Annotated in this window: 108 protein-coding genes and 2 other RNA genes (1 of these 110 running past the window's edge); 51 read left to right on the plus strand and 59 right to left on the minus strand. The window is 58.2% G+C overall.

The window, feature by feature from the left end:
- Window positions 1-97 precede the first annotated feature (97 nt).
- Both JJO78_RS13770 and JJO78_RS13775 read right to left on the minus strand, forming a co-directional pair.
- Window positions 98-538 carry a type II toxin-antitoxin system RatA family toxin gene (locus JJO78_RS13770; RefSeq protein ID WP_036212167.1) on the minus strand — a complete coding sequence of 147 codons (441 nt, stop codon included), beginning with the start codon at window positions 536-538 and terminating at the stop codon, window positions 98-100.
- Window positions 539-619: 81 nt separating this feature from the next.
- Window positions 620-2,236, minus strand: a complete 1,617-nt coding sequence (locus tag JJO78_RS13775; protein WP_075194310.1) for a sodium-dependent transporter — start codon at window positions 2,234-2,236, stop codon at window positions 620-622.
- A gap of 179 nt (window positions 2,237-2,415) precedes the next feature.
- Here JJO78_RS13775 and smpB point away from each other — a divergent pair, with 179 nt between their 5' ends.
- From smpB to ssrA, 3 genes are all read left to right on the plus strand, one after another.
- On the plus strand, window positions 2,416-2,895 hold the full coding sequence (gene smpB / locus JJO78_RS13780) for an SsrA-binding protein SmpB (protein ID WP_007153125.1): 480 nt from the start codon (window positions 2,416-2,418) through the stop codon (window positions 2,893-2,895).
- Between the two features lie 163 nt (window positions 2,896-3,058).
- A complete protein-coding gene (locus JJO78_RS13785) occupies window positions 3,059-4,477 on the plus strand; it encodes a wax ester/triacylglycerol synthase family O-acyltransferase (RefSeq protein ID WP_075194309.1) in 1,419 nt (472 codons plus the stop codon).
- An 85-nt stretch (window positions 4,478-4,562) separates the two neighbouring features.
- Window positions 4,563-4,927, plus strand: a transfer-messenger RNA (tmRNA) gene (gene ssrA / locus JJO78_RS13790).
- 24 nt (window positions 4,928-4,951) lie between these two features.
- On the opposite strand, the gene JJO78_RS13795 is transcribed toward ssrA, so the two are convergent.
- Window positions 4,952-5,461 carry an MgtC/SapB family protein gene (locus tag JJO78_RS13795; RefSeq protein ID WP_036212145.1) on the minus strand — a complete coding sequence of 170 codons (510 nt, stop codon included), beginning with the start codon at window positions 5,459-5,461 and terminating at the stop codon, window positions 4,952-4,954.
- A 181-nt stretch (window positions 5,462-5,642) separates the two neighbouring features.
- Between JJO78_RS13795 and JJO78_RS13800 the strand changes: the two genes are divergently transcribed.
- Entirely contained in the window at window positions 5,643-6,239 is a 597-nt protein-coding gene (locus tag JJO78_RS13800; protein ID WP_075194308.1) for an exopolysaccharide biosynthesis protein, read from the plus strand.
- A gap of 132 nt (window positions 6,240-6,371) precedes the next feature.
- On the opposite strand, the gene JJO78_RS13805 is transcribed toward JJO78_RS13800, so the two are convergent.
- The 5 genes from JJO78_RS13805 to mqo form a co-directional block, all read right to left on the minus strand.
- Window positions 6,372-7,241: a hypothetical protein gene (locus JJO78_RS13805; protein WP_075194307.1), complete on the minus strand. Its 870-nt coding sequence runs from the start codon at window positions 7,239-7,241 to the stop codon at window positions 6,372-6,374.
- Between the two features lie 50 nt (window positions 7,242-7,291).
- Window positions 7,292-8,962, minus strand: a complete 1,671-nt coding sequence (locus JJO78_RS13810) for an acetolactate synthase large subunit (RefSeq protein WP_075194484.1) — start codon at window positions 8,960-8,962, stop codon at window positions 7,292-7,294.
- A gap of 28 nt (window positions 8,963-8,990) precedes the next feature.
- Window positions 8,991-11,015: a hypothetical protein gene (locus tag JJO78_RS13815; protein WP_075194306.1), complete on the minus strand. Its 2,025-nt coding sequence runs from the start codon at window positions 11,013-11,015 to the stop codon at window positions 8,991-8,993.
- Window positions 11,016-11,068: 53 nt separating this feature from the next.
- Window positions 11,069-12,301, minus strand: a complete 1,233-nt coding sequence (locus JJO78_RS13820) for an ATP-grasp domain-containing protein (protein ID WP_007153140.1) — start codon at window positions 12,299-12,301, stop codon at window positions 11,069-11,071.
- Between the two features lie 153 nt (window positions 12,302-12,454).
- On the minus strand, window positions 12,455-13,936 hold the full coding sequence (gene mqo / locus JJO78_RS13825; RefSeq protein WP_075194305.1) for a malate dehydrogenase (quinone): 1,482 nt from the start codon (window positions 13,934-13,936) through the stop codon (window positions 12,455-12,457).
- A gap of 330 nt (window positions 13,937-14,266) precedes the next feature.
- On the opposite strand from mqo, the gene JJO78_RS13830 reads away from it, so the two are divergent.
- Window positions 14,267-15,238: a calcium/sodium antiporter gene (locus JJO78_RS13830; protein WP_177190622.1), complete on the plus strand. Its 972-nt coding sequence runs from the start codon at window positions 14,267-14,269 to the stop codon at window positions 15,236-15,238.
- A gap of 9 nt (window positions 15,239-15,247) precedes the next feature.
- Here JJO78_RS13830 and msrB read toward each other — a convergent pair whose 3' ends face one another.
- From msrB to chrA, 3 genes are all read right to left on the minus strand, one after another.
- Window positions 15,248-15,676: a peptide-methionine (R)-S-oxide reductase MsrB gene (gene msrB / locus JJO78_RS13835; RefSeq protein WP_041335269.1), complete on the minus strand. Its 429-nt coding sequence runs from the start codon at window positions 15,674-15,676 to the stop codon at window positions 15,248-15,250.
- A 10-nt stretch (window positions 15,677-15,686) separates the two neighbouring features.
- Window positions 15,687-16,334 (minus strand): peptide-methionine (S)-S-oxide reductase MsrA, encoded by a 648-nt coding sequence (gene msrA / locus JJO78_RS13840; protein ID WP_075194304.1) that lies wholly within the window; start codon window positions 16,332-16,334, stop codon window positions 15,687-15,689.
- 98 nt (window positions 16,335-16,432) lie between these two features.
- Entirely contained in the window at window positions 16,433-17,626 is a 1,194-nt protein-coding gene (gene chrA / locus JJO78_RS13845) for a chromate efflux transporter (RefSeq protein ID WP_075194303.1), read from the minus strand.
- A gap of 145 nt (window positions 17,627-17,771) precedes the next feature.
- On the opposite strand from chrA, the gene JJO78_RS13850 reads away from it, so the two are divergent.
- On the plus strand, window positions 17,772-18,746 hold the full coding sequence (locus JJO78_RS13850) for a metallophosphoesterase (RefSeq protein WP_075194302.1): 975 nt from the start codon (window positions 17,772-17,774) through the stop codon (window positions 18,744-18,746).
- A gap of 9 nt (window positions 18,747-18,755) precedes the next feature.
- On the opposite strand, the gene JJO78_RS13855 is transcribed toward JJO78_RS13850, so the two are convergent.
- The 5 genes from JJO78_RS13855 to ercA are packed head-to-tail and all read right to left on the minus strand — an operon-like array spanning window position 18,756 to window position 23,925.
- Entirely contained in the window at window positions 18,756-19,238 is a 483-nt protein-coding gene (locus tag JJO78_RS13855) for a CDP-archaeol synthase (RefSeq protein ID WP_075194301.1), read from the minus strand.
- Between the two features lie 46 nt (window positions 19,239-19,284).
- Window positions 19,285-20,661, minus strand: a complete 1,377-nt coding sequence (locus tag JJO78_RS13860) for a class II fumarate hydratase (protein ID WP_075194300.1) — start codon at window positions 20,659-20,661, stop codon at window positions 19,285-19,287.
- Between the two features lie 31 nt (window positions 20,662-20,692).
- Complete coding sequence (locus JJO78_RS13865; protein WP_041335245.1) at window positions 20,693-20,977, minus strand: hypothetical protein; 285 nt, start codon at window positions 20,975-20,977, stop codon at window positions 20,693-20,695.
- 49 nt (window positions 20,978-21,026) lie between these two features.
- On the minus strand, window positions 21,027-22,778 hold the full coding sequence (locus tag JJO78_RS13870; RefSeq protein WP_075194299.1) for a PAS domain-containing hybrid sensor histidine kinase/response regulator: 1,752 nt from the start codon (window positions 22,776-22,778) through the stop codon (window positions 21,027-21,029).
- Window positions 22,762-23,925, minus strand: coding sequence for an alcohol dehydrogenase-like regulatory protein ErcA (ercA, locus tag JJO78_RS13875; RefSeq protein WP_041335242.1), 1,164 nt, complete (start codon window positions 23,923-23,925; stop codon window positions 22,762-22,764). Before ercA ends, JJO78_RS13870 begins: the two co-directional genes overlap by 17 nt.
- A 200-nt stretch (window positions 23,926-24,125) precedes the next feature.
- On the opposite strand from ercA, the gene JJO78_RS13880 reads away from it, so the two are divergent.
- From JJO78_RS13880 to JJO78_RS13890, 3 genes are read left to right on the plus strand one after another with little or no spacing between them, the layout of a single operon-like run.
- A complete protein-coding gene (locus JJO78_RS13880) occupies window positions 24,126-25,559 on the plus strand; it encodes a response regulator (protein ID WP_075194298.1) in 1,434 nt (477 codons plus the stop codon).
- Complete coding sequence (locus JJO78_RS13885) at window positions 25,556-26,203, plus strand: response regulator transcription factor (RefSeq protein WP_041336799.1); 648 nt, start codon at window positions 25,556-25,558, stop codon at window positions 26,201-26,203. Before JJO78_RS13880 ends, JJO78_RS13885 begins: the two co-directional genes overlap by 4 nt.
- Entirely contained in the window at window positions 26,200-27,576 is a 1,377-nt protein-coding gene (locus tag JJO78_RS13890; RefSeq protein ID WP_085678976.1) for a sensor histidine kinase, read from the plus strand. The genes JJO78_RS13885 and JJO78_RS13890 overlap by 4 nt, the downstream gene beginning before the upstream one ends.
- Here the strand turns inward: JJO78_RS13890 and JJO78_RS13895 are convergent.
- The 17 genes from JJO78_RS13895 to pedF form a co-directional block, all read right to left on the minus strand.
- Complete coding sequence (locus tag JJO78_RS13895) at window positions 27,566-28,687, minus strand: OprO/OprP family phosphate-selective porin (RefSeq protein WP_075194296.1); 1,122 nt, start codon at window positions 28,685-28,687, stop codon at window positions 27,566-27,568. The genes JJO78_RS13890 and JJO78_RS13895 overlap by 11 nt on opposite strands.
- A complete protein-coding gene (locus tag JJO78_RS13900) occupies window positions 28,684-29,262 on the minus strand; it encodes a DUF4956 domain-containing protein (RefSeq protein WP_075194295.1) in 579 nt (192 codons plus the stop codon). The genes JJO78_RS13895 and JJO78_RS13900 overlap by 4 nt, the downstream gene beginning before the upstream one ends.
- Window positions 29,223-30,044: a polyphosphate polymerase domain-containing protein gene (locus JJO78_RS13905; RefSeq protein ID WP_075194294.1), complete on the minus strand. Its 822-nt coding sequence runs from the start codon at window positions 30,042-30,044 to the stop codon at window positions 29,223-29,225. The genes JJO78_RS13900 and JJO78_RS13905 overlap by 40 nt, the downstream gene beginning before the upstream one ends.
- Entirely contained in the window at window positions 30,044-31,816 is a 1,773-nt protein-coding gene (locus JJO78_RS13910; RefSeq protein WP_226909973.1) for a CotH kinase family protein, read from the minus strand. Before JJO78_RS13910 ends, JJO78_RS13905 begins: the two co-directional genes overlap by 1 nt.
- Window positions 31,817-31,941: 125 nt before the next feature.
- Window positions 31,942-33,651 carry a S9 family peptidase gene (locus tag JJO78_RS13915; protein ID WP_083637119.1) on the minus strand — a complete coding sequence of 570 codons (1,710 nt, stop codon included), beginning with the start codon at window positions 33,649-33,651 and terminating at the stop codon, window positions 31,942-31,944.
- A 142-nt stretch (window positions 33,652-33,793) separates the two neighbouring features.
- Window positions 33,794-34,948 (minus strand): pyrroloquinoline quinone biosynthesis protein PqqE, encoded by a 1,155-nt coding sequence (pqqE, locus tag JJO78_RS13920; RefSeq protein WP_178380751.1) that lies wholly within the window; start codon window positions 34,946-34,948, stop codon window positions 33,794-33,796.
- Window positions 34,945-35,208: a pyrroloquinoline quinone biosynthesis peptide chaperone PqqD gene (gene pqqD / locus JJO78_RS13925; RefSeq protein WP_075194481.1), complete on the minus strand. Its 264-nt coding sequence runs from the start codon at window positions 35,206-35,208 to the stop codon at window positions 34,945-34,947. Before pqqD ends, pqqE begins: the two co-directional genes overlap by 4 nt.
- Before the next feature lie 11 nt (window positions 35,209-35,219).
- The gene (gene pqqC, locus JJO78_RS13930) at window positions 35,220-35,951 is read right to left on the minus strand and encodes a pyrroloquinoline-quinone synthase PqqC (protein WP_178380755.1); all 732 of its coding nucleotides are present in this window, start codon (window positions 35,949-35,951) and stop codon (window positions 35,220-35,222) included.
- Between the two features lie 20 nt (window positions 35,952-35,971).
- On the minus strand, window positions 35,972-36,901 hold the full coding sequence (gene pqqB / locus JJO78_RS13935) for a pyrroloquinoline quinone biosynthesis protein PqqB (protein ID WP_075194291.1): 930 nt from the start codon (window positions 36,899-36,901) through the stop codon (window positions 35,972-35,974).
- A 52-nt stretch (window positions 36,902-36,953) separates the two neighbouring features.
- Window positions 36,954-37,025, minus strand: a complete 72-nt coding sequence (gene pqqA, locus JJO78_RS13940) for a pyrroloquinoline quinone precursor peptide PqqA (RefSeq protein ID WP_007153157.1) — start codon at window positions 37,023-37,025, stop codon at window positions 36,954-36,956.
- A 364-nt stretch (window positions 37,026-37,389) separates the two neighbouring features.
- Window positions 37,390-38,910: an acetaldehyde dehydrogenase ExaC gene (exaC, locus tag JJO78_RS13945; protein ID WP_075194290.1), complete on the minus strand. Its 1,521-nt coding sequence runs from the start codon at window positions 38,908-38,910 to the stop codon at window positions 37,390-37,392.
- A 111-nt stretch (window positions 38,911-39,021) separates the two neighbouring features.
- On the minus strand, window positions 39,022-39,678 hold the full coding sequence (locus JJO78_RS13950) for a CerR family C-terminal domain-containing protein (RefSeq protein WP_226909974.1): 657 nt from the start codon (window positions 39,676-39,678) through the stop codon (window positions 39,022-39,024).
- 19 nt (window positions 39,679-39,697) lie between these two features.
- Window positions 39,698-42,811: an efflux RND transporter permease subunit gene (locus JJO78_RS13955; protein ID WP_075194288.1), complete on the minus strand. Its 3,114-nt coding sequence runs from the start codon at window positions 42,809-42,811 to the stop codon at window positions 39,698-39,700.
- A gap of 7 nt (window positions 42,812-42,818) precedes the next feature.
- Window positions 42,819-43,940: an efflux RND transporter periplasmic adaptor subunit gene (locus JJO78_RS13960; RefSeq protein ID WP_075194287.1), complete on the minus strand. Its 1,122-nt coding sequence runs from the start codon at window positions 43,938-43,940 to the stop codon at window positions 42,819-42,821.
- A 114-nt stretch (window positions 43,941-44,054) separates the two neighbouring features.
- Window positions 44,055-45,830 carry a PQQ-dependent methanol/ethanol family dehydrogenase gene (locus tag JJO78_RS13965; protein ID WP_075194286.1) on the minus strand — a complete coding sequence of 592 codons (1,776 nt, stop codon included), beginning with the start codon at window positions 45,828-45,830 and terminating at the stop codon, window positions 44,055-44,057.
- A gap of 221 nt (window positions 45,831-46,051) precedes the next feature.
- A complete protein-coding gene (locus tag JJO78_RS13970) occupies window positions 46,052-47,008 on the minus strand; it encodes a substrate-binding periplasmic protein (protein ID WP_075194285.1) in 957 nt (318 codons plus the stop codon).
- A gap of 76 nt (window positions 47,009-47,084) precedes the next feature.
- A complete protein-coding gene (gene pedF, locus JJO78_RS13975; RefSeq protein ID WP_036205991.1) occupies window positions 47,085-47,513 on the minus strand; it encodes a cytochrome c-550 PedF in 429 nt (142 codons plus the stop codon).
- Between the two features lie 366 nt (window positions 47,514-47,879).
- Here pedF and JJO78_RS13980 point away from each other — a divergent pair, with 366 nt between their 5' ends.
- Together JJO78_RS13980 and JJO78_RS13985 are read left to right on the plus strand one after the other, a co-directional pair.
- A complete protein-coding gene (locus JJO78_RS13980) occupies window positions 47,880-49,733 on the plus strand; it encodes a methanol/ethanol family PQQ-dependent dehydrogenase (protein ID WP_075194284.1) in 1,854 nt (617 codons plus the stop codon).
- Window positions 49,734-49,799: 66 nt separating this feature from the next.
- Complete coding sequence (locus JJO78_RS13985; RefSeq protein ID WP_075194283.1) at window positions 49,800-50,453, plus strand: pentapeptide repeat-containing protein; 654 nt, start codon at window positions 49,800-49,802, stop codon at window positions 50,451-50,453.
- A gap of 12 nt (window positions 50,454-50,465) precedes the next feature.
- Here the strand turns inward: JJO78_RS13985 and JJO78_RS13990 are convergent, their stop codons facing one another.
- The gene (locus JJO78_RS13990) at window positions 50,466-51,122 is read right to left on the minus strand and encodes a response regulator (RefSeq protein ID WP_036210434.1); all 657 of its coding nucleotides are present in this window, start codon (window positions 51,120-51,122) and stop codon (window positions 50,466-50,468) included.
- On the minus strand, window positions 51,119-52,390 hold the full coding sequence (locus tag JJO78_RS13995; RefSeq protein WP_226909975.1) for a sensor histidine kinase: 1,272 nt from the start codon (window positions 52,388-52,390) through the stop codon (window positions 51,119-51,121). Before JJO78_RS13995 ends, JJO78_RS13990 begins: the two co-directional genes overlap by 4 nt.
- Window positions 52,391-52,512: 122 nt before the next feature.
- On the opposite strand from JJO78_RS13995, the gene JJO78_RS14000 reads away from it, so the two are divergent.
- From JJO78_RS14000 to JJO78_RS14015, 4 genes are read left to right on the plus strand one after another with little or no spacing between them, the layout of a single operon-like run.
- Window positions 52,513-53,685, plus strand: coding sequence for an ABC transporter substrate-binding protein (locus JJO78_RS14000; protein WP_087148963.1), 1,173 nt, complete (start codon window positions 52,513-52,515; stop codon window positions 53,683-53,685).
- Between the two features lie 42 nt (window positions 53,686-53,727).
- Window positions 53,728-54,702: a YVTN family beta-propeller repeat protein gene (locus tag JJO78_RS14005; protein WP_075194282.1), complete on the plus strand. Its 975-nt coding sequence runs from the start codon at window positions 53,728-53,730 to the stop codon at window positions 54,700-54,702.
- Window positions 54,703-54,709: 7 nt separating this feature from the next.
- On the plus strand, window positions 54,710-55,432 hold the full coding sequence (locus tag JJO78_RS14010) for an ABC transporter ATP-binding protein (RefSeq protein ID WP_075194281.1): 723 nt from the start codon (window positions 54,710-54,712) through the stop codon (window positions 55,430-55,432).
- A gap of 2 nt (window positions 55,433-55,434) precedes the next feature.
- A complete protein-coding gene (locus tag JJO78_RS14015; RefSeq protein ID WP_075194280.1) occupies window positions 55,435-56,238 on the plus strand; it encodes an ABC transporter permease in 804 nt (267 codons plus the stop codon).
- A 31-nt stretch (window positions 56,239-56,269) separates the two neighbouring features.
- Here JJO78_RS14015 and JJO78_RS14020 read toward each other — a convergent pair whose 3' ends face one another.
- From JJO78_RS14020 to JJO78_RS14040, 5 genes are all read right to left on the minus strand, one after another.
- The gene (locus tag JJO78_RS14020; RefSeq protein WP_075194279.1) at window positions 56,270-56,869 is read right to left on the minus strand and encodes a DUF2931 family protein; all 600 of its coding nucleotides are present in this window, start codon (window positions 56,867-56,869) and stop codon (window positions 56,270-56,272) included.
- Window positions 56,869-58,965, minus strand: coding sequence for a T6SS phospholipase effector Tle1-like catalytic domain-containing protein (locus tag JJO78_RS14025; protein ID WP_075194278.1), 2,097 nt, complete (start codon window positions 58,963-58,965; stop codon window positions 56,869-56,871). Before JJO78_RS14025 ends, JJO78_RS14020 begins: the two co-directional genes overlap by 1 nt.
- Before the next feature lie 91 nt (window positions 58,966-59,056).
- A complete protein-coding gene (locus tag JJO78_RS14030) occupies window positions 59,057-59,731 on the minus strand; it encodes an ATP-binding cassette domain-containing protein (protein ID WP_075194277.1) in 675 nt (224 codons plus the stop codon).
- On the minus strand, window positions 59,724-60,500 hold the full coding sequence (locus JJO78_RS14035) for an ABC transporter permease (RefSeq protein ID WP_075194276.1): 777 nt from the start codon (window positions 60,498-60,500) through the stop codon (window positions 59,724-59,726). The genes JJO78_RS14030 and JJO78_RS14035 overlap by 8 nt, the downstream gene beginning before the upstream one ends.
- On the minus strand, window positions 60,497-61,495 hold the full coding sequence (locus JJO78_RS14040) for an ABC transporter substrate-binding protein (protein WP_075194275.1): 999 nt from the start codon (window positions 61,493-61,495) through the stop codon (window positions 60,497-60,499). The genes JJO78_RS14035 and JJO78_RS14040 overlap by 4 nt, the downstream gene beginning before the upstream one ends.
- A gap of 287 nt (window positions 61,496-61,782) precedes the next feature.
- Between JJO78_RS14040 and JJO78_RS14045 the strand changes: the two genes are divergently transcribed.
- Window positions 61,783-62,460 (plus strand): response regulator transcription factor, encoded by a 678-nt coding sequence (locus tag JJO78_RS14045; RefSeq protein ID WP_075194477.1) that lies wholly within the window; start codon window positions 61,783-61,785, stop codon window positions 62,458-62,460.
- 4 nt (window positions 62,461-62,464) lie between these two features.
- On the opposite strand, the gene JJO78_RS14050 is transcribed toward JJO78_RS14045, so the two are convergent.
- From JJO78_RS14050 to JJO78_RS14065, 4 genes are all read right to left on the minus strand, one after another.
- The gene (locus JJO78_RS14050) at window positions 62,465-64,726 is read right to left on the minus strand and encodes a NahK/ErcS family hybrid sensor histidine kinase/response regulator (RefSeq protein WP_075194274.1); all 2,262 of its coding nucleotides are present in this window, start codon (window positions 64,724-64,726) and stop codon (window positions 62,465-62,467) included.
- Window positions 64,704-65,873, minus strand: a complete 1,170-nt coding sequence (gene nosP, locus JJO78_RS14055) for a nitric oxide-sensing protein NosP (RefSeq protein ID WP_075194476.1) — start codon at window positions 65,871-65,873, stop codon at window positions 64,704-64,706. Before nosP ends, JJO78_RS14050 begins: the two co-directional genes overlap by 23 nt.
- Window positions 65,874-66,116: 243 nt before the next feature.
- Window positions 66,117-67,220: a porin gene (locus tag JJO78_RS14060; RefSeq protein ID WP_075194273.1), complete on the minus strand. Its 1,104-nt coding sequence runs from the start codon at window positions 67,218-67,220 to the stop codon at window positions 66,117-66,119.
- Window positions 67,221-67,402: 182 nt separating this feature from the next.
- Complete coding sequence (locus JJO78_RS14065; protein WP_075194272.1) at window positions 67,403-68,797, minus strand: WS/DGAT domain-containing protein; 1,395 nt, start codon at window positions 68,795-68,797, stop codon at window positions 67,403-67,405.
- A 343-nt stretch (window positions 68,798-69,140) separates the two neighbouring features.
- Between JJO78_RS14065 and JJO78_RS14070 the strand changes: the two genes are divergently transcribed.
- On the plus strand, window positions 69,141-70,064 hold the full coding sequence (locus JJO78_RS14070) for an alpha/beta hydrolase (protein ID WP_273623904.1): 924 nt from the start codon (window positions 69,141-69,143) through the stop codon (window positions 70,062-70,064).
- A 73-nt stretch (window positions 70,065-70,137) separates the two neighbouring features.
- Window positions 70,138-70,887 (plus strand): FFLEELY motif protein, encoded by a 750-nt coding sequence (locus tag JJO78_RS14075; protein WP_075194270.1) that lies wholly within the window; start codon window positions 70,138-70,140, stop codon window positions 70,885-70,887.
- Between the two features lie 15 nt (window positions 70,888-70,902).
- On the opposite strand, the gene JJO78_RS14080 is transcribed toward JJO78_RS14075, so the two are convergent.
- Window positions 70,903-71,181 carry a polyhydroxyalkanoic acid system family protein gene (locus JJO78_RS14080; protein ID WP_075194269.1) on the minus strand — a complete coding sequence of 93 codons (279 nt, stop codon included), beginning with the start codon at window positions 71,179-71,181 and terminating at the stop codon, window positions 70,903-70,905.
- Between the two features lie 114 nt (window positions 71,182-71,295).
- Here JJO78_RS14080 and ubiE point away from each other — a divergent pair, with 114 nt between their 5' ends.
- The 9 genes from ubiE (at window position 71,296) to JJO78_RS14125 (ending at window position 77,491) form a co-directional block, all read left to right on the plus strand.
- Entirely contained in the window at window positions 71,296-72,087 is a 792-nt protein-coding gene (gene ubiE, locus JJO78_RS14085) for a bifunctional demethylmenaquinone methyltransferase/2-methoxy-6-polyprenyl-1,4-benzoquinol methylase UbiE (RefSeq protein WP_041335196.1), read from the plus strand.
- A complete protein-coding gene (locus JJO78_RS14090; protein WP_041335193.1) occupies window positions 72,087-72,725 on the plus strand; it encodes a ubiquinone biosynthesis accessory factor UbiJ in 639 nt (212 codons plus the stop codon). Before ubiE ends, JJO78_RS14090 begins: the two co-directional genes overlap by 1 nt.
- On the plus strand, window positions 72,722-74,371 hold the full coding sequence (gene ubiB, locus JJO78_RS14095; protein ID WP_075194268.1) for a ubiquinone biosynthesis regulatory protein kinase UbiB: 1,650 nt from the start codon (window positions 72,722-72,724) through the stop codon (window positions 74,369-74,371). The genes JJO78_RS14090 and ubiB overlap by 4 nt, the downstream gene beginning before the upstream one ends.
- Before the next feature lie 14 nt (window positions 74,372-74,385).
- Complete coding sequence (gene hisI / locus JJO78_RS14100; RefSeq protein WP_041332559.1) at window positions 74,386-74,823, plus strand: phosphoribosyl-AMP cyclohydrolase; 438 nt, start codon at window positions 74,386-74,388, stop codon at window positions 74,821-74,823.
- Window positions 74,816-75,145, plus strand: a complete 330-nt coding sequence (locus tag JJO78_RS14105; protein ID WP_036210485.1) for a phosphoribosyl-ATP diphosphatase — start codon at window positions 74,816-74,818, stop codon at window positions 75,143-75,145. Before hisI ends, JJO78_RS14105 begins: the two co-directional genes overlap by 8 nt.
- Before the next feature lie 88 nt (window positions 75,146-75,233).
- Window positions 75,234-75,470: a twin-arginine translocase TatA/TatE family subunit gene (tatA, locus tag JJO78_RS14110; protein ID WP_007153187.1), complete on the plus strand. Its 237-nt coding sequence runs from the start codon at window positions 75,234-75,236 to the stop codon at window positions 75,468-75,470.
- Between the two features lie 10 nt (window positions 75,471-75,480).
- Complete coding sequence (gene tatB, locus JJO78_RS14115; RefSeq protein WP_041332557.1) at window positions 75,481-75,984, plus strand: Sec-independent protein translocase protein TatB; 504 nt, start codon at window positions 75,481-75,483, stop codon at window positions 75,982-75,984.
- On the plus strand, window positions 75,981-76,775 hold the full coding sequence (tatC, locus tag JJO78_RS14120; protein WP_036210493.1) for a twin-arginine translocase subunit TatC: 795 nt from the start codon (window positions 75,981-75,983) through the stop codon (window positions 76,773-76,775). The genes tatB and tatC overlap by 4 nt, the downstream gene beginning before the upstream one ends.
- Window positions 76,772-77,491, plus strand: coding sequence for a 16S rRNA (uracil(1498)-N(3))-methyltransferase (locus tag JJO78_RS14125; RefSeq protein ID WP_036210496.1), 720 nt, complete (start codon window positions 76,772-76,774; stop codon window positions 77,489-77,491). The genes tatC and JJO78_RS14125 overlap by 4 nt, the downstream gene beginning before the upstream one ends.
- A 1-nt stretch (window position 77,492) precedes the next feature.
- On the opposite strand, the gene JJO78_RS14130 is transcribed toward JJO78_RS14125, so the two are convergent.
- Genes JJO78_RS14130 through JJO78_RS14150 form a run of 5 tightly spaced genes read right to left on the minus strand, consistent with a single transcriptional unit; the run spans window position 77,493 to window position 82,905 of the window.
- The gene (locus JJO78_RS14130) at window positions 77,493-78,407 is read right to left on the minus strand and encodes a DUF808 domain-containing protein (protein ID WP_036210499.1); all 915 of its coding nucleotides are present in this window, start codon (window positions 78,405-78,407) and stop codon (window positions 77,493-77,495) included.
- 52 nt (window positions 78,408-78,459) lie between these two features.
- Complete coding sequence (locus tag JJO78_RS14135) at window positions 78,460-79,683, minus strand: UbiH/UbiF/VisC/COQ6 family ubiquinone biosynthesis hydroxylase (RefSeq protein WP_075194475.1); 1,224 nt, start codon at window positions 79,681-79,683, stop codon at window positions 78,460-78,462.
- Window positions 79,676-80,956: a 2-octaprenyl-6-methoxyphenyl hydroxylase gene (ubiH, locus tag JJO78_RS14140; protein ID WP_075194266.1), complete on the minus strand. Its 1,281-nt coding sequence runs from the start codon at window positions 80,954-80,956 to the stop codon at window positions 79,676-79,678. Before ubiH ends, JJO78_RS14135 begins: the two co-directional genes overlap by 8 nt.
- Before the next feature lie 2 nt (window positions 80,957-80,958).
- The gene (gene pepP, locus JJO78_RS14145; protein ID WP_036210505.1) at window positions 80,959-82,281 is read right to left on the minus strand and encodes a Xaa-Pro aminopeptidase; all 1,323 of its coding nucleotides are present in this window, start codon (window positions 82,279-82,281) and stop codon (window positions 80,959-80,961) included.
- Between the two features lie 27 nt (window positions 82,282-82,308).
- Window positions 82,309-82,905, minus strand: coding sequence for a UPF0149 family protein (locus JJO78_RS14150; RefSeq protein ID WP_036210508.1), 597 nt, complete (start codon window positions 82,903-82,905; stop codon window positions 82,309-82,311).
- Between the two features lie 140 nt (window positions 82,906-83,045).
- On the opposite strand from JJO78_RS14150, the gene JJO78_RS14155 reads away from it, so the two are divergent.
- Window positions 83,046-83,684, plus strand: a complete 639-nt coding sequence (locus JJO78_RS14155) for a ZrgA family zinc uptake protein (RefSeq protein WP_226909977.1) — start codon at window positions 83,046-83,048, stop codon at window positions 83,682-83,684.
- Window positions 83,685-83,707: 23 nt separating this feature from the next.
- On the opposite strand, the gene JJO78_RS14160 is transcribed toward JJO78_RS14155, so the two are convergent.
- Window positions 83,708-84,250 carry a DUF3299 domain-containing protein gene (locus tag JJO78_RS14160; protein WP_126811468.1) on the minus strand — a complete coding sequence of 181 codons (543 nt, stop codon included), beginning with the start codon at window positions 84,248-84,250 and terminating at the stop codon, window positions 83,708-83,710.
- 49 nt (window positions 84,251-84,299) lie between these two features.
- On the opposite strand from JJO78_RS14160, the gene JJO78_RS14165 reads away from it, so the two are divergent.
- From JJO78_RS14165 to ssrS, 5 genes are all read left to right on the plus strand, one after another.
- The gene (locus JJO78_RS14165) at window positions 84,300-85,040 is read left to right on the plus strand and encodes an ABC transporter ATP-binding protein (RefSeq protein WP_081899319.1); all 741 of its coding nucleotides are present in this window, start codon (window positions 84,300-84,302) and stop codon (window positions 85,038-85,040) included.
- The gene (locus JJO78_RS14170; protein ID WP_075194264.1) at window positions 85,037-86,311 is read left to right on the plus strand and encodes an ABC transporter permease; all 1,275 of its coding nucleotides are present in this window, start codon (window positions 85,037-85,039) and stop codon (window positions 86,309-86,311) included. The genes JJO78_RS14165 and JJO78_RS14170 overlap by 4 nt, the downstream gene beginning before the upstream one ends.
- A 102-nt stretch (window positions 86,312-86,413) precedes the next feature.
- Window positions 86,414-86,620, plus strand: a complete 207-nt coding sequence (locus JJO78_RS14175; protein ID WP_007153200.1) for a TIGR02449 family protein — start codon at window positions 86,414-86,416, stop codon at window positions 86,618-86,620.
- Complete coding sequence (locus tag JJO78_RS14180) at window positions 86,620-86,916, plus strand: cell division protein ZapA (RefSeq protein WP_007153201.1); 297 nt, start codon at window positions 86,620-86,622, stop codon at window positions 86,914-86,916. Before JJO78_RS14175 ends, JJO78_RS14180 begins: the two co-directional genes overlap by 1 nt.
- Before the next feature lie 64 nt (window positions 86,917-86,980).
- A non-coding RNA gene (ssrS, locus tag JJO78_RS14185) (6S RNA) lies at window positions 86,981-87,160 on the plus strand.
- Window positions 87,161-87,178: 18 nt separating this feature from the next.
- On the opposite strand, the gene JJO78_RS14190 is transcribed toward ssrS, so the two are convergent.
- Entirely contained in the window at window positions 87,179-87,562 is a 384-nt protein-coding gene (locus JJO78_RS14190) for a DUF2750 domain-containing protein (protein ID WP_075194263.1), read from the minus strand.
- Between the two features lie 137 nt (window positions 87,563-87,699).
- Between JJO78_RS14190 and JJO78_RS14195 the strand changes: the two genes are divergently transcribed.
- Window positions 87,700-88,350 (plus strand): 5-formyltetrahydrofolate cyclo-ligase, encoded by a 651-nt coding sequence (locus tag JJO78_RS14195; RefSeq protein ID WP_041332551.1) that lies wholly within the window; start codon window positions 87,700-87,702, stop codon window positions 88,348-88,350.
- A 3-nt stretch (window positions 88,351-88,353) separates the two neighbouring features.
- Here the strand turns inward: JJO78_RS14195 and JJO78_RS14200 are convergent, their stop codons facing one another.
- A complete protein-coding gene (locus JJO78_RS14200) occupies window positions 88,354-88,503 on the minus strand; it encodes a hypothetical protein (protein ID WP_164732102.1) in 150 nt (49 codons plus the stop codon).
- Window positions 88,504-88,781: 278 nt separating this feature from the next.
- Complete coding sequence (gene ilvA / locus JJO78_RS14205; RefSeq protein WP_075194262.1) at window positions 88,782-90,317, minus strand: threonine ammonia-lyase, biosynthetic; 1,536 nt, start codon at window positions 90,315-90,317, stop codon at window positions 88,782-88,784.
- Window positions 90,318-90,456: 139 nt separating this feature from the next.
- On the opposite strand from ilvA, the gene rpiA reads away from it, so the two are divergent.
- The 3 genes from rpiA to ppa all read left to right on the plus strand — a co-directional run bounded on the left by rpiA (window position 90,457) and on the right by ppa (window position 93,124).
- The gene (rpiA, locus tag JJO78_RS14210) at window positions 90,457-91,137 is read left to right on the plus strand and encodes a ribose-5-phosphate isomerase RpiA (RefSeq protein WP_075194261.1); all 681 of its coding nucleotides are present in this window, start codon (window positions 90,457-90,459) and stop codon (window positions 91,135-91,137) included.
- 217 nt (window positions 91,138-91,354) lie between these two features.
- Window positions 91,355-92,494 carry an acyl-CoA dehydrogenase family protein gene (locus tag JJO78_RS14215; protein ID WP_041332550.1) on the plus strand — a complete coding sequence of 380 codons (1,140 nt, stop codon included), beginning with the start codon at window positions 91,355-91,357 and terminating at the stop codon, window positions 92,492-92,494.
- Window positions 92,495-92,596: 102 nt separating this feature from the next.
- Window positions 92,597-93,124, plus strand: a complete 528-nt coding sequence (gene ppa, locus JJO78_RS14220) for an inorganic diphosphatase (RefSeq protein ID WP_036210530.1) — start codon at window positions 92,597-92,599, stop codon at window positions 93,122-93,124.
- A gap of 79 nt (window positions 93,125-93,203) precedes the next feature.
- On the opposite strand, the gene JJO78_RS14225 is transcribed toward ppa, so the two are convergent.
- Both JJO78_RS14225 and JJO78_RS14230 read right to left on the minus strand, forming a co-directional pair.
- Entirely contained in the window at window positions 93,204-94,253 is a 1,050-nt protein-coding gene (locus JJO78_RS14225; RefSeq protein ID WP_036210533.1) for a DUF2333 family protein, read from the minus strand.
- A gap of 129 nt (window positions 94,254-94,382) precedes the next feature.
- Window positions 94,383-96,371, minus strand: coding sequence for a bifunctional diguanylate cyclase/phosphodiesterase (locus JJO78_RS14230; protein ID WP_075194260.1), 1,989 nt, complete (start codon window positions 96,369-96,371; stop codon window positions 94,383-94,385).
- A 200-nt stretch (window positions 96,372-96,571) separates the two neighbouring features.
- Between JJO78_RS14230 and JJO78_RS14235 the strand changes: the two genes are divergently transcribed.
- From JJO78_RS14235 to JJO78_RS14295, 13 genes are all read left to right on the plus strand, one after another.
- On the plus strand, window positions 96,572-98,185 hold the full coding sequence (locus JJO78_RS14235) for a diguanylate cyclase (protein WP_036210539.1): 1,614 nt from the start codon (window positions 96,572-96,574) through the stop codon (window positions 98,183-98,185).
- A 295-nt stretch (window positions 98,186-98,480) separates the two neighbouring features.
- Window positions 98,481-98,921, plus strand: a complete 441-nt coding sequence (gene aroQ / locus JJO78_RS14240; RefSeq protein ID WP_036210542.1) for a type II 3-dehydroquinate dehydratase — start codon at window positions 98,481-98,483, stop codon at window positions 98,919-98,921.
- Between the two features lie 28 nt (window positions 98,922-98,949).
- Entirely contained in the window at window positions 98,950-99,408 is a 459-nt protein-coding gene (accB, locus tag JJO78_RS14245; RefSeq protein WP_007154161.1) for an acetyl-CoA carboxylase biotin carboxyl carrier protein, read from the plus strand.
- 16 nt (window positions 99,409-99,424) lie between these two features.
- Complete coding sequence (gene accC / locus JJO78_RS14250; protein WP_036210545.1) at window positions 99,425-100,771, plus strand: acetyl-CoA carboxylase biotin carboxylase subunit; 1,347 nt, start codon at window positions 99,425-99,427, stop codon at window positions 100,769-100,771.
- Between the two features lie 38 nt (window positions 100,772-100,809).
- Window positions 100,810-101,706 (plus strand): 50S ribosomal protein L11 methyltransferase, encoded by an 897-nt coding sequence (gene prmA / locus JJO78_RS14255; RefSeq protein ID WP_075194259.1) that lies wholly within the window; start codon window positions 100,810-100,812, stop codon window positions 101,704-101,706.
- A gap of 62 nt (window positions 101,707-101,768) precedes the next feature.
- Window positions 101,769-103,025 carry a DUF3426 domain-containing protein gene (locus JJO78_RS14260; protein ID WP_075194258.1) on the plus strand — a complete coding sequence of 419 codons (1,257 nt, stop codon included), beginning with the start codon at window positions 101,769-101,771 and terminating at the stop codon, window positions 103,023-103,025.
- Between the two features lie 219 nt (window positions 103,026-103,244).
- Window positions 103,245-104,240, plus strand: coding sequence for a tRNA dihydrouridine synthase DusB (gene dusB / locus JJO78_RS14265; protein WP_174447645.1), 996 nt, complete (start codon window positions 103,245-103,247; stop codon window positions 104,238-104,240).
- Entirely contained in the window at window positions 104,237-104,554 is a 318-nt protein-coding gene (fis, locus tag JJO78_RS14270; protein WP_007154166.1) for a DNA-binding transcriptional regulator Fis, read from the plus strand. Before dusB ends, fis begins: the two co-directional genes overlap by 4 nt.
- Before the next feature lie 85 nt (window positions 104,555-104,639).
- Entirely contained in the window at window positions 104,640-106,220 is a 1,581-nt protein-coding gene (purH, locus tag JJO78_RS14275) for a bifunctional phosphoribosylaminoimidazolecarboxamide formyltransferase/IMP cyclohydrolase (RefSeq protein WP_041332548.1), read from the plus strand.
- Window positions 106,221-106,241: 21 nt separating this feature from the next.
- Window positions 106,242-107,528 carry a phosphoribosylamine--glycine ligase gene (gene purD, locus JJO78_RS14280; RefSeq protein WP_075194257.1) on the plus strand — a complete coding sequence of 429 codons (1,287 nt, stop codon included), beginning with the start codon at window positions 106,242-106,244 and terminating at the stop codon, window positions 107,526-107,528.
- Between the two features lie 44 nt (window positions 107,529-107,572).
- Entirely contained in the window at window positions 107,573-108,520 is a 948-nt protein-coding gene (locus JJO78_RS14285; protein ID WP_127401889.1) for an alpha/beta fold hydrolase, read from the plus strand.
- A gap of 105 nt (window positions 108,521-108,625) precedes the next feature.
- The gene (locus JJO78_RS14290) at window positions 108,626-110,200 is read left to right on the plus strand and encodes a cation:proton antiporter family protein (RefSeq protein ID WP_036210567.1); all 1,575 of its coding nucleotides are present in this window, start codon (window positions 108,626-108,628) and stop codon (window positions 110,198-110,200) included.
- On the plus strand, window positions 110,200-110,841 hold the full coding sequence (locus tag JJO78_RS14295) for a methyltransferase domain-containing protein (protein ID WP_075194255.1): 642 nt from the start codon (window positions 110,200-110,202) through the stop codon (window positions 110,839-110,841). The genes JJO78_RS14290 and JJO78_RS14295 overlap by 1 nt, the downstream gene beginning before the upstream one ends.
- Here JJO78_RS14295 and JJO78_RS14300 read toward each other — a convergent pair whose 3' ends face one another.
- Genes JJO78_RS14300 through JJO78_RS14310 form a run of 3 tightly spaced genes read right to left on the minus strand, consistent with a single transcriptional unit; the run spans window position 110,842 to window position 114,883 of the window.
- A complete protein-coding gene (locus JJO78_RS14300) occupies window positions 110,842-111,585 on the minus strand; it encodes a putative 4-mercaptohistidine N1-methyltransferase (RefSeq protein ID WP_041332547.1) in 744 nt (247 codons plus the stop codon).
- 10 nt (window positions 111,586-111,595) lie between these two features.
- The gene (senA, locus tag JJO78_RS14305) at window positions 111,596-113,065 is read right to left on the minus strand and encodes a selenoneine synthase SenA (protein ID WP_226910029.1); all 1,470 of its coding nucleotides are present in this window, start codon (window positions 113,063-113,065) and stop codon (window positions 111,596-111,598) included.
- A 9-nt stretch (window positions 113,066-113,074) separates the two neighbouring features.
- The gene (locus tag JJO78_RS14310; protein ID WP_036210577.1) at window positions 113,075-114,883 is read right to left on the minus strand and encodes an SLC13 family permease; all 1,809 of its coding nucleotides are present in this window, start codon (window positions 114,881-114,883) and stop codon (window positions 113,075-113,077) included.
- Between the two features lie 194 nt (window positions 114,884-115,077).
- On the opposite strand from JJO78_RS14310, the gene JJO78_RS14315 reads away from it, so the two are divergent.
- Window positions 115,078-115,343, plus strand: partial view of a YjgN family protein gene (locus tag JJO78_RS14315; RefSeq protein WP_041332546.1) — the 5' end (the start) only. Its footprint extends 1,054 nt past the window's final position; the window shows 266 of its 1,320 coding nt (coding positions 1-266); it begins with the start codon at window positions 115,078-115,080; the stop codon falls past the right edge of the window.

Raw genomic sequence — 115,343 nt, forward strand, 5'->3', positions numbered from 1 at the left:
CCCGTGATCATCTTCGGCATCGCTCTTCTCCTGTTGAGGAGTTATCGATGCGTGTCTACTGAAGTGGGGGAAGTCCACACCTCAACTCGAATCATTGTTATCCCCCGAGATACACCTGGTCTGCGCGACGGCAGAACGCGTCCACCATGGTATTCGCAGCCTGATTGAAGACCGGCCCGAACGTCATCCTCGACAAGGATCCGGAAAACTCAAATTCCAGCGTGAGAATCACCTTGCAGGCGTTATTCTGCAGGGGCTTGAACTGCCAACGACCGCTAAGGTTACGGAAAGGACCATCCACCAGGCTCATTTCAATGGTATGCGGCAGGTACAGCTGGTTGCGCGTGGTCAGCCGGTGACGGATACCACCTTTGGCGATATCCATAGATGCCATGATTTCGTGGTCTGTCTGCTCGTGCACCTGGCTGGCTGAACACCAGGGAAGAAAGTCGGGGTAGCTGGCAACATCGTTGACCAGGTGGAACATGCGTTCCGCCGAGTGCATAACCAGCGCGGTCTTGTCGATCTGATGGGGCATTGGAACCGGACGTCCTGCTTGCGAATACTCTTGAGTTGAAGACCCTGCAAAGGGGGAGCCCCTTTAATCGGGACGCCAATATCAGACGCTATGATAAAGGATATCACCGTTGTTGGGGTCACTTTCCTGCCCAGCCGGGCCGTTCTTACCGCTCTTCTCGCCTGGCTCGCCCGGATTGGTCTCTGGCTCGCCACCCCCACCGGCATCACCCGCTTCATTGTTGGGATCATTCGCATCGGGGGCAGTTGGCGTCATTGAGCTTGGCGCCAACTCTACGGTAGGTTCGCACCACAATCCGTTGCTACCGCTGTCGCACAACGCCACCAGCGACGTGGCGGTGTACTGCAGGCCGATATACGCCACCACCAGCGGCAAGATCAAGCGCATCACCCAGAACCATATACGGCCAATCAGGCGTGGTGCCTTTCCCAGTATGGTGAAGGTCAGATTTCGGGTCAGGTACCAGCCCGCGAAGACAGATATCAGGATACTCACCAGCGGAATCAGCAGGCCACCCGTGATCAGCTCAAGCCAGCGGAACAAGGTGCCCCCGGCGAAACGCTCGTCGGACCATAGATTGAAGGACAGCAACGACCCAAGCCCCGCCAGCCAGACTGAGCTGCCCATCAGAAAGGCGGACAAGCCCCTTGGTGCGCCTGTCCACTCCTGAAACCAACCGACCACCGGCTCAAGCAATGAAAGAGACGTCGTCCACACAATCATCACGATGACCAGGAACACGGCCGCCACCAGAAACTGACTGCCCGGCAGATCCGCCAGGGCCACCGGCAGCGACAGGAAAAGCAGCCCGAACCCGCGCTCACCTTCCATGGAATGGCCATCGGGCGCCAACGAATAAATCGCCAACCCGGCCCCGATGGCGATCAGGGTGTCCATCAACACCACAGCCAGCACGGAACGCTTAAGGCGAGTGTCCGCGGGTGTATAGGCACCGAACAGGGTCCACACGCCCATTCCGAGCCCAAGAGTGAAAAACGCGTGAAACAACGCCGCCCGCAAACTGTCCAGGGTCACGTCGGCGGGGCGGAAATCCAGCATGAAGTCCGACGCACTGCGGAAATCCCCACTCCAGGCGGCCAAACCGCAGAGCGCCAGCAGAATCAGCATCATCGCCGGTGCCACCACCCGTACTGCACGCTCGACACCGTCCACCACGCCCTGCATCGACACCCACACCACCAGCAACAGGAAGAATCCGTGCCAGCCCATGAACACGCGATAGTCCCGCGAGTCCGACACCAACGCGGAGAGGATACCTGCGGCTTCAGCCTCGCCGGCGCCAATAAACCGGCCCATGGCTCCGTAGAATACGTAGGCCAGAGCGATGGCACCGAAAACAGCCGTAAAGGAAAGCACCAGAAAAGCCGCCAACACCCCCAGACGACCAGCCCACATCCACGCCCGGGACCGTCGCGCGCTGCGAACGAAACCATCCATCGCCAGCACCAATCCATGGCGGGCGTATCTTCCCATCGCGGATTCGGTGACCATCAACGGCAGCGTGACCAGCAACAGGCACGCCAGGTACAGCAATATGAACAACCCGCCGCCATGCTGGCCGGCCAGGTAGGGAAACTGCCACACGTTCGCGAGGCCAAAGGTTGCCCCGGTCGCGGCCCAGAAAAAAGTGGTTGGCCGGGTCCACGACCCGATTGGTGTTTCGTATGGAGTAGGCATTCCATTCCCTGACGACATCTCAGCGCACATTGTAGCGGAGGAATCACAACCCATACGACCATCGACTCAGTCAATCGCGCCGATTTCGTGACCAGTCTGGTACTACTGGGCTACAATGCGCGCTTTTCCGGCACGATTACGCACGGTAAATTTTCTGTCCGACTCCGGATCAACGATTCATGAGCAAGAAGAAACCCGGCGCACCGAGCGCCACCATTGCCTTGAACAAAAAGGCAAAACATGAGTACCACATCGAGGAACGCTTTGAGGCGGGCCTGGCCCTGCTCGGATGGGAAGTAAAATCCATCCGTGCCGGCAAGGCGCAGCTCACCGATGCCTACGTGCTGCTTAAGGACGGAGAGGCCTGGCTGCTGGGATCCCACATCATCCCGCTCACCGCCGCCTCAACCCACGTTATCGCGGACCCGACCCGGACCCGCAAACTGCTGCTGCACGCCAAGGAAATTGCCAAGATCGTCGGCAAGGTTAACCAGGCAGGCCATACCTGCATTCCGCTGGCCATGTACTGGAAGAAGAACAAGGTGAAATGCGAAATTGCCCTGGTGAAAGGCAAGAAGCTCTTCGACAAGCGTGCCACCGAGAAAGAACGGGACTGGAACCGCCAGAAACAACGCATCCTCCGCGAAACCAACGTCTGATCCGCTGGCCGGGCCCCAGGCCCGGCGACTTCTCCCCGCATTTTATGTCGCATCTGCATCCTCTTTTAGCCCCTCTCTGATCAGCCTATACTCGATCCCTTACCCCAATCCGCATACGGACAGCGGCCACCCAGGGACAGACGGGAACCAAAGGGAGCAAGTGATGACACGCCGACAAACACCCATGTCTGCAGTAGATCGCTCGTGGCTACGCATGGAATGCCCCGAGAACCCCATGATGATTTCAGCGGTGCTGGTGTTTGATCAGCCCATTGCCCTCAAGCGCCTCAAGCGAACGCTCGACGAACGCTTTCTCACCTTCCGGCGCTTTCGACAGCGCGTCGTCACCGAAGGCGACCGCACGTACTGGCAGGACGACCCACTCTTTCATATCGACAACCATATTCACGTTCTTGCCCTTCCCGGCGATGGAGGCAAACAGGAGCTGCAAACACTGACCAGCGACCTGACCAGCACCTCGCTGGATTTCCGGCGCCCGCTCTGGCAAATCCACTATATCGAGAACTATCAGGGTGGCTGTGCCCTGCTGGTTCGCATCCATCACTGCATTGCTGACGGCATTTCACTGGTGCGTGTGCTGCTTTCGCTGACCGACAACTCGCCGGAACCGAGACTCAGCCGGGTATCGACATCCAGCCAATCCAAGACCCATGCACCTCAAGGTCTACGACAGCTCGCCAGCCGGGCTTTGCATAATGGACAAACCGCCATCGACCAGGCAGGCCTGTTTCTGAAGTCCATCCGCAACGAGCCGGGCTACCCGTTCAAACTGGCCACTACCGCGGGCAACATCGCCGTCGACCTGCTCAAGCTGGGCCTCTCCCCGGCGGAACCAGACACCTGCCTGAAAATACCCCTGAGCGGTCGCAAGCATGTCGCCTGGGCCGACCCGCTGAGTCTCGCCGAAGTGAAGGTGTGCGCCAGAGCCCTGCGCGGCACCGCCAACGATGTGCTGCTGTGTGCCGCCGCCGGCGCGTTGCAACGGCATTTTTTAGCCACCGGCGAGGCCACGCCGGAATGCGGTGTTCGCGTTGCCGTACCGTTTAACCTGCGCCCGATGCGACAGCCGATCGAAACCCTGGGCAACCAGTTCGGGCTAGTGCTGGTCACCCTGCCCGTGGAGGAGACCGATCCGATCATGCGGTTCCGCCAGGTTCAGGAAAACATGAACCGCCTCAAACGCTCCTATCAGGCTCAGGTAACCTACAGCCTGCTGGACCTGTTCGGGCGCGGCCCGGATGTCCTTGAGCGGCGGGCGCTCTCCATGCTCAGCAATAAGGCCTCTGCGGTACTCACTAACGTGCCGGGCCCAAAAGAACCTGTATATTTGGCGGGAGCAAAGCTCACCCAGCCCATGTTCTGGGTGCCCCAAAGCGGCAATATCGGCATCGGTTTGAGCATATTCAGCTACGCCGGCACGGTGCAATTCGGCATCACCATCGACAAGAACATCAAGGCCGACCCGGCCAGTGTGATGGGGCATTTCCGCGACAGCTTTGCCGAACTCCTGGACGCCGCGCTGCACAACAGCGAACAGAACACCGCCCGGGCCGCCAGTTGATAGGTACAACTGACCACCCGACACCACAAAACAAAACCAGGAAAACCTTGAAGTTGGCGGAAGCAGCCACATATACTGTCGGTAAGGGGACGACATGGCTTCGACGCCGGTGGCGAACCCTTGGGTGCATGTCGAGATGGCAGCCAATCTCGTTAATCCAAAGCTGCAACGCAATAGTCGCAAACGACGAAAACTACGCACTAGCAGCGTAAGCTGCTAGTCGTCCTGACCGGGTCGCCCGTAGCCCGGAAGCAACATCTCAGGACGTCATCGCTTACGGGATGCTCCGTTTTCCAGAGTTCACTGGCTAACGGCTAAGATCTAAAGAACTCGGTTCTTGCACCCTGGCTCTCGGGTCGCTTGAACTTAAATCAATAGAGAGACGCTAAACATGTAGACCTCAAGGCTGAGTACTGGCGGACGCGGGTTCAATTCCCGCCGTCTCCACCAACCAACCGAAAAAAGCCCCTGATTTCAGGGGCTTTTTTCGTTATCAGACTCCCGAACTTCCACAGGCTTGGTTGTCTGCCCATCTTCAACCACAGGCTCACCGGTCACCGACCGCACCAGCCTTCCCATGTAGCGCAGCGTGAAGAAGTTCAGGGCACTCAGGGCTATGGCAATCTCAAGGTGGTGGTACGCAACAGCCACACCGATCGCGCCACAGTTCCAGATACTCGCGGCGGTGGCGGTGCCGATTACGCGGCTGTCGTCCTTGAGGATGGCGCCGCCGCCAATGAAACCGATGCCGGTGACAATGCCTTGCAGTACGCGGCCCTGTTCGCCCGGGGAGTCGATGACGGCTCGACCAACAAGCATGAAGCCACATGAAACCACGGCCACCAGCGGGAAGGTTCTCAGGCCGATCCTGGGCCCCTGCTCTTCCCGGTCGAAACCGATGGGGAACGCCAGCAGGTAGGCAATGGCCATCAACAGCAGGTGGTTGAGGGTGAGCATCCAGTCAACGTTGAGCAAGTCTGCCATGGGGATTTCCGGGTTCTGAAGTTTTTGTTATCGCTGGATCGAGATTAGTCCTGGTCTGCAAAGGCTTCAATCATTTCCGCTGCGGTTCGGTCGCAATCGCTGTTTTCCGATTATCGAGAATGGTAGGTTTTAAAGGCCGGATTTGGCAGACGTTACCCTGATTCGAGGAAGAGCCCTATCTATGCGCAATAATGGCGATCCTACCAACATGCAACAACTGCTGGAGCAGATTCGCGAGTCGGCGGCCGGAGCCGGGCGAGTGTCGGTGAACGATATCATGAATGGCGTGGGGGAACGTTCGTTCGGGCCCGTGGTGCTCGTAGCAGGGCTGATCACCCTGGCGCCGTTGATCGGTGACATTCCCGGCGTTCCAACCATTCTGGGGCTGGTGGTTCTGCTGACGCTGGGGCAACTGTTGTTCCACAGACGCACCATCTGGATGCCGTCCTGGATTTCCCAGCGTTCCGTGCCCCAGGACAAGCTCTTGAAGGGACTGGACTGGCTGCAAAAACCGGCTCGTTTTCTGGATCGTTGGACAGGGCCGCGCCTGGTGTTTCTGGCGGACGGGCCAGGGCTCTATGTGATGGCCATTATCTGCATGCTGGTGGCTCTGGCCATGCCGGCGATGGAGGTGGTGCCCTTCAGCGCCAATGGTGGCGGCGCTGCGTTGACGGCCTTCGGGCTGGCAATCGTAGCGAGGGACGGGTTGTTGGCAATTGTAGCAACGTCGCTCACGCTGGTGACCGGCTGGTTTGTGGTTACCGGGCTGGCGGGGTAATACTAGAGGCGTAAAAAGGAGCCGTCCGTTGGCCCAAAGATGCAGTGGAGCAGGAGCTCCTTTAGTCGCTTTCAGGGACTAACACATCTTCAGTACACCAGATCAATATGACAGTTCTATGACGCCGGGTTATCACCCACGCCCATGAAGCTCTTCAAAAAATACGCGGGTACGCTCAGTGATTTCGTCCAGTTTGGCGTCCCACGTGCGCTTGTAGCTTTTGAAGGTATCGTCACTCAGGCGCGAGATACGCGCTCCCGCCTCAGCTAACGCACGAGAACTGTCGGCAAAGGCGTCGAAATCCGGCTCATCCAGCCTGTCGCTGCTTCGATTGAGGTCCGCCGCGGTTCGCTGTAAGACACTTCGATCTCTCTCAGGCGCCCGCTGGTTGTCTTCCAACGCCTCTTCGATGGATTCCTCCAACTCTTCCATCAGCCCATGCAGGGCTTGGCCGTACTCTTCCATGGCCTGCTCTGCCCGGCGCTGGGCCTGATCGGAATACGCCTCGAATTCGCGGGCAATGGCGTCCATCTGGCGAGAGAGATCGTCGGAGGACTGTCCGAAACTGGCCGTCAAGCGCTCGCCCAGCCGGTTCATTTCTCCGATCAAACCTGCAAACGGAGACGGATTCATGATCGCCTCGCCGGTGCGGTCGTAATCCACCAGCCAGTCGCCACTCTGTTCCACAAGGTAGGTATTCACTTCCCGGCGCTCGCCGGGGACGCCGTTCTCAGCGGGCAGGCGGGTTACGATCGTAGCTTCGCGATCGTCGATGACCACCCGACCGAAATCAGGCACGGTGCCAGACCAGTCCCGGGCGTAGCCATCGAAGGCAGAGGGGGCGGCAAGCGTCGATAGATCGGCAACGGTATCCGCGTCTTTCTCGGACAGGGCCTGCCAGAATTCAGCGGCCACTTCCTGGGGCGTTTCCGGCTTGCTGCATCCAGCGACCACCACGGCCGCCAGCGCTAGTGCCACCACTCTGAACCACGAGTAACTCATTCGCCCATCCTCAATCAATGTTCAATACTGGGCGAATAATACTACAGGCATTAGAGGTTACAGGTCAGATTTACCAATTCTTCATCAAACACACGGCGGTTTTCGCTGTAGTCCACGGGCACATCGATCAGGTGCACACCCCCCGAGGTCAGTGCGTTTTTCAGCGTCGGCCGCAGGTCTTCGGTACGGGTGATTCTATGGCCAGTGGCACCATAGGCATCGGCGTATTTGACGAAGTCCGGGTTGTTGTAATCCAGCCCGAAGTTCTGAAAGCCTTCCTGGGCCTGCTTCCATTTGATCATGCCGTAGGCATTGTCGTTGATGATCAGTATCACCAGGTTCAGCTTCAGCCGCACAGCGGTTTCCAGCTCCTGGCTATTCATCATGAAGCCACCGTCGCCGCACACCGCCATCACCTTGAGGTGTGGATAGAGCATGGCCGCCATCATGGCACTGGGCAGGCCGGCGCCCATGGAAGCCAGGGCATTGTCGAGCAGCACAGTGTTGTTATCGTAGGCCGGATAATTGCGGGCAAACCAGAGTTTGTACATGCCATTGTCCAGCGCGATGATGCCGTCGTCGGGCATGACCTGGCGTACGTCGTTGACGATTCGCTGGGGAATAACCGGGAAACGGCCATCGTCCGCCTTGTCGGCCATATGGCTGTCCACGGAAGCTTTCACTTCCATAAACCGGCTGAAGTCGTGTGAAGAGCACTGGCCGCATTTCTCGGCCAGGTACTCCACGCTGTTGGCAATGTCGCCCACCACCTCGTGCTGGGGGAAGTAAACCGGGTCCACGTCAGCAGCGCTGAAGTTCACATGGATAACCTGTTTGCCGCCGGGATGCATGAAAAACGGCGGTTTCTCAACCACATCGTGCCCGACGTTGATCACCAGGTCAGCGTGATCAATGGCGCAGTGCACAAAATCGCCGGCCGAGAGCGCCGCATTACCCAGGTAACGGGGGTGGCGCTCATCCACCACGCCCTTGCCCATCTGGGTGGTGAAGAAGGGAATGCCAGTCACGTTCACCAGGTGGATCAGGGCCTGGGAAACCCGTTTGCGATTAGCACCGGCGCCAATCATGATCAGCGGATACCTGGCTTTGCTGATCATGTCACAGGCAGTGTCCAGGCTCTTGGTACTGGCAGTGGGCCGACGGGCATCACTGGGCTGGAAGATATGGGTATCGCTCTCTGCCACCTCGGAGGCGATGTCTTCCGGTAATTCGAGATGAACCGCACCGGGGCGCTCTTCCGAAGCCAACCGGAAGGCTTCTCTCACCTTGGCGGGGATGGTGTTGGCGTTGCTGATCTGGCGGGTGTACTTGGTAAGTGGCCGCATCAGGTCCACCACATCCAGGATCTGGAACAGCCCCTGTTTGGACGATTTAATGGGCTTCTGCCCGGAAATCATCATCATTGGCATGCCGCCGAGCTGGGCATAGGCAGCGGCGGTTACCAGGTTGGTGGCCCCAGGGCCGAGGGTCGACAGGCAAACGCCCACACGGCCTGTCAGGCGCCCGTAGGTCGCGGCCATAAAGCCGGCTGCCTGCTCGTGACGATTGAGCACCAGCTCAATGCTGGATTCGCGCAGGGCCTCAAGGAGATCCAGGTTTTCTTCACCCGGTACCGCGAAGATGTACCGAACACCTTCGTTTTCCAGGGCACGAACAAACAGCTCGGCGCCGTTGCGGCGGGTAGTGGCCTCAGCGGTCATCATCTCTCCCGTTCTGGCTTGGTTGGGTCTACTTTTCCTGCGGAGGTTCGGCCTGCAATGCCTCAGCCGGCAACCGGTCTCGGCCCCAACTGCGGTGAACGCGGCTGATCACCCGCTCCAATTCCTCCTCGCCCACGTCTGCGGGTTCACCGCGTTCAAGGGGGTCGAAGTGAAAAATGTACAGCCGCGAGGCGAACTGTTCAAAGGGCAAGGATGCCTCACCGAACCGCTCCCCTTTCCTGGAGGTACTGACCACCACATCGTCGCCCCAATTCTGACCACTGTCGTTGTTGGGGTTGAAGAAATACACCCGCATGACCTCTTCCGGGTCCAGAGTCACACGGAGGATGGTAATCGCGTGCCAGCCGATGAATCTTGCGGCACTGTCGGTAACCGCTACGCCAGCCGGTTGCGGATGGATCAGCGGCTGGTTGCCATTATAGTAAGGGTGGTAGCTGGCATAGAAATGTCGCAGGAAGGTGTCCAGGTCTTCCAGGTGACCGGTTGCAACATCCACGTTTATGCGGAATCCACGGCCGGCGGACCAACCATGGAACTCGGGGTTAACCCACTGGTGGGGGTCGCCCTGGCGGTCCGTACACAGGCGCCCCATTTCCGCATAAATCCGGTCAAGGTGCGGTACTACCACCAGCGAAACCGGATCCAGGTCGAGCGTTACTTCGGAGGCCACGCCACCCTGGCTGCCGGAGGAAGATACCGGGCGACCCTCGAAATGCATGATGATTTCGTTGTCGCGGGCGGCCCAGGCCACCATCTGCAACAGATAGTCCGGATCGTTGTAGGCCCACATGGACAGCGCCCGTGCAGATTGGCAGGTAGGGTTGTTTCCCTGCCCCACGCCAAGGGGCTGGCCCAGCATGTTGAGCACACCCTGCAACAGCCATGCCTTCGGCTGTGGCTGGTAACCATATGCCAATCGGATACGCTCCCGGGCGTGCGGGCAGATGGAGAGCCTGGCCTGGCGCCACAGCGCGGGTGCAAGTGGCGGTTGATAGAGAATGCCTCGCTCCAGCATCAACGCAAGGCCATAAAGACCTTGGGCTGTTTCCGGATAGACGCCTTCATTGATCAACTCATGCACCAGATCCTTGTAGCAGAGCAGGCAATCGCGGCCGGTACTGGACAGGCCCAGGGCTTCAGTCAATAGCGCATCCTGACTCTCCAGGATGTGGCGGACAAACGTGGCGTGATACGGCGACACCAATCCGGTGTCGTGCATGGAACGGGCAAAACCGGTCGCCTCACTTTGCAGGGCCACGGCGTCCATGGACTGCAGCCGTTCCTGGTAAACAGGAATGCCAGGATCTTCGCGGCACGCCTGTGTTGGCCCGTAAAGGCTCGAAATCAGACGCTCCGCACCCTGACCCGCACCACCGAGATCCACATTGGGATCAATGCGGCACAGTGCAATCTGGGTAATCATCTGCCGTACGCTGCTGACCTGGATCGGTCGTTGCTGCAATATGCGCCAGATCTCTTCAATCAGTTGATCGATGACATGCTCATAGCCGATCTGGGTGGCAACATGCTGTACCACCGCGCGGCTGACCAGTGCCAGCTTGCCCTGCTCCCGCTCGGCTTCGCCTGCTTCACCAAACAGCATGTTCAGGTTGATGGCCAATACCTGGGTCAGGTAGTGATGCGCCTGTTCCGCCGACATCGACTCATGCAGGTATTCACCGCGCGCGACCGCCAGCAAACGCAGTTCGCTGAGCCCTTCGATGATGACCGTATCGGCCTGTGGGCTTTGCAAGGAAAAGGTGGTCAACGATGGCAATAGAATGGAGGGGTCTGCCCAGTCTGTTCCCAGGAACACGCCGGCTTTCTCAAGCCGTTCGGCTCGCTGTTCAATTGCAAGGCAGCCCTCCGGCTGCAGAAGCACCCGTCGCACGATGTCGAACAACCGGGGTAACTTGCCAAGTTTGGCAAAATCGCGGCTCTCATCGAGAGCCGCGATGGCATCGTCCAGTCGCTGAACCAGCTTATCGAAATTGACGACAGGTGCCGGGTTTCCAGCGTCGGAGTTGCTCAAACTGTGTTCCTCAGAGTCTGAATCAGACCCATTGTTGTTAATTCCTTACGGAATTATACATAGAAATCCAGTTCTTCCTGATGTTTCAGTAAATCCCGCATTACATAAGGGTCTTCACCGAAGAAGTAAACCAGGCCCCAATGTGTGCCAAAGGCAGTACGCTTGGTAACTGTTTCTTCCAACGGCGGCGTGAGCTCGTGGGACTCGAAGTAATCGTGGTTCTCGGTCTCTTCCGGCATTTCCAATTGGCTGACCACCCGGCGGCGCGGATAAACGCCGAAACAGCCGGCATAGCCCTTGGCATCCACCACCTCTTTGGGGAAGAACGCCTTTACCTCTTCTGCCGTGGTTTTCGGGTCAAAGGTCATGATCAGTGCCTGATAGGCGTTAAAGCCGTAGGCACGCTCAAGCAGCTCGAACACCTTGAAGCCTGGCGGCCGATACGCCACCTCTCCGAAGTACATGGTACTGTCGCTGGTCACGAAGTACTCTGGGTGAATAAACCCGAACTCGATATCGAACGTTTTGATCAGCTTTTCGATCTCGCGGGTGATCTGTTCCCGGTACTTCTCCAGGTCCGGCGTGGCCGGCACAAACACCGAGTAACCCAGGGTCACATACTCCGAGATGTTCAGGAATGCGATTTTGCCGTTGTGAATCCAGGCTTCGACGGCAAATTCCCAACCGTCCAGATGGGATTCCATCAGCACCGGGAATTCTTCCTCGGGAATGGTGTCCACTTCGTCCGGGGTACGAATCACCCGGTGGCCCAGACAACCGGCTTTGTCGAATGCTTTGAGGTGAATCGGATCGTTGGGGTCACCGTCCAACTTCAAGAGGGTCTGGTTGACGCGCTTGAGGAAACGGATAACGTCGTCTCGGTCATGGGCTTCCTCGAAGATCCCAACGCGAATGCCGCCCAGCTGCGCGCGGCGCTTCATCAGGGCCTTGTCCCGTAACAACATGGACTGGCCGAACAGCTTTGGCTGATCCATCAGAACCGAGTTGATAGCGCCGGCCCATTCCACGGTTTCCTCAAACAATGGGATAGCCACATTAACGCCCATCTCTTTGAGTGTCTGAGCAATCTCAACTGACCGGTCGTTCAGGCGCTCGAAGTTCCAAGGTACATAGGGAATATCATGTTCCTTGCAGTAAGCCTCCGCCCAATCCGGCGCAACCACCACATATCGTCGATCAAATTTATCGGCAGCTTCCACCGCGTTCAGGCTCCATCCCAGGAGTGCGATATAGCCTTTATTCGGATCGAATTCTTGCTCGCTCATGTTCGTTCTCCTTGGTGGTGTTTCCTTATAACCTAACGTTTCAGGCGCAAATCGCAACCGGGCCCGGCGCCCAGAAAACAAAAAGCGCCGGCAGCCCCAGCTTTTAAGCCAGGACTACCAGCGCTTCCGCCAGTGTTAGATCGTTTGGGAATATCAGCTCAATTTCAGGGTTGAGAGCGTTCGTTCCCGCACTCTATTGAGTAATTGCTCATCGTCTACCAGCGACTGACCGTAGGAAGGCACCATCACTTTCATGCGTTCCTGCCATTCCGAAGACTCCATACGTTCCGGGAAACAACGTTGGATCACATCGATCATGGCCTGGACAGCCGTCGAAGCCCCCGGCGATGCACCCAGCAAAGCGGCCAGGGTGCCGTCCTTCGCCGCCACAATTTCGGTACCGAATTCCAGCTTACCGCCACCTTCCGGCGACTTCTTGATGATCTGCACGCGCTGGCCGGCGTCCTGCAGGCGCCAGTCCTCTTCGCGGGCATCCGGGAAGTAATTGCGCAGGGAAGCCACACGGTCGCTGTGAGACTGGAATACCTCACCAATCAGGTAGCGGGTCAGGTCCATGTTGGTGCGGCTCACCGACAACATGGGACGAAGATTCGCTGAGCGGACCGATCCGAACAGATCGAATACCGAACCCTGCTTGAGGAACCGTGTGGTGAAGCCAGCAAACGGGCCGAATAGAAGCGCGGGTTCACCGTTGATAATACGGGTATCCAGATGCGGAACCGACATCGGCGGTGCGCCGATTGGCGCCTTTCCGTAGACCTTGGAGTGATGTTGCTGGACGATTTCCGGCTTCTGGCAAACCAGCCACTGACCGCTGACCGGGAAACCACCGTAGCCTTTGGATTCGTCGATGTTGGACTTCTGCAACATCGGCAAGGCGCCGCCACCGGCGCCCAGGAAGACAAACCCAGCCTCAAGCTTCGTCAGCTCTCCGGTTTTCTGGTTCTTCACCCGTACCTTCCAGCGGCCATTGTCGCGCTTGGCCAGGTAATGCACGGGGCTGCTTAACATCAGTTCAAAGTTCGGCGTGGTTTCCAGGAACTCCACCATGCTGCGGGTGAGAGAGCCAAAGTCCACGTCTGAACCGTGCTTGATACGCGTGGCGGCCACTCTCTGCATCGGGTCGCGGTTGTTCACCACCAGCGGCATCCACTCTTCCAGATCCCGCGGGGATTCGGTGTACTCCATTTCCCGGAACAAATGGTGGGCGCTGAGCTTTTCGTGGCGACGCTTGAGGAACTTCACACCATCCTCGCCCCATACAAAGCTCTGGTGAGGAGTTCGGTTGATGAAGCTTTTGGGTTCCGGCAGCATCCCCTGCTCAACCAGATGAGACCAGAACTGCAACGATACTTCGAACGAGGCATTGATCTTCAACGCCCGCTCGATAGCAACATCGCCATCGTCGGTTTCGGGGGTGTAATTGAGTTCGCAGTAGCCGGCATGCCCGGTCCCTGCATTGTTCCATCCATCGGTGCTTTCATGGGCGACGTGATCAAGACGTTCAACCATGACGATGTCCAGGGAAGGATCAAGCTGCCTGAGCATCATGCCGAGGGTGGCGCTCATGACGCCCCCGCCGACCAGCACCACATCTGCCTGTCTAACGGCCATTGGTTATCACCCTAGCTAGTTTAAAGCCTGTTGCCCGCCCACGATCAGCAGAGGGGCTTGGAAATTGTGGCGCGATTATCCCGTTTTTTGATCGGATAATAAATTGCGAATATCAACTGACTCGTGGTCGGGCCCGCCTGGGGCTGGTTGCGCCAACATATCTGACAAGGGCCAACGTCCTGATTTATTTACCAACGGTGGCCGTGTGTAGGTCAAACGTTTAAAATGCGCTCGCCGGGCGCTCTTTGTTACATTCTCGCGTCTGTGCTCAACGATATCACCGCCACTTTAGTCTCATACCGTGCGGCTTACACCAACAGGGCATCCTTTATGCTATTGGCAATCGCAGCAATCATCGCTGGCCTGGTTTTACTGGTCTGGAGCGCAGACCGCTTCATTGAAGGCGCAGCAGCCACCGCCAAACACCTCGGTATGCCATCGCTGCTGATTGGTATGGTGATTATCGGATTCGGCACCTCTGCGCCTGAACTGGCAGTGTCAGCCATGGCCGCACTCGATGGCAATCCCGGGTTGGCCCTGGGCAACGCTTACGGTTCGAACATCACCAACATCGCCGTGATCGTTGGTGTGACTGCGGTGATTGCACCAATTGCCGTGCACTCCCAGGTAATACGCAAGGAACTCCCGCTACTACTGGTACTGACGGCCATCGCCGGTTACCAGTTGATTGATGGCAACCTGACCCGGCTCGATGGCTGGGTACTGCTTGGTGTGTTCGCAGCCGTCATGGGCTGGTCCATCTATCAAGGCATCCAGGGCAAGGGGGACTCACTGATCGGCGAGACCGACTCCGAGCTGGTTGCCCACCCGATGCCGCTGAAAATAGCCGTGATGTGGCTGGTTGTAGGCTTGGTGCTTTTGCTGGTGAGCTCGCGCATGCTGGTCTGGGGCGCGGTGTTTATTGCCCAGAGCCTCGGCGTCAGTGACCTGATCATCGGGCTGACAATCGTTGCCATCGGCACCTCTCTGCCGGAACTGGCTTCTGCGTTGGCGGCCGTCAAGAAAAACGAACACGACCTGATACTCGGCAACATTGTGGGGTCTGGTATTTTCAACACTCTGGCCGTGGTTGGCCTGGCTGCGACCATTGAGCCCCTGGCCGTGGATATGGAAGTGCTTTACCGCGACTGGACCCTGATGACAGCCCTCACCATCGGGCTTCTGCTGATGAGCTTTGGGCTGACGGGTAAGTCCCGGACCATCGGGCGACCGGACGGCGTGCTGTTATTGCTGGTGTACGTTTGCTACACCAGCTATCTGGTGTCGACAGTCATCCGCTAACCAGGCCGGTCAGGCCTGGTTCTCCCTGAACACCATCGCCACTGAATTCAGGCAGTAACGCTGGCCGGTTGGCGGCGGGCCATCCGGAAACACGTGCCCAAGGTGGCTGTCACAACGCGGGCAACGGATCTCCGTGCGAGCCATGCCCATGCTGTTGTCTTCAATGTAACGGATGTGGTCGGTGTCAAAAGGCTGGAAAAAGCTCGGCCAACCGGTACCGGAATCGAACTTGGAATCGGAACTGAACAGCGGCAACTCGCACAACCGGCAGTAATAGGCACCTGCGTTCTTGTTGTCCAGCAAGGTGCCGCAAAATGGCCGCTCGGTGCCATGATCCAGCAACACGCGGCGCTCCTCGTCCGTCAGGCCCGCGGCCTTTTCGTCCACTTGTTGTGGTGTCAGCGGGGTCAGGTCATAACCTGCAGCAGAAACGCTCATAGCAGCCTCCTCAGGCAATGTTGTTGTCGGTGTAACCGGGCTTGAGCTGGTCACCGAACGTGTCCACAAGCTTTTCAATCTTTGGTGCCGCAACAGCCGTGATGTAGGGCTGGTATGGATTCCGTGCGGCAAAATTCTGGTGATAGTCTTCCGCCGGATAAAAAGCCTCCAACGGCTCCAGGGTTGTCACCAGAGGATTATCATAAACGCCCGCCGAGTTCAGTTGGCGAATGTAGGCTTCCGCCACCTGTTTCTGTTCGTCATTCTCGTAAAAAACGGCGGAACGGTACTGGGTACCACGGTCGTTTCCCTGCCGGTTAAGCTGGGTTGGGTCGTGGGCCACCGAGAAAAACACCTTCAGGATATCCCCGAAGCTGACGGTCTGCGGGTCGTAATGAACGTCGACCACTTCGGCGTGGCCGGTCTGGCCGCCGCACACCGCCTCATAGTTGGCGGTTTCCGCTGTGCCCCCGGCATAGCCGGATTCCACCCGGCTGACACCGTTCACCGCCAGAAAAACGGCTTCCACACACCAGAAACAGCCACCGCCAAGCACAACCCTTTGCTCGCGGTTATCGCCGGTTGGCAAATCGCTTTCAGGCTCCGGAAAGCGGCTTTTCGGTACGTTCAAGCCCGGAATCGTGCAGGATGTGGACATAATCAGCCTCTGCTTCTGGATTATTACCGTTCATTTAGTTCCCCAATGTCCAAGTGTGGCCTCCCTGGTTGGTTTTAGCTACCCCCACTTTGGGGGCATCAGAAAACCAGCAAGCCCACCAGCGCGCTGCCGGGTGCCAGTATCCAGACCGGTACTTTCCATATCGACAGGGAAACCCAGGCCAACAGGACAAACGCAACGCTCCCTGCATTGTGTACGGCAGAGGTCCACACCGGATCATACAGCGCCGCCAGCAGAAGCCCGACAACGCCGGCATTCACCCCAGCCAGGGCCGCCCGTGCAACCGAATGGCTGCGAATGTATGACCACAGGGGTAGACCGGCAAATACCAGCAGGGTTCCCGGCAGAAAAACAGCGACCACAGCCACGGCAGCACCGGTCCAGCCGCCCTCAATGGCTCCCAGAAACGCTGAGAAGGTAAACAGCGGGCCTGGCATGGCCTGAGCCAGGCCATAACCGGCCAGAAACGTATCCGCCGACAGGTGCCCTGGCACCACAAAGCTCCCCTGAAGCCAGGGCAGCACCACATGCCCACCTCCGAACACCAACGCCCCCGCGCGATAGAGTTCAGACCCGATCCAGCCCAGGGAGCCTTCGGCCAACGGTAAAAAAGCCAACAGCAGTAACGCGGAAAATACCACCAGAAACACCATCGGGCGACGGGGCTGAACCGGTATGGTTAATGCCTCCTCCACGCGCTTTTGCGGCAGGTGCATCGCAGCACCGGCCGCGCCGGCTGCAAGCAGGACAAGTATCTGCATCCAGGCTTCGCCCGCCATCAGCAGAACAACCGCGACCACCACGGCAATCGACAGGCGCGGAGCATCCGGGCACAGGGTTTTGCCCATCTGCCAGACCGCCTGGGCAACCACGGCGACCACAAATAACTTAAGGCCGGTTATCCAGCCACCCTGCCCGGCATCCGGCCAGAGGCCAAGGCCGAGTGCAAACAGCGTCATCAACAATGCCGACGGCAGGGTAAAGCCAAGCCAGGCCGCTGCTGCGCCTCGATAGCCGCGCTGAAGGAACCCCAGGGTCAATCCCACCTGGCTGGAAGCAGGGCCGGGTAACAGCTGGCACAGTGCCACCACCTCGCCATAGGCCGCGTCCGACAACCAACGCCTGCGCTTTACGAATTCGTCATGGAAGAATCCCAGATGGGCCGCCGGACCACCGAAAGACGTCAGGCCCAAACGCAGAAATAATAGAAAAATGTGCCAGGCTGGCAGGGCCCCGGCATACGTCTCCCTGGTGAAGCTATCCTTGGTCATGGAACACTCTGATCGTGGCAACGTGTGTTAAGAAAGATGAACATTATGACGCTTCGGTTGCATCACTCCCAGTCCAGACCATAATGAAGGGACGGGTTGACCGGATCGTGACAGGTAACGTTTCCAACAACCAACAGGACCAGCAATGACCGCCCGGGCCCATACACCAGACAATCAGGATGACCTCCTGGAGTATCGCCTGAGCCTCCGCCTTGGCCCGGTACACGCGCGCCAGCGCCTGGGCATTGAGCGGGAAGCGGAAGCTCGTGTATTCGGCCCGGACCGCCATTCGTTCCACCTGGAAAACATCACCTCCGCTCCACGCTTCATCAGTGTTTGCCTGAAACTGGCCGGTTTGTTCCGGCGGGGACAGCACAACAGCCGCCGGCTGGACACCGCCCACAACCAGTTCCACATCCCTGGCCTGCCTCAGGCCTTCGAAGGCTTCCGCATACTGCACCTTACCGACCTTCACGTGGATATGGATGAAGCCAACCTGCAGGCCGTCATCCGTCAAATCGAGCCCCTCGAGTACGATGTGTGTGTGCTCACCGGGGACTACCGGCGCCTCACCTGGGGCTCGATTGATGGTGCCATGGATGGCATGGCCAGGCTGCGGGACGCTATTCGCGGCAAAGCCTACGCTGTACTGGGCAATCACGACAGCGTACGCATGGTTCCTGGACTTGAGGACATGGGCTATCACCTGCTGATGAATGAACATGCCGTACTGCAGCGTGGCGAGGACAAACTCTATCTGGCAGGTGTGGACGATGCCCATTTCTACAAGGTACACAACCTACACCGAGCAGGAGACGAGATCCCCCCGGGTGGCATCAGCGTATTACTGAGCCACACGCCGGAGATCTGGCGCGAGGCTGCCCATGCGGGCTACGACATCTTCCTGTGCGGCCATACCCACGGTGGCCAGATCTGCCTGCCCGGTGGCATCCCCGTGACCCTGGATTCCGATTGCCCCAGAGAACTCGGCCGCGGCTACTGGCGCCGCAACGGCATGCAGGGGTATACCTCACCAGGCGCGGGCACATCGGTGGTCAACGTACGGCTGAATTGCCCACCAGAGGTAACAATACACACCCTGACAAGGGGCCCCGGCTAAAGCTTGAGCTCAGTGCGGCTGATGGCGTATACCCAGGCGGTACAGTACGGGCGACAGCAGGATATTCGACAGCGTAAACAGCACCACGACAACCGCCACAATAAACCAGCCCAGGTCCAGCCAAAGCCATGCCAGAAGCATCGGCAGCAAGGCTTCGGGGATCTGGTCGAGCCCTGAGGCCCGGGCACTGGAGGCGAGCCCGGCACGACGCTTGATGAAACTGCTGATGATATCGCCAGCCAACCCCAGTAACCCGAACGCCAGGCCGAATATGACGCCTATCCCGGTGATCCACGCAAACAGGCAACACGCCAGCGCACCGGATACGATACCGCGCCAGGTTTTGCTGCGCCCCAACACCGGCCGCCCGTCCCGCCATAGCCTGTCACCATCTACAGGGGCCGACCAGCGCCGGCCAAACAGCCGGGCGGCCAGAACCGGTACGCCATTTGCGAGCACCAGCATCACGAAGAGCTCGATAGAAATCAGCAATCGGCTCAGTCTCCGTCAGGGCCGCCCTTTCGGCGGTTACTTACTATCAGGCAAGCCCGCCTTTGGTCAGCTTCAGCGGGTCCATCAGTTCCTCCAGCCGGTTGCGATCCAGGCCACTGCGCTCTTCCGCCACGTCAATCACCGGTCGTCCGGTCTGGTAGGCTTCCTTGGCAATATCAGACGCCAGGCTATAACCAATTTCGGGGTTGAGTGCGGTAACCAGTACCGGGTTCTTGCCGACTGCGGCGTCCAGATGATCGGTATTCACCGTGAAATCCCGAATCGCCTTATCTCCGAGCATGGTTGAGGCGTTGGTCAGCAGTTCGATCATGTCCAATAGATTGGCACCAACCAGCGGTAACATCACATTCAACTGGAAGTTACCCGACTGCCCTGCCATGGCAACGGTGCTGTCCAGCCCCATGACCTGGGCCCCGACCATGGCCACCGACTCGGGAATCACCGGGTTGACCTTACCTGGCATGATGCTGCTGCCCGGCTGCAACGCCGGCAGGCTGATTTCCGCCAGACCGTGAATCGGCCCACTGTTCATCCAGCGCAGGTCGTTGGCGATCTTGGTCAGTACGATGGCCAGCCCCCGCAACTGGGACGACAGAGCTACGGGCGCATCGATAGCACTCTGCCCCACGAATTTATGCTCCAGGGAGCGGAAATGGTAACCCGTATTGGAGGTGAGGAACTTAACGAACTGCCCAGGAAACTCTTCCAGCGCATTCACCCCGGTTCCCACGGCCGTGCCACCCTGGGGCACCGCCAGAAGATCATCGGCGGCCGCCTCAAGCCGTCTTTCCGCGGCGAGCAATTGCTCCCGCCAGGTTCTCAGCTCCTGGCCCAAGGTGACCGGCATGGCATCCATCAGGTGAGTACGGCCGGTCTTGACCTGATTCGCGAACAACGCCTCACGCTCATAGATCACCCCACACAGGTGGGTCAACGCGGGAATCAGACGCTCGTATATACCAGCCACGGCACTGACATGGATGGCGGTCGGGATCACGTCGTTGGAGCTCTGGCTCATGTTGACGTGATCGTTGGGGTGAATCTCAACATCCTCCTGCGCCGCCAGGGCGGCGATGACCTCGTTCACATTCATGTTAGTGCTGGTGCCAGACCCGGTCTGATAACGATCAATGGGGAACTGGTCAGCGAATTCACCGTTTACCAGGCGGTCACCGGCCGCAACAATCGCGTCCCGCAGATCGTTATCCAGTAAACCGAGGCTGGCGTTGGCATCGGCGGCGGCCTGCTTCACTCTTACCACTGCCGCAATGAACGCCGGTGGCATTGGCTGGCCGCTTACCGGAAAATTTTCGATAGCCCTCTGGGTCTGTGCGCCCCAAAGAGCGTCTTCAGGAACGCGTACTTCGCCCAGGCTGTCTTTTTCAGTCCTGAAATTCGTCATGACATCCTCCTCTGTTCACAGGCATTGGGGCTCACCCGTTTGGCGGTGACTTCAGTCTGACATGGTCGCAAATGCCGGTAACCTGATCAAAATTCAGGATCAGGGTATGAACCGTGTTGGTGTAGGTGTCGTGAAGGTGAAACTTGAAGCGGCGCTGCTTCTCCCCTTGCAGAAAACCATCATACTCCCGCACCAGTTCCCTTACGTCACCGCCTTCGTCCTTCGACCAGGTGGCGTTGAAGGGTCCCAGGACGGCACCGCCAGACAGGCATACAGTTACTTCGTGGTTCGTGAGGGCGTTCTCGGGAACGGACATGTCACACTCTCCTGACAAAACAATGATTGACAGAATAAAGTGTAGACCGTCATTGCGACTCTGAGTTCAGGGATGCGGCAAGACTGGAGACAAGCGCCCGAAGACGGTTAGGCTTTACTGGCTTGTTCAGAATGGGCAGATACTGGGTACTGATTAGCCTTCGCGTTTCATCGCTGCGGTCCGCAGTAATGATGGCCGCCGGGATGTCACGACCGAAGTGTCTGCGTACGGCATACACCGCCTGACAGCCGGTCAGGTTCTCATCCAGGTGAAAGTCCGCGAGGATGATGTCTGCGCCGCCGCAATGCGCCACAGCCTCAACCGCACTACCCGCCGTGGTGACCATGCAACCCCAACGCTCTAGCAGGGCCTGCATGCTTTCCTGTACCGGCTCTTCATTGTCGATCACCAGAACACGAAGCCCATCGAAGGACACAGGTGCAATTGGTGGCGGCTCCGCATTTTGACTACTGACAGTCGCCTCAGTGAACCGGGCCAGAGGAACAAGAATACTGAAACAGGAGCCTTTGCCGTGATGTGAACCCACGTGGATTTCGCAGGCCAGTATCCTTGCCATGCGTTCGACAATTGCCAGCCCCAGGCCCACACCCTGGCGACCGCCACCCTTGGGCAGTATCTGGTGAAATTCCCGGAAGATGTCCTCGAGCTTTTCCTGCTCAATGCCCACACCGGTGTCCCACACCCCAATTTCCAGATTGGGACCACGCTTGCGGGCCGCAAACAGCACACCGCCTTCACGGGTATAGCGAAACGCGTTGCTCAACAGGTTGCGGAGTATCCGGGTTAGCATTCGCGGGTCAGTGCTTACGTAGCCTGTCCCCAAGCGCACCCGAAAGTGCAGCTCTGCGTTCTCAGCCACCGGTTCAAATTCCTGCGCCAGCCCTCTCATCAGTTCGCCAACATCGGTATTGACGATATCTGGCCGCATGGCTTTCTGATCCAGCCTGGATATATCCAGGAGATCCGCCAACAGGTCCTCAGCGCTCTCCAGGGACCTCCACACACGCTGGACAAGTCGGTTTTCATCCGCTGGCAGATCACTGTCTATCAGGGCGGACACCAGTAACCTGGCCGCATTCAGGGGTTGCAGCAAATCATGACTGGCCGCCGCAAGGTATTTGTCCTTACTCTCATTGGCCTCCTTGGCGGCCTCTACAGCCACCACCAACTCCCGCTCCACCCGTTCGCGCTGCTCGATCTGGTAACGTAGCACCACGTTGGCGTTCTGCAGCTCTTCGGTGCGCTCCTCCACACGGCGTTCCAGATCCGCGTTGAGCTGGCGCAACTTTTCTCGCGCCTGGTGGCGCTCGGTGATATCGGCGACAAAAGCTTCAACCACTTCCGGGCCGAGGTCTGGCCGCCGCAACAACGTGATTGCCACTTGCACTGGCGTATTGTCCGCGCGTCTGAGCCGGGTTTCCCTTGCACTGAGACTGCCGTTATCCAGTAACTCCTGGCGGATGGCGTCAAACTCACCAGAACTGCAAAACAGCTGCTCACGAAGGCGGATAACCCCCGTGATCAGGGCTTCAGAGCTTTCATAGCCGCAGATCCGGGCCATGGCCGGGTTGGCGGCCACAAAGCCGCCCCGGAGGTTACCCTGAAAGATGCCGTGAAGGGCATTCTCGAACAGCCACTTGTAGCGATTACGCTCCTTCTCCAGTTCGTCGATCCGCTCCTGCAGCGCCGGGTAGTAGTTCTTTCTTACCGACTGGCTGCCAAGGCCAAGCAGGTCACCGATGTCGTAGTCGGCGTTGCTGGAATCAGAGGGCTTCTTCATAAACCACTTCGACGTCACGTCGGGAAGACTTGCGAGGATTGGTCAGGATGCATGGATCCTGTAATGCAAAGCCGGACAGGTAGGGTATGTCAGACGTGGTCACGCCCAGTTTGCCAAGCTTGGCCTCCAACCCTACAGCTTGTTTCAACGTGATAATTCGCGCCATCAGGCGCTGTTTGATGACCGGTTTTGACATACCGCGGGTGTCGATATCCATGGCCTCCGCCACGCGCCGGAACCGGTCCTCTGCCGAGGTGTAGTTGTACGCTACAACGTGCTCCAGCAGCAGGGCGTTGCAAAGGCCATGGGGCAAATCAAGGTAGCCACCGAGACTATGGGACATGGCATGCACCGCCCCCAGGATGGCATTGGAAAACGCCAGGCCGGCCTGCATGGACGCCAGCATGATCTGCTCTCGAAGGTGCACATTGGCGGTGTTCAGCACCAGCGGCTCCAGATGGCGGTTGATCAGCCGGATGGCTTCCAGGGCGTTGGTGTCCGTCAGCGGCCCGCTACCAGTGGAGACATAGGCTTCAATGGCGTGCACCATGGCGTCCACCCCGGTACAGGCCGTCAGGTAGGCGTCCATGGTTTCCGTCACTTCCGGGTCGATCAGCGACACATCCGGCACCACCGCCTTGCTAATGATGGAGAACTTGAAGCGCCGGCTGGGGTCGGAAATGATCGCGAACTGGGAGACATCGGCGGATGTCCCCGCCGTGGTGGGAATCAGGATCATCGGGGGCGAGGGCGAAGTAATGGTGTCCACACCCTCAAAATCAAGAATATTCCGGCCATGGGCACTGACAATGCCGATACCCTTGGCGCAGTCCATGGGGCTGCCGCCGCCGATGGCGACAATCACGTCACATTGGCTGGACTTATACAATTCAGCCCCGGCCATGACTTCGTCCACTTTCGGATTGGCTGAGACGCCGGTAAATACCGTGACACGGAGACCCGCCGCCACCAGGATATCCATGATTTCCGCAACCCAGCCGGCTTTCTCCACGCCAGGGTCAGATACCAGGAACACATGTCGAGCACCAAAGTTACTGGCGAAGTTGGCTACTGCCTTGCGTGAGCCGGCACCAAAGATGATCTCGGGGGACACAAACTTGCGCAGGGAGGAAATGTCGTAGCTCATGTAAGGTCTCGCCATTATGTCGTTGTTATTATGTCTCACCCGGAGTTTAACCCAACCCGGGTGCCTTCTCATCTGGTTCCTCATCCTGAGACCTGTGCCGGGATTTTCGGCACCCAAACAGCGTAGGATGTTCCTACATTCGGGTCGATACCCGATTGGTATTATCGCTCGGCCAACCTGTCTCCAAGGATCCAGCTCACATGTCCGCTGATCAACCACATCGGGTACTTCTCAGGTACGACCGGGAAGACGATCGGGATGCTTTTCTCCAGGATTTTGCCGGGGCATTTTCAATTGACAGCTACTCCTCTGACCAAGAGGCCCTGGCCGCCATTGCACGGGGCCGATCCCTGCCCGACGCGCTCGTATTCATCACCACCGACACCGATCAGTTGCTGGCGTCTTCTCTACTTCAGCAGGTCAGCGATGGTGGCTGCTGCTTGCGAATCGTCATTGGCGGCCAGTTTTCCCTCGATCAGATCATTCACTTGCTGGAGAATAGGGTTGTCGACCGCTGCTACGCCAAGCCTTGGGACATCAACCTCGTACGCACCGACCTGTTTGCAGCCACCATGTCGGTACAGGATAACGCCGGGCCCACTCCCGTCGAGAGCGAACACCCCAAGCCGCTGGTACTGATCGTTGACGACGAACAATCGGCGACCAAGTACCTGAGCAAACAGCTGATGCGGATGCAGGACCGCTTCGAAATCCGCTGCGCCGCCAGCGCTCAGCAGGCTTTGGAGACTCTCCATCAGGAAGGTCACCGGACTGCAGTCCTGATGACAGATCAGCGCATGCCAGGCATGAAAGGACTGCAGTTGATCAACGAGATGCGACAGTCCTATCCCCATATTACTCGCATCCTCACATCGGCCTACGGGGAACTGGACGTTGCGCTGGGCGCGGTTAATCAGGGGCGAATCTTCCGTTATCAGAAGAAGCCGTGGCATGCCGCATCCCTGCTCCCGGTGCTGGACGACGCTATTGCTCAGCACCACGCATCGCGCCAGAAATCGGAGCAGTGGCAATTTGCACTTGCTGAGCGTTTCGAGGGCGTTCGCGAACGGCGAAAAGCCGCTCTTCTCAGGGCTCTGACCGAATCGCCATCAGTTCCCTTGGCGTCACGGGACGTGATACAGAATTTCCTGAGGGATATGGACGCCATCAGCACCTTGCCTCCCGGCGCCTCCCACTTTCGTGACCATAGCCCTGAGGCTCTGGATAACGCTCTGGTCCGCGGGCTACGCGCCGAACTGACTCGGTATTTGGAGATACCGTTAACCGACGCCGTTCCCAACAACGGTACCCTGCCCGACGCCATTCAGTCAGCGCTGGATGTGCTGTTGAGCGCGTCCGGAATGAGCCGTGACCACCTCATAAGAGAGCAGGATGAGGACGTCACGACCCTTCGGCTGGAAGCCGGCAAGAACCTCCACCTATACAGTCATGTCCTTTCGCCAATGGCGCGTGTTTCCAGCCAATTACTGAAGCAACAGGGCGCCTTGCTTGCGCTCTACATCATGGCCCAACAACAGGGCGGCCAAGTTCTCCTTCAGGGAGGCCAACAACGCTTCACCCTTGAGCTGTCGTTGCCTCTGCGCGCGCCCTCGGGCGGGAGCCGGCAGCCGTGACAAAAGATGATATCCGGCTGTACGTCACCATCGACAAGCGCCTGTACCGGGACGCCATCCTCTATCAGCTGCTTCTTGAAGAGAACATTGATCTGGTGGGCGAGTCCGCAACCGGTGTCGATACATTGGAGCAGTTGCCGACCGTCAGGCCTACCGTGCTGATCATTGAGGAAGCCCTGCAGGACAACGATGGCCTGACCATCGCCGAAGTGGCCCTTTCCAATCACCCCGCGCTGTCTGTGCTACTGCTGGTCGAGCGACCGGTCTCTCCAGCCCGCCTGGCGATCTATCTGGAGTCAGGCATCAAAACGGTTGTGGCCAAGACTCAGTCAGTACAGGAACTCATTCGATCCCTGCACTACATTCGCAACGGGCAAGTGTATGTGGACGCGGACTCGTGCCAGGCACCCGCTACCACAACATCACCAGATCTGGAGGCGTTTCACGCGCTATCTGCCCGTGAACGGGAAGTGGCACGCCTCATGGCGGATCGGGTCGCGTTCAAGACCATTGCGGATCGACTCGGGGTTTCCTATAAAACAGTGCACTCCTACAAGGACCGAATATTCATCAAGATGGGCTTTGAACGGCAACCGGATCTGATGCTGTTCATGAAACGCTTCAGGAACAATCTCGACTCATGAAAATACTCGACGGCCTGCAACAGGTTCAGCAACTTACTCCACGCAAGCAACGACAGTTCGAGCGTTTCTATAGCGCCCAATCCCGGTTCCGTTTCCTGCCGGTCTTTGCGGACGTCTCGCTGCTAATCACACTGATCGGAACCCTTGCGCACATGATGACGCTGGCCACACAGCTTGGCCCTGCCAACGTTCCGAGCGGACTGTTTGTCTACACCACGATTCTCTCCTGTCTCATTGTGGCCCACCGATTCAAGGCCGTGCGTTTTCGCACGCCACTGATCATGTATCTGGTTTTCCTGAACATGGCCCTGTTCAGCTATCTTGCCTTTATCAAAACCGGTGGAGATCTCACACCGACGATCGGGCTCTACTTCTTCATCAGCTTCCTCGGCATCGTGACGCTGTCGCCACGGCATACCCTGATCATGATCGCCATCAATCTGGCGTTTCTCTACGCCGCTACCTGGGCCGCGGTACCCGCAGCGGATGTGGCAACCAAGCTACAGGAAGTGTTGTTGAACTGGCTGGTTCTGATGTGCCTGGTCATTTCACCGTTGTTAGCCGTTTTTTTTCGTCGCTTCGTGCGAAACATCCTGGCGCTGCAGTTCCTGTTGCGCGACAGAAACCGGATGTTGAGCCGCACTCTGCGAACGCTTCAGGTGACTGAGGAAAACCTGATCCAGCAACAGAAGCATCAGGCCCTCAGTCACATGGCCAAGGGCCTGCTCCATGAAATCATGAATCCGGTCAACTGCTCCGTGCAGGCGCTGCAGTACGCAAAGGATATCAACGAAGACCCCGAACTGGGCGAAGCGATCGACGATGCCGCGGCGCATCAGAAACGCATTGCCGACATCGTCTCGGACCTTATCGATTTCTCTGTCCCTCATCCGGAGCACGCCAAAGAACTGGCAAACCTCACGGGGCTTATCAATGCCGCCACGCGCTTCACCAAACACAAACTGCGCGGCATTGACCTGGAGATCGACGTACCGGAAACCCTAACAGTACCTTGCTACCCTTCGGCGCTGACTCAGGTGTTCGTGAATCTGTTTCTCAATGCTGCCTCGGCGCTTCAGAGCCAACTGGATCGTCAGCCCGCCATCATTCATGTGTCGACGACTCGCGATGCCCGGACCCTTGATATCACACTGGCCGATAATGGCTGCGGCATTCCCGAGGAGGAGATACGTCGCCTGACGGATCCTTTCTATTCGACCAGTGACACACCGGAAAACCTCGGGCTGGGCCTTAGCATTTGCCAGACCATCCTGCGCCACCACGGTGGGACACTGTCGATTAGCAGTGCGCTGGGGCAATGGACGCGGGTGACACTGGCGCTGCCCCTGGAGGCCGATCGCGTCAGAACCTGAGCTGGGCACGCACGGTGACCGCATCCCCATCGGGGTTTGCCATCAAAGCATTGCCGCTGATGGTCGGAATCAGGTAATTCACCCTCAGCAGAACCGATTTACGCCAATAATAGTTGATCCCCAGCATCGCTATGGAGGCTTCGGCGCCCACATCCCGCTGCCGGAGATCCACCCCACTCCAGCGCGCCACCAGCTCGACGGCCCCCAGATGGCTGAGTGGGTCAATGCGGTCGAACTCGCCCCGGCTATACCCCCGGTGTTCGCCCGTGAGCAGATAACCCAGTTGGGCATAGCCGCCACTGAATTGCCACTCATCGCCCCCGACCTGCCTGACACGCTGGGTCATCGCCTCCGATGTGACGGTGACTGAATCGCGACTCCAGGCAAACTCGCCACCCAACAGTGCCAGGTCATCCGCGTCAAAACGCGGGCTTCGGATCACATTGTCGGCGCTGTAGACCTCCCCATGATCGCGTATCTGGAACCGTTCGCCGCGCATGTCACGCCAGGATCCGGCCAGGCCCAGATGGATTGTCTGATGTTCAGTGTGAAGCGGGGCAAAGGTCACGCGGCCCGTTACCGCCCTGGGAGCCTGGGAATCGCCACTTTCCCGAAATACGCCCAGTGCCCAGGTGGCCTTTTTACCGGCCCGGTTTACCATCACGCCTTCGGAGCGCCCCGGCGCAAAGGCACTGGTCGCCAGGGAGCGTTCGTTGGTCATCAGGCTGGAATAGCCACTGGTACGTTCAAAACCAAAAGGCTCTTTCATCCGACCCACCTGGACGCCACCCCAGCCAAAGCCATCGTATCGCAACCAGACGTCATCGAATTCCAGTACCTGCTCATCACCGTCGTACTGATAGTCACCATCAAGCTCGAAGGACCAGTGTTTGCCATAGGCAAGTTCAAGTCCAAGCCTGAATTTCCGCAGTACCGTGTTCGTGGTCGAGTCAACGCCATCTTCGTCATGGAAAGCGCCATAATGGTCCACACCGCCCACCACGTAGCCGCCGATGTCGGCCTCAAAATCAGTGGTGTCTGCACGCACCTGCAGGGAAAAGCAGGCCATCAGCCACATCACCAGCATTGCCCAGCGCAGATCGTCCATCATGATCCCTGCTCCATGCGGTAATGCATCCTTAGCTGCGCTGTATCCCGCAGAAAGCTCACGGAAACCACATCCACCCGATTCACATCCAGGCCAGTCCGAGATCGCAGGTCGGCAATCAGTTCGTCCTGACGGTCGGTGTGAATCAGGTCAATTTTTTCGTACTCGATGTCCTTCTCGCCGCACAATGGCAACATCATCCGGGTTTCCAGCAACAAGGCGATGGCGATCACCAGGCCATTCAGGCACGCCAACACCCAATGCTCCACGTTCCCGACGGCCGCCAACAGCGCCATGGCGATCACCAAAAACAGATAGGTCATTTCCTTGATGCCCAATGCTTCGGTGCGGTATCGCAACATCGAGAACACCGCGAACAACCCAAAGGCGAAACCCATGGACACGGTCACCGAATTCAGTAACGCCGTGACCAGGAACACACCCACGCCAAACAGGATGAACGAGGCGGCGTTTTCACGATGGTGGGAAAATGCGTAGTAACAACGGATCAGGATGAAAACCGAGATCAGGTTAATGATCAGGCGGATAAAGAAATGGACATCAACTGCAGATTCCATGATGACTCCTTGAAGTAGCGGTATTCTCTCGGGGCCCTGAGCGCATCAAGCTTCGACAACACTGGCTTGAAGCGGTTGGCCTTGATCCGGCCCCGGCACAGCAGCGCCGTGCCGATGCAGTATTTGCTGAAGCTGACGGGCCTGTGGCCCATCCTTTTCAGGATGTCCAGAACGGGTGAACGCCGCTGATGGCGCAACGATTTGACCTCCACCAACACAACGCCCGGCAACCCGATCCGCTGGTGTTCCCCGCTATGCTCGAAGCAGATATCCGTATCCACGGTAACCCGCTCGTGACCGGTTCTGCTGAGCAGCGTGATGCGATGGTAGTGAACAAAAAGAGCCGGCAGCATCCGTGTCGCCGGCAGGCCCAATTGCTCTTGAAGGAAGTGACGCAGAATTCGTGCGTCTGGCTCCGCCCCGGTCAATACCATTCTCTGTTTGGAGGTGCGCAGTTTGTTGGTCTTGACCTTGACCTCCAGAAAACGCTCACCGGTGGCCCGGTAGTGGCGAGTGCGGACCTTTACGCGGTTCAGTTTGCCATTGTGGTGATCGAGGTAGAGCTGCCGGCCGGGCGTATCGAAATAGAGCGTGTCGTATGCCATTCCCCGACACCCGTTCATCTCCAGCACCGTGTACTCTGCCGTCAGCTCTGCCAGACACTGGTTCAGTTCGGCAGCGTCGATCAGATACTTGGTATCCACCCGATCCATCAACGCTGACGAGCTCTGATCCGCCAGTGAGTGGGATTCAAATGCGTTCAGGCTGAAACAACTGACCATTATTCAGTACCCGGCAGGTATTCCATGGTCATGTCGATGTCCATATCCACATCGCCGGCGTTTGCGCCGCTGCCTACGCTGCTGAGGGTGATGGTGCCGGTCGCCCCCAGCGCCAGTGACACCACGTCGCCAGGTACGGATTCATCCACTTCAAAGAGCAGCGCATTGGTGGCAAAGCCATGGAGTTTATGGGTTCCGGGTCTGTAATCGGTGTCTTCGATAAATACCTGCAACACATAAGGCTTGAAGCCCTGGGCGGCGTCGACACCAATCAGCAATAAACTGTGCACGGCGGGAGCCTGCTCGGTGTCAACGGAGTACACCAGGCTGTCTACTTCAAAGGCAGCGAACGTCAGGCTCGCGCTGACCTGTCGACCATCCGGCAAGGTGAAACTGAATACCCCGGAGTCTGTACCGGATACCGCTGAAACACTGGCGGTCAGGTTGGTCTTGGCCGGCTCGGAGCAGTCCGGCTGGGTATCCTCCAGCAAGGTCACCGCCTCTTCCGGCTCGTTTCCGGCGATGGCGCTGAGCAACACCTCCCGTTGCGATCGCTCATACCCGTCGTCTCCGGGCATGCCGGTGCCAAGCAGGAAGCTTTCAACACTTTCAACGTCGGCCTTCGTGGTCCCGGTCAACGCCATCACCCGCTCGATCTCCAGCTGCATCGCTTCTTCGTCCCAGTGGTTGGCCAACAGGTCTTCCAGCGCGTCCAGGTATTGCTGGCGGTATTCCGGCATCCCATAAAGCCGCTCCGCCAGACGGAAGTTACGGTACAGAGGCGCGGAGCCAGGCTTCAGGGGATGGGTTCCACGAAAGGCGGTATCGGCACCCCAGGGGATGAAGTGGAACAGCCCATCGTCCGGAGAATGGTAGAGGTAAAAGTTATTGGCGTTGCCGCTCGCCGAATCCCACGCTCCCAGCAAGGTTTCCATGGCCCAGAAACGGATGAACTCATCCACATCCAGCAATTGGGGCAACACGTCCATCATCGCCTCATCATCCAGCGCCATGGCGTCCGCAACGGCTTGCAGATCAGAGCGGTTGTTGGCGTCTTCGTTGGTCTTGGTCTCGAACCGGCGGATCAGATAGTTGCCGAAATCGGCCTGCTGCGCCTCATACAGATTGCCCGAGTCATCGCCAAACGTGCGCCGCAAAAAGGGCTTCCGTATAGGTTCAACATGGGCAAAAACCCCCAAATCCTCGCCATTGACGGTCACCTGGGCGTAGTTGCATAACGGCGCTGCGATACCGATATCCCGGAACCGGTCGTAAGCCAGGCATTGACGAACATTGGAGGGATCCTGACGATTGTTGTTCAGGGTCATACGGGACACGTTCTGGTAAGTGCGCCCTTCCTGCAGGTCGTTAAAATCCAGTTTTAGGGAAGGCAGATCCGGGCTGAGGGACCCGATAAAGCCTTTTTTTCGCACGTTCACGTTGCCCATGGTATCGCCGTCGATGGTGACGGTGGCGGGCAACTCGGTGTACTCGAACTCGGGCAGGCATTCGCGGGAGGTGTCAGCCAACGTTCGCGCCTCGGCTTTCAATGTTCGCCAGTTGCTGGCGGACATGGTGATTTCCACGTCGAGCAGGCGCTCCGGGTCAAAAATATCGCCATCACCGCCAATGTTGACCGGCTCTACCGGTGCGTCAAAATCCGAAGGGCTGGATTCGCTGCTGCTCCCGCCGCCACCGCAGCCGGTCAATACCGCCAGAGCGCCCAGCAGAACGACTGCCTTTCCCGGAAATCCATCAGTCCCTATTTTCATTGTTTTGTCCCCACATCAGGCCGAATTGGCCGGTTTCTTGTCTGATGGAAGAGTATTGTCGGGGGGACTGAAAACTGTATGTAAGACTGTCTTACAGCGAAACGGGAAAGCGGACAGGCGTCACATTACTGATCGGTCGACTGCCTGCGATAGAACCGAAGCAATCGTTCCAGCATATCGGCAACGTTGCTCTGCTTGCGAAATCCGTGACCCTCGTCAGGGTACACATACACCTCCGGAGAGCCACCATTGCGACGCAGCGCATTGACGATGGCAGTGGTCTGCTGCGGGACCACCACCCGATCCTGCGCACCCTGGAAAAAGATCATCGGTCGACAGAGGCGATCTGCCTGAGCCAGTGGCGACCTCTGCTGCCAGTTGTCGGGACAGTCGTCGGGAGATCCCAACAACCAGTCCAGATAACCGGATTCAAATCGATGCGTCATCGCTCTCAGCCGCCGGGGATCACTGACACCGAACTGGCTGGCGCCCGCCGCAAACACGTCGGTTTGGACCATGGCCAGCAATGCGGTATAACCGCCCGAACTGCGGCCCTGGATGAAAAGCCTGGCGGGATCAACGGCTTTGTTGGCGACCAGCCAGCGAGCAGCACGTTCCATATCCGCCACGTCCACACGTCCCCAGTTCCCCGCCAACGCCATGCGAAAGGCCCGGCCGAAGCCAGAACTGCCGCGGTAGTTCACTTCAGCCACGGCAAACCCCTGACGGCACCAGAACTGGGTCTGGAGGTTGAGTACCGGATAGGTCGTGGAGGTCGGGCCGCCATGGGCAATCAGGATGATTGGTACCGACTTACCATCAGACGCGGATGGCACTGGCGGGTAGAAAAAACCGCTGATGGCATCGACACCACCGGCTGATGGCGGAACGCTGAAGAGTTCCGGCTGAGACAATGTCATTCCAGGGAAAGGCTCTTCGCCACCGGAGAGTGGCTCGGCATGTCCGGTGCCCCAATCGACCGACAACACCGTGTCGAGCCGGGTGGACGAGCGGGCAATACACAACACCCTCTGGCCCTGCACAACCAGGCATCGAAAGTCGACATACTCCCTGGCGATCCGCACGCCTGTTTCTTCATGCCCTGAAAACAACCACAACTGCCCTACTCCAGCCTGGTACCGCATACGTACCCAACCACCGTCGGGAAGGCATTGGTGGTGACGCTCACCCAGTTGCCAGGGGGCGCTGGCATGATCCTCCCGGCTGTCATCCAGCAAGTGCCATTGCCCGCCGGACGTCAGCCGCCAAGGTTGCCACCACCCCTCATGATCCGACAACACAATCACGTCGTCGCCATCAAATATCGGCTGCTGAACACTGCCTTCTGAGGGCGAAGGCCAGCGTCGCGCCTGGGTCAGTGAGCCGTCCCGCTGAATCGATGCTGTCCAGAGTACGGAGGCAACCCAGGGCATGTCCGGTAGTGACCAGCTCACCCAGGCCAGGTGCCGCCCGTCGGCCGATACCGTCGGGGCGCTGTAAAAGTCTTCCGACTCGTGGAGTATGCAGTTCGCTGATTCACTGTCCGTTAGGGCAATACCCATCAGTTGCTGGCGGCCGTTCGCCTCACGCACTGCCAACACCCGGTGATGCGCCGCGTCCCAGGAGAGTCCGCCATAGCAGGCATCGTCGTCAGTGAGTGGAGAGCACGCCCCTGTGGCCGTATCAATGTGATAAACCTGCTGCCCGGACGCCTCGACGGCGAATACGCTTTCGGGCCCGGCACACAGCGCACCACCTCCATAACCGTTAACCTGGCTGCGAGCGCTGAAGCTGCGAGAGAGCAAAGGAATCCCGACACCCGCCTCCAAGGTCATTATCACATTGCCACCACTGACCGGGTCGGACTCCAGCCAGAATTCACCGGTCGCAGATGCCGCTAGCTCTGTACGCTGTAAAAGCGCCGACGAGGCCTGTTCTGACGTCAGCTTTGTCGTTGCATCTGGCTCACGGGGCGCATCAGCCCCTGAAGAACAACCGGGAGTTGTTGGCGTTGCGATAGGTCAGCTCCTCCAACCCGGCGGTGGCATGGTCCGCCGCTTGGCGGGCGGCGAGGATGCGGTCATGATGGGGTGATTTACTGCAAACCGGGTCGGCGTTGTCGGCATTACCGGTCAGCAGGTAGGCCTGGCATCGGCAGCCGCCGAAATCCTTTCCTTTTTCGTCGCAGGACCGGCACGGCTCCGGCATCCAGCTGTCACCCCGGTAATGGTTGAAACCCGGGCTGTCATACCAGATGGAGTGTAGCGAGGAATCCCGTACATTGGGAAACTCAATGGGTAACAGGCGGGCGCTGTGGCAGGGCAAGGCGGTGCCGTCCGGCGCCACGGTGAGGAACAGGCTGCCCCACCCGTTCATGCAGGCCTTTGGCCGCTCCTCGTAATAGTCCGGGGTGACAAAGATCAACCTCATCGCCGAGCCGTCATCTGCCAGACGTTTGCGATAGATGTTTACTTCGGCCTCAGCCTTTTCCAGCTGTGCCTTGGAGGGCATCAACCCCTCACGGTTTTCGAACGCCCAGCCGTAGTATTGGCAGGTGGCCAACTCCACGTAATCCGCACCCAATCGCTCACACAAACTGATGATATCGTTCATCTGGTGGATATTGTGCCGATGGATCACAAAGTTGAGCACCATGGGGTAACCCGCTTCTTTTACCGCACGGGCCATCGCCAGCTTCTGCTCGAAAGCCTTGCGTGAGCCGGCCACGGCGTTGTTCAGTTCCGGGTCTGAGGCCTGGAAACTGACCTGGATATGGTCCAGCCCGGCGTCGCGGAAGGCGTTCACCTTGGCCTCGGTGAGCCCCAGGCCGGAGGTTATCAAATTGGTGTAATAGCCCAGCTGCCTGGCTTCTGCAATCAGCTCCGGAAGGTCCTGACGCACCAGCGGTTCGCCGCCGGAAAAGCCCAGTTGGGCTGCTCCCATCTCACGGCCCTGGCGCAGCACCCTGACCCACTCTTCGGTGCTTAATTCCTGCTGGGTCTGCGCGAAATCCAGTGGATTGGAACAGTAAGGGCACTGCAGTGGACAGCGGTAGGTCAATTCCGCCAGCAGCCATAGGGGCGGACCAATACCAGGGCGATCGCCCGTCGGCATGGTGTCGTGCTGACTCATGGAAACAGTATCCAATGCTGCTGTTCGGCGTCCTTGAGGAAATCACTGACATCGTTTGCCAGGGATCCCGCATCGGGGAACTGCTGTTCCAGGATAGCGACAATATCGGCCACCGTGCGCTGGCCATCCACTTCCTTCAGCACCGCCCCGGCGCTGTCGTTCAACCGCACCATACCTTCGGGATACAACAGCACATGGGCGTTCTGGGCCGGCTCCCACTGGAAGCGGAAACCCGGGCGAAGTCGCGGTGTGCGCTCCATGGGCGTGGCCACTACACCCCCCGGTGCCAGACTGGCTGGCTGGTTACGGTGTGGTACGGCGGCGTGCGGTGCTGATAAGCCATAGTCAGGGCATCCAACATAGACCATAAGATATCCAGTTTGAATTGAAGGATTTCCAGGGCACGGGCCTGCTGTGCCGCGGTGGTGAAGTGATCGAGGGTGATGGTGAGGCCATGTTCCACGTCACGGCGCGCTTCCGACAACCGCTTGCGGAAATAGCCATAACCATCGGTCTGGATCCAGGGATAATGCTGAGGCCAGCTATCGAGCCGGGACTGGTGAATCTCCGGCGCAAACAGTTCCGTCAGGGAGGAACAGGCCGCTTCCTGCCAGGTCGCCCGTCGGGCAAAGTTCAGGTACGCATCAACCGCAAACCGCACACCCGGCAGCACGTGGCGCTGGTCGATGACCTCGTCCCGAGTTAACCCTACTGCTTCCGCCAGGCTCAGCCAGGCCTCGATACCGCCTTCGTCGTCACTGTGGCCATCGTGATCCAGTACTCTCTGGAGCCACAACCGGCGCACCGAGGCATCCGGGCAGTTGGCCATGATCGCCGCGTCCTTGCGGGGAATGTTGATCTGATAGTAGTACCGGTTAGCGACCCAGCCACGAATCTGCTCAGGAGTACAATCACCGCCATACATGGCTTTATGGTACGGATGGTGGATGTGGTAGTACTGGCCCTTTGCCCGCAGGGCCTGCTCGAAATCCCCGCGATTCATGACAGGTGTAGCGAGTGCGTTCACGAGGGCACCTTCATATCCAGATGCATGCCGTCAAACGACACCTCAATGCCGTGCCTGGCCAGCACGGCCCGTTCCGGGGAGTCTTCGTTGAGAATGGGGTTGGTGTTATTGATATGGATAAGGATTTTCCGGCGTGCTGGCATGGTATCCAGCACATCGATCATGCCCCCGGGGCCGCTCTGGGCAAGATGCCCCATTTCCTGACCGGTACGGGTACCCACCTCGCAGCGCAACATTTCATCGTCGTGCCAAACGGTACCATCCACCAGCAGCGTGTCGGCTTTGCGCATCCACTGCAGAATCTGCTCATCGGGCTGCCCGAGCCCCGGGGCGTACATGACGGTTTCACCACTGCGGGTGTCTTCTATGAAAAGCCCAATGTTGTCTCCCGGGTGGGGATTATTCCTGCGCGGCGAATACGGCGGCGCATTACTGAGTAACGGAATGGCCGTCAACCGCAACGCCGGGGCGCAGGGAATGGAAAAAGACTGTTGATCGGTACAGGGTACTTCATGCCACTGGGGGCCACCGCTCCAGTGGGTGAGCATGCGAAACAGTGGAAAGCCGCTGCTCAGATCTTCATGCACCTGGGCGGTACACCACACGTCCAGGGGCAACCCCTCGCGCAACATCAGCAAACCGGTGGTGTGATCCACCTGGCTGTCGCACAGCAACACCGCGTTAATTCCGGTATCCCGAAGCGCACGCGCCGGCTGCATGGCATCAAAGCTTGCCAGTTGAGCACGAATGTCAGGAGAGGCGTTACAGAGAATCCAGTGCACGCCGTCTTCGCTTATGGCGATGGATGACTGGGTACGTGCGCTGGCGTTCAGGGTCCCTTTGCGGAAGCCATCACAGTTGGCGCAATTGCAGTTCCACTGGGGAAACCCTCCGCCGGCGGCGGAACCGAGGATACGAATCTGCATAACGAAATCTCCAGAAGCAAAATGGCCAGCGCACTAGGCTGGCCATCACTTCTCAGCGGTTGGCGAAGTACATGGTGACTTCGAAGCCGATCCGCAGGTCTTCATAGGCTGGTTTGGTCCACATAACGCTTACCTCTTGTGATGATTGTTGTGGCATTGAGGATCCGTTAACCGGTCATCCGGCAACTCACCTTCAATCCTACCCAGTCCACGAAAAGGCAAATATGGTACTTTGGCACTGATTTCCAGCCGATCCGGGCCCTGAAATTCATCCTTTCGACCCATTCCGGTGAACGCCGGCGCAGACACAAAAAAAGGCCCTGGGAAGGACCTAAAAATGGCAGGAAGACCCATCCACCCCCACCAGTCAACTACAACCCGGTAGAGATGCACCCCGGCCAGACACCGGGGAGGAATGTGCACATCCATGTGCTGACTCGCCACCGGGCCTGTGTGGGAGGACCCGGGCACAACAGTCATTGGCGGACTTAGAAGAAGCCCAGCGGGTTGATGTCGTAACTGACCAGCAGGTTCTTGGTCTGCTGGTAATGGTCCAGCGCCATCTTGTGGTTCTCGCGGCCAACGCCGGACTTCTTGTAACCACCGAAGGCAGCGTGCGCCGGGTACTGGTGGTAACAATTGGTCCATACGCGGCCCGCCTGGATGGCGCGGCCCATGCGATAGGCACGGTTGATGTCGCGGGTCCAGAGACCGGCACCCAGACCGAACTCGGTATCGTTGGCGATGGCCAGGGCTTCTTCTTCGTCCTTGAAGGTGGTTACACCCACCACCGGACCAAAGATTTCCTCCTGGAACACACGCATGTTGTTCTTGCCTTTGAACAGCGTGGGCTGAACGTAGAAGCCATTGTTATAGGCATCGTCCATTTCCTCACGGCCACCGCCGGTCAGCACTTCCGCGCCTTCCTGCTTGCCGATGTCGAGGTAGGACATGATCTTGTCGAACTGCTCCTTGCTGGCCTGAGCGCCGACCTGCACATCGGTATCGAGCGGGTTGCCACGCTTGATGGACTTCGTGCGTTCAACAACCTTGGCCATGAACTCCTCGTACATGTCTTCCTGTACCAGCGCACGGGACGGACAGGTACAGACCTCACCCTGGTTGAAGAACGCCAGCACCAGGCCTTCCACACACTTGTCGATAAACTCCGGCTCAGCCTGCATTACGTCTGAGAAGTAGATGTTCGGAGACTTGCCGCCCAACTCTACAGTAGAGGGGATGATGTTCTCGGCCGCGCATTTGAGAATGTGGGAGCCCACCGGTGTGGAGCCGGTGAAGGCAATCTTGGCAATACGCTTGCTGGTGGCCAGGGCCTGGCCCGCTTCAATGCCGTAGCCGTTGACGATGTTAACCACGCCCGGGGGTAACAGATCGCCAATCAGGTCCATCAGGATCAGGATGCTGGCTGGCGTCTGCTCGGCAGGCTTCATCACCGTACAGTTGCCGGCTGCCAGACAAGGCGCCAGTTTCCACACAGCCATCAGCAGTGGGAAGTTCCAGGGAATGATCTGGCCAACCACACCCAGTGGCTCATGGTAATGATAGGCCACAGTGTTGTTGTCGATGGCGCTGGACGTGTCTTCCTGGGCGCGGATACAACCGGCAAAGTAACGGAAGTGGTCAACCGCCAAAGGAATGTCGGCGTTCAGTGTCTCGCGAACGGCTTTGCCGTTATCCCAGGTTTCGGCGACCGACAGCATTTCAACATTCTGCTCGATACGGTCGGCAATTCTCAGCAGGATATTGGAACGCTCAGTGGTCGAAGTTTTTCCCCACGCTGGCGCGGCCTTGTGGGCGGCATCCAGAGCCAGGTCAATATCTTCGGCCGAGGAGCGGGGGATCTCACAGATGACATCGCCGGTCACCGGCGTGATGTTTTCAAAGTACTGACCCTTGACCGGGGCGACCCACTCGCCGCCGATGTAGTTCTCGTAACGGGGTTTGAAGGAGACGACGGAGCCTTCCTTACCAGGTTGTGCGTAGATCATGGTCTCGACCTCTTGTTGTGTTTGTCGCAGGACAACGCGGCCTTGCGCGTTTACCTATTCAATGTAGACCCCGGCACTGGATAGTTGAATGATTCGATGGAGGTGAAAAACTCATCCCTTGGTAGTAAACGCCAGGGCATGGAGGTGGGAAATTACCACCTGTTCGGCAGTGTCCACGACGTCAGGAGGGAATTCGCCCTCTATCCCAAGCCTGCGTAGTAATGGGAAGCGGCCTACAAGGAAAAAGACAATCTGACCCATGACGGTATGGGCCTCGATGATGACCCGGCGCTCGTCGGGTGACCGGTCCATCACGACCGCAATCAGGCGGGTCAGGTGCACATGGACACGTTCGAAGGTTTCCTCGTAGAGGATATCAAACGCCTCAGTGGGACTGGCCTGTTCGCGCATCACCAACATGAGCCAGCGGCGAGCCTCCGGGGCCTGGGCGAACTGGCGAACCATGCGTTTCACGATGAGTTCGAGTTGGGCCAGGGCCTGATCGCAATCACTGGCGCTTGCAGCCGATTGCTCGCCAGTAAAACCGAAAACTTCTCTCATGCGCCGGGCAATATGCCGGGCAATGGCGTGGTACAAGCCAGTCTTATTATCGAAGTAATAGGCAATGGAGCCGATATTGGAATCGGCGGCTTCGGCAATCATGCGGGTCGTGGTGCCTTTGAAACCATATTGACCAAACAACTCCATGCCCGCCAGGATCAGTTTTTGGGCGGTTTCGTCTTCGGCTTTGCCCGGCTCGTTTGCCACTGCTTTCTCTCCAAATGCACTATGTTGTCTCGGTTGCATGAGGCATCTTCCCTGATTCGCGGGCAAAAAAGTAGGTGTACAGCACCGGCACCACGCCCAGACTCATCAGGGTTCCCAGGCCCAAACCAAAGGCCATGGCGCTGGCCATGGCATAGAATAGCGGATCTTTACCCACAATCAGCGGCAACAGTCCGAGGATGGTCGTGGCAGCCGACATGACAATGGGCCTGAGCCGTCGAACGGAGGCGCGGACAACGGCCTCCTGCAGCGAATGCCCCTCGTCACGACGTTCCCGGTCGATTCGTTCGATCAGCACGATGGCATTATTGATGATAATGCCGGCCAGGCTGTAGATCCCCAAAAGTACCATGAACCCGAAATCCGCCCGCAATGCCAATAGGCCTATTGATACGCCCAGTATCACCAGGGGAATGGTGACCACGATCAACAGCGGGCGCTTGTAGGAATTGAACTGGGCTACCAGCAGGATCAGGATCAACCCCAGGCACAATGGCAGGTTGGCTTGCATCGAGGCCTGCCCTTCGGCGGACTGCACCACCACGCCGTCAAACTCAACCCAATGGCCCGGCGGCAAAGAGGCCTCCAGGGATCTCAGTGTTGGGGTAATGCGAGGCATCATGTCCTCGGCAGTCAAAGCATCGTTTCGTCCTTCGATGGTAATGGCGCGAACCAGATTGTGCCGGTCGATCCGGTAGTAGCCATCGTCCAGCCCGATTGTCGCCACCTGGTTCAGGGGAACACCCTCACCAGGATCGTTCAGCGGGTAGACCACTAGCGATTTCAGGCGCTCCAATCGGGACCTCACTTCAGGCGGGTAACGCAACACAATGGGCACCAGGGTGTCGCCCTGGCGTAACTGGCTCAGTTGATAACCATCAATGGCTCCTTTCAGCGAGCTGGCAATATCGGCAGAGGTGACACCGGCGCGATCCGCCTGTGCCTGGTTAACCTCGATGCGCAATGACGGTATGCGTGCTTCCCAGCTCTGACGCACGTCCCTGCCCCCCGGCATAGCGCGGAGTTCTGCCTCCACCTTTGCCGCAGTATCGTAGAGCACCTCTCGGTCTGGCCCCTTGACCAGAATCTCCAGCAGGTTGGAATCTGAAGGCCCGAGGAACATCCGGGTGACCTGGGAGGACAGTTGCGGAAACTCCTTAGCCAGCAGTTGCCGCGCCGCTGTCATCACCGATGCCATCTGGTCCCTCTTTGCCACGTTCAACACCAGGAAGCCTCTATTCGGCGCCGGATCGATGGGGGTGAGTGACAACACGAACCTGGGACCACCAAATCCGGCGTAGGCCGCCACACCCGTCAGTTTGTCACCCAGAGATTCGGTGAGCGACCGGCTGACCGCCTGAACCTGCTGGTCCGTTGCAGAGGGCGCACTGTCAGATGGCAGATCCAGGTAGACCAATACCTGATGCCGGTCTGAATCGGGAAAGAACTTCTTGGGCACCACCTGCATCAATCCAATACCCAGCAACAGCAAAGCCACCACCGCTATCAGGAATAACGGCCGATGCCGCAGGCAGCGTCTGAGCACCACCTCATACCCACTGGACATAGCCCGGAACAGGCGCTCGGATAATGCCGCCGGCCCGGTTTGTTGCTGAGGTGCACTGCGATCGGAATCATCAGCGGGGCGTTGCATGAAGCGATGACACCATATCGGCACCACTGTCATCGACAGCAGCCAGGACGTCAGCAACGACAGGGCAATCACTATTGATATCGACCGGGTATATTCGCCCGAGACATGTTCCGCCAACATCAGTGGCAGGAAGACCAGAATGGTGGTCAGCGTGGACGACAGAAGGGGCATAGACAGTTCACCCCCGGTCTGTTTCAGCGCCAAGTCACGAGACGTACCCTCCGCCAGGCGAACTTTGAAGTCCTCCGCAACGACGATCGCGTTGTCCACCAACAGCCCCAGGGCAATGACGAGGGTTGCGAGGCTCATGCGCTGCAACGTCATGTCGAAGAGCCCCATCAATGCCAGGGTTACGAGCATGACTGCCGGTACCGTTGAGCCGACTATCAGGCCGGTGCGAATGCCCAGAAACAGAACCACAACCGCCAGAACAATAGCCAGGGTCTGTATCACACTGAGGCTGACGCCATAGACCGCATTGGCCACTTGGTCCGCCTGGAACGTCATGATGTCCAGGTTATAGCCCGCCGGCAGGCTGGCCCCGATGTTGTCCAGGCGAGCCCTTACGGCTTCGCCATAATCAAGGACGCTATAGCCATCAGTCATGGAGATGGCAAATACAATTGCACGCTTGCCATTGTGGTAAGCGGTGTTAGCCGGAGGATCCAGGTATCCCCGATTGACCGCTCCAAGGTCCGCCAGGCGAAGGGAGCCACCATCGGGCAACCGAATGTCCGATGCCCGCAGGGCTTCCAAGTCCGGAAACGCACCCGACACCTGCAGTGCCAGCCGCTGCTCTCCGGATTCCATAACGCCCGCCGGTGAGATAACGTTTCGATCACTAAGCTGTGAGGCCAACTGAACCGGCGTCAGCCCAAGATTGGCAAGGCGGGATTCACTGACATCGATGTAGATGCGTTCCGGCTGCACACCGTGCAACTCCACCTTACGGGTTCCCTCCACACCATACAGACGGGCGCGCACATGTTCGGCAATCTGCAGTTGTTCAGCCTGGCTGAACTGATCTGAGGTGAGCGCAGCAGTGACCACGGCCACATTACCGAAATCGTCATTGACGACTGGCGCCTCAGTCCCCTCCGGTAATTGACTGCGGGCACTCTCCACCTTCTGGCGCACGTCATCCCAGATCTGAGCCAGATCGAAGTAGCGATCCTGAATCTCAACATGAATCAGTGACTGCCCCCGCATCGAGGTGGACCGGATATGCTCCACCTCGGCAACCTGTCGAATCCGGGTTTCCAGCGGCTTGGTGATCCATTCCTCGACCTGCTCGGCGGGTAAGCCAGCAAAACGGGTACTGACCACCGCCTCGCGGACGGTAATACTGGGATCCTCCCTGGTGGGAAGCGAGAGGTAGCTGAACGCGCCAAAGAACATGGCGGCCACGGTGGCCAACAGGACAACCGGACGGAAACGGAACGCGAGCTGGGAGAGGTTCATGACCACCTCAATGGAACTGTTGTGGGCCCTGGCCCAGAATGCTGACGCGGTCACCTATCGAGACAAACTCGACACCGCGCGCGACAACTTTCTGCCCCACTTGCAGGCCCCCGGTGACCACCGCCTCGCCGTCTGCTACCGAGAGTACTTTCACCGGCACGGAGACCAGTTGGTTAGCGTCATCAAGCAGCAGAACCCGAGGCTCACCCAGGACTGGGTATAACAGGGAAGTCAGTGGCACACGAAAGGAGTCAACCGACGTGGTCATGCTATCGGTCGCTATCTTGAAAGAAACTTCAGCGGTCATACCAGAGCGAAGCCCCGCCATGGACCCAGTCATACGGAGGATAACCGGGTAATCATTCCCGTCAGCGGCGTGACTGCCAATGTGTGTTACCCGCGCGGTCGTCTGTGCGCCGTCCAGTGCGGGCACTGACACTGACTGGAGGCTTTCTGCCTGAACCTGCCCGATGACGTTCTCCGGCACCCGGGTCAACACGTCAAAACCGTCGCCACTTGAAACAAGGTTGAAGATGACCTCGTTGGCCGCCACTCGTTGCCCGGGTTCAGCGTGCCTGCGTGCCACAGTGCCATCGAACGGTGCCCGCAGGCTTGTCTGTTCCAGATCCCGCGCTGCCAGTTTCCGGGACGCGACGGCGGAGTCCACCCTGGCCCTGGCACCAGCCACGGCTGCCTCTGCGTTTTCCAGGGTAGCTTCACTGGTATGCCCGCCCTGGCGCAGCCTTGTCAGCCGCCGTAGCTCGCGCTGAACGTCAGCAAGGCCTGTCCTGGCCTCCACCTCTGCCGCCTTACTGCGTTCATACGTCAGTTGGTAGCGCTCGCCATTCAACCTTGCGAGGATATCGCCACGCTGAAAGGCATCGCCAACATCCAGGGTCAGATACTCCACCTGGCCAGTTACTTCAAAGCTCAGCGTGGTTCTTCGGCTTGATTCCACCCGGCCCGGCAAGGTCATCCAGGACATCGATTCAGCCGGCTCAACATTTGCCACGTCCACTAGCCGTGGCGAAGACGAGGTATCCAGTGGTTCAGAAGCCGGCGAGCAGCCGGCCAGTATCAGCACCGCAAGAATGATTACCAGCACCACAAGCCACCCCTGTTTAATCATCTGATTAAGGCATCATATAATCATTTGATTAAAACTGAAAGGATGTACCAAAAAAAAGGGCTGCCTTTCGGCAGCCCCTTCTAGACCCGATACCGAGTCGGTAAACTCCAGGGATCAGTTGCTCGCAACACGATCCTTCGGCAGTTTGAACGTCCAGACCATACCGCCCTGGTTGAAGTCCTTTACCACCTTGGCCACTTCACCGCCCCAGAGCGGAACCGCCCCACCCCAGCCAGAGGCCACAGAGACATACTGCTCGCCGTCCATGGTCCAGGTGACAGGCGTACCCACAACGCCGGAACCGGTGTTGAACTTATACAGCTCTTCGCCGGTCTTGGCGTCAAAAGCCTTCAGATAGCCTTCGGGCGTACCAGTGAAGACAAGGTTGCCCGCGGTTGTCATCACACCACCCCACAGTGGAGCGGTGTTTTCATAACGCCAGACTTCCTTGCCGGTCTTTGGGTCCATGGCACGGAGCACGCCGATGTAATCGTCATTAGCTGGCTTGATGGTAAAGCCCGCACCCAGGAAAGCCGCGCCTTTCTTGTAGGAAACTGGCTCGTTCCAGATATCCATGGACCATTCATTGGACGGCACATAAAAAAGCCCGGTGTCCTGGCTATACGCCATGGGCATCCAGTTCTTGCCGCCAAGGAACGCCGGCTGGGCAACAACCACCTCACCTTTACTTCCCTCCATTGCGGAAGGATCGCCCGGGCGGCCACCGTCCTTGAAGATCGGACGACCGGTCTTCGGATCAAGGCCTTCAGCCCAGGTGATCTTGTCCACGAATGGGAAGCCGCGAATAAAGTCGCCGTTCTCACGGTTCAGAACGTAGAAGAAGCCGTTACGGTCAGCGGTTGCCGCCGCTTTCACGGTTTTGCCCTTTTCTTTGTAATCGAACGAAATCAGCTCGTTGACACCATCGTAGTCCCAGCCATCATGAGGCGTGGTCTGGAAGTGCCATTTGATACTGCCATCGTCCGGATCGATTGCCACCCGCGAGGATGAGAACAGGTTATCGCCAGGGCGCAGGTGTGAGTTCCAGGGTGCCGGGTTACCGGTTCCGAAGAACAGGGAGTCGGTGTCCTGATCATAGGTGCCACCCAACCAGGTCGCAGCACCGCCGTTCTTCCACATATCACCCGGCCAGGTCTGTCCGGCTTTGCCGCCGGAAATGCCGTTTTCAACCGCCTTGCCATCTTTGTAGACATAGCCCATATGGCCTTCAACAGTCGGGCGCATCCACACCAGCTCACCGGTATTGGCGTCGTAGGCTTCCACCTTGCCGACAATACCGAACTCACCACCGGAAACGCCGGTAATCACTTTGCCTTTGACAACGATAGGTGCGGCGGTAATGGCATAACCCGCCTGGTAGTCGGCAACCTTCTTGATCCACATGGGCTTGCCGGTATCTTTGTTCAAAGCGACGAGTTTGGCATCGAGAGTACCGAAGATAACCTTGTCGTCGTATAGGGCAACGCCACGGTTAACCACATCACAACAGGGCATGATGCCGTCGGGCAAACGCGCGTCGTACTGCCAGATCTCCTCGCCGGTTCTGGCATCAATAGCGTAAACACGGGAATAGGAGGCGGTCACATACATCACGCCATCCTTGATCAATGGCTGCGACTCCTGGCCGCGCATTTTCTCGCTGCCAAACGAGAACGCCCAGGCTGGCTGGAGGTATTGAATGTTGCTGGTGTTAAGGTCTTCCAGGATACTGAAGCGCTGACCCTGGGTACCCATGCCGTAACTGACAATATCGCCCGGCGTTTTATGATCGTTCATGATGTCTTCGTCGGTGACCGCTTGGGCCCCATACGATACCGCCAGCGCCAGGGCACTGGCCGCAATGCGAATCCCGAACTTGTTCGATGTCATGGTTGCGCTCTCCAAGTCTCTTGTTTTCGGTGCTATCGTTTTTGTTTCAGGATGAACCGGGAACTTTTCCCGCCTCTGAAGTGATTCTTCGCTTTGGGACGAAAACCAACAATTACCCCCCGGCACTGGTTTTCTCATCACTTGGTATTACTACCTCCAAAAACAAAGCCCGCGAGGGCTTCGCGGGCTTGATGTATCGCTCGAAATAAAGCGGGGAGTCATCAACGCTGACCTTCGGCCTTAGTCAACGCTTCCTCGCTGAGAAATTCCCGATAATATTGGGGAACGCTATATCGCAGCCCGAGCTCCGCAAACAGTGCTTGCATGTCGCCGGATTTCACCAGGTCACCGATAATGGCTTCGATCGCATAACCGAGCTGGCGATGGGTATGCTTGATGGCCATGCCCACGTCCCAGACCTGCTTGCCGATACCCGGGAAGCCGTTCCCTGCCAGCTGAAATTCGGTATTTCCAGGGCGCCCAAGCTCATGATCGATCTCGGCGCGCATACCCATAACGGCACTGACCGTGCCCTCGCGCATGGCATCGAATGCCTTGCGAACGTTCGGGTAATGCCTGACCTGATCCCGCATACGGCCCTGCAAACCGGAACTCAGGTAGAAGTCCGGCAGGGTATCGATCTCCACGCCAATGGGGTGGTACTGGAACTTGGCGACGGTATCGACACCGTCAATCTTCTCCGGATTGAAGGCAATCTGCCAGGTTTCCTGCTGGTAGGGGCCGAACAGCACCACCTGTTCGTTGATGTATTCCCCGGTGGAATCCTGCATGTAGGCATATTGCTTGTCATAAGGCACCCGCATCATCACGTCTGCCAGCCGGCGCTTGGCGAGGTAGTGCCCTTTCCAGACGTTGTTTCTGAGGTCATCTCCGAGGTTTTCGTCGGGCACGATCCAGTGCACCCGGAATTCAACGCCCATGGCTTCGGCAATCTGTTTGCCCACTTCCACGTCAATGCCACGGGGTTCTCCGTTCACCTCGTAGGAGTACGGCGGGAAGTTTTCATAAACACCAACTTTCAGATAACCGGATTCGAGAATGATGTCGTAGGTTCGCTCCGCAGGCCTGTTCAGTAACGGATCGCCGTCATCCACTTCCTGCGCCGGGACCACCTGGAAAAACAGCATCAGTACAACAATACGGGACAGTGTTTTCATTGTTTTCTCCCCAACGACGCCAGGCCGGCACAGGGCCGGCCTGAGTACAGGCTTGGTATGAAGATCCGAGAAGCGATCATTCCGGCTTCGGCAGAGACTCCACATAAGTCCGAATGGCCCATATGGCGTTCTGGTCCAGTGTTTTCTTCCAAGCGGGCATGCCCCTGTCAGTGCCGTTGAGCACTCGGGTAACGTAATACTCGTCATCCCACTCGGTCAGCTCACGCAAGTCGGGCGTCAGGCCGCCGGACATAGCGCGGATACCGTGGCAGCCTGCGCAGTTGCCGGCGTACGCACTCTCTCCCACTGTCACGGCCTGGGCATTGTGCTTGCCATACTCATTGCCTTCCCGAAACGGGTTCTGCGATCGCACTTCGTCACCGAGTTCAGGCAGGTCACCAGTGTCCACCTCCTGTGGAGTCACGTTGCCGTGAGCCATTACCAGACCAGCAACTCCCAAAAGAGCGGCTGCCAGCAGCGTGTGAAGTGAAAAGGGCGTGGTCATTGTTGCTACCTCTGCTATTTGATTCCTCATCCATTGGCTGTTGGTTTTGTCAGACGCCAATGTGCTTGCTCCCAGTCTAGGAATCGCACCGCTCAATCCGAATGCCACTTTGGAGGTTTTGGTGTAGTTCCTTGGTAGTAGACGCAGAGAGCGAAGGCCAAAGCATGAGATCGAAAGGCAATGTCTGAAAACTGCCCGTTTCTCAGCTACAAGCACGCTTATCGGGATATTTTCCCGGGTTTTTCTGGTTTTTTCCCGGATCCAGCATGGGTATTTCCGTCGCCTGGCGTTGGCTACGCAGCTAATACTCAGTGCGTCGACGTCTAAGCAGGGCGTTAGTCACAACAAAAACCAAGGGGAACATGTATGAAAACCACCAAAGAAAAGCATCCGCTTATACGCGGGATCAGCCTGGCACTGATGCTGGGTTCATCAGTCGCTCTGTCACTTCAGGTGCACGCCAAAGACGTGACGTGGGACGACATCGCCAACGATGCACAAACCACGGAAAACGTACTTGGCTACGGCATCGGCCCCAAGGCACAACGTTACAGCCCGATGACCACTGTTAATCGCGAGAACGTTGAGCGCCTGGTTCCGGCCTGGTCTTTCTCATTCGGCGACGAGAAGCAGCGGGGGCAGGAATCGCAGGCGCTGATTCACGACGGCGTTATCTATATCACCGGTTCCTATTCCAGAATCTACGCCCTGGACGCCAAAACCGGAGACAAACTCTGGGAATACAATCACCGCCTGCCCGAGGGCATCCGCCCGTGCTGCGACGTTGTGAACCGGGGCGCAGCCATCTTCGGTGACAAGGTCTTCTTTGGCACCCTTGACGCCGGCATCGTTGCCCTAAACAAGGACACTGGCAAGGTAGCCTGGCGGGAAAAGTTCGCCGACCACGAAGCAGGCTACACCATGACCGGGGCTCCAACCCTGGTGAAAGACCAGAAGTCCGGCAAGGTACTACTGATTCACGGGTCGTCCGGGGATGAGTTCGGCGTTGTGGGCAAACTGTTTGCGCGTGACCCTGATACCGGCGAAGAAATCTGGATGCGTCCATTCGTGGAGGGGCATTATGGTCGCCTGAATGGCGAGAAAAGCACACCGACCGGCGATCCTCGTGCACCGAGCTGGCCTGACGATCCCAACACTGAAACTGGAAAGGTCGAGGCCTGGAGCCACGGTGGCGGTGCCCCCTGGCAGAGCGCGAGCTTCGATGCCGACACCAATACCATCATCATCGGCGCTGGCAACCCTGCCCCATGGAACACCTGGAAGCGCACATCACCCGGTGGCGACCCCGCCGACTACGACAACCTGTACACGTCCGGGCAGGTCGGCGTAGACCCGTCCACTGGCGAAGTGAAATGGTTCTACCAGCACACACCCAACGATGCCTGGGACTTCTCGGGCAACAACGAACTGGTGCTTTTTGAATACGATGAGGACGGGGAGACCGTAAAAGCGACAGCGCACGCCGATCGCAATGGGTTCTTCTACGTTGTTGACCGTACCAACGGCGATTTCAAAAAAGGTTTCCCGTTCGTAGACAATATTACCTGGGCCAAAGGGATTGGCGAGGACGGTCGTCCAATCGAAGCCGAAGGCCAGCGCCCACCACCCGTAGCTGAAGGCGAAACCCGCGGCAAATCCATCGAAGTTTCTCCGCCCTTCCTCGGTGGCAAAAACTGGAACCCTATGGCCTACAGCCAGGATACCGGTCTGTTCTACGTGCCAGCCAACCACTGGAAAGAGGATTACTGGACCGAGGAGGTCACTTACAAAAAAGGCGCGGCCTACCTGGGTCAGGGGTTCCGCATCAAGCGCATGTATGACGACCATGTGGGTATCCTCCGTGCCATGAACCCCATCACCGGCGACATTGAATGGGAGCACAAGGAAAATATGCCCCTGTGGGCAGGTGTTCTTGCCACCAAGGGCGGCCTGGTATTCACAGGCACGGGAGACGGGTTCCTCAAGGCCTTTGACGCCGAAACCGGCGAAGAACTCTGGAAGTTCCAGACCGGCTCCGGGATCATTTCGTCTCCGATCACCTGGGAGATGGACGGTGAGCAGTATATCGGCGTTGCCTCTGGCTACGGCGGTGCAGTGCCACTGTGGGGCGGCGATATGGCTGAGCTGACCAAGCCCATTTCTCAAGGCGGGTCATTCTGGGTGTTCAAGATGCCCTCCTGGGCGCAGGCTTCACGCTAACCAATTTCCGACCTGGGTCTGGCTTAACGCCAGGCCCTTTTTTGTATCTGTTCGGGAGTGACTACCATGAAATTCGTTATTACTGCTTCCATGATGGCTTTGTGCTCACAGTCGTTCGCCGGCGATTACATGGCCGGCCAGGATCATGCGCCCTCATTCAACGGCTGTGTTCTTGAGCGCCGGGCCCAGTGCCCCGGAGCGGATCTTCGGGGCGCCGATCTGTCCAACATGGACTTGCGTTCCGCTGATTTCAAAGGCGCTAACCTTTCAGGCGCCAACCTGAGCCATACAAGCCTCAGAGGTGCCAATCTGGATGGAGCAAGTCTGGACAACGTCGTTGGCTACCGTTTGCAGGCCTACCGAGCAAGCATGCGGGGAGCATCGCTGAAAAATGCAGATCTTCAGGGCATGCAGGGGCAATACCTTTTTGCCCAGGGGGCTGACTTTAGCGGCTCGAATCTAACGGGGGCCAATTTCGATTTTTCGAGATTCTCAGGCGCTTCATTGCAGAACGCCAATCTCGCCTTCAGCAGTTTTGAAATCTCCTGGCTGCCAAAAGCCGACCTGAAGGGTGCCAATCTGCGGGGAGCCAACCTTCAGGAGGCCAAGCTCGGACTGGCCAATCTGTCTAACGCCAATCTCACCGGAACCCGGATACATTACGCAACGTTCGAGGGTACCTACATGGAAGGCTGCACGGCCTGCCCTTTCGATTGGTAATGGTGGGCGGGCTCACACCCGCTGGCCTTCTCCCAATTGCCCGTACCGAATCAGACCAGCATCCACAGCCAGGTGAATCAACTCCACTGACGAGGCCACCTGCAGTTTGCTTTTCAATACCGCCAGATGGTTGGAAACCGTTTTATTGCTAACACACAGGCGCCCGGCAATCCCCGGAACACTCTCCCCCCGGGCATACATCAGCAAAACTTCCATCTCCCGCTGTGTGATATCGCGCAGACGGTGATCCACCGGTCTTTCCTGATTCATAGCCAGCCGGGTCGCAATCGGGTGCTCGATGTAGGGTTGGCCCGCCGCTACCCGTTTGACCGCTTCCGCCAATTCTTCGGGGGCGCAACTCTTGGATACAAATCCCAGCCCACCAACATCCAGGGCCTGGCGCACCATTGGTAGTTCATCGTGCATGGTAAAGAACAGAATGGCGGCGCTGCGCCAGCGCTGACGAAGTCGGCGCCCCACTTCCAGGCCAGAGATATCCGGCAACCCCATATCCAGCAGCACGACATTCGGCTGGTGGTCCGCGTAACGGGCAACCGCATCCTGTCCTGTTTCCACTTCGACAATGGCGACGGCGGGTATCATCGACCTCAGCAGGTTGGCAATCCCCTGACGCACAACCTGATGGTCATCAACGATCATCAGTTTCACACGGCACCTCCTGGCGCTGTAATGGATTCAGACAAAGGCACCGCAAGGCGTATTCGTGTGCCTTCACCCACCTTGCTGGAAAATTGCACCTTTCCGCCGAGGCATCGCGCCCGCTCACGCATGGAGCGAATGCCCAGGCCCGCCTTCGCGGGAAAGTTCTCTGCACCGGCTCCGTCGTCCCGAATGTCAATCCGCAGTCCATCGGAATGTTGAGCAACCGCCAGTATTGCGCAGCGGGCTCTGGCGTGTCGGGATATGTTGTTCAGCGCCTCCTGAAGGAAACGATAGAGATGTGTCTGCTGCTCATCGGTGAGTTGCGGCAGTTGCGTATCCATATCAAGCCGACAGTCCAGCCCGCTCAACTGCTGCCACTGTTCCGCCAGGTGTCGAATGGCGCTGTCCAGGCCAAGTTGCTCCATCACCAATGGGTGCAGATCCTGCAACAAATGGCGGAAATGCTGTTGCACGGTTTCACAGTGTCCCGCTAGATCTTTTGCCTGTTGCTTCTGTCGTTCGTTCAATTCGGGGTCGTACACCCAGCTTCGCGCCTGCGCACGAATACCGGTGAGATACTGGCCAAGATCATCGTGCAAGACACGGGCAATATGTGATCGCTCCCGGTCCTGTAACTGCAGCAGTTCGTTCAGCAGGTGGCTGACGGTTTTCTGTTCCTTTTCCAGCGCGGTGGCCATTGCATTGAACCGACCGGCCAGAGTATCCAGTTCTCGGATACTCTGCCTTGGCAGCCTGGACGTCAGCTCCCCCCCGGCCACAGCCTCCAGAGCGCTTGCCAATGAAACCAGGGGCCGAAGCCCCTGCCTGACCATTCCGTAGAGTGCCATGAAGCACAAAACCATACCCACTGCGTAGGAAAAGGAAACCAGCAGGAACCCTTCCCAGATTTCCTCGACCTCATCAGCGGGATCAATCCGCCAGCCATTGACCGAGGGAAAAGACACCTGTCCCGACACCATGGACGAAAACCAGGAAGGCACATGCCCATTGTCGTCTGCCTTGTCGGCCACTGGCTTTATGTGCCGCATATTCGCAACCACATTAGCCGGCAGACCTTGAGGATCGCCCAGACTTTTCGCCAGACCTGACACGCCGGTGAGCTCACGCTGAACATCGTGCTGCGCCTGCCCAATGTACAACGCAGCACCCAGCAGATACACGACAACAAATACCGCCAGCATGGTCAGGGAAATTTTCCGGTAAGCCGTCATTATTTTGGTCCAGTCAAAGGCTTTGGCACCTATACCAATCATGCTAAACGCCCTATTTCTGACCGGAATAGTTCTTTAGTACCGGCACTTTCCTACTTTCTGAATATTTCCGGGACTTTTTCCCTTCTCTAAGCTGGAAGCACAACAATAAACCGGAGAACTTCATGTCTCTTTTGTTCAGGACTGCAACCGCAATACTGGCAGCCATCCTCAGCACCGCCCCGCTGAAAGCAGATTCTCTTGAGGTACGTGTAGGGTATGTGCAATGGCATCCGGACCAGGGCCCGGTCTTGTCCAATGTCCTTCCCGAACCGGAAGACGCCGGCCTGAAAGGCGCAGAACTGGGCATGCAGGACAACAGCACCACCGGGAAGTTTCTCGGGCAGACCTACACCCTGGAAAGCAGGGTTGCCGACTCGGAAGCCGAGGCGATGGCCGCTTTCGACCAACTGCGCGCGTCCGGTATCGAACTGTTCGTGGTGAATACTCCGGCACAGACATTGAAGAGAATGATCGCAAAGACGGACGCAGACACACTTCTGTTCAATGCCGGTTCAAAAGCGGACGAGCTTCGAACCATCGAATGCAACGCCAACCTGCTCCATACCATGCCCAGCTACGCCATGCTGACGGACGCACTGGCACAGTGGCTGAACCAACGGCGCTGGAACGAGATTTTCTTGATTACCGGGCCCACTGACGACGACAAAGTCTGGGCCAATGCCTTTCGCAGATCTGCCAAGCGCTTCGGTTTGGAAGTTATTGAAGACAAACCATGGACCTTTGACGCCGACCTTCGCCGCACCGCCTCCAGGGAACTGCCGTTGTTTACCCAGGCCAGCGACTACGATGCCGTTGTGGTGGCGGATGTTCGAGGCGATTTTGGCGAGTACGTGCCTTTTAATACATGGCTGCCGCGACCTGTCGTCGGCACTCAGGGGATGTCCCCCGTTACCTGGCACCGGGTAGTGGAAAGCTGGGGCGCCGCTCAACTGCAAAGCCGCTTCCGTGATCTGGCTGGCCGCGACATGAACGGCGAGGACTATGCCACCTGGGCAGCCATTCGTTCCATCGGCACAGCCGTCACTGACTTGGGTGACGCAAGCCCCAACGCAATCCGAAGTTTTCTTTTCAGCGACAAATTCCAGCTTGCCGCTTTCAAGGGCCGCAAGCTGACTTATCGCGATTGGAACGGCCAACTTCGACAGCCAATTCCCCTGGTTCATCCACGGGGACTGGTTGCCAGGGCACCGTTCGAGGGGTTTCTGCATCCCAACACGGACATGGACACGCTCGGTTTCGACAAACCAGAGAGCGAATGTCGCATCAACGGCTGACCGCTCTGGCGGAAGCTTTCTATAACAAGAAGGAGTTACACCATGAAGTCTCTGCTCAAGCACGCCGCCCTGGTCGCCATCGTCGGCCTGTCGACACCGGCCATGGCCAGCCTTGCCTACGTGTCCAACGAAAAAGACAACACCCTTTCCATCATCGACACCGAGACTCAGGAAGTTGTTGAGACCATTGATGTGGGCCAGCGGCCACGGGGCATCCTGTTGTCCAAGGACCACACCAAGCTTTATATCTGCGCCAGTGACGACGATACTGTGCAGGTGCTGGATCTGGCGACCCGCAAGATCGTCGACACCCTGCCCTCCGGTGAAGATCCCGAACAGTTCTCACTTCACCCGAACAACAAGCATCTGTACATCGCCAACGAGGACGACGCCATCGTCACAGTGGTGGATGTGGACACAAAAGACGTCCTGGCCCAGATTGACGTCGGTATAGAGCCGGAAGGCATGGCTGTAAGCCCGAACGGAAAATGGGCGGTCAACACCAGTGAAACCACCAGCATGCTGCACTGGATCAACACCGAGACCTTTGAGATTGAAAAGAACATCGTTGTCGGGCAACGCCCCCGCCACGTGGAATTCAGCAAAGACAGCAAGATTGCCTGGGCTTCGGCGGAAATCGGCGGCACCGTGCACATCATCGATGTGGACAATCTGGAGCAGATCCATGAGATGTCGTTCAAGGTTCCTGGCGTGAATCAGGACCGCGTTCAGCCCGTCGGTATCGAGCTGACCTCCGATGGAAAATACGCCTTCGTAGCGCTCGGCCCATCAAATCATGTTGCAGTCGTCGATGCCCAGACTTATGAAGTGTTGGATTATCTACTGGTGGGCAGTCGGGTATGGCAACTGGATCTCGATAAGGATGAGAAACATCTCTATACCACCAACGGCGTTTCAGGAGACGTTTCGGTGATCGATGTCGAAGACCTGAAGGTGATCAAATCCATCAAGGTCGGCCGCTACCCCTGGGGTGTGGTCATTGATCCGTCCTCATAACACCAGCATGACCATTGAAGCCAGCCATATCAGCTTTCGCTACGGCGACAAGCCCGTGCTCAAAGAGGTCAGCTTCGCGCTGACCTCTGGCCGTTTCCACGCTCTTCTGGGCCCCAACGGCGCCGGCAAGTCCACACTGTTCGGTTTGTTAACCCGGCTTCTGGCGCTCCAACAAGGCGAACTACTGCTGGCCGGTCAATCGTTGAAAAAACAGCCATCCGAGGCCATGCGCCAGATTGGTGTGGTGTTCCAGCAGAACGCTCTGGATCTTGATTTGACCGTGCGCCAGAACCTGCAGTATCACGCCGCGCTGCACGGATTATCTCGCAAAGACGCCCGAACGAGGGGTGATCGCGAGCTGGCTCGTTTTGAACTGCTGGAGCGCGCCAACGAACCCGTGCGCAAGCTCAATGGCGGCCACCGACGGCGTGTGGAAATTGCCCGGGCCTTGCTTCATGAGCCCTCTCTGTTGCTGCTTGATGAGCCCACTGTCGGCCTGGATGTGGCAAGTCGCAGAGCGCTCAACGAACATGTTCGCATTCTGTGCGACGAGGCCGGCCTGACCGCGCTGTGGGCGACGCACATGATCGAGGAGGTGCAACAGGATGACCGGGTGTTGATCCTGCACCAGGGGAAACTGCTGGCCGATGGCTCCGGCCAGGACATTTGCGAAGCCGAGGGCACCCGGAACCTGGCGGAAACGTTTCACTCGCTGACGGGGGCAGGATAATCATGAAAGCGGCCCATTACTGGCACTGTTTTGTCGGCATCCAGACGCGGGAGTGGTTGCGCTTCTGGCAACAACGCACTCGCTTCGCCAGCGCCCTGGTTCGGCCGCTTCTGTGGCTGGTGGTGTTTGCCGCCGGCTTCCGGGCGGTGCTGGGTATTTCCATTATTCCGCCCTACCAGACCTACATCACTTACGAGACCTACATCGCCCCCGGGCTGTGCGGGATGATCATCCTGTTCAACAGCATGCAGGGGGCGCTTTCCATGGTGTATGACCGGGAACTGGGCAGTATGCGGGTTTTATTGATGAGCCCTTTGCCCCGGCCGTTCCTGCTGGTGACCAAGTTGCTGGCGATGGGGGTGGTGTCGGTCGGGCAGGTGTATGTGTTCTTGATGCTGGCATTGCTGGTGGATGTGGAGCCACCGTTGTGGGGCTACCTGGCCGTCTTTCCGGCCCTGGTATTAACCAGCCTGATGCTGGGTGCGCTGGGCCTGCTGATTGCCACCTGGATCAAGCAACTCGAAAACTTTGCGGGGGTCATGAACTTTGTCATTTTCCCGATGTTCTTCATGTCTTCGGCGCTGTACCCCCTGTGGAAAATGAACGAAGCCAGCCCCTGGCTGTACTGGGTCTGCCAGTTCAATCCGTTCACCCACGCAGTGGAAGCGATCCGGTTTTCGCTGTATCTGGAGTGGAATCCCACCGCCTTCGGCATTACCGCCAGTGTAACGGTCGTGCTGGCACTTTTGGCAACGGCGGGGTTTCGGCCGCAGAGGACCAAGATACTGGGGACAAAGCCTGCCTGACCGAGAGGCATTCGGCAGGCAGGGTACCCGCTTACCAACCTTCCTTTGGTACGCCGTGTTCTTGGAGGTAGTCGCCGTGCTTTTCTAGGTAGTTTCGGGTTCCCACTTCAAAATCGTCCGGATCACCTGGCACCTCGGTCGCCTTCATGCGCATTACTTCTATCTCGTTGCCTATCTGGTTCAAGATCCAAACCACGACAGTACCACCAGGAGCCAAACCAATAACCATGGTATCTCTTGGCCCAGAACGCATATCAACCTGCGTTGCGTAGGGTGCAGGCTTCCGCATGCGTTCTAACAGATTCGGCGGCACTTCGATCAGCTTGACGTAATACTTTTGCTCGGCAAATGAGAACCAACGTATCCATATCAGTTCTGGAAACGGATCAACCCTGGAACCAGACCCAGTTGGGCCGTTAGGCCCCTCCCAGCAGCAACCTACGTAGCCGACGGGCTGACGCCAACTCCGCTCGCCAGTCTTCTCTAAGAACATTTCTACCCCCCAAACATCATAGTGTTCGGGAGCAGCCACATCGATATACCAAATGGAGTCATTATCTTGCGGAGATGCGCAGCCACTGGCCAATACAGCCAGCACTAACACCCAAGCGACCGAGATCTTCCTAATCATTATTCGCCTTCCATCTGTGGATAAACCAAACGTTCCCCGGAGGGCGCTGGCGAGTTGGGGTAAACGCCCTCAATTGTCACTGATTCACCCGCAATCTGAGTCGTGACACTGTTATAGTGCGATGAATGATGGATATATCGCTGAAGCAACAAGTTCAAGTCTTTTTGTGCAAGTGAAGGCGAGTCATTACCCACGCAAACCTGATCGATAAGTTCTGAGAAAATGGGTTCAAGTTCTTCGGGTAGCGCGTTGTCGCTCTTTTTCGCTTCAACGGCGTTGAACGGCACCTTGGCCTCTCTCGCAAAATGGTGCATCAACCGCATAGCAACTCTCGAATACTCGCCGCGCACCTGGCGCTGCATCCGCAACACTAGATCGACTCGGCCATCTGGGGCCGGATGGTCATATCGTCGGCTAACGATCTCGAGTCGCGCGGGCTCTCCAGAACCTGGATCGCTTGGCCCATTCTGCGCGTGGTCTGATCGCTGCACTGGCAAGCTATGGGGACCGACCCACCCTTCCGCCACAATTTGTTTTCTTTGAAACTCCAAATCATCCCATTGCATGGTTTTCTTTGGCCAGCGCAGCCGGTTTCGGGGCACGTGTAGAATTGGGCTCAGTAACACTTCTTCTCTCTGGTTGTCGCTATAGCCACCACCTATATCAGAGTGGACACCCGGCAGGTTTATCTCTCGGAAGTTGGCAGGCAAGCTGCCGTCGCGACTTCTTAGACTGTTCAGGGCGAAATTCTTACGGTGTTCGTGAGCAGCGGTCAGATGTACCGCACGATCTACCTTGTCCGAGTCCAGATAAAGCCTTACAGGATGGTTGCGATCATTGTGAGCCGAAAGGTCACCGGCCGCAGGGTTCACAATGGCTGCCACGGAGTCGAACAGACCCACGAAACGAATTTCTATGTGCTTCGGCCAAGATATACCGTTTTCGAACAGAGTCTTGGCCAAAAGGCCGCTCTCCCCCTTGCTGATTTCATGGACAGCATGGCGGGCAGCGGACGCACCCCGACTGAAGCCGAACAGGTCGAGTGTTAATCTCTCAAAAGGTCTATTTCGCTGTTCAACAGATAATGTTTGCAGAATTTCCTTCGCCTCTCGTGCTAGATCCACAAACACGCCCTTCACCTGCTGGACGACACCAGACTCTCCCATACCAGTTATCGCCCCATATAAAACATCGTCACCTCCGGTCTTGGTGCCTACTCCAGGAGCATACAATTTACGCCTATACCTAACGGCATCATCCAGTTCGTTACGGCCTTCTACATACAAGTCCCACAATTTAGCCACGTTGCTAAGGCCATTGGCGTAACTATCCCCCATCATCAGGCGAATTCGCCACTCACACTCCTCCCGACTTATCTCATCGTTTTCATAGGGAATCAGACAATCCCGCTCCAGCTGCTCGGCAAACGAGCGTGCATTGGCAGCGTTGTTCATGGTGCCGTCGGTAAATATCCCGACTTCCAGATGTACTTTGGGAGGAACAGCCTTGGAGGAATCTGTTTTCTCGGCGGCCAGTGCTGCCGCAGCACTCAGCGATGCCACTGAAGCAGAGGCTCCCAGCGGCAGGCTCAATCGATGATCTTCCGCCCCGTCTTGCGACTCACGCTCAGATCTCCGCCATTGACGATAATTCGCCGAGAACAACCCTACACCCAACCCACCAATGCCTTGGGGATGATACTGGCGCAGTTGTTCAGGGGTAATGTCGCAGGCATTCAGCTCTGCTACGCCTTTTTGGATGGCATAAGGTGAGTTCATTCCGCCACTGCGTAACCTCCAGCGTCCTCCCGCGGGCAGGCTATCGTCTGGCAGCCAGCTCACGACGGGAGAAAGGGGCCGGCCGGACCCGGTATAGACAAGCATCAGCCTGTTATCGCTGACTGCCCGGCAGACGGTTTCGGTCAGATGATGGCCGCTGCGGGTTTGGGGCCCGAACGCCGATTCCATGCGCGCGCGGACACTGCCATCGTCCTGGATAACGCGCCTAGCCATACTGGTGGCGATAAAGGGGGATTCAATGCGGGGAAGGTGGTAGGCCTTCAGGTCCCAAACCGGGACCAGGTCCATAAAGCCCATCGTCAGCACTCCTTGTTGACGGTAAAAGACAGGCTGACCATGTTAGCCGAAGTTTCACGAAGGCAACAATTCGAGTGTCACGTTTATGTCACTAAACCAGGTCCACGTCCTCCGCATCTCGCAACTTATCAAGAAGATTGCTGATCAAGCGGGGCTCACCAATGGCATCGTCCCACTGCAACTGCGCTGGACTACCATCCAGATACCATAGACGGTTCGCCAGAGTCTCGGCATCGCGCCCATCATGGGTTACGCAAATCATGGCCATGCTGGCATTGGCGTCCATGATGCCAGCAATCAGTGTTTTTAGTTCTCCCGCCTTTACCGGATCAAGCGACGCGAAGGGCTCATCAAGCAACAACAAATCCGGTTTAACCGCCAGGCAACGTGCGAGTGCGGCTCGTCGAGCCATGCCGATGGAAAGCTGGTCCGGCAGGTAGTGACCGTATCCGGCAAGGCCCACCTGGCCCAGAACGATTTCAGCCTCCTCATCACTCGCCCCTACAAGCTGGAGGTTGGCATTCAGGGTTCGCCAGGGCAGCAATCGGTGTTCCTGGAACAGGTAGCCAACCCGCAGTGTCTCGCGGCCAATAATGGCACCCTGCGGGAGTGCTTTGTCGAGCCCGGCGATGGCGTTCAACAGGGTGGTTTTGCCAATACCGGACGGCCCTAACAGGCAGATGCGATCGCCCCGCTCAATGGTGGCGAAGACCTCACCCAATACGGGTTTGCCAAAACTGCGCCCGGCGATTTGTAGCTCAAGCATGGGCGGCCTCCGGCTGACGCCAGCGACTGGAGCGGCGTTCAAGGGGCTGCAGGATGGCCAACTCGATGAGTTGCACCACGGCGATAAAGGCCAGACTGTAGGCGAGGATGGAAGCCACATCGAACACCTGAAAGGCCATGTGTAACTGGAAACCGACACCACTGGAACGACCCAGCAGTTCGACCACCAGCACGATTTTCCAGATTAGAGCCAAGCCACCACGCGTAGCCGCCATCAGATAGGGAAACAGTTGTGGTACCCAGACCTCACGAAACCGTTGCCAGCGGGTGAACTCGTAGACGGTGGCCATTTCCTCCAGCCGGTAGTCGAGGCTGCGGGCCCCTTCCCGAACCGTCACCGCCACATTGGGGACCTTATTGATCACCACCGCCATCACCGCTGCCACTTCGACCAGGCCAAACCAGACATACATCAAGATGATGGTTACCAGCGCGGGCAGGTTGAGAAGCAGGACCAGCAAAGGATCGAACAGCGCATTGGTAGTTTGGGAGCGCCCCATAGCAATGCCGATCCCGGTACCGAGCAGCATGGCCAATGCAAAGGCCACCACCACACGCGCTAGTGTGGCACCAAGGTGGTGCCATAGGGCTCCGGATTCGGATTCCTGCATCAGGGAATCTAAAACGTCGAGGGGAGTCGGCAGCAAGGGGGACTTGATCACCCAGGCAACCGCCGCCCAGAAAAAGACGAGAGACGGCAACACCACCCAGTAACTCCAGGCCGGAGGGCGGCCGGAGAAGGCGCTCACGGTTGGCCCCGGTGGAACAGGTCGGCGGGCATACGATTGTCAGGATTGGCACCGGTGAGCGCCAGCAGACGATGCAGGTCCGCAATGCGCTGGTCCGTTAGCGGTAATGGTACGCCTGCCACAAATCCTTTCCGCAGCGATTGAAACACAGCGTCGTCAGGCTCACCCATCAGTGGCCGCAAGCGTTGCCAGAACCTTTCGCTATCCGAGAGCTCTTTCTTGGCCTGCTGCAAAGATCTGGCAAATCGGTCCATCAATCCGCGATGGTCGTCCGCCCAATCAGCCGGGAAAACATACCCCAGAACCGGCAAATTTCGGTCCAGTTTGATAGCGGCCAGAAGGTCCGACATTCTGAACGCCGAGCGCCAGCCACCCTCACCTGTCAGGCGTGCCGCAAAATGCCAGTAGGTAATGATGACATCCACTTGGCTCCGCCTCAGGGCCTGGCTCAGCAGCGGTGGAGCGGCAAACTGCACCTCGGCAGATTCGGCAAGCTTGATCCCTTGCTGCTCGGCAACCTTTTGCAACAGTATCCAGCCCTTGCTGTCCGGCCCGCCTGCAACGCCGATACGCGTGCCGGCCAGATCGGCCACGGCGTGTATATCGGAGTCTTCAGCCACCACGATATCGCCAATCTGGGATGAAAACGGTACGTAAAGGTGAGGCGCTCCGTCCTCAAAACGGGCCTGAGCCCAAAGCAGGTCGGCTACGGCCCCGTTGACGGAGCCACTGGTTACCGCCAGGCGGGACGCGGGCAGGTTAGCCACCGGCGTGAGCTCCAACTGGAAGCCGTTCTTCCGGTCCAGCCTCCGGTGAAGTATATGGTCCAACTCCCAGTGAGCAGTGCCGAACTGCAACACACTGACGGACAACACAGGCAAGGGTTGGTTATCGCTGGCAATAGCTGACCCGGGTTGCGCAAAAACCAACCACACGATGGCCATAGCCATCCAGGCAGCGCGGACAGCGGCAACGGGAAATACGGGATCAGGCATTGTTATGGTTTGTTGGCTCATCCCTCCACGATACGAAGCCCGCCAGCCGGCAAAAATAGTACTTTGGTGCCTGTTTTTTGGTGCGATGGTCGCATTCAACCCAAGACGAGGATAGCGTGTAATGCAATCATCACAATAATAACCAGAGGATCACACCCCACTTGGGAGATCCCCTGTCCCAGGAGGCCGCCATGCTGAATGAGCCCGATGCCACACTCTCTCCCGAAAAGCGCTATGATGTCCCGAAAACCGTCCCTGATAACGACAACAAACCGGTGGAACCAGTGATGGAGCCAACCTACAAAATATTGATCGCCGACGACCACCCGCTGTTTCGTGAGGCCATCAGCAGCGTGATATCGACCGGTTTTGACGGCAGTACGATCATTGAAACTGCCGACCTCGATAGCGCCCTGGACATTACCCGCGAAAACGATGATCTGGATCTGATCCTGCTGGATCTGAACATGCCGGGAATGCACGGTTTGAACGGTCTGATTACCTTGCGAAACGAAGCGCCAACCATCCCGGTGGTCATTGTATCGGCGGAGGAAGACAAGCAGGTGGTGTTGCAGGCCATTACCTACGGCGCCTGCGGTTTCATTACCAAATCTTCTCCCCGCGCCCAGATGACGGAAGCCATTCAGCAGATCCTCAACGGCAATGTTTATCTGCCTTCCGACATTATCCGTACCGGCAAGGAAAGCACCCATCGCCGTAGCCGTCATGAGGACAACCCGATTTCACCAGAGCTGCTGAACTCCCTGACCCGCCGCCAGTTGTTGGTACTGGAGCGTATGTCCAAAGGGGAATCCAATAAACAGATTGCGTACAACCTGAACATTGCAGAGACCACGGTAAAAGCCCACGTCTCGGCGATTCTTCGTAAGCTGGGGGTTCACAACCGGGTGCAGGCGATTCTGTCGGCCAGCGACGTGGATTTCAGTCAGTATCTGAAGCGGTAGGAGATCACCCTCTCAAAAGGTGATTCAGCGCACTGCGCAACTTCAACGGCTTCACAGGCTTGTTCATCAACACATGCCCCAACTCGCGGATGTGCTGCTTCAACTCGTTGGTGTAGTTGGCGGTAATCATGACCACCGGCGCCGGGCAATGGCGGCGGCCATTGATCTCGGCTACCACATCTACCCCGTTTTCGTCGTTGTCCAGGTGATAATCCGCCAGGATAAGGTCCACGGGACTCTTGGCCGGGTCCAGCTGTCGCTCAAGATCTCCAAGGGAAACCGCTGAAACCACCTGGCAGTCCCAGCCTTCCAGCAACGTCTGCATGCCCTGGCAGATGGCATGGTCGTTGTCGATCACCCAGATCCTGGCGCCACCCAGGCCGCCGTGGTTTGACACTGCGCGGTCGTCATCCGCTGTCGGCTGTTTGGGCAACAACCGCCCGACCGGCACTTTTACACTGAACACCGAGCCTTTGCCCTCTATCGAGGATACCGTCACCTCGTGGCCCAGCATGCGGGAAATCTTGTCGACGATCGCCAACCCCAGCCCAAGGCCCTTGTCCGGCTGCGAGCCAGCGGGGCGAATGCGCTTGAACTCCTGGAAAATCTCGGTCAGCTTGTCCTCCGGAATACCAGGGCCGGTGTCCCACACCTGCAGCAATACATGCTCCCGATGCCGGCGGCACCCCAGCAGAATGCGCCCAGTACCGGTATAACGAATGGCATTGGTGAGGAAGTTGCGAAGAATCCTCGCCAGTAGCTGGGAGTCGGACTCCACGATTGCCGAGGATGGCACGAAGTCCAGCGTCAGCCCCTCCGCCAGTGCCATCTGACGAAACTCACGGGCGATGTTGTTGAGCAGGTCCCGCAAGTCGAAGGCCATGATGTCCGGCTTGATCACGCCGGCATCCAGCTTGGAAATGTCCACCAGGGTGCCCAGAAGGTTTTCCACATCGTCCAAGGAGGTGCTTACCGATCGCACCAGTCCCTCGGCCTTGGGCCCGAAGGAGTGCTCCAACAAAGAACTGGTGAACAGGCGAGCTGCATTCAGTGGCTGCAGCAGATCATGGCTGACCGCCGCCAGAAATTTGGTTTTCGACAAGTTGGCGCGCTCGGCGTCCATCTTGGCGTCACGCAGTCGCGCTTCCACCGCCGCCCGCTCACTGATTTCCTGTCGCAACTGACTGTTGAGGCCGGTAAGAGCTGCGGTACGTTCTTTCACCCGCCGTTCCAGATTATCGTACGCCTGCTCCAGTGCCAGCGCGGTCTTGCGGCGGTCGGTAATGTCCCGGATCAGCACGAAGAACCCGATAACCTCCTCGTGGTCGTCCACGTTTGGTACGTAGGCGCGGAGCATGTAGCGGGTCTCTCCGGTGTCGTTGGTTTCCTCGAATTCGAAGTTAACGCTATTACCCCTGAGCACCGCCTGCATATGAGGCATGAGCCGCTGGTAAAGCTCAGGCTGGTGAATGTTCTCCAGGTGTTTACCAAGTGGAGACTCACCATTGCGGCCATACCAGGCTTCATAAACCTTGTTGCAGAACTGCACGGTCATGTTCGCGCCCACGTAGGCGATCAGTGCGGGCACATGGTCCGTCACCACGCGGATCCAGCGCTCGCTCTCTTCAAGCGCCTTGATTCGGCGAGCCATTTCACTGTTCTTGACGTCAGTAATGTCCGAGTAAAGAACAACCAGCCCACCCTCACGGGTGCTCCTTTCCGTCATCTGCACCCAACGGCTATTGGACAGCAGGAACACCGCCCCTTCTGAGGACTCATTCACATGCTCTTCGACCACCAGCCCGGAATTGATCGCCATGGCCTTCAGATCGGCGATAGAAGTGCCGGGGGGAGGAACATCCAACCGGGCATCGGCCCAGTAACTGCGGAACCGGCTGTTACATTGAATAAGGCGGTGCTGGTGATCAAAAAGCACAAAGCCATCAGCAATGCTTTCGATAGCGTCTGCCAGACGCTGGCGCGTGGTTTCAGCCTCTTCGCGGGCCCTGTTCAGGGCCTTGTTGCTGTGCTTGAGCTCATCCATGGTTTGGTTGAGCGCTTCCGTACGTTCCCGCACCTGCTCCGCCAGAACCACCGAGTGTTCAAACGCCGCATAGGGTTCGGGTTTGTGAGCCGAGCCGGATTCCACCCGAACAATAAGAGCGTCCCTTATCTTTCGGAGGCGTTCGTTCTCCGCCTCCAGCTCGGCAATCCGCTGATCCCTGCGGTTGTCGGGATCAGCCTCAGTTGTGACCGTAACCGGCATCGGGCTGACCAATCACCACCCCCGTAAACGTCTGATTGATATGCATACCGTCGAACTGCTCACCATAGGTATTGAAGCCAATAACCTTGTGATGGCGAAGGAAATCTGACACTTCATCCACCACGCCGGTGAACTCCGCCTCCAGACGACGAAGAAAGCAGTCGCAGCCGATGGTTACCAGTGGCGGGCCCACGACCCGCTCGGAGGCCTCAATTTGCGTGCGCACGCTCTCAAGAAGTGAGCCAGGCTCCATGGCGGTCATCACGATGCCGGTTTCCACCGCGCAGTAGAACGTCAGGCTCCCGTCGGCGTTCACCCGTTGTACCGAGCGCACGAAATAGTGCCCCCCGATCCGCACGCCCATCGGTCGCAGCGCAAACACCTTGCGGTCAAGCTCTTCCACCGCTACGCCCACTGCGCGGGCGTAGGCTTCCGCTGCCGGTTCCGCGTTCAACTCATAGACGGTCCGGCTCTTAGCATCTGCGTGAGTAACCACCAGTTTTTCTTCGCGGGCTTGCATGTGGTGCGTGGAAAACACACGGAAGTCCAACGGCGTATTAACCAGCATCACAGTGGCGGCCCCGGTGTGAAACCGGCCCTCAAAAAACACGTGGGTATTGGCCAGGCGCTCGTCGTCGCCCGCGGATCCGCCAAACTGTGGGATAGTGCCGAGCGCGGCATTCAGTGTCGCCAGCACAAGCTCTTCCCGGCTCGACAGCCCATCCAGCAAAGTGATGGCAAAGGTGTTGCCCTTGACCGATGCCAGGCCGGCATCACGACAGGTGGACAACAGACCATCAATGACCCCCTGGGCGTCGTGAAGGGTGAAATGCTCAAGCTCACTGATCAGGGCGCATTCAATAGAAAAGTAACGCCGGTCGAAACCAATAGCGGTGATACAGCCCCGGCCGTAACCTTCCGGTGTAATTTCCCCCGCAGACGTACAACCACTGACCCGCACGCCATCAAAGACATGTTCAAGGGCAATGCCCAGACGGCCGAGATCGTATTCAGCGGAACAGAAAAACAGGACACAGCCGAGGTGTTCATGACTGAGCTCGCTGGCAAGGTTGGTAGCGGCCAGCATCGGATCACGAACATGCGAGCTGGCTACCCGAACGGCAGGCAGCGTGGTAACGGGTTTCATGGATACGCGCTCCGAAACCGAGTGGCTTTCACTCGATTCTACGGAATCCGCAAACGGAGCCAATGCGACTTCAGTGCTTTTAATTGGCGCGCCAAAATGATCGTAAGCCATTGATTAAAAACCCTCCTGAATCAATGCCTGCTGGCGCTGCCGATTTGCGGGAAAGCAAACCGGCACTTTAGTCTTAAGTTCGAGGCCCCGGCGCCGGGAATCCTTGCCGGTGCTGGGGCTCTCTTCAAACACTCAGAACGTGATCACAGCACCCAGCGCCAGGGTGTCGAACTCTGCTGCATCCGCGCCGGTGGACTTCGTGGTCTGCTCAAACATGTTGTATTCGGCAACCAGCTTGAAGTTGCTGTTTACATCATGGAAGACCGCGACCGAGGTGTTCTCTGTTTCAAAATCCCCCTGGTCAGAGTCCGTTTCGCCGTAGGACAGCACCAGCCGATTGGCGCCAAGGGTATAGGATCCCTGAAGCAAATAGCCGTCGGCGTCCTCTTCGGAAGCCAGGGCCGCATCTGTCAGCAATACAGGCACGTCTCCCTCAGAAGTGAAGCCGGAGGCCGTCAGCGACAGCCCTGCAACCGACGCCTTAAGGCCGTAACCAAGGCCCTGGCTGTCCACTTCCGTGGTTGCGTTCTCGGAACTCTGATGGCGACCATTAACCCAGCCTGTCAACGCCAGGCCGTTCAGGTCCGCACTGTAGGTAACCTCTGCTTCGAAACGCGGCGCGGACTGTTCTGACTCCGCACCCGGTGTGGTATTGGCAGGCTCAAAAATACCAGCAGCCACCTTCAAGCCGCCCATATCCGGGGTCCGATAGGTAATCTGGGCAGAGGGATTGGGATAAGGGTAGCCAGTGCGGATATTACCAAAGGAAACGCCGGTGGCTGCCCCCGGAGAACCGAAGCCCATCAGGATTTCGTCCAGGAAGATGTTGGAGCGGGCGTAAAGACCAAAGTCCTTACCAATCAGAACCTGACCGAAAGAACCATCTACCGTGGCGTACAACTGACGCACATCGATGGCGGTATCTGTCGGTGACTGCAGGCTGTCGTTGATGGTGGACCAGAACGAAGACCGGCCACCCAGAGTCAGGTCGCCCATTTCCTTACTGAAGTTGAAACCGATCGTATTGGGCAGGAACCCCATTTTCACGTCGGAATTGCGAGTGTCGTTCAGCTTGTCGTCACGGTTAACGTAGAAGGCGTTGAAATAGCCGTCCACGGAAAAGCTGGTTCCGTCTTCGTTGTACACTTCGATTGCCGCGTTTGCGCCGGCACTGACCGACATCGCACCAACCATCGCGATGGCCAGCCCTGACTTTCGGAAATTGTTGTTGTTCATAAACTCCCCCGGTTTTTATTGAATCTGGGTGTTGAGCAGCGGGTGGTTACCCGTGTCTCAGGCGCATTCTTTCGCCTGAATTCAATGGTCGGCGAAGCAGCGGGGGTGGAAAATGCGCCAAGGGGGCAGGTTTTCTGATCTTTTAGGAGGCTATGAAAACAGAACTTTGGAACTACTACCCGTCAGATTGGGAAGCACTCCAACTCCTGCAGGCAATCATCGAGAAAGGACTCCGGATCGGCCATAACAGCCTCATCAGCCACCACGCCAAACTGGACCTGACCGGCGTAGCTGACAATGCTGACGCCAAGCCCGATATCCCCGGCCTGGGGTACCCAGAACATCTGTTCTAGAATACGGCAGCCGGCCAGGTAGCGTTGCTCACGAGTACCGGGAACATTGGACACCACCGCACTGGCCTTGCGGTAGAACAGATCCGCCACAGGTTGACGCCAGGCTTCGGGAATCAGCGGTGCGCTGCCTGTCAGCGCCCAGGACAGGCCGGGCTGCCAACTTTTCTTGAGCTTGCGGGTTTCATGCTTGATGCGGAACAGCCGCTCCAGGGAACTTTCACCGTCCACCGGCAACGGCACGAACACGGTCCCGAAATAGTTACCCAGAGTACCGGGCTCCGGCTTTACCCCTTCCGGCAGGCGGTTGCGGATATCCACTGGCACCGCCGCGTGAAGCACCGCCTCATCCATATCGGTATCGTCGGCGACAAGCCGATTGCGGACTGCAGACGCCACGCAACTGAGTAACACATCGTTGATGGTAACGCTGGTAAGCGTGGCAATCCGGCGAAAACGTTCAAGCGCCACGGGCTGCGACCAGCGGCACTGGCGACGTCCCAATAGCGACCGCTTAAGGGAGGAGTCCGTATCTTCCGGCTCTACCAGGAACTGGCTGAGCTCATTGACCAGCTTGACACTTTTCCAGGTCGCCCGCTCCAGGGCATTGCGACCGGCGGTGCCACCGTTGCGGGGAATATCGCCCCCCGGACCCGCCTCTTCCCGCGGCCACTCACTAGCCGTCAGCTCACGCAGCCAGGCATTGGCGGCTCTTCCCCAACGCCCCATGTCCGCCTGTTCCGCCGCGCCGTAAAGCACCGGCGCCTGTTGCGGTGACGGCGGGCACAACCGGTCAAATATGCCCTGCAGGGAGAGCCCGTCGGCGTAGCAGTGGTGCATGCGCAAAAGGAGTACGGCGCCGCCCTCGGCATCGGGAAGCAGCCAGAATTTCCAGAGCGGACGGTACGTGGGCAATGGCTGGTTCAACCGGGCTGACACCCAGTCCTGCAAGGCCTGCCGGTCCAGCTCGCCGCCGACCACCTGCAGGTGATGATGGAGCGAAAATACCGGGTCCTTTTCCCACCACCAGCCAGGGGCGCGGCGAACCGGCATATAGCGAAAACGCTCCCAGGCAAGCCAGTAAATACGCAGGAATTCCAGCAACCGGGCTTCCGTGAGCCCTTCCACCCGCAACATAACGGTAATCGTCATGGGGTTTTCGGGCCGCTCAAGAGCCAGCCAGGCCGAGTCCACAGGCAACAGCAGATGCGATTCCTTTTGACTCAAACCTGTCTGTCCCCGGATAAATGCTGCAAGAAATGGAAAGTTGACCCCGCATTGTGCCAGACAAGCCCTGAAGGCTCCATAAGGCTGTCGGCGTCACGTAGTTACAAAAAGTTACACGGAAGTAACCTTTCACCCCTATACTGGGAATAAGGCTTGATGAAATGGTTATTAGGCACTACACGTGCCTTTACGCACTGTTCGCCAAACGTCTATTGGCCCTGGCTGAGCGTAAAAACAGTAATCAGTGCCAATACCTGCGGTGGCAGAAATCGGTACAACTGAATGTACCAGCGCCCATAAAGACCAATAAAAGGCAGGCATCAGGTGCTGAAGGAGAGCAGTCATGAAAGCGAGCCATGTACGAAAACTGATAAAACCGATCGATAGCGCTTACTCGGAGATGTTCTCAGGGCGAGTCTTCCGCGTCGGCACAGGCGCCGTTTCCGTCCGCAATCACAGCGGCAAGGCCGAACAGACCGTTATTGGCGTCCACGGTTTTCTGGAAAATCACTGCTACTTCACCCAGGCCTACGAAGCACCAACCACCGAACTGATCCTGCTGACCTGCAGCAACTATCACATTCCCGTAAACGGCGTAACGCCCGAAGCACCGGACTGGGAAGTGCCTATCAAACACCTCGACGGCACTATCGAGTACGACGCCTGTATTCTCAACCAGGCCCTGGCGAACCTGCCCAGCACCGACAACATCCGCGTACATGGCCATTCTCGCGGCGGCTCCGTCATCCTTGAGGCCATCAATCAATGGCCGGAACTGTATGAAAACGTGGAATTGGTGCTGGAAGCACCCGTTCTGCCCCAGGGACGTCTTTCTGCCCTGGTAACGGCGGTACTGGAGCCGGTGAGCCATGGCATGTGGCCCTGGCTGATTCGCCTGATAAACAGCGCTCCCTCATCCGCCTATGGTCAAACCTTCTTCGGCAAAATGAACCCACGCAAGAAGCAGCTGCTGGGCAAACTGTTTTCCGCCACCAAGGACCACCTGACCATTGTTCGCAACATAGAGAACCTGATGGCCTGGATGGAGAGGACAGACACCAGCGTGTACAACAAGGTTCGTTACGGCACCTTCCTGATACCGGCTGTGGACCGAATACTGGACCGACAGGCCATGTTGGCCAGTGCACGCCAAAGCCCGACCACCATGCGGATTGTCGAAACCGAGGCTCCCAGCCACTTTATTACACTCGACAGCAAGGAATGGGTGCCGGGATTTGAGAGCCTGCCGGCGACGGCCCAGGGTTAGCACAGCTGCACTCGAGCCCCGGCTCCGCTAAACTGGCGCGTTTCTGTTGCAGGTCCAGTGGAGCCACACACCCATGTATCGTGAGCGCCTAGTCGCTACCCCAACCCATTCCGACAGCGCCCGCCGGTTGCAGCTACTGCTACTGGACTACCACGACTTCCGCCAGTACAAAGCCACCCACTCCCTGCTGGAACACACCTTCCGGATAGCGGACTGGCAGGCGGAGCGCCTGAAGGCCACCCACGCGGACCTCTACCAACACCCCGGCTACCACACCGGCCTGGAATTCCTGCTGACGGACCTCTACGCCCCCGCCGGCATGACCCAACGCGACGACAACATCGACCGCGTATTCCCGAAGATGGTGAAGTGGCTCCCGGACAACCTGCTGGACACCTTCGCCGGGCTGGTGGAGCTGAACCTGATTACCCAACGGCTGGACCTGGAGCTGGCCGAACTCTGCCATTCAAGCGGCCTTTCTCCCAGCGAACTTTCCAGCGACGCCTACTGCCAGATCTTTCGCAGCAGCCAGCAACTGGAACAACGGGAACGGCAGATTACCCTGGTGGCTGAGGTGGGGCACCAGCTCGACCGCTATGTCCGCAACCGCACCCTTGGCTGGCTGCTTTCAATGAGCCGGGCACCGGCCGAGATGGCGGGCCTCAGCGATCTGCACAGTTTCCTGCACCGGGGCTATTCCGCGTTCCGTAAAATGGACAATGTAGAACTACTGATTGACCGGCTGGTCACGCGAGAGAAGCGGGTCATGAAGAACATCCTGGACGGCCACCCGAAACCATTTGAGCTACCGAGTGACCTTTAACGAAATAGGGGGAACTCAGGCCTTCAGAATCTGATCAAGCTGGGAGTGGATTTCCTGCTCAATACGCGATTTGAACGGCCGCAGCATCATGCCCAGTTCCAGGTGAACATGGAAATTGCTATCGGTGATTTCCAACTGGCCTTTCACGCCGCTGCGTTTGAACTTGAGATGATCCCCTTCCCACTGATAGTTCACATCAAACTGCTTTGACAGATCCTCAGCCAGGGTTTCCGCCGCCTGGCGGGCGTGCTCTTTGTCGAGGGAATGAGTGCGGCGTACATCAATTGTTGACATGAAACGGATATCTCCAGGATTTCGGGCGCTATTTATAGTGTAAGGCGGCATTAAACTTGTAGCCACCCCCGCAAGCGTTAGAATACGGGGTTCAGATTCTGACAGGACATGCCCATGAGCGAGCAACAACCGTCTACCGACCAGCCGCAGGCGGAAACACCGAAAGACGACGTTACCCATTTTGGCTTTCGCAACGTGCCGAAAAGCCAGAAAGCGGGTCAGGTCGCTGACGTGTTCCATTCCGTGGCCGGCAAGTACGACCTGATGAACGACCTCATGTCCATGGGAATCCACCGCCTCTGGAAGCGTTTTACCATTGAGCTTTCCGGCGTCCGCAAGGGGCACCAGGTGTTGGATATTGCCGGGGGTACCGGCGACCTGACCATGAAGTTCTCGGACCTGGTCGGCCCAACCGGCAAGGTTGTGCTGGCCGACATCAATGCGTCCATGCTTCAGGTTGGCCGGGGCCGGCTGATGGACCGAGGCTACGCCGGCAACATCGAATACGTGCAGGCGGATGCCGAACACCTCCCCTTCCCGGACAACAGCTTCAACGCTGTGAGCATTGCCTTTGGCCTGCGCAACGTTACCGACAAGGACCAGGCCCTGCGGGACATGACCCGGGTGCTGAAACCTGGTGGCAAGGTAATGGTACTGGAGTTTTCCAAACCCAAGAATCCGCTGCTCAGCAAAGCCTATGACGTGTATTCATTCAACGCGCTGCCGCTGATGGGCCAGTTGATTGCCGGCGATTCCAACAGCTATCAATACCTGGCCGAGTCCATCCGCATGCATCCGGACCAGGATACGCTCAAGGCGATGATGGAAGAGGCCGGCCTGGTGAATTGCAAGTACTACAACATGACCGGTGGCGTGGTCGCCCTGCATGTGGGAATCAAGCCCTGATGTTTCCCGGCCCAACCCTGCTGTCTGCCGCCACCTCTATCATTGAGAGCGCGCTCAACCGAGCGCTGGCGCTGGACCCCGCTGGCAAGCAGGCGCTGATGTCAGCGCTCACGGGGCCGGTACAGTTTTCGCTGGATGGGCTCGGCCTCACGCTGACGCTGCAACAGGCGGGAGATCGCATTCAGGTTGCCAGCCAGCCCTCGGAAGCTCCCGCTTTGATCCTGTCCGGCCGCCCCATGGCGTTCGCCGCCCTGGCCACCGGCGATGACGGAGTTTTCAGCGAAGGCCGCATTCACGTGACTGGCGATACCGCCCTGGCGCATCAGTTCCAGCGCGCCATCGACCAACTCGACCCCGACTGGGAAGCTGCCATGGCCGGGTATATTGGTGATGTGCCGGCGCATTTTATCGGCCAGCGCGTTCGCGGGGCTGTTCGCTGGAGCCGACAGGCGTTTGCGTCCCTGAACGCCAATGTTGAAGAATATATTCATGAAGAAAGCCGAAGCCTGCCCGGGCGCCGGGAGCTGGAAGCCACGTTTACCGATATCGACCGGCTGAACCTGCAGACCGAACGCCTGGAAGCCAGGGTCACGCGGCTGGAGCATCCCAGACAACAAGACCAAACGGAGACGCCGTGACGCGCCTGCAACGCCTGTTCCGCATTGCCTGGGTCTTCTGCCGCTACCGGCTGGACACCTTTCTACCGCTGGCGGAACTGCCTGTCCCCCTGAAAGTGTTCTTCCTGCTGGCCCCCTGGCACCTGTTTCCGAAACCCAAGCTGGACCGGGGGGACCGCCTACGCCTCGCGTTTGAAGAGCTGGGGCCGGTATTCGTCAAATTCGGCCAGATCCTGTCGACGCGACGGGACTTGCTACCCGACGACATGGCGCTTTCCCTCAAAAACCTGCAGGACCGGGTACCGCCTTTTCCCGGCGACGTCGCCCAGGGCATTATCGAAAAATCCCTCGGTGCGCCGGTGTCGGAACTGTTTGCGGAGTTTTCCCGCGAGCCCATGGCCTCTGCCTCCGTCGCCCAGGTGCATGCCGCCAGGCTTCTCGACGGCCGGGAAGTCGTGGTCAAGGTCATCCGCCCCGACATTGAACGGGTCATCCGCCAGGATCTGGCTCTGATGTACATGATGGCCGGTCTGCTGGAACGCTACTGGTCCGAAGGCCGTCGGCTGCACCCGGTGGAAGTGGTGGCGGACTACGATTCCACCATCCATGACGAACTCGACCAGCAACGCGAAGCCGCCAACGCCAGTCAGCTGCGCCGTAATTTCGAGAACTCATCGCTGATTTATATCCCCTCCATCGACTGGGACTACACACGCAAGTCCGTTCTGGTCATGGAGCGCATCCACGGCATCCCCATTGCCGACGTTCCGGCGCTTCGTGAAGCCGGTGTCAATCTGAAAGTACTGGCAGAGAAAGGGGTGGAGATCTTCTTCACCCAGGTCTTCCGGGACAGCTTCTTTCACGCCGACATGCACCCCGGCAATATTTTCGTGGATGTCAGCAACCCGGCCGACCCCAAGTACATTGCCATCGATTTCGGCATCGTTGGCACTCTTGCACCGGATGACCAAAGCTATCTTGCCCGCAATTTGCTGGCGTTTTTTCGCCGCGATTACCGCCAGGTCGCCGAGTTGCATATCCAGTCCGGCTGGGTGCCACCGGACACCCGGGTCAACGAATTCGAGGCCGCTATCCGCACCGTTTGCGAGCCGATTTTCGAGAAGCCACTGAAAGACATCTCCTTTGGCCACTTCCTGCTACGGCTGTTCCAGACGGCGCGGCGCTTCAACATGGAAGTGCAACCGCAACTGGTACTGCTGCAGAAAACCCTGCTGAATGTGGAAGGTCTGGGGCGCCAGCTTTACCCGGATCTGGACCTGTGGAGCACCGCCCAACCCTTCCTGGAAGCCTGGATGCGCAAACGCATCGGCCCGTCCGGCCTGATCAAATCCCTGCAGTCCCATTTGCCCGCCTGGCTGGAGCAGTCGCCGGAAATGCCACAGCTGGTACACGACGCGCTGGTGCAGTTACGCAACACGGGCTCCAACGACCACCCCAGTCGCGCTACACTGGAACTTATTCGTGAAAACCGGGCCCGGGCCGACCGGCGCTGGCGACGGGGGCTGGCCGCTGCAGCCCTGGCGGGGGTGGCCTGGCTGAGCCTCGACCACGACCTTGCCACCCTCGCACAGACCATGCCCGTTCATGGTTGGGCTTTACTGGCCGTGGCGGCCTGGCTGGTTGTAGGCCATGAACGGAAAAACTGACGGAAGTCATCTAAATGCAAGATTCAAACGCTAGAGTCGGGACGCCTGACTGGTTAGAGGAAATCCGCTGGAATGCGGATGGGCTGGTACCTGCCATTGCCCAGGACGCCGCTACCGGCGACATCCTGATGATGGCCTGGATGAACGCAGAGTCGCTCCGGCTGACCGCTGAAGAAGGCCAGGCCGTATATTGGTCCCGTTCCCGCGGCAAATTGTGGCGCAAAGGGGAAACCTCCGGGCACCAACAGGTGATCTCGGAAATCCGGCTGGACTGCGATGAAGACGTGATTCTTCTGAAGGTTGAACAGAAAGGCGGAATCGCCTGCCACACCGGGCGACGAAGCTGCTTCTATCGCAAACTGGAAGGCGGGCAATGGACGAGCGTGGATCCGGTTCTGCGGGATCCCGGCGCTATTTACGGTGACAAACAGGGAGGTAGCAACCATGAGTGACATTCTTGAGCAATTGGCCCAGGTGCTGGAAGCCCGCAAGGAGGCCGATCCGGAAACCTCCTATGTCGCCAGTCTGCACCAGAAGGGGCTCAACAAGATCCTGGAAAAGGTAGGGGAAGAGTGCACCGAGACGTTGTTGGCCGCCAAGGACGCGGAGCACTCCGGTGAAACCCGGGACGTGGTTTATGAAACCGCCGACCTCTGGTTTCACAGCATGGTGATGCTGTCCCGGCTTGGCCTTGGCCCCAAGGACGTCATCGACGAGCTCGCCAGCCGATTTGACCTGTCTGGCCTTGAAGAAAAAGCCTCCCGGGATCAGTGATCCGGGCAACCCTGAAGAGGGTTTCCGGAAGCCCCCCGAAGTGGCGTACAATCAACCGTAACAGAAACCTTAAGACGAGGGTCCCGGCATGGGCATCAGTATCTGGCAACTCCTAATCGTACTTGGCATTGTTATCCTGTTGTTCGGAACCAAAAAGCTCCGCAACATCGGCGGGGATCTCGGCGGTGCCATTCGTGGGTTCAAAAAATCCATGAACGAAGACGACAAGAAGGACGATGACCCGGACGCCATTGCAGACGATGCCGACGCGAAAGCTCATGAAGCCCGCGCCGAAGAAAAGCCACGGGACAAGTCCCACAGCTGAGACGGGCTGAATGTTTGATATCGGCTTTGTCGAGCTGCTGATCTGCGGCGTCATTGCGTTACTGGTTCTCGGCCCCGAACGGCTGCCTACAGCGGCCCGGGCAGCCGGGCGCTGGATTGGTGGTGCCCGCCGCATGGTGAGCCAGTTCTCCTCGGAACTCGACCGTCAGCTCAAGGCGGAAGAGCTTCGCGAAGAACTGCGCAAAGCCGGCGACGTCGGCCTGGAAGATGTCCAGAAGTCGGTGCGCGGCGCCCTGGACGAGGCCAAGAAATACGAACACATGGTTCTGTCCGACGACGATAAGCCCAAACACCGGCCCGCACCTGCGACCCGTCGGATTGCCGAACCCGAAGAGCCCGTAATGGACCCTGAGGAAGACCCTACCTCAGCCAACGGTTCCGGACATGCCTCTCTGGCCCCTGATGATCCGCCACGAGAGGATGACAGCACGCACGACCATTCGGCCGATGGCACCCCGAAACAACAGGAAAGCACGCCGGATAACCGTTCATGACCACCCAGCCCGACGGCAAAAACGCCCAACGTCCCGAAGATGCACAGCCGGAAATGCCACTGATCGAGCATTTGCTGGAGCTGCGCAACCGCCTGCTGAAAATGGTGTTGGCGGTGATCATCTGTTTTGCCGCCATCTACCCGTTTGCCAATGAACTCTACCTGCTGATATCGCAACCCTTGCGGGACCTGCTGCCAGTCGGCCAGACCATGATCGCAACGGACATCACCTCGCCGTTCTTCGCGCCATTGAAACTGGCCCTGGTGCTAGCCGTGTTCGTGGCCATTCCGGTGATCCTCTACCAGCTCTGGAGTTTTATTGCGCCGGGCCTGTATGCCCATGAGAAGAAACTGGCGTTCCCCTTACTGTTTACGTCGGTCGTCCTGTTTTATCTGGGGGCGGCCTTTGCCTATTACGTGGTGTTCCCGCTGGTGTTCGGATTCTTCACCGCCATCGGCCCGGAAGGCATTGTTGAGTTGCCGGATATCAGCAGCTACCTCAATTTCGTACTGAAGATGTTCTTCGCTTTCGGGGTTGCCTTCGAAATTCCCATCGCCACCATACTGCTGATTCTCACTGGCGCCACCACGCCCGAAGACCTCGCTGCGAAGCGCCCGTACATCGTGGTGGGCTGCTTCGTAATCGGCATGTTGCTGACCCCACCGGACATCATCTCCCAGACCCTGCTGGCGGTGCCCATGTGGCTGTTGTTTGAACTCGGCATTCTGTTTGGTCGGCTCGCCAGGCGCGAGGTGGAAGCCCCTGATGCAACGGACGCCTCCAACGAATGAACCTGGCGCTACTGTTTCAGGATGATTTCGTGGCAACGGACACAGCCGTGCTCACGGGCCGCCGGCTGGCACACCTGCATTCAGTGCTGAAGGTTGCGGAAGGCGACCTGGTACCTGTGGGTCTGGTGGACGGCGATATTGGCACGGGTCGCGTGGTCAGGCTTAACGATACCGAGGCCGTACTCCAGGTGGAATTAACCACACCACCGCCAGCCCCACTGCCCTTGACGCTGATCCTGGCCATGCCACGGCCAAAGATGTTCCGCCGTGTACTGCAGACCTGCGCAACCCTTGGCGTCAAGGATATCTGGCTGATCAATGCCTACAAGGTGGAGAAAAGCTTCTGGCAAACGCCGTGGCTGTCGGACGACAATCTGCGGGAAAACATGGTACTCGGCCTGGAGCAGGCGCGGGACACCCACCTGCCCCGGCTGCACGTCCGCAAGCTGTTCAAGCCGTTCGTGGAAGATGAATTGCCGGCCCTGCTGAGAAATACCCGTGCTCTGGTGGCCCACCCCGGCACCAGCACGCCCTGCCCGGCACACATCAACGAACCCGCCACCCTGTGCGTTGGCCCGGAAGGCGGGTTCATACCGTATGAAGTCGACAAGCTGACCGAGGCGGGCTGCGAAGCGGTACACCTTGGCAACCGTATCCTCCGGGTGGAGACCGCCGTACCTGTGCTGGTCAGCCGCCTGTTCGACGCCTGCGTTTAGCTCAGGCCGAACGCGCCTTCCAGAGTTTTGTCAGTGGTGTGATCACCGCTACCAGCAAAGCCCCCGCTACAACGCCGAAAAGGCCGTCCGCAAGCACCGGAATAACGGCCTGGGCGACACCACCAAAACCTTCGACAAAGTGATGAATGGCCTCATACACCGGTGGCAGCCCATGGGTGAGAATGCCGCCACCCACCAGGAACATGGCAATGGTGCCCAGCACTGACAAGGCTTTCATCATCCAGGGAGCAAACCAGAGGATGCCTTCCCCAACCCGCTTGGCGAATGGGCTTTCTTTCTGGCTGAGGTACAAACCGCCATCGTCCAGTTTCACAATGCCGGCCACCAGGCCATAGACACCGATAGTGATCATTATGGCGACGACCGTCAGCACCATGAACTGCATTCCAATGCCCTGACTACTGACCGTTCCCAGGGTGATCGCTATGATTTCAGCCGACAGGATAAAGTCCGTGCGGATCGCCCCTTTGATCTTGTCTTGCTCAACCGCTTTCAGATCGGCGTCGGGATTTTTCAGGGCGTTGCGGAGTTCTTCCTTGTGCTGTTCATCTTCCTGCTTGTGAAGGAACCGGTGAGCGATTTTTTCAAACCCCTCAAAGCAGAGAAAGGCGCCACCCAGCATCAGCAGGGGAATCACCAACCAGGGCACGAAGAAGCTGATGGCGAGAGCGCCCGGAACCAGGATGGCCTTGTTGAGCATCGAGCCCTTCGCCACCGCCCAGACCACCGGCAGTTCCCGCGCAGGTTTCACACCGGTCACCTGTTGGGCATTAAGCGCAAGGTCATCCCCCAGCACGCCGGCGGTTTTCTTGGTGGCCGCCTTGGTCATCAACGCCACATCGTCCAGAACCGTGGCGATGTCATCAATCAATACGAGGAGACTGCTGGCAGCCATAACGAATTCCTTTTGGTTCAACGATGTTTATAGTGCGCCCTGCAAACCATACTCAGGCATCCAGCCCCATAGCCTCGGCGGCAATACGATTCTTGATCGGCCCAAGCTGGTTCAGCCAGCGCATGCCGGTGTTGCGCAGCCAACGCAGGGTCAACTCATCTCGGCCAAACAGTTGCTTGAAACCTTCCATGGCCGCCATCATCGCGAGGTTCTCACCCTTGCGACGGCGCTGGTAGCGAGCCAGAACAAGCTCGTTGTCTGGATCAATGCCTTTGCTCCGGGCACTGGCAAGTTCATCCAGCAACGCACGAACATCCCCATAACCCAGATTCGCCCCCTGGCCGGCCAGGGGATGAATGGTATGGGCAGCATCTCCCACCAGCGCAAAGCCAGGGGCGATGTATTCCTTGGCATGGCGTTGACGCAAAGGAAACGCGTAGCGACGCGAGACCAGATCCACTGCGCCCAGTTCACGCTCTATCGCCCGTTCCAGTTCCGCTTTGAAGGCGTGGTCATCCAGCCCCATCAGACGCCGTGCCTCTTCAGTATCCTGTGACCATACAATAGAACAAAAATGCTCATCGCCGGACTCTGACAACAATGGCAGGAACGCCAGAGGTCCTGTGGGCGAGAACCGTTGCCAGGCGGTATAGCGGTGGCTCTGGGCCGTTCGAACGGTGCATACGATGGCCTGCTGGCCGTAATCCCACTCGCGGGTCGGTAGCCCCACCCACTGGCGCAATCGGGAGTGGGCACCGTCCGCCGCCACTACAAGCCTGGCGCCGAAGGTCTGGCCGTCTTCCAGGCGGATGCCTCGCGTGTGCCCGTCCTGCCACCAGCCACTCACCCTGACCCCGTCAATCAGGGTCACAGCGCTGTCAGCCAGGGCATCAAACAGTGCCTGCACAATTCGACGGTTCTCAATGATCGTACCCAGCGCCGGGGCGCGGAGCTCTGCCGCCTCGAACTGGATGCGGCCGGTGCCATCGCCGTCCCACACCGTCATTGTCTGGTAGGAACAGTGGCGACCAGCGGTTATGTCCGGCCATACCCCCAACTGTTCCAGCAGCCGCTGGCTGGCGACCGAAATGGCGCTCACGCGGGGGTCGAAATCTTCCACAGATAGCGCTTCTTCGAGGCCCTGCATCAAGGCCTTTCGGTCGGCACCTTCCACCAGCCCGACATTCCAGCCCTGCCGAGACAAACCCAGCGCCAGGGCCGAGCCCACCATGCCGCCGCCAACCACCAGGATATCGAATTGCGGTTGCTCACTCATGGTCATTGCGTTCCGAGAAAACGTTGTCAGGAGTACGAAGCTCGGCCCGGCGCCCACCCAGGCCCATAGCCTGGCGGGCAAACCAGCGCTTGGCGCCGGGTAGCAGATCCAGCCCCATCAGGCCGGCGTCGCGGGCGGTGGCCACCAGGGGTAGATGATTACCGAAAAGCTGGATCAGTGAGTCGGAAAACCGTACGGTTTGTTGCCAGTCTCGGCGATGACGAGCCTGATAAGCGTTAAGCACGCCCAGGCTGCCCAGGGGTTGCTGCTGCTCGACGGCCACACGGAACTGTTCCACCAGCGCCATCAGGCCTCTCAACGCCAGGTTGAAGCCCTGACCGGCAACCGGATGAAGGGTGTGCGCCGCATTGCCTACCAACACCACACCAGGCCGAACCGCCTCATCCACGGTTTTCAGGGTCAGCGGGTAGTGGCTGCATTCACCGATGCGGGTAAAACGCCCCAGGCGCCAGCCAAAACGATGCTGCAGTCGCTGGCACTTATCGTCATCGCCCAATGACAGCAGTTCATCAAGAGCCTTACTACTCAACGTCCATACCAGGGCGGCGTTTGTGCCGGCGCGCGCTGGCGAGCCGTGAGGCAACAACGCCATGGGGCCAGCATCGGTGAAACGTTCAAACGCGGTAAACTCATGACTATGGGAGGTGGAGACATTGGCGATCAGGGCATGCTGATCATACGCCTGTTCATTGACCCGGAAGCCCAGTGTTTCACGCAGGCCGGAACGGCCGCCGTCAGCCACCAACAGACACTGCGCGGTCAGTTCCCGATTTCCCGTGTCGGCGCCCAGGGTAACGCGAACACCCTCCGATAGCGGCTGCATGGCTGTCACTTCCGCCGGTGCTTCCCAGACCACATGCGTCTGCAGCAGTTCCCGCATCAGGCACAGCCCCATCCAGCGGTTGTCCGCGACATAGCCCAGAGCCTCCTGTTGGTGCTCGGCGGCGTTCAGGCGCGTGGCCCCGAAATGCCCACGATCCGATACATGAATATGGCGAATGGGCGTGGCATGCTCGGAAAGCTGTTGCCACAGGCCCAGTTCTTCAAAGATCAATCTTGAGCCCCAGGCCAGCGCTGTGGAGCGGGCATCGTAGCTGGGCTGGTAACTGTCAGGCAGGGCCTCCGGAGACAACGGAAACGCCTCTACCACGGTCACCCGCAATTGCGGCAAGGTTCTCGCCAGCGCCAATGCCAGGGTGGCTCCTGCCAGCCCACCACCGGCGATGATGATATCGGTATCGTGCTGGTTCACGGTCAGTCGGCCATCAGCGCTTCAATCTCGGGAATGGTCTTGGGGACCGCCTCGGTGAGTACCCGACAGCCCTCTTTCGTCACCACCACGTCATCCTCGATGCGAATGCCGATACCACGCCATTTCGCATCCACGCTGGTGTTGTCCGGCGCCACATATAGCCCGGGCTCCACGGTCAGTGCCATGCCCGGCTCCAGTTCGCGCCACGCATCGCCCACCTTGTAGTCCCCGACATCATGCACATCCAGGCCAAGCCAATGGCCGGTACGGTGCATGAAGAACGGCTTGAACGCCTGTTCCTCGATGGCCTGCTCTACCGTCGTATCCTTGAGCAGGCCAAGATCGATCAAGCCCTGGGTAAGTACTTTCAGTGCGGCCTGGTGGGGATGGTCCCAGTGATTCCCGGGACGAACTTCCTCAATGGCCGCGTACTGGGCCGCCAGCACCACTTCATACAGGGCCCGCTGCTCATCGCTGAACCTTCCGCTGACCGGGAAGGTACGGGTAATATCGGAGGCATAGCATTCCAGTTCACAGCCTGCATCGATAAGCACCAGGTCGCCATCGTTCAACGGGGCGCTGTTTTCAATGTAGTGGAGGATACAGGCGTTCTGGCCGCCCCCCACAATCGACGGATAGGCCGTGGAGCGGGCACCGTTTTCCATAAACGTGTGGATCAGTTCGGCTTCCAGGGCATATTCAAAGACCCCTTTGCCGGCCCTCTTCATCGCCCGCTTGTGGGCCTCACAACTGATCTCGCCGGCCCTTGCCATCACCTTGATTTCCGCCGCGCTCTTGTACAGGCGCAGGTCGTGGAGCAAGTGTTCCAAGGCTACGAACTCGCCGGGCGGATGGGCCCCCGAACGCACCTTGCTGCGGATCAGTTTGACCCAGTCCATCACCTTGGCATCAAAATTATGATCTTTGCCCAGTGGGTAATACACCCGGCTGCGACCTTCGATCATGCCGGGCAGGATGTCGTCAATATCGGCAATGGGAAAGGCATCGTCCAGGCCGAAGGTCTCGATGGCACCCTCGGGGCCTGCCAGGAAGCCATCCCAAAGCTCCTTTTCCGGGTTTCGTTCCTTACAGAAAAGTACGGACTCTCCATGCTCCCGGCCGGGAATCAGAACCAGGACCGCTTCCGGCTCACCAAACCCCGTCAGGTAATGGAAGTCACTGTCCTGGCGAAACGGATGCAGGACATCCCGGTTGCGCACCCGTTCAGGGGCGGCTGGCAGTATGGCAATGCTATCCGGCGCCATTCTTTCCATCAGCCGGTGCCGGCGATCGTTGAATTCCTTGACGGGTATCAGTGAAGCCATGAAGTCTCCCAAGGGTATCAGCGTTGTTCAGTGCAAAGTCGGGGTATTGGGTGACGGCTTTTCCGGCGGATTGAACTCAGTAAACACCGCTAGCGCCCCCAGCCGTACATATTCGACGATTTCCATCAATTGTTGTTCGCTTTCATCGTCCGGCTCGTCATCATCGGCCACCTGACTGATCGCCACCAGATCTTCAATGAGTTCGCGAATCTCATCCGGCGCCTCACCCAGTGCCTGACCAGCGGACAGCGCCATGCCCTCCAGGAAACCACGCACCCAGGAGGTGAGCGCTTCCAGTCGCTGTTCGATGGCGTAATCATCGTCCGGCAGCAAGGGCTGAAAACTCATATCGGTAGCCTTCAACAGCTCAAGCGTCTGGCTATAGGCCGAGGCCATAAATTCCCGCAGTTCGTCCGATTCGTCGGTCGCAGCCTGGGGCAGGCCCATGTGCTCACACACCATGGCCAGCCATTCTTCTTCATTGATACGAGCGCCGGCAGCGAGCCGGCCACAAAGCACGCCATGGAGCTCTGATGGATGACTGAAAGCCTTGTGAGCGGTGAACATATTCGCCCAGCGCTCAAAGGCGACGGCGCGGGCGTTGGAGGTGTCGGTTTCGGACATGAAACGGGACGGTCCTGTATGAATGAGTGAAGGCCCTATCCTAGCATTCAGGCGCATTTAAGACACTTGCCCTCTTGATTCCGGACCGGGAAAGAGTAAATTATGTTATAACATATCAATTTCAAGGAGAGCCGCCTGCCATGTCCGCTAAACGCTTACCCCCCAACCGTCCACGCTCGCTGCATACACTTGGATGTATGGTCGCCGCCTGCAGCCTGGCACCGATGGCGCTGGCCGCCGACAATCCCGGCGCCCACGAGCACGGCCATGCCCGATTGCAGATGGCGGTGGAAGAAAACCGTATTGACCTGATGCTCAATTCCCCGGCCTACAACCTCGCCGGGTTCGAGCATGGCGCCCGCACAGAGGCGGAAAAAAGCCGGTTGGCGGACATTACCCGCTGGCTGGAAACCACGCCGCTGGTCAACACCGCAGCGGCCGACTGCCGCGTGACGGCCGCAGCCGTGGAACTCGGCGGGGAAGACGAAAACCATGGTGGGGAGACTCATCACGGCCACGACGAGCACGATCATCACGAGGCCGAACATCACGACGAAGGACATCATGACGAAGAACATCATGGGGAAGCCACTCATCGGGAATACGACGTATCCCAGCAACTGGAATGCAACCGCATCGACGCCGATCAGGAATTTACATCGGCACTGATGGAGAGGTTCGAGGGCATGGAGGAGCTCACCGTCGAATGGGTCAGCCCCTCTGGCCAGGGTAGTGCCCGGCTGACACCCTCAAACCGGGCATTTACTGCCAACAACTGACCTATGAACGCCCTGCAGAGACATTACTCCTCGTAGGGTGAGACGTTCTCCGCCACGATGGAGTAGGAGGACGAAGCAATGTCGTTCTCGGTCTTCTCGATCTTCAGGGTGCCCTCAATCCACACCGGATCGTAGAGTGCTTCCAGCTTGAAGCCCTTCTTGTACTTCACATGGATGATCTGGTTTGGAGGAGGTGGCGGCACGTGTATGCAGGCGCCATAGTATGGCACCAGGAAAAACTCCAGAATGCGCATATCCTGTGTGGTTTTCAGCGGCACGACGAAACCCGGAATCCGGCCCGACCGGCCATCCATTTCAGGCACCACGCGGCCTGTCATGATCTCGTCCGGCAATGTGGCAGGGCCGTCACCCTCGTGGGAGACTTCTGGCATATTCTCGAGTAGGTTGAGATCCTCCTCTGGCATCAATTCCAGCCAGTCGATCTCTTGCGAGGCGTCTTTTGCGCTAACGGCGGTTGAAAGACTGAAGGCCGCGACCAGCGCCACCATACACAGGGTGGCGAACAGAGAGCGTTGCCGCGAGCGGGATTCCAGAGGTTCTGACATAAAACTGACGTCTCCTGTAACGATTCAGGGATCATACACCGGATGACCAATGCCTGACATGACCGGCAAGACAGACTTGCACAAAGATAGTTCCGTAACCTCAGAGAGTTCCGTAACCCCACGGCAAACCCTCCGCATCAGCGAACTCACTTTTCGCTGGGACCGGACCCAGCCGGGCATCCGCTATCCTGACGTAACACTGAACAGCGGTGAACACCTTTTCCTGCGAGGCCCCAGCGGTAGCGGTAAGAGCACACTCCTGAGCCTGATGGGAGGCCTGATCGTGCCGGACACCGGTCGCCTGGAATTACTGGGCACAGACCTGGCAGGCCTGACCAGCGGCCAACGCGACCGATTCAGGGCCGACCACATGGGCGTTATCTTCCAGCAGTTCAACCTGGTGCCCTACCTGAGCACGCTGGACAACGTCACACTGCCCTGCAAGCTTTCACGGAAACGCCGAGCGCGGGCCTTGTCTTCGCCGGAGGCAGAAGCGAAATCCCTGCTGACTGCCCTGGGCATCCCCCAGAGCCATTGGCACCGGCGTGTTACCACCCTCAGCGTCGGGCAACAACAGCGAGTAGCCGCCGCCCGGGCACTGACCGGCGCCCCGGAACTGATCCTCGCCGACGAGCCCACCTCGGCCCTGGACAGCGACAACCGGGACCGCTTTATCGAGTTGTTGCTGGGGCTGGCGGCGGAAAAACACTCATCCGTTGTCTTTGTCAGTCACGACAAGAGCCTGGCCCAACGCTTTAACCACCAACTGGCCCTGGAGGTGACCCCATGAACCTGCGGCTGGCACTGTCTCTGGCCATGGCAAGCCTCTGGTATCGGCGCAGGGTACTGGCGCTGGTAACCCTGACCCTGACGCTCAGCATCACCCTGCTTCTGGGCATTCAGTACCTTCGCACCGAAGTGAAGCAGTCCTTTACCAGCACCATCTCCGGCACCGACCTGATCGTGGGCGCTCGCAGCGGTCAGCTGAACCTGCTGCTGTACACGGTCTTTCACATCGGTGACGCCACCAATAACATCCGCTGGAGTACCTACGAGAAACTGCAGGAGGATGAGCGCATCGGCTGGCTGGTGCCCATATCCCTGGGTGACAGTTATCGCGGGCACCGGGTTGTCGGCACCAGCGAGCAGTTCCCGGAACATTTCCGCTACGGTCGGGACCAGAAACCCGCATTGGCCGAGGGAGAATGGTTCGCCGATGTCTTCGACGTGGTGTTGGGGGCCGAAGTAGCCCGCAAGCACGCTCACCAGACTGGCGACAGGGTTGTCCTGTCCCATGGTGGCGGCAAGACCAGCTTCTCCAACCACAAGGACACTCCGTTTACGGTCACTGGCATCCTCGCTCCCACTGGCACACCGGTGGACCAGGCAGTTTACGTCAGCCTGGAGGGCCTCGAAGCCATCCATATTGGCTGGGAATCCGGTGTTGCCATCCCCGGGCGAACCGTCACGCCCGAACAGGCCAGGCAGAGGGACCTCACACCGGACGCGATTACCGCCGCATTCGTGGGCATCGACCGCAAGGTGCTGACTTTTCAGGTTCAGCGCCAGATCAACGAATCGCAGCTCGAACCGTTGTCGGCGATTCTCCCGGGGGTGGCGCTCAGCGAACTCTGGCGAATCATGGGTCAGTTCGAAAAAGCCTTGCTGGGCATCACCGGCTTTGTCGTGGTCACCAGCCTGGTCGGGCTCGTGGCCGTGTTGCTGACTCTGCAAGCGCAGCGGCGGCAGGAAGTGGCGATTCTCAGGGCTACCGGGGCTTCGCCGGCCCTCATCGCGGCATTGCACGTGATCGAATGCATTCTGCTGGCCATCGCGGCCTGCGGGCTCGCGATCCTGGCCGGAGCGGCCGGCATCGCGGCTCTTAGCCCCTGGCTACTGGATACATGGGGCGTTCAGGTAGGCTTGCGGCCGCTGAATGCAACGGAATGGTCGATCATCGCCAGCGTCCCTCTGGCAGCGTTGCTCGTGGGACTGATTCCGGCACTCCAGGCCTGGCGGGGCAGCCGAAAACAGGGGCTGGGACACGTAGCCCCAGAGTGACGGACATCACGCAACGCGGGCCATGACATCCCTGTAAATTGACCAGCTTGCAGTCCACACTTATAGTTAGTTCACTTCTTTGATACAGGCGTTGGACGACTCATGGAACAGTCCGAACTACAGGCATTGGCGGACAAACTCGACAGATTGATCGAACACTGTCGCAAACTGGAACGTGACAACGCGATGCTGCGCGAGCTGCAGGACGACTGGAACCGTGAGCGAGCGCAGCTCATGCACAAGAATGATCTTGCCAAAAACAAGATTGAAGCCATGATAGGCCGCCTCCGGGCCCTGGAGCACCACTGATGCCACAGCAGCCGACAACCGTCGAAGTCAAGATTCTCGACAAGGAATACCTGGTCGCCTGCCCCCAGGAAGAGCAGGAAGCCCTTCTCCGCTCCGCCAGGCACCTGGACACCAAAATGCGGGAAATACGTGCCAGCGGCAAGGTATTCGGTACCGAACGTATCGCCGTGATGGCGGCACTCAACATCACCAATGAGATGCTTGAGCGGGACACCATGTCGGACACCGCCAGTTCAATTCTCAACGCCATGGACGAAAAGCTCGATACCGCACTGGGTGAAGGCACCGGTAACTAGTCCTTACACAGGAATCCGATTCAGGTGTTGCAATCAGCCCCGGCAATGCCCGTATAATGAATTTAACTTCCTGGGCTGTTCGCTGGTCGGATTCGTCCTCGAGCCGATGCGCACTACCCAGGTGGCTACTTCAGGGCATTGTGAGCACGTCCCCATACGGGGAAAGCCTAATATGTCACAGCGGCCACCGACCTTGAACTTTGGGTTCAAGGGCCACATCCGATAACGGCAGCCCGGGAAGCTTTACTTTCAACCAGGATCCTCAGAAACTCGACAATTCATCCTGCAGGTCGCGTTTCAGCTCTTCTGGCTCGGTTATCCACAGGGTTTCATCCAGGCCAGGCAGCACCCCGACGTCCAGACCGTCTTTCGTCAGACCCGGCACCCATTTCCTGAAAAAATCCGGCAACGGAATACGCTTAGGCGTGAGATCGTCGGAACCCTTACCATATTCCACCGCGAATGCCTCACTGGGCCATACCGGCAGGTACTCCACATCGCCATCTTCAGACACGATCTTGAGGAAGCGATTCTCCGCATTCACCAGAATCCAGATTTCACGTTCCTCCCCGACCTGGCTCAGGAAATAGTCGTATCGTTCTTCGCCGTCTGATTCGAGGACACTCATTAATGCATCATGGTTCATGGATTGACCTGCTGTTGAACGAAAAGTTTGAAGGGCCAATGATAGCCTATCGGCTCGCCACACCGACATAACCAGAGACCGGTGACAGGCGACATTTTTCTGTACAACAGGGGCAGCCCGATGGTAGAAAAAGCTCTATGTTGACCAACGTTGTCTCACCCCAGCCCTTTGAAGAACACCCTGACTCGCAATCCCGAAGCAATCTTCGCAAGGCCCTTCGGAAGAAGCGCCGCTCGCTGTCTGTGGAAGAACAACAGATTGCCGCTGACCAGCTTGCGCTGAACCTGTTGAAACATCCTGACCTTTTCAGGGCCCGCCACGTTGCCGTATACCTGCCCAACGACGGTGAAATAGATCCCCAGGTGTACGTTCATGTTGCCCGCAGGCGAGGCATTCACTTCTATTTGCCGGTGCTGCATCCGGTGCACCGTGGCAGGCTGGTTTTCAGCCCTTTTACCGATGGCACCGAGCTGACAGCCAACCGCTTTGGCATTCCGGAACCACCCTTCCACAAGGGGCTGGAGCGGCCACCATGGGCGCTGGATGCCGTACTGTTTCCGCTGGTGGGATTTGATGGTTTCGGTGGCCGGCTGGGCATGGGTGGCGGTTTCTATGATCGCACCTTTGCGTTCACGCGAATCCGGCCACGACTGGCCCCCAAGCTGATCGGGCTGGCCCATGACTGTCAAAAAGTATCGGAGTTACCGCTGGAACCCTGGGATATCCCTCTGCACAGCGTGGTGACTGACAGAGAGCGTTACCGAATGAGATCAAAGAGCTTTCGGTAAGGTTTAGTCTCGAACGGCGGACACTGTAAAGGCTTCGCTATCGGAGGCCGTAGGCTCATCATCAGAGGCCTGAAGTGATGTGAAGCCAGTAATAACAAGGCCAACGGCGAAAATCAGCACGACCGTCCGGATAATGTCAGGCTTGCGGCCCATGAGGGGATTCTCCGGTATTTTGAATAGTAAAATCGATCTAAATCAGTTGACTATTCTTGTTTTCAAGAATTAGACGAAAGACTAACACCTATCCCGTGTTTTACAATTTTTCACAGATTAAAGTTTTGTAAGACTTTCTAGAGCAGGAGTTCACCGTCCGGATTGGGTACGGCTGGCCTTCCAAAACACGCTCAAGCACATCCATGTGGCGCTTGAGCTCCGCCATCCATGGCTCCGCACAGTTTTGGAAGGCCAGCCGTACCCAATCCTAATCCGCGTTACCCAGACTTATTGTTCCCGGCTCCCAAAAACAGCTGATAAGCCTCATTGTCAGTCATGTTTTCGTAGCGGAAGCCAACCTTGTCGAGCATCTTCTCGAAGTCTTTCACTTCGTCGTCTTCCACCTGGGCGCCCAGCAGAACACGGCTGTAGGCCGCACCGTGGTTGCGGTAATGGAACATGGAGATGTTCCAGCGCGTGCCCAAGGACATCAGGAACTTCAGCAAGGCACCCGGGCGCTCCGGGAACTCGAACTGGAAAACCTTCTCGTTGGTGATGGTTGGCGCATGACCACCCACCATATGGCGAATGTGCTGCTTCGCCAGATCGCTCTCGGTCAGGTCAATCACTGAGTACCCGGTTTCCCGCAGGTCCTGGATAAGATCTTCACGGCCATGGCCGCCCGCCGCAATCTGGATGCCCACGAAGATGGTCGCATTGGTGGCATCGGCGTAGCGGTAATTGAACTCGGTGATGCTACGCTTGTGCAGAGCGTTGATGAACGTCTTGAAGGCCCCCGGTTTCTCCGGGATGGTCACCGCCAGGATGGCCTCGCGCTTTTCACCGATTTCCGTGCGCTCCGAGATATAGCGCAGGCGATCGAAGTTCATGTTGGCCCCACTGAGGGTGGCCACCAGGTTTTCATTCTCGATCTGTTCGCGCTCGATGTACTTCTTGATACCAGCCACGCCGAGCGCACCGGCCGGTTCGGCGATGGAGCGGGTGTCTTCAAAGACATCCTTGATGGCGGCGCAGATTTCGTCGGTGGAGACGGTGATCACCTCATCCACATAGTCCTTGCAGATCTCCCAGGGATACTTGCCGATCTGCTTGACGGCCACGCCATCCGCGAAGATGCCCACTTCGTCCAGTACCACCCGCTTGCCAGCCTTCATGGCCGCCTGCAGGCAGTTGGAGTCCTCGGGTTCAACGCCGATCACCTTGATTTCCGGGCGCAGGTATTTGATGTAGGCCGCCATGCCAGCAATCAGTCCGCCGCCGCCAACACAGATAAAGATGGCATGAATGGGTTTGCTGAACTGCCACATGATTTCCATGGCCACAGTGCCCTGCCCGGCGATGACGTCCGGGTCGTCATAGGGCGGGATGTAGGTGTAGCCGTGCTTCGCGATCAGCTCCTGAGCATGAGCTGCGGCCTCGTCAAAAGCGTCGCCCTTGAGAACCACTTTGGCGCCGTGATCACGCACAGATCGCACTTTGATCTCTGGCGTGGTCTGAGGCATGACGATGACCGCCTTGATACCCAGGTTCTTGGAAGCCAGGGCCACGCCCTGGGCATGGTTGCCAGCAGAGGCACAAATCACGCCCTTGGCTTTTTGCTCTTCAGAGAGCTGCGCAATCCGGTTGTAGGCGCCACGAATCTTGAAAGAAAACACCGGCTGAAGGTCTTCGCGCTTGAGCAGAATGTTGTTGCCAAAGCGCTTTGAGAGGCTACGGGCCTCGGTCAGCGGAGTCTCGATGGCCACGTCGTAAACACGAGCATCGAGGATTTTCTTTATGTAGCGTTGCGGCATGGGTCCGTCCGGAGTTGGATTGTCGTTGGGAAAACGGACAGTGTAGAAACTTTGCCGGGGTTCCGTCTATAAGCTCGCCCCACAGAAGAGCTATAATGGCGGCTTTAACCACACTTTCCTGCAAAACCGGAGTCGATCGATGAATCAGGACGAACTGAAGAAAGCCGTCGCCAAGGCCGCACTGGACCATATCAGGCCGCACCTGGATCAGGAGAGCGTTATCGGCGTGGGTACCGGCAGTACGGCCAACTGTTTCATCGATCTGCTGGCGGATATCCGCACCGATTTCGATGGCGCCGTCGCCAGTTCCGACGCCACGGCTGAGCGCCTGAAGAGCCATGGTATTCCGGTTTACGACCTCAACAGTGCCGGCCCCCTGGAGTTCTATATCGATGGTGCCGATGAGACCAATGAACGCCTGGAGTTGATCAAGGGGGGCGGCGGCGCCCTGACCCGAGAGAAGATCGTAGCGGCGGTGGCCAAGACGTTTATCTGCATTGCCGATGGGTCCAAGAAGGTGGATATTCTGGGCGCGTTTCCGCTTCCGGTGGAAGTGGTACCCATGGCTCGCAGCCACGTTGGCCGCGAAATCGTCAAGCTCGGCGGCGACCCGGTTTATCGCGAGGGTTTCACCACCGACAACGGCAATATCATCCTGGACATCCACAATCTGGATATTTCCCGCCCGCTTCAGGTGGAAGAGCAGTTGAACAACATTGTGGGCATTGTGACCAATGGCCTGTTTGCTCGGCGTCCTGCGGACTTGTTGTTGCTGGGTACCGAAGACGGGGTAAAGAGTTTCTCTCGACAGGACGACTGACTACGGAGGAGACCGTGAAGAGACAGGGACATCAGGGGCACGCTGTTAATACGTCCGTGTACGCTCGACAAAAACATCCTTGTTTTTGACGTCCCCTGATGTCCCTGCCTCTCCACGGCCTGGACTCTTTTCGGGCCTTCTGAAAACCAAGCGCTTGCTTGGTTGCTGAAATTGAGTGAGACTGCTTCCATGATTTTTGATCACAGGGAGGCTTTCCGTGTCTGATTATTTCAACGATACCCATGAACAGGTTCGCCAGAGTGCCCGCAAGTTCGTTGCCACTCATGTATTGCCCTATATAGACGACTGGGAGGAAGCTGGCGAGTTCCCCAGGGAGCTCTATAAGACCGCTGGGGAGGCCGGGCTGCTTGGGGTCGGTTTTCCGGAAAGTCTTGGCGGCATTGGTGAAGGCGATATTTTCATGAAAGTCGCCGTCTCCGAAGAGCTGATGCGATCCACCTCCGGCGGCCTGGTGGCTGGGCTGGGGTCGCTGGATATCGGCCTGCCTCCGGTGGCGAAGTGGGCGCAGCAGGACGTAAAAGCAGCGATTGTGCCCCCGGTGCTGCGAGGCGAGAAGATTGCCGCGCTGGCAGTTACCGAGCCCGGCGGCGGGTCCGACGTTGCCAATATCAAAACCCGGGCCGTCAGGGACGGCGATGACTACATCGTCAACGGCAGCAAAACCTTTATCACCAGCGGCATGCGTGCCGATCATTACACCGTTGCGGTACGCACCGGTGGCGAGGGCCATGGTGGCATCAGTCTGTTGTTGATTGACCGCGATATGCCCGGCTTTTCCACCGGCAAGAAGCTCAAGAAAATGGGCTGGTGGGCCAGCGATACGGCGGAGCTGTTTTTCGAGGACTGCCGGGTGCCTGCCAACCGCCTGATCGGTGCCGAGAATGCGGGCTTTATCGCGATCATGAGCAATTTTCTGTTTGAACGCCTCAGCTTATCCATCATGGCCTACATGACAGCCGAAATCGCCCTTGAAGCCTCGATAGCCTGGGCCGGCCAACGGGAGGCTTTTGGCCGGCCGGTGAACAAATTCCAGGTCACCCGTCACAAGCTGGTCGACATGGCCACCCAAGTGGACGTGGCGCGGGAGTATACCTATCGCTGTGCCGCGCTGATGCAGGCGGGCAAGAACCCGATTAAGCAGGTTGCCATGGCGAAGAACTTTGCGGTGGAGGTGTGCGAGAAAGTCACCCGCGAGGCCGTTCAGATTCACGGCGGCATGGGGTACATGCGTGAATCCGTCGTAGAGCGGCTTTACCGGGATGGCAAGATCCTGTCGATTGGCGGCGGTACCGATGAGATCATGAAGGAACTGATCGCCAAGCAGATGCGGTTGTAGCGGTAAGGCGATACCAACGTTTAGTTTCGATCCACACCATTGTCCCGTATAATTGCGCCCACTTTTTAAACGCAGTTAAACGCACTTCAGAAAGGATCGACCATGAACTTCGACCATATCCCTGCTGGCAAGAACCCGCCGGAAGACATCTACGTGGCCATCGAAATCCCGTCCAACAGCTCCCCGGTGAAGTATGAGCTGGATAAGGACATGGGCGCCCTGCTGGTAGACCGCTTCATGGCTACGCCAATGTTCTACCCGGCCAACTACGGCTTCATTCCCCACACCCTGGCTGACGACGGTGACCCGATTGACGTGCTGGTGGTGACCCCGTATCCGGTTCAGGCCGGTTCCGTGATTCGCTGCCGCCCGGTTGGCGTGCTGAACATGGAAGACGAAGCCGGTGGCGACGCCAAACTGGTTGCCGTACCCCACGACAAGCTCACCAAGAGCTACACCGACGTGAAAGATGTGGAAGATCTTCCGCAACTGCTCCGCGACCAGATCCAGCACTTCTTCGAGAACTACAAGACGCTGGAGCCGGGCAAGTGGGTTAAGGTTCAGGGCTGGGCCAACGCCGCCGAAGCCAAGAAGGCCATCGAAGCGTCCGTGAAGGCCTACAAAGGCTGATCGGCGACGCTTTCAGTCGATGACAAAAAAACCGGGCTGCGTGGCCCGGTTTTTTTTATGCGGCGATGCTGTACCGGCATCAGCCTCGGGTCAGCAGGTCACGCATGTCACTGATCGCAGCGCTGGCGCGGGACAGGTACGCCGCCATGGTCAATGAGTGATTGGCCAGCACACCGAAGCCGCTGCCGTTCAGAATCACGGGGCTCCACATTTCACCCTGCGCACCTTCCAGTTCGATAATGATCTGTTTGGCGCTGGCCAGGGCGTTCTTGTCGTTAAGCACCTTGCGGAAGTCCACTTCAATGGCGCGGAAGATATGCAACAGAGCCCAGGCACTGCCGCGCGCCTCATAGAACACGTCGTCTATCTTCGTCCAGGAGGTCTTGACCTCCTCGCCCATGACATCTTCCGACAGCGGGTCGCCGGGATTGACGTTGGACACGGCGTCGGACACCGACGCTTTGCCAACACTCTCACCAAGCGTTCGGGATAGACTGCCCAGGCGGGTTTCCAGGTCCGCCAGCCAGTTGGCCAGGTTGTCAGCCCTGGCGAAAAACTGGGCGTTGGGTTGATCGGGGCGTGATAAGCGGTCCAGGTAGCTATACAGGGCCTGGATGCCACGACGATACTCCGCCTCGGTGGAGGGAATGGCCCAGCTACCGCTGTCGAAGTGGAACTGAGGCTCAGCAATTGTCAGGTCAGGGTCCTCAGCGGACTGACTCTGGGAACGACTGATGTCCTTGCGCATGGCACGGGACAGGTCGCGAAGCTGAACGAGCACCCCGTATTCCCAGTTAGGCATGTTGTCGAGCCAAAGCCCCGGGGGGAATATGTCGTTCGAAACGTAACCGCCAGGCTTATCGAGAAGAGTCTCCGCCACCCGGATCATGGTTGCCGTTGTTGCGAAACCGGCCACCGGTTCACGCTGCATCTCATTGGCCACGGCGCGTGTGTGTTCGCGTACCGAGAAAACGTCTGGCTCGCTGCTCCAGATCATGCCTAGCACCAGGGCAACAAGCAGGTACACAACCACAACGGCCAGTATAAATTTGCCGACAACCCCTCCGCCGGTGTAGTCCTGAACGTCGTCTTTGCGATCACTGAAATACTGTCTGATTTTTCCTGGCATCGGTTTTCAGTTCCCCTGTTTGTCGTTTTATCCCGGACGCTATCCGTTCGCGCACTGCGAATACCATGAAGCAACGGCAACGTTTATGCAATTTGCGGCGTTTTTCGGCACTGTAACCGCGATCACACACTAATGTCCCACCTCAAATGGCCGGCCCAAATGGTACCCCATTGCGCCATCGATACCGACACCCTGCAGTGCCGCATATTCACCGGCTGTTTCAACACCTGTGACGTAGACCCGCACGCCGCGGCTGTGGGCGATGGTCGTCACGGATTCGAGGTAGAAGCGGTTGTCGTCGTGGCTGTCGATATCATGAACGAAGCTGTTATCAATACGCAGTGCCTGGAACCTCAGATTCCTCAGGTAGCTGAAGGGCACCCCGCCTACACCGAAGCGGTCGACAATCACCGGCACCTTGAGCCGGTTCAGCCCACGCACCAGGAGTCCTACCGCCGTCCGGTGGTGGTGAACAGCCTGCTCGGAAATACCAATCTGCAATCGCCAGCGCTCCTTGCCGGCAGCGGACAGCTGCTCCAGAAGTTCTTTGCGGAATGCCTCACTGGCCACCGAAACCATGCCCAGGCTTAACGCCAGGCGAGTGTCTGGTTCCGTATGCAGAAGCGCCAGGGAACGCTCAAGGACCCAGCGATCAATGTCGGGGATCATGCCAAAGCGTTCCGCCATGGGCACGAAAATACCAGCCTTGATCCAGCCTTCCTCCGTTCTCATCCGGGAAAAGACCTGATGGAACAGCACCCCGTTATCGCCATTGCTGATCATGGGCTGCATCCACAGCGACATCTGTCCCTGGGTGATCGCTTCGCCAATCATGATCCGCCACTTTTCACTGTCATGGTGCTCAGGCCGGTCGCGATCAGCGGCATGACAGGCAGATCCCTCCTCCATCTGTGCCTGCCGAAGCGCTTCGTCGGCCGCTGACATAAGCTCGCCCGCTTTGCGGGTTTCAGCAGCCTGGGCAATGCCTGCATGAACAGACACATCCATGGGAGCGGAGAGGTCGGAATAGATGCCATCCAGCTCTTCGACCAGTTGGCGACACCAGATCACCCCATCGGCACGTGAAACACCAGGCAGGAAGACAGCAAACCCGGCACCCGTCATGCGGCCGGCGAACGAATCGCTGTGCGCATGGACAAACGTATTCAGCGCCCCCGCAATGCGAACCAGCAAGCGGTCGGCCTCGTCGCGGCCATAACTCTGGTTATACTGGGCGAACTCTTCCAACTGGATCAGGAACAGCACCCCGGGGGCGGACCGCTCTTCCGATTCCACTTCAACCTTCAAGCGTTGCTCGAACGCCTGCCGGCTCGCAAGCCCGGTCAGGCTGTCTTCGTTGTTCACCTTGCGCAGGTGCTGGATCAGTTTGGCCTGCCCTTCAAAAAGTCGCCCGAGGTCATCCGCCATCTGGTTCATCGCGTGGGTGACCTGGTTCAATTCCCGCGTGGAGGTAATGTCGACCCGACGCCTGAAGTCCCGTTTACCCAAGGCCCTGGCCTGTTTCTCAACAGCCCTGAGCGGACGCATCAGGCGTGTCATCATCCAAAACAGGCCGATCAACCCAAGGCCACCAATCAGGGCAGAGCCGGCCACGATTCTAACCGTCACCACCCACAGGTCTTCGTAGGCCCGGCCAGGGTGGCTTACGACCCGCACCTTACCCAGTCGACTCCAGCCGCGCACCACTTCCGCTTCACCCACCGGCAGTGGCAGATCCGCCAGCGCCACAAACCAGCCCGGCACATCCACCTCACGCAGGGAGGTTTCCCGCCCGGCCACCTCCTCACCCTGATTATTGACGTAGACCACCGAGAGATAACGACCACTGTCGAAAACGGCATCGATCAATGAAGACGAGGCCACTGGATCGCGACCGTCAATGGCATTGGACAGGGACAGGCCAATGGCCGTGGCACCATCCCGGGCATGGCCCTGGAGCTGACCCGACATGTAGTCCCGGAACCGGTCAAAACTGACGCTGGCCGCCGCCACCAGCACAAGCAGCAACATGCCACCGGTAAACAGCAACAGCAGACTGCGCAAGGTAATAACACCTTGCTGGCGAGAGATCTGTCGGTCGTTTTGCGTCCGTGCCATCACTGGCAGCCCCTAGTCTGAAACAACGATTGTCGGCTATCTGGTGTGACCTGCCCCGCAGAGTTGACAAACATTTACACAGCGTCACCTACGCCGACAACATTAAACACTATAGACTCTGCAAAAAGACTAATGTTGAAAATATCCGCTTGTACCGGAAACGGGCGGCTCAGAACGAGAAAAACACAGGCCGGAGCACAATGAACGACGATAGCCAGAAAGACAAACTCAGGCAGCACTTCGCTCGCCGTGTCACCACCCAGGCGCGCGTCGTCCTGGATACATGGCAAAAGATCCACGAAGACACCGGCCAGTCTGCCGCCTTCAGGGGCGATTTTGCCAGGGCAGCCGACAAGCTGGTTCGCTACGCAAAGCGCTTCGACATGGAAAGCCATGCCGATTCCGGGCGCCAGGTTTTTGACCTGATCGGCGAGTGGCCGGAAGGCACCGCGCTTCCCGAAAGCCTGGATCGCAAGCTCCAGGACGCCATAGAGCAGCTGTCCCAATGCACGTTGAGACGGACCGACCAGGAAGCCAGCGAGGCTCCCCAACAGTATCGACGCACGCCCGTCTATATTGCTCTGGCCAGTGAAGAGATGGCCAGCCGCCTGATCCGCCAGCTTGAGTTCTTCGGCTTCCGTGCGTCAGCGTTCAACACCGCCGACAAGCTGATCGAAGCCTGCGCACTTCACAAACCCGAAACCATCCTGATGGACGTTAACTACGGCGGCGAGCCGCTGAGCGGAATTGCCACCATCGAGCGGCTTCAGGAGCGACACGACACACCCATCCCCATCATCTTCATGAGCGACGAAGATGGCACCATCCAAACCCGCCTGCGGGCGTCCCGCTGCGGTGGCGAGGAATTCTTCTACCCGGCGGTTGATCCCGGCCAGCTGATCGAGAAGATCGAGACCTACACCCACGGCAATACCGTTGAGCCCTACAAAGTGCTGGTGCTGGATGACTCCCGCGCTCAGGCCAAGTTCATGGAAACGGTTCTGAAAAAAGCGGGCATGAATGCCCACATCATCACCGATCCGATGGAAATCATTCATGCGCTGGAGTCGTTCTCGCCGGAGATCATCATTCTGGACATGTACATGCCTGGCTGCACCGGCATGGAAATCGCGCGAGTAATCCGCCAGCAGGACCGTTTTCATAGCGTGCCTATCATCTACCTATCCGCCGAAGAAGACGTTTCCAAACAGCTGCATGCCATGAGCCTGGGGGGCGATGACTTCCTGACCAAGCCGATTGACCCGAAACACCTGATCTCCACCATACACAATCGGGGCCGCCGCGCCCGGTCACTGCTGGCGCTGATGATCCGCGACAGCCTCACCGGCCTATTCAATCACACTCATACCCTGCACCTGCTCGATCAGGAGATCGTGCGGGCGCGGCAGAAAGACCAGCAACTGTGCTTTGCAATGATCGACATCGACTACTTCAAGAAGGTGAATGACACGTTTGGCCATCCCATTGGCGACCGCGTGCTGCGAAGTTTGTCCATGTTCCTGAAACAGCGCTTGCGCAAGACCGACCACATTGGCCGATACGGTGGCGAGGAATTTGCCATTATTCTGCCGGACACCCGCGAGAGCGATGCCCGCAATGTGCTGAACGAAATCCGCGAGCGTTTCTCGGAGCTGCTGCAACCGGCTGGCGACCGGGAGTTTAATGTCACCTTCAGTTGCGGCGTTGCCGCCTGGAAGGGTGATACCTCCCAGGCTCTCTGCGAACGGGCGGACAAGGCTCTTTACCGGTCCAAGGCCCAGGGCCGCAACTGCGTGACCGCCGCCGGCGACTGAGCCCAAACGCCACTGGCGGGCTCTCCCCAGCAACGGCCCCGCCCCGCTCTCGGGGCCGTTCTATGAAACCAACGTCTTATAGAACTCCTGATCCCCCTTCACGACAATGACCGTGCAAACGACAAAGATTGCTTGTGCGCGGGTAAGATTCTTTTCGACACAGAGATAAGATACTTTTCGACACACACCCGATTGTCAAAAAGTGTTGATCTGAAGACTTCAAGAACGCACCATTGTGGGAAAATGTCGCTAAATTCGGCGATCCTGTAAAAAAGTCAGCAAGGCAGACGAAATCATGTCGACCATACTCGTACTTCATGGCCCCAACCTGAACATGCTGGGAACCCGCGAGCCGGAGGTGTACGGCCACGAGTCGTTGGCGGACATTGACGACCGTTTGCACCGGAAAGCCGCCGAAGATGGCCATCACCTGCTACATTTACAGTCAAACGCGGAATATGAACTGATTGAGCGGATACATGAAGCCAGATCAGAAGGGGTTGATTTCATCATCTTCAACCCGGCGGCGTTCACCCACACCAGTGTTGCACTGCGGGACGCCATGTTGGCCTCGGGCATACCGTTTATTGAGGTCCATCTTTCCAACGTGCATGCGCGGGAAGCATTCCGTCATCACTCATACTTTTCTGATATCGCCGATGGCGTTATCTGCGGGCTGGGCAGCCTGGGGTACGACCTTGCACTCGAAGCCGCCCTGCAACGAATTCATCGATAGAACTGATTAAAACGGGATCGGACTGACTATGGACATTCGCAAGATCAAGAAACTTATCGAACTGCTGGAGGAATCCGACGTCGAGGAGCTGGAGATTCACGAGGGTGATGATTCTGTTCGCATCTCCCGGCGTCGTGAACAACTGGCTGCGCCACAGTATATGGCACAGTATCCGTCACCAGCACCCCAGCCCGCCTCACCGCAGCCGTCCGCGCCAGCCGCCGACGAGCCCGCAAAGCCGGCAGAGCCTTCCGGCCATGCGGTGAAGTCGCCAATGGTCGGCACCTTCTACCGCTCGCCCTCACCCACCGCGAAAGCGTTTGTGGAAGTCGGGCAATCAGTGAAAGCCGGCGACGTGGTGTGCATCGTCGAAGCCATGAAGATGATGAACCAGATCGAGGCAGACAAGAGCGGCACCATCGCCGAGATCCTGGTGGAGAACGGTCAGCCGGTCGAGTTCGACCAGCCGATGATCATCATTTCCTGAACCCGGTGATACTCTCATGGCTATGTTAGAAAAAGTCCTGATCGCAAATCGCGGCGAAATTGCCCTGCGTATCCTGCGCGCCTGCAAGGAGCTGGGCATTAAAACCGTGGCTGTCCACTCACAGATCGACCGCGACCTCATGCATGTTCGCCTGGCGGACGAGTCGGTCTGTATCGGCCCCAACAGTGCCGCAGACAGTTACCTGAACATCCCGACTATTATCAGTGCGGCTGAAGTGACAGATTCCGTCGGCATCCATCCCGGTTATGGCTTCCTCGCCGAAAACGCGGATTTCGCTGAACAGGTTGAAAAAAGCGGCTTTCGCTTTATCGGCCCCAGAGCCGACACCATTCGCCTGATGGGCAACAAAGTCTCCGCCATCAACTCAATGATTGCAGCGGGCGTCCCTACCGTGCCTGGCTCCGATGGCCCGTTGACGGACGACGACAACCGCACCCTGGAAGTCGCCCGTAGAATTGGCTATCCGGTCATTATCAAGGCCGCCTCTGGCGGTGGTGGCCGCGGCATGCAGGTGGTGCATTCCGAAGCGGCCCTGCTGAAGAGCGTGCAGGTCACACAGTCGGAAGCCAAGAACTCTTTCGGGGATGCTACGGTTTATCTCGAAAAATATCTGGAACGCCCCCGCCACGTCGAAGTGCAGGTACTGGCGGACACCCACGGCAACGTCATCCACCTTGGCGACCGTGACTGCTCCATGCAACGCAGGCACCAGAAAGTCATCGAAGAAGCCCCGGCGCCGAATATCGATCCGGAAGCGCGTGAGAAGACCCTGAAAGCCTGTGTCGACGCCTGCAAGGAGATTGGCTACGTGGGTGCAGGTACGTTCGAGTTCCTGTACCAGGACGGCGCCTTCTACTTTATCGAGATGAACACGCGGGTGCAGGTGGAGCATCCGGTGTCAGAGATGGTGACCGGTGTCGATATCGTTCGCGAGCAGCTGCGCATTGCCAGTGGCCTGCCCCTGCAATACACCCAGGACGAGATCAAGATTTCCGGCCACGCGCTGGAATGCCGTATCAACGCCGAAGACCCGCAAACCTTTGTACCCAGCCCGGGCAAGGTCAAGCACTTCCATGCGCCTGGCGGTAACGGTGTACGGGTAGACTCTCACCTGTACAGCGGCTACACCGTACCTCCATTCTACGACTCCATGGTCGCCAAGCTGATCACCTGGGGAGACGATCGGGAAATTGCCCGCCGCCGCATGAAGAATGCGCTGGATGAACTGGTGGTCGAGGGCATCAAGACGAACCAGGCGCTGCACAGAAAACTGGTACGCGATGGCGGCTTTAAACAGGTAGACTTCACCATCCATTATCTGGAAAAACTGATTCGGGACTGACCCGATCAGTCGATTCGTCTACCAAACAGGACACCCACATGCCCTGGATACAACTACAGATCCCAGCTGATCCGGATAACGCGGACCAGCTTGAGGATCTGCTCATGGAGATGGGCGCAGAAGCCGTCTCCATGGAAGATGCCGCAGACCAGCCCCTGTACGAGCCCGACCCGGGTACAACGCCGCTCTGGCACCAGACCAGTGTCACCGGCCTGTTCGGGTCCGATCGCGATATTGAAGAGCTCTGCGCCGCCGTTAAGGATGCCTGGCACCAGCAGACACAACAATCATTACCCGACATCGACGTTACCCTGGTGGAAGACAAGGACTGGGAACGCGAATGGATGGATGACTTCAAGCCACTGCGCTTCGGTGACCGGCTATGGATCGTGCCCAGCTGGCACGACGCTCCAGATCCCCACGCCGCCAACCTGCTGCTGGATCCCGGCCTGGCCTTTGGCACTGGAACCCACCCCACCACGGCTCTATGCCTGGAATGGCTTGATGGTCAGGACGTGACCTCACGGCAAGTGATCGACTATGGTTGCGGCTCCGGCATACTGGGTCTTGCAGCCCTATTACTGGGCGCTGACCACGTTATCGGAGTCGACACAGACCCCCAGGCACTGGAAGCCAGCCGGGAAAATGCTCGCCGCAACAAGGTCGAAGAAGAACGGCTGGACCTGTTCCTGCCCGGGGATGAACCCGATACCATGGCGGACATCATGCTGGCCAACATACTGGCCCAGCCACTGATTGGCCTGGCACCCAGGTTGGCAGCAAAGGTAAAACCGGGCGGTGATATTGTGTTGTCCGGCATACTGTCCAACCAGGCCCGGGAGGTCATGGAGGCCTACGAGCCCTGGTTCATCATGGACGAGCCGGAACAACGCGAGGAGTGGATACGGCTCACAGGACGGCGCAACGACAGGTGACGAATTCTGCCGAACCAACTAAACTCCGTGACTCGTAGCGATGCCGCCTACAGGAAAGAAGCATGACCCAGAGCAGCCTGCAGACACGATGCCCAAAATGTGAAACCCGGTTCCGGGTCACCGACGCACAGCTGAGCGTAGCCAGCGGAAAAGTGCGTTGCGGCAACTGCATGGCGGTGTTCAATGCCGTCGAACACCGGATAAACGAGGGAGCTTCAGGCATATCCAGCCCAAAGAGCGGCCCGCCCGCACCGGAACAGCAGGATGCTCCGGCAGATCCAGGGTTCACCTCGGATGATGACCTGATTTTTGCGGACAACCCTGAGGAAGATGCTGCCGAGGGCCCATACGCTGGTACCCGGCTGACCTTCTCCGACGACGAGTTGAGCGACAGCTTTCGCACTGTCGACGAGCGCAGCGGTGGCACGTTCGAGACCGACAGCGACGACGTAACCCACGAAAAAATCGATGAAAGCTGGGCCGAGGCGATGTTGTCCGAAGAAGACGACACCAGGCGCAAGACCAAGCCTGCCCCTGTTGAACCCGAGCCGCCAGAAGAAGAACCTGCGAAATTCGAGCAACCGGAATCAGAACCACTCGAGAACGAGCCATTTGATGAACAGGTCTGGGGTGAGCCCGAAGCAACACCACGGGAACCCGAAGACCTGAGCCTGGAACCGGTGGACAACGCCGATGGCTTCTACGTCGATGAACCCCAATCGTCGTCCTTCGACTATGATGCCGGGCCGGTAACCGACAACGAACCTCTTATCGCCGGCTCCCCCTACAGCAACCTGCGCAGGGAGCCGGTCTCTGTGGCAGGCAATGGCAGGGGCCGCGTGAGAACGGTCCTATGGACCCTGATTATCCTGGCACTGATCGGCGTCCTGGTGGCGCAAGTCACCTGGTTCCAGTTCGACCGCCTGTCTTCCATACCGGAACTGCGCCCGTTCTATGAACAGGGCTGCGAAATTGCCGGGTGCGAACTGAAACCGCTGATCAATGTGGATGCCATCCAGAGCCGCAAACTGGTGGTCCGAACCAATCCGGAAAACCGCAGCCAACTGGTGGTTGATGCCGTCATCATCAACCGGGCCGCTTTTGAACAGCCATTCCCCGCCATCGCCCTGACGTTCTCCAACCTGAATGGTGATGTGGTCGCCCAGAGTGTGTTCACACCGGACGAGTACCTGGCGGGAGACGGCCGTGATCTTGAGGCGATGCCGACCGATACCCCGGTCAGGATCGTCATCAACATCCGCGACCCTGGAAAGGACGCCGTGAACTACAATATCGCCTTCCGCGCCTATCAGGAGTAAGCAAGTCCTCACTCGACAGAAAGCGGGGGCGGCCACCGAATAGACTGAAAGTCAACCAGAAAGGACGAAAAATAATCAATTTTTTCATGGCTTCGCCCCTTCAATAGGATCTCTGCCAGCGGTATCATTACCGCCCTTCGGATCAGGATCGGTTACTTATTGAGCAGCCGATCACATCCGACGTTCGCTTAACCCGCTGTTACACGGATTCAGATCATGCTGCCAACGGCAAAAATCGGGCCGTACACCCTGCCCAATCCGTTGATTGTTGCACCTATGGCCGGTGTAACAGACCGGCCTTTTCGCCTGCTCTGCCGGCGAATGGGCGCTGGGCTGGCTGTATCCGAGATGGTCATTGCGGACAGCAAACTGTGGCATACGCGCAAGTCACAAACGCGCATGAACCATGAAGGTGAACCCGAGCCCCGCTCTGTGCAGATCGCCGGCGGCGACCCTGAAATGCTGGCCAACGCCGCCAGGCTGAATGCCGAGTTCGGTGCCCAGATCATCGACATCAACATGGGATGCCCGGCCAAGAAGGTGTGTAACAAGGCCGCCGGCTCAGCACTGATGAAAGATGAGGCGCTGGTGCGGGATATCCTGGAAGCGGTCGTGGCTGCCGTGGACATCCCGGTGACACTGAAGATGCGCACAGGCTGGGACAGGGAACATCGGAATGCGCCACTGATCGCCCGCATGGCAGAAGACGCTGGCATCCAGGCCCTGGCCATTCATGGTCGTACCCGCGCCGATGCCTATAAAGGCGAGGCCGAGTACGACACGATCGCCGACGTAAAGTCCCGGGTGAGCATTCCAGTATTTGCCAACGGCGACATAAACTCGCCGGAACAGGCACAGCATGTACTGAAGTTCACCGGTGCTGACGGGCTGCTTATTGGCCGTGGAGCACAGGGACGACCCTGGATTTTCCGGGAAATCCTGCATTTCCTGGAAACCGGAAAACACCTTGCGGAGCCGCCTGTGGATGAGGTGGAACAGGTATTAAGCGAACACCTGGACGCCCTGCACCGCTTTTACGGCGAGACCATGGGCGTACGAATTGCCAGGAAACACGTGGGCTGGTACCTCCAGTCCCACGACGAAGACAAACAGTTCAGAAAACGCTTCAACGCCATTGACGACGCGATGGCGCAGAAAGACAGTATTCAACAGTACTTTGCAGGCTTACGAAATGGAGAGGTATTCGCAGCATGACCGCTGAGACTTTGGCTAAAGACAACCTGACCCCACCTGCCAACGATGATATTCATCAGTTGCAAACGGTGAACAGCAGCGGCAACACGGTTACCCTGCGCGACAGCGTGGAAGTTGCCCTTAAAAACTATTTTGCCCAACTCGATGGCGCCCCGGTGACCGAGGTCTACCAACTGGTGTTATCGGAAGTAGAGGCCCCGCTGCTCGAGCAGGTGATGAAGTACACCCGCAATAACCAGACCAAGGCATCGACCATGCTTGGCCTGAACCGCGGCACCCTGCGCAAGAAGCTCAAACAGTACGGTCTGCTATAATCCAGCTACCCGATTGAAACGAGGGCCTCCCGGACACCATTCGCGAGGCCTTCATTCGTTCATACCCAGCAGAAATAAGTGACTCATGGCAAATCAGGCTAATACCCCCGTCCGTCGTGCGCTGATCAGCGTGTCCGATAAAACCGGTATCGTTGAATTCGGCCGTGCACTGACCGATCGCGGCATCGAACTGCTTTCTACCGGTGGCACCTTTCGCCTCCTGCAGGAAAACCAGGTACCCGTCACCGAAGTCAGTGACTACACCGGCTTTCCGGAAATGATGGATGGCCGGGTCAAAACCCTGCACCCGAAAATCCACGGCGGTATCCTTGGTCGTCGCAGCGTCGACGACGCGGTGATGGCAGAGCACAGCATCAACCCCATCGACATGGTGATTGTAAACCTCTACCCATTTGAGAATGCCATCGCCAAACCGGACTGCGACCTTGCCACCGCCATTGAGAACATCGACATTGGCGGCCCTACCATGGTTCGCGCGGCTGCCAAGAACCACAACGACGTGGCCATTGTGGTGAACGCCTCTGATTACAGCCGTGTTCTGAAAGAGCTGGAAGCCAACGACGGCGAGCTGAGCTACACCACGCGCTTTGACCTGGCCGTGAAGGCCTTCGAGCACACCGCCGGCTATGACGGTGCTATCGCCAACTATCTCGGCGGCCGCACCTCCGACAACGACAACGCCGATTTCCCTCGCACCTTCAACACTCAGTTCCTGAAGGTTCAGGACATGCGCTACGGAGAAAATCCCCACCAGCGGGCTGCCTTCTACACCGAGCGCAACCCCAGGGAAGCCTGCATTGCCACCGCCAAACAGCTTCAGGGTAAGGAACTGTCCTACAACAATGTCGCCGACACCGATGCCGCGCTGGAATGCGTCAAGCCCTTTGCCGATCCCGCCTGCGTGATCGTCAAGCACGCCAATCCCTGTGGTGTGGCCATCGGCGCCGACATCCTCCAGGCCTATGACCTGGCCTTCGCCACCGACCCCACCTCTGCGTTTGGCGGCATCATTGCCTTTAACCGCGAACTGGACGCGGAAACTGCCAAGGCCATCATCGACCGTCAGTTCGTGGAAGTGATCATTGCCCCGACCATCGCACGAGAAGCAGTGGAGCTGGTCGCCGCCAAGAAGAACGTACGCCTGCTTGCCTGTGGCGAGTTCGATGGCGAACGCGCCAAATCCATGGACTACAAACGCGTCACCGGTGGCCTGCTGGTTCAGGATCGTGACCTGGGCATGGTAGCGATGGAAGACGTCAAGGTGGTCAGCGAGCGTGAACCATCCGAACAGGAGCTGAACGACCTGCTTTTCGCCTGGGAAGTGGCCAAGTACGTCAAGTCCAACGCCATTGTCTACGCCAAGGCGGGCCGCACCATCGGCGTGGGAGCCGGCCAGATGAGCCGCGTCTACAGCGCCAGGATTGCCGGCATCAAAGCCGCCGATGAAGGCCTTGAGGTAAAAGGCTCGGTGATGGCGTCCGATGCGTTCTTCCCCTTCCGGGATGGTATCGACGCCGCCGCAGAAGCCGGCATTACCGCCGTGATCCAGCCCGGCGGCTCCATGCGTGACCAGGAAGTGATCGACGCAGCCAACCAGCACGGCATTGCCATGGTGTTTACCGGCATGCGCCACTTCCGGCACTAATCCGACACACAGGAACCGATCATGAATATTCTTGTTATAGGCTCCGGCGGACGCGAACACGCACTGGCCTGGAAAGCCGCTCAATCACCGGACGCTGACCGGGTGTTTGTTGCCCCCGGCAACGCCGGCACCGCCCGCGAGCCAGGCCTGGAAAACATCAACATTGACGTGATGGATCTCAACGGCCTGGCGGACTTTGCCGCGGCCAATAACGTGGGACTGACCATTGTCGGCCCCGAGGCGCCGCTGGTTGATGGCATTGTAGACCTGTTCGAAGAGCGTGGTTTGCGGGTGTTCGGCCCCAGTGCCGGTGCCGCACAGCTGGAAGGCTCCAAGGCCTTCACCAAGGACTTTCTGGATCGCCAGAACATTCCCACCGCCGCCTACGCCAATTTCACCGACGTGGACCAGGCACTGGATTATGTACGCAAGCAGGGCGCACCCATCGTGGTGAAAGCCGATGGCCTGGCTGCGGGCAAAGGCGTGATTGTTGCCATGACGCTGAAGGAGGCGGAAGACGCCATCCGCGACATGCTGGCCGGTAACGCCTTTGGTGATGCAGGCAACCGCGTCGTGGTTGAGGAATTCCTGGATGGCGAAGAAGCCAGCTTTATCGTCATGGTAGATGGCGAGCACGTATTACCCATGGCGACCTCCCAGGACCATAAGCGTGTGGGCGACGGTGACACTGGTCCGAATACCGGTGGCATGGGGGCCTACTCCCCGGCTCCTGTGGTCACTCAGGATGTCCATAAGCGAATCATGGACGAAGTAATCTATCCCACCGTGCGCGGCATGGCCGCGGAAGGCCACCCCTACAAAGGTTTCCTGTACGCCGGCCTGATGATCGATGGCGAAGGTACCCCCAAGGTCATTGAATTCAACTGCCGCTTTGGCGATCCGGAAACCCAGCCCATCATGCTGCGGATGAAATCGGATCTGGTGGAACTCTGCGGGGCTGCCATTGACGGCAAGCTTGACCAGTGCCGTTCAGACTGGGACGAGCGCGCTTCCGTGGGCATCGTGCTGGCTGCGGGCGGCTATCCTGGCAGCTACAACAAGGGCGACGTCATATCCGGGCTGCCAGAATCGGAAACCGAGGGCGAGAAGGTCTTCCACGCCGGTACCCGTTTGAACGGGGAACAGGTGGCTACCAACGGTGGACGAGTGCTGTGCGCCACGGCCCTGGGCAATACCGTCACGGAGGCACAGAAGCGCGCCTACGAGGTAGCTGCGCGCATTTCATGGGACGGTGCCTTCTATCGCAAGGACATTGCCTATCGCGCGATTGCCAGGGAAAACACCTGATAGCGCAGGCCCGAATCTGCCCACTCTTCGCAAGGAACGCTCTGATGGCTCAACGATCTGTCCTGTCGACCCTCTCAATACTGATCATCACCTTGATGATCAGTGCCTGTTCCCGCCAGGCTCTGTATGACAACGCCATTGGCTGGGAACGCTCCAGTGCCGGGCTGGAGGAATCCAGTATCACCGTTGGTGAGATGACCATTGCCTACCTGAGCAATGCAGAGCCGGTGGACGGCGACACCATCGTGCTCGTCCATGGCTTTGGCGCCAACAAGGACAACTGGACCCGACTGGCGCGGCAGTTGACGGATGAGTTCAACGTTTACGCCATCGACCTGCCCGGCCATGGTGACAGCAGCAAGGAGCTGGACCTGGGATATCGATTCGAGGATCAGGTCAGGCACCTGTCGAGGATTCTCGATGCTCTGGGCGTCCAGAGAGCGCACATGATGGGCAACTCCATGGGCGGCGCCATCACCGCTCTCTATGCAGCGACCTACCCGGACCAGATCCTCACCGCCACCCTCTTTGATCCGGCGGGAATTTTTGAGTACGACAGCGAGTTGGTCAGCCTGGTCATGGGCGGTGACAATCCGCTGATCCCCTCCCAGGAGGGCGACTTTGAACGCCTGGTTGATTTTGCGCTGGAGAAGAAACCCTTCGTGCCCTGGCCCATTTACGACGTCATGGAAGAGAAGGCCATTGCCAACCGCGACGTCAACGAAGTGATTTTCGATGCCATCCGGGATACCGGTTACGAGGATGACTTCCGCAATGCCATCACCCGCATCCAGGCACCGGTTCTGGTGGTCTGGGGTATGGAAGACCGGGTGATCAATTATCGCAACGCTGATGTGTTCGTCGAGCGAATCCCAGATGCCCGTAAAGTGCTTCTGGAAGGCGTCGGCCACGCCCCCATGGTCGAGGTGCCAGAAGAATCCGCACGCTTGTTCCGCGAGTTCGTCGCAACCGCCACCGGCCAGGGAAAGTGATCGCCAACGCGTGATAACTGGCACGACAAGTCAGTTTTGACTACACGGCCCGACGGAAACACGGTAGCCTTGCCAGAGCCTTGTTTCTAAACCGTGAAGTGACCCATGCCCGAAGCACTATGGATATCCTTTGCCTTTGTCCTCGGCCTGACGGTCAAAGCCATTGGCCTGCCGCCCCTGGTGGGATACCTGGCAGCAGGGTTTGTGCTGAGCGGTCTCTCCGCCGCCACTGACCTGGCCATTGAAGCTACCGATGTTCTTGAACACATCGCCCACCTGGGCGTCCTGTTGCTGCTGTTTACCGTTGGCCTGAAGCTGAAGCTACGTTCCATCATCAGCCCTGAAGTCATCGGCGGCAGCCTGCTTCACTTTGGCATCACCTGTGCGGTGTTTACCCCCGGCCTCTACCTGCTGATGGAACTCACGTGGCAGACTGCATTTCTGCTCGCCATCGCACTCTCCTTTTCCAGTACCGTGCTGGCCGCCAAGGTGCTGGAAACAAAGCGTGAACTGAGAGCCTTCCATGGGCGTGTCGCCATCGGAATCCTGATCATGCAGGATCTGATTGCCCTCGTGGTGATGAGTCTGGCCGCCGGCCAGACGCCCTCCCAGTGGGCGCTGATCATCTTTGGCCTGCCCCTGCTCAGACCGCTGCTGTTCAAACTGCTGGATGCCAGTGGTCACGATGAGTTGCTGGTTCTGCTCGGGCTCCTGCTGGCTCTGGTTCTTGGCGGGCTCGGTTTTGAAGCAGTGGGGCTGAGCTCGGAGCTTGGCGCCCTGGTGCTTGGCGCCATGCTGGCCAACCACCCACGTGCCCAGGAACTGGCCAAGTCGCTATGGAGCGTAAAGGAAATGTTCCTGGTGGGCTTTTTCCTGCAGATTGGCATCGGCGGCCTGCCGGATGGTGAGGCATTGCTGTTTGCAGCCGTAGCGCTGCTGGTAGTACCCCTGAAAGGGGTGCTGTTTTTCTTCCTGTTGCTGGCCTTCCGCCTGCGCTCTCGCAGCAGTTTCCTGAGCGCCCTGTCACTGACCAACTATAGTGAATTTGGCCTTATCGTGGCCAGTGTCGCCCTGCCGGAGTGGCTGGTCCCCCTGGCCATCACCGTGGCACTGTCCTTCGTGGTGTCTGCCCCCGTGAACCGGCTTTCCCACACGGTCTATGAGCGCTTCAGTGCCCGTCTGGCTCCCTTTGAGAGCCAGCGGCGCCACCCCGACGAACAACCGATCTCCCTGGGCAACACCAGATTACTGGTGATGGGTATGGGCCGTACCGGCTCAGCCGCCTATGACCAGCTTGCTCGTGAGGAGCCACTGATCAAGGCGCTTGACTCCGACCCGGCAAAGGTGGAAAAACACCAGAAGGAAGGACGCAACGTGGTCTTTGGTGACGCGGAGGACATCTCTTTCTGGCAGGGGCTGCACATGCCCGCGGTTGAAGCCGTCATCCTTGCCATGGGTGACATCGAAGGCAAACTGATCGCCGCCAGAAACCTTCGGAAAAAGGGCTTCACCGGCTATATTGTGGCGCATACCCTGTACGCCGACGAAGCAGAGCGAATTCGCGAAGCGGGTGCGGACGAGGCTTACCTGACCATGAGTGAAACCGGCGTCGCCCTGGCAAGCCAGGTGTTGCATCGCGACGGCCAGGCACCATCACCAACGGAGAACGCAAAAGCCTGATGCACGAACTCAAGGCTCCGGATAACAGCATGATGACCCAGATGACCTCCCTCCACGAGGAGCGTCTGGATTTCGTATTGCGTACCCTGAAGTCGACCGGGGCAAGGCGTGTACTCGACCTGGGTTGCGGTTCCGGCTCCCTGCTCTACCGCATGCTTGCCGACCCACAGTTCGAGAGCATAACCGGCCTTGAGGATTCCGGCGTGTCTCTTCAGCAGGCCCGCGCCGTGCTCGCTGAATACCTGTGCGAAGAAACTCCGAGGATCCGGCTGGTCCGCGGTTCCTACGCCGAGAGCAATCCTACCCTGACCGGCTACGATGCGGCCGCCATGGTGGAAACCATTGAACATGTCCGGCCAGAGCAGCTGTCGAGGGTGGAACGCGCGGTGTTCGGGGAATACCGGCCAGGGTATCTGTTCATGACCACGCCAAATCGGGAGTACAACCCCCTGTTCGACCTGGCGCCGGGTGAATTCCGCGAGGAAGACCACAAATTCGAATGGGACAGGCCCAAGTTCCAGCGCTGGGCCCGTGGTGTGGCCGAGCGCAACGGCTATGACGTGCGATTTGGAGGCATTGGAGACTACGTACCCGACGTTGGGCACCCTACCCAGACAGCATTTTTTACCCGCCGGGACTGATCACCGGGTTCGACGCCAGGCACTGAGCTCCGCAATGGTGTGCTGAAACTTACGGCGGGTTTCCCGGATGACAAACGGCACATCCCTGGGCGGCTGTATCTCTTCAAAATGGTGCGAGAGTATCTCTTTCATACCCTGATAGACCGTATAGGGTTGGCCATTGCGTTCGTATCCGCCAATCCAGTTGGCAATCGGGGTGAATTCATCCATCAAGGTATAGGGCGAGCTGATCACCAGGGTGCCGCCCAGAGCCAGGCGTCTATGGATGCTTTCCAGGAAGGCGCCCGGATCCTGAAGACGGTCAATCAGGTTGCCCGCGAAGACCAGGTCATAATCCACATGTTCCGGCCCCAGGTTGCTGGCGTCGCCGGTGGCAAACGATACTTTTTCAGTCGCCCGGTCGAGCCCCAGGGCATTCAGGCTCACCGTTACGCGTTCGCCAAGTTCCCCTTCGTCGCGGCGGAAGTAATCGATCTCTCCGGTCTTCTGCAGGGTAGTCGCCGCATCGATAAACCGGCGGGAAAGGTCCACTCCCACCACATGGTCAAAGACCCGGCCAAGCTCAAAGGCGGTTCGGCCCACCGCGCACCCAAGATCAAGCGCTCGTCGTTTATCCCGGCCTGCCATCAACTCCTGGCAGATACCGGCGCAGCGGGCGGGATAATTCCCCACTCCGAAATGGCTTTCACCAAAATGGAACCCCAGGTACTGCCCGAGTAGTTCGTCGGTTTCATAGACATTCATATCAAGATCCTCAGCGTGTACCAGAAGCCGAATCCGACAGCGCACAGGTGCGAAACCCGGTGTACACGTCGTTGCGAAGGGGCAGATAGGCTTGCCTGTAAGTGCCCCGGATCAGGCATGAAGATGTCGCACACCCACCACCCCGGGTCACCTTGTGATCACCGAACTGCAAGGTAGACATAAAGGGGTACATATCGACCCTGAATCCGTCATAGGGAAGAAACTGACTGCTGGTCCATTCCCAGACACTGCCGATCATCTGGCGACAGCCGGAGCGGCTATCACCCGCCGGATAATCCCACACCGGCTGCTGCGCCATGTGGGTGGCGTCGAGATCCGCATGGTCGGGTGTTGGGCGTTCATTCCCCCAGGGAAAACGACGAAAATCCTCGCCAATCCGGTTACCCAGTGCCGCAGCCTCCCACTCCACTTCTGTTGGCAAGCGGCGGCAGGCCCACTGGCAATAGGCCTCGGCCTCCCAATAGCTGACGTGGACGACAGGCGCATCCAGATTCAGGGCCTGCCAGCGGTCAAACACTCGCTCCTGCCATTCGCCCTCGTGCCAGCGCCAGTAAAGTGGATGCCTGGGCTCCCGCAACATTGGCTGGGAGCTGCCATGCACCAGGGCAGTATCGGTCTCGGTACTCAACCACTTGCGTCCTCCGAAAGACCAGAGTTCAGGTCGCCGGTAGCCATCATCCTCAACGAACGCCAGGAAATCGCGGTTGGAAACAAGGGTGCGGGAAATTGCAAACGGCTCCACCGTGGTTTCGAAACGCGGCTTTTCCCCATCAAAGGCAAAGTCGGTGGTGGCGTAGCAGTCAGACTCGCCCGGCATTCCAATCTGGTAGCGACCGCCGGGGATGAGTGCATCGCCGGGCAGAGGCTCCACACGTTCTGGCAAGGCGCCAACAATGCCGGGGGGAGCAGGCAGGGCAACCGTCTGCCGACACCACGTCATCGACTCAATGTGCATGTGCTGGTGATAAATGGCGTAGCGATAGAGGTACAGGGCCTCGTCGGTCAGTGGTTGCTGTGCGATGCGCGACGCAACACGATCGTAGATGGTGTTGAAATACTGAAGGGTTTGCTCACGGCCGGGGAAGAGTTTGCGACTCCAACGGTCTCCATGATCAATGTGAAACGAATCCCAGAGGTCATCCATGGACGGATCGTAGCTCGGGGTTCCATCCAGAAGGTTAAAAACGAACACTTCGTAGAAAAAGCTCGCGTGCCCCATTTCCCAAAGTGGCGGGTTCACGCCCGGGTGGTAGGGCACCTCAAGCTGCTCATCACTGAGGGAGTCCACCAGTTCAAAGGTCCGTTGGCGGGTCGCCTCCAACTCGGCCAGCAGTTCTGTTTTCTGCGCCTGTTCGCTCTGCGTCATGTCGGCTCCGTCGATTACCCGTTTCTCGCCTTCAGCATAACAGAGAGCCTGGTACAGGGAACGCTCTCGATGCTCGCGCTCATCACCCTTCATCACTCTTCGTCACCCCCAAACCAGCAGGATCATCGGTACGGCAACAGCGGTGACCAGGATCGACAGCGGCAAGCCCAAACGCCAGTAGTCGCCAAACTGATAGCCTCCGGGCTCCATCACCAGCGCATTCGACTGGTGACCGATGGGCGTCAGGAAGGCGCAGGACGCGCCGACCGCAACCGCCATCAGCACCGCATCGGAGGCCATGCCAAGTTCAGCGGACAGGCTCAGTGCAATAGGCGCCACCAGAATGGCCGCCGCCGCGTTATTGACCACGTTCGATAACAGCATGGTTCCCACCAGAACCATGACCAGCACGGCCGACGGGGCCAGTCCGTCACCAATTGCCAGCATCTGGCCGGCGATCAACTCTGCGCCACCCGTGGTTTCCAGCGCCTGTCCCACCGGGATCATCGCCGCCAGCAGCACAATCACAGACCAGTCGATGGCCCGGTAGGCACCGGGGGCGTCAATCAGCTTGGTCAAAACCATGGCCACAGCGCCGGACACCAACGCCACCGGGGCTGACAGCCAACCGCTGACAATGGCAACGATACTGATGATAAAGATGCCGGATGCCAGCAGGGTCTTGCGGGAAGAGCCCAGGCGCAACCCGCGTTCGGCCAGCGGCAGACAACCGAGGTTGGACAGCGTACCGGTCAGGGTGTCTTCGAAGCCCTGCACCAGCAGAATATCACCGGCATTGAAGCGAATATCCCCCAGCCGGCGCTTCAGCCGATGCCCCTGCCGGGCAACGGCAACAATATTGAGGCCGTTGCGCTCGCGCAAATTGAGGCGATTGGCCGTCTGCCCCACCAGGGAAGATTCAGGGGTGATCACCGCTTCGGTCAGCTGCACCTCACCTTCATTCAGTTCCTTTTTACGGCTTTTCCGTGCCGTTTTGTCCTCTTCGGATTCGGAGTCATCCTGGCTACCGAGTTCCAGGCCGGTGTTGTCAAGGAACGCCTGTAGGCTCTCGGTGTCCGATTCCACCAGAAGCAGGTCGTTCTCTTGCAGTACCTTGTAGGTTGATGGCGCAAGCTGGCGTTTGTCGTCGCGAATCAGCGCCAGCACCACCACGTCCCGGTCTTCCCCGCTTTCCGCCAGCAGGTTGTGGAGTGTCGCGCCGGCATGGGGAGAACCTTCGGGGATCTTCAGTTCGGTCAGGTAGTCGCCAACGCTGAAAAGCTTGTCGTCATCCCCACTTTCGTCGCCCCTTCTGGGCGTCAATCGCCACCCCACCAGGGCGATGAAAGCGACACCGGCAAAGGTGATCGCAGCGCCCACCGGCGCAAAATCGAACAGACCGAACGCTTCGCTGCCTTCCCGATAGCTGGCAATGATAATATTCGGAGGCGTCCCGATCAGGGTCATGGTGCCTCCAAGCAGCGAACCAAACGCCAGTGGCATCAGCAGCAATGAGGGCGAGCGCCCTGCCTCCCTGGACATCCACACCGCTACCGGCATCAACAGCGCCAACGCACCCACGTTGTTGATAAAACCGGAACAGAGCGCAACGACCGCCGTCAGGGTAAGCACCTGTATGGTGGGTCGGTGCCCTACCTTCCCCAGGAACCGGGCTATGTTATCCACCACACCGCCATTCACCAGGCCCTGACTGATCACCAGAACCGCCGCAACGGTCACCACGGCAGGGTGACCAAAGCCGGCAAACAGTTCGTCAGTGGGCACCAGCCCGGCAATGGCAATCGCCAACAACGCCAGCATCGCCACCACATCGAACCGCAGCCGGTTCCAGATGAACAGAGCCAGCGTGGCCCCCAACACTGCGAAGACAATTCCCTGCTCTGTGGTCACGCCTACCCCTTAATTTTACATCCGACGGTTTATCGTCGGTTTAACATGGATTATTTGTGCCTGATATCGCGCATGCCGCATGAATTTCTGGTAACTTTCTTCCCGTAGCGGTCTTTTACGAGCGCAGCACCATCTTTCGATTACAACGGGTGACATGAACACCCCATCAGGGAACAACAGGTACAAGGGACGTCATGACCAAGGAACTCCACAACGAACTCTATCAGATAACGTTTGCCGGGCGGATTCTCGAAGGATTCGACGACGCAGAAGTCAGGGAAAATGTACAAGCCCTGTTTCGGATCTCCGACGAACGTACTGCAAGCCTTTTCAGCGGTGCCACCAAGACACTCAAGTCCGGTCTCAGTCACGCGGACGCCCTGGTTTACCAGGAGCGACTGACAAAAGCTGGTGCCGAAGTGCAAATTGCGAAACAGCCCGCCGCTGCAGTAAACCCCAA

It is taken from the genome of Marinobacter sp. DS40M6 (assembly GCF_028581595.1).
GTDB classification, from domain to species: Bacteria; Pseudomonadota; Gammaproteobacteria; order Pseudomonadales; family Oleiphilaceae; genus Marinobacter; species Marinobacter salarius.

Coding starts and splice junctions, on each gene's coding strand:
- JJO78_RS13965 (WP_075194286.1), bottom strand. CDS start 45,830: ATGACATCGAACAAGTTCGGGATTCGCATTGCGGCCAGTGCCCTGGCG.
- JJO78_RS14200 (WP_164732102.1), bottom strand. CDS start 88,503: ATGGGCCGCAAGCCTGACATTATCCGGACGGTCGTGCTGATTTTCGCC.
- JJO78_RS14025 (WP_075194278.1), bottom strand. CDS start 58,965: ATGGGCTTTATGGACCTGGTCCCGGTTTGGGACCTGAAGGCCTACCAC.
- purD (WP_075194257.1), top strand. CDS start 106,242: ATGAATATTCTTGTTATAGGCTCCGGCGGACGCGAACACGCACTGGCC.
- pqqE (WP_178380751.1), bottom strand. CDS start 34,948: ATGAGTCAGCACGACACCATGCCGACGGGCGATCGCCCTGGTATTGGT.
- JJO78_RS13870 (WP_075194299.1), bottom strand. CDS start 22,778: ATGAAGAAGCCCTCTGATTCCAGCAACGCCGACTACGACATCGGTGAC.
- JJO78_RS14070 (WP_273623904.1), top strand. CDS start 69,141: ATGAAAGCGAGCCATGTACGAAAACTGATAAAACCGATCGATAGCGCT.
- JJO78_RS14175 (WP_007153200.1), top strand. CDS start 86,414: ATGGAACAGTCCGAACTACAGGCATTGGCGGACAAACTCGACAGATTG.
- JJO78_RS13955 (WP_075194288.1), bottom strand. CDS start 42,811: ATGAACCTCTCCCAGCTCGCGTTCCGTTTCCGTCCGGTTGTCCTGTTG.
- JJO78_RS13915 (WP_083637119.1), bottom strand. CDS start 33,651: ATGACCTTGGAGGCGGGTGTCGGGATTCCTTTGCTCTCTCGCAGCTTC.
- JJO78_RS14260 (WP_075194258.1), top strand. CDS start 101,769: ATGACCCAGAGCAGCCTGCAGACACGATGCCCAAAATGTGAAACCCGG.
- ercA (WP_041335242.1), bottom strand. CDS start 23,925: ATGAGCTACGACATTTCCTCCCTGCGCAAGTTTGTGTCCCCCGAGATC.
- accC (WP_036210545.1), top strand. CDS start 99,425: ATGGCTATGTTAGAAAAAGTCCTGATCGCAAATCGCGGCGAAATTGCC.
- mqo (WP_075194305.1), bottom strand. CDS start 13,936: ATGGCCGTTAGACAGGCAGATGTGGTGCTGGTCGGCGGGGGCGTCATG.
- JJO78_RS13775 (WP_075194310.1), bottom strand. CDS start 2,236: ATGCCTACTCCATACGAAACACCAATCGGGTCGTGGACCCGGCCAACC.
- aroQ (WP_036210542.1), top strand. CDS start 98,481: ATGTCGACCATACTCGTACTTCATGGCCCCAACCTGAACATGCTGGGA.
- pqqD (WP_075194481.1), bottom strand. CDS start 35,208: ATGGAGCGCACACCGCGACTTCGCCCGGGTTTCCGCTTCCAGTGGGAG.
- JJO78_RS13995 (WP_226909975.1), bottom strand. CDS start 52,390: ATGATTGGTATAGGTGCCAAAGCCTTTGACTGGACCAAAATAATGACG.
- JJO78_RS14090 (WP_041335193.1), top strand. CDS start 72,087: ATGTTTCCCGGCCCAACCCTGCTGTCTGCCGCCACCTCTATCATTGAG.
- JJO78_RS13830 (WP_177190622.1), top strand. CDS start 14,267: ATGCTATTGGCAATCGCAGCAATCATCGCTGGCCTGGTTTTACTGGTC.
- JJO78_RS13980 (WP_075194284.1), top strand. CDS start 47,880: ATGAAAACCACCAAAGAAAAGCATCCGCTTATACGCGGGATCAGCCTG.
- tatC (WP_036210493.1), top strand. CDS start 75,981: ATGACCACCCAGCCCGACGGCAAAAACGCCCAACGTCCCGAAGATGCA.
- JJO78_RS14080 (WP_075194269.1), bottom strand. CDS start 71,181: ATGTCAACAATTGATGTACGCCGCACTCATTCCCTCGACAAAGAGCAC.
- ppa (WP_036210530.1), top strand. CDS start 92,597: ATGAACTTCGACCATATCCCTGCTGGCAAGAACCCGCCGGAAGACATC.
- JJO78_RS14180 (WP_007153201.1), top strand. CDS start 86,620: ATGCCACAGCAGCCGACAACCGTCGAAGTCAAGATTCTCGACAAGGAA.
- senA (WP_226910029.1), bottom strand. CDS start 113,065: ATGAAGGGTGATGAGCGCGAGCATCGAGAGCGTTCCCTGTACCAGGCT.
- pedF (WP_036205991.1), bottom strand. CDS start 47,513: ATGACCACGCCCTTTTCACTTCACACGCTGCTGGCAGCCGCTCTTTTG.
- JJO78_RS14030 (WP_075194277.1), bottom strand. CDS start 59,731: ATGCTTGAGCTACAAATCGCCGGGCGCAGTTTTGGCAAACCCGTATTG.
- JJO78_RS13810 (WP_075194484.1), bottom strand. CDS start 8,962: ATGACCGCTGAGGCCACTACCCGCCGCAACGGCGCCGAGCTGTTTGTT.
- pepP (WP_036210505.1), bottom strand. CDS start 82,281: ATGGCTTCACTGATACCCGTCAAGGAATTCAACGATCGCCGGCACCGG.
- JJO78_RS14015 (WP_075194280.1), top strand. CDS start 55,435: ATGAAAGCGGCCCATTACTGGCACTGTTTTGTCGGCATCCAGACGCGG.
- JJO78_RS14050 (WP_075194274.1), bottom strand. CDS start 64,726: ATGCCGGTTACGGTCACAACTGAGGCTGATCCCGACAACCGCAGGGAT.
- fis (WP_007154166.1), top strand. CDS start 104,237: ATGACCGCTGAGACTTTGGCTAAAGACAACCTGACCCCACCTGCCAAC.
- JJO78_RS14130 (WP_036210499.1), bottom strand. CDS start 78,407: ATGGCTGCCAGCAGTCTCCTCGTATTGATTGATGACATCGCCACGGTT.
- JJO78_RS13880 (WP_075194298.1), top strand. CDS start 24,126: ATGTCCGCTGATCAACCACATCGGGTACTTCTCAGGTACGACCGGGAA.
- JJO78_RS14135 (WP_075194475.1), bottom strand. CDS start 79,683: ATGAGTGAGCAACCGCAATTCGATATCCTGGTGGTTGGCGGCGGCATG.
- ubiE (WP_041335196.1), top strand. CDS start 71,296: ATGAGCGAGCAACAACCGTCTACCGACCAGCCGCAGGCGGAAACACCG.
- JJO78_RS14235 (WP_036210539.1), top strand. CDS start 96,572: ATGAACGACGATAGCCAGAAAGACAAACTCAGGCAGCACTTCGCTCGC.
- accB (WP_007154161.1), top strand. CDS start 98,950: ATGGACATTCGCAAGATCAAGAAACTTATCGAACTGCTGGAGGAATCC.
- JJO78_RS14195 (WP_041332551.1), top strand. CDS start 87,700: ATGTTGACCAACGTTGTCTCACCCCAGCCCTTTGAAGAACACCCTGAC.
- JJO78_RS13785 (WP_075194309.1), top strand. CDS start 3,059: ATGACACGCCGACAAACACCCATGTCTGCAGTAGATCGCTCGTGGCTA.
- JJO78_RS14225 (WP_036210533.1), bottom strand. CDS start 94,253: ATGCCAGGAAAAATCAGACAGTATTTCAGTGATCGCAAAGACGACGTT.
- JJO78_RS14010 (WP_075194281.1), top strand. CDS start 54,710: ATGACCATTGAAGCCAGCCATATCAGCTTTCGCTACGGCGACAAGCCC.
- msrA (WP_075194304.1), bottom strand. CDS start 16,334: ATGTCCACATCCTGCACGATTCCGGGCTTGAACGTACCGAAAAGCCGC.
- chrA (WP_075194303.1), bottom strand. CDS start 17,626: ATGACCAAGGATAGCTTCACCAGGGAGACGTATGCCGGGGCCCTGCCA.
- JJO78_RS13850 (WP_075194302.1), top strand. CDS start 17,772: ATGACCGCCCGGGCCCATACACCAGACAATCAGGATGACCTCCTGGAG.
- prmA (WP_075194259.1), top strand. CDS start 100,810: ATGCCCTGGATACAACTACAGATCCCAGCTGATCCGGATAACGCGGAC.
- JJO78_RS14075 (WP_075194270.1), top strand. CDS start 70,138: ATGTATCGTGAGCGCCTAGTCGCTACCCCAACCCATTCCGACAGCGCC.
- hisI (WP_041332559.1), top strand. CDS start 74,386: ATGCAAGATTCAAACGCTAGAGTCGGGACGCCTGACTGGTTAGAGGAA.
- JJO78_RS14060 (WP_075194273.1), bottom strand. CDS start 67,220: ATGAACAACAACAATTTCCGAAAGTCAGGGCTGGCCATCGCGATGGTT.
- JJO78_RS14005 (WP_075194282.1), top strand. CDS start 53,728: ATGAAGTCTCTGCTCAAGCACGCCGCCCTGGTCGCCATCGTCGGCCTG.
- JJO78_RS14125 (WP_036210496.1), top strand. CDS start 76,772: ATGAACCTGGCGCTACTGTTTCAGGATGATTTCGTGGCAACGGACACA.
- JJO78_RS13805 (WP_075194307.1), bottom strand. CDS start 7,241: ATGAGTTACTCGTGGTTCAGAGTGGTGGCACTAGCGCTGGCGGCCGTG.
- JJO78_RS14040 (WP_075194275.1), bottom strand. CDS start 61,495: ATGCCTGATCCCGTATTTCCCGTTGCCGCTGTCCGCGCTGCCTGGATG.
- JJO78_RS13970 (WP_075194285.1), bottom strand. CDS start 47,008: ATGAAAACACTGTCCCGTATTGTTGTACTGATGCTGTTTTTCCAGGTG.
- exaC (WP_075194290.1), bottom strand. CDS start 38,910: ATGATCTACGCACAACCTGGTAAGGAAGGCTCCGTCGTCTCCTTCAAA.
- JJO78_RS14020 (WP_075194279.1), bottom strand. CDS start 56,869: ATGATTAGGAAGATCTCGGTCGCTTGGGTGTTAGTGCTGGCTGTATTG.
- JJO78_RS13865 (WP_041335245.1), bottom strand. CDS start 20,977: ATGTCCGTTCCCGAGAACGCCCTCACGAACCACGAAGTAACTGTATGC.
- JJO78_RS13895 (WP_075194296.1), bottom strand. CDS start 28,687: ATGATGGACGATCTGCGCTGGGCAATGCTGGTGATGTGGCTGATGGCC.
- purH (WP_041332548.1), top strand. CDS start 104,640: ATGGCAAATCAGGCTAATACCCCCGTCCGTCGTGCGCTGATCAGCGTG.
- ilvA (WP_075194262.1), bottom strand. CDS start 90,317: ATGCCGCAACGCTACATAAAGAAAATCCTCGATGCTCGTGTTTACGAC.
- msrB (WP_041335269.1), bottom strand. CDS start 15,676: ATGAGCGTTTCTGCTGCAGGTTATGACCTGACCCCGCTGACACCACAA.
- JJO78_RS13960 (WP_075194287.1), bottom strand. CDS start 43,940: ATGATTAAACAGGGGTGGCTTGTGGTGCTGGTAATCATTCTTGCGGTG.
- JJO78_RS14105 (WP_036210485.1), top strand. CDS start 74,816: ATGAGTGACATTCTTGAGCAATTGGCCCAGGTGCTGGAAGCCCGCAAG.
- tatA (WP_007153187.1), top strand. CDS start 75,234: ATGGGCATCAGTATCTGGCAACTCCTAATCGTACTTGGCATTGTTATC.
- pqqB (WP_075194291.1), bottom strand. CDS start 36,901: ATGCAGATTCGTATCCTCGGTTCCGCCGCCGGCGGAGGGTTTCCCCAG.
- JJO78_RS13905 (WP_075194294.1), bottom strand. CDS start 30,044: ATGGTCAGTTGTTTCAGCCTGAACGCATTTGAATCCCACTCACTGGCG.
- JJO78_RS13985 (WP_075194283.1), top strand. CDS start 49,800: ATGAAATTCGTTATTACTGCTTCCATGATGGCTTTGTGCTCACAGTCG.
- JJO78_RS14150 (WP_036210508.1), bottom strand. CDS start 82,905: ATGTCCGAAACCGACACCTCCAACGCCCGCGCCGTCGCCTTTGAGCGC.
- tatB (WP_041332557.1), top strand. CDS start 75,481: ATGTTTGATATCGGCTTTGTCGAGCTGCTGATCTGCGGCGTCATTGCG.
- JJO78_RS14045 (WP_075194477.1), top strand. CDS start 61,783: ATGGAGCCAACCTACAAAATATTGATCGCCGACGACCACCCGCTGTTT.
- JJO78_RS14170 (WP_075194264.1), top strand. CDS start 85,037: ATGAACCTGCGGCTGGCACTGTCTCTGGCCATGGCAAGCCTCTGGTAT.
- JJO78_RS14000 (WP_087148963.1), top strand. CDS start 52,513: ATGTCTCTTTTGTTCAGGACTGCAACCGCAATACTGGCAGCCATCCTC.
- JJO78_RS14190 (WP_075194263.1), bottom strand. CDS start 87,562: ATGAACCATGATGCATTAATGAGTGTCCTCGAATCAGACGGCGAAGAA.
- JJO78_RS14160 (WP_126811468.1), bottom strand. CDS start 84,250: ATGTCAGAACCTCTGGAATCCCGCTCGCGGCAACGCTCTCTGTTCGCC.
- JJO78_RS14165 (WP_081899319.1), top strand. CDS start 84,300: ATGCCTGACATGACCGGCAAGACAGACTTGCACAAAGATAGTTCCGTA.
- JJO78_RS13860 (WP_075194300.1), bottom strand. CDS start 20,661: ATGACGAATTTCAGGACTGAAAAAGACAGCCTGGGCGAAGTACGCGTT.
- nosP (WP_075194476.1), bottom strand. CDS start 65,873: ATGAAACCCGTTACCACGCTGCCTGCCGTTCGGGTAGCCAGCTCGCAT.
- JJO78_RS13820 (WP_007153140.1), bottom strand. CDS start 12,301: ATGAGCGAGCAAGAATTCGATCCGAATAAAGGCTATATCGCACTCCTG.
- JJO78_RS14155 (WP_226909977.1), top strand. CDS start 83,046: ATGTCCGCTAAACGCTTACCCCCCAACCGTCCACGCTCGCTGCATACA.
- JJO78_RS13900 (WP_075194295.1), bottom strand. CDS start 29,262: ATGGAATCTGCAGTTGATGTCCATTTCTTTATCCGCCTGATCATTAAC.
- JJO78_RS13910 (WP_226909973.1), bottom strand. CDS start 31,816: ATGAAAATAGGGACTGATGGATTTCCGGGAAAGGCAGTCGTTCTGCTG.
- JJO78_RS13890 (WP_085678976.1), top strand. CDS start 26,200: ATGAAAATACTCGACGGCCTGCAACAGGTTCAGCAACTTACTCCACGC.
- JJO78_RS14285 (WP_127401889.1), top strand. CDS start 107,573: ATGGCTCAACGATCTGTCCTGTCGACCCTCTCAATACTGATCATCACC.
- JJO78_RS14230 (WP_075194260.1), bottom strand. CDS start 96,371: ATGGCACGGACGCAAAACGACCGACAGATCTCTCGCCAGCAAGGTGTT.
- JJO78_RS13770 (WP_036212167.1), bottom strand. CDS start 538: ATGCCCCATCAGATCGACAAGACCGCGCTGGTTATGCACTCGGCGGAA.
- smpB (WP_007153125.1), top strand. CDS start 2,416: ATGAGCAAGAAGAAACCCGGCGCACCGAGCGCCACCATTGCCTTGAAC.
- JJO78_RS14290 (WP_036210567.1), top strand. CDS start 108,626: ATGCCCGAAGCACTATGGATATCCTTTGCCTTTGTCCTCGGCCTGACG.
- JJO78_RS13800 (WP_075194308.1), top strand. CDS start 5,643: ATGCGCAATAATGGCGATCCTACCAACATGCAACAACTGCTGGAGCAG.
- rpiA (WP_075194261.1), top strand. CDS start 90,457: ATGAATCAGGACGAACTGAAGAAAGCCGTCGCCAAGGCCGCACTGGAC.
- JJO78_RS14295 (WP_075194255.1), top strand. CDS start 110,200: ATGCACGAACTCAAGGCTCCGGATAACAGCATGATGACCCAGATGACC.
- JJO78_RS14300 (WP_041332547.1), bottom strand. CDS start 111,585: ATGAATGTCTATGAAACCGACGAACTACTCGGGCAGTACCTGGGGTTC.
- pqqC (WP_178380755.1), bottom strand. CDS start 35,951: ATGAATCGCGGGGATTTCGAGCAGGCCCTGCGGGCAAAGGGCCAGTAC.
- JJO78_RS13795 (WP_036212145.1), bottom strand. CDS start 5,461: ATGGCAGACTTGCTCAACGTTGACTGGATGCTCACCCTCAACCACCTG.